The organism is Acerihabitans arboris, from assembly GCF_010131535.1.
GTDB classification, from domain to species: Bacteria; Pseudomonadota; Gammaproteobacteria; order Enterobacterales; family Enterobacteriaceae; genus Acerihabitans; species Acerihabitans arboris.
Genome location: NZ_WUBS01000004.1, coordinates 288,358 through 372,113, shown reverse-complemented (window position 1 = coordinate 372,113; position 83,756 = coordinate 288,358). Strand labels below are relative to the sequence as shown.

83 protein-coding genes, 3 tRNA genes and 4 pseudogenes (1 of these 90 running past the window's edge) are annotated in these 83,756 nt (G+C 56.1%); 53 read left to right on the top strand and 37 right to left on the bottom strand.

The features are described 5' to 3' along the window. A partial coding sequence (locus GRH90_RS26215) for a transposase domain-containing protein (protein ID WP_162364288.1) occupies positions 1–93 on the top strand: 93 nt, incomplete at its 5' end. 319 nt (positions 94–412) lie between these two features. Beyond that, positions 413–563 (top strand): annotated as a pseudogene (locus tag GRH90_RS26210) (hypothetical protein); the annotation flags it as partial. A gap of 46 nt (positions 564–609) precedes the next feature. Here GRH90_RS26210 and GRH90_RS07860 read toward each other — a convergent pair. Beyond that, positions 610–963 (bottom strand): annotated as a pseudogene (locus GRH90_RS07860) (SDR family oxidoreductase); the annotation flags it as partial. Between the two features lie 686 nt (positions 964–1,649). Here GRH90_RS07860 and GRH90_RS07855 point away from each other — a divergent pair. From GRH90_RS07855 to GRH90_RS07845, 3 genes are all read left to right on the top strand, one after another. After that, positions 1,650–2,003, top strand: a complete 354-nt coding sequence (locus GRH90_RS07855) for a cyclophilin-like fold protein (RefSeq protein ID WP_162365379.1) — start codon at positions 1,650–1,652, stop codon at positions 2,001–2,003. A gap of 133 nt (positions 2,004–2,136) precedes the next feature. After that, positions 2,137–2,634 (top strand): (R)-mandelonitrile lyase, encoded by a 498-nt coding sequence (locus tag GRH90_RS07850; RefSeq protein ID WP_162365400.1) that lies wholly within the window; start codon positions 2,137–2,139, stop codon positions 2,632–2,634. Then, the gene (locus tag GRH90_RS07845) at positions 2,631–3,422 is read left to right on the top strand and encodes a carboxymuconolactone decarboxylase family protein (protein ID WP_162365378.1); all 792 of its coding nucleotides are present in this window, start codon (positions 2,631–2,633) and stop codon (positions 3,420–3,422) included. Before GRH90_RS07850 ends, GRH90_RS07845 begins: the two co-directional genes overlap by 4 nt. A 61-nt stretch (positions 3,423–3,483) precedes the next feature. Here the strand turns inward: GRH90_RS07845 and GRH90_RS07840 are convergent, their stop codons facing one another. Then, positions 3,484–4,383, bottom strand: a complete 900-nt coding sequence (locus GRH90_RS07840; protein ID WP_162365377.1) for a LysR family transcriptional regulator — start codon at positions 4,381–4,383, stop codon at positions 3,484–3,486. A 280-nt stretch (positions 4,384–4,663) separates the two neighbouring features. Here GRH90_RS07840 and GRH90_RS07835 point away from each other — a divergent pair, with 280 nt between their 5' ends. From GRH90_RS07835 to GRH90_RS07825, 3 genes are all read left to right on the top strand, one after another. Beyond that, entirely contained in the window at positions 4,664–5,014 is a 351-nt protein-coding gene (locus GRH90_RS07835; protein WP_162365376.1) for a tautomerase family protein, read from the top strand. Positions 5,015–5,043: 29 nt separating this feature from the next. After that, positions 5,044–5,808 (top strand): SDR family NAD(P)-dependent oxidoreductase, encoded by a 765-nt coding sequence (locus GRH90_RS07830; protein ID WP_162365375.1) that lies wholly within the window; start codon positions 5,044–5,046, stop codon positions 5,806–5,808. A gap of 137 nt (positions 5,809–5,945) precedes the next feature. After that, a complete protein-coding gene (locus GRH90_RS07825; RefSeq protein WP_162365374.1) occupies positions 5,946–6,815 on the top strand; it encodes an aldo/keto reductase in 870 nt (289 codons plus the stop codon). Positions 6,816–6,960: 145 nt separating this feature from the next. Here the strand turns inward: GRH90_RS07825 and GRH90_RS26205 are convergent. The 4 genes and pseudogenes from GRH90_RS26205 to mtfA form a co-directional block, all read right to left on the bottom strand. Further along, positions 6,961–7,074 (bottom strand): annotated as a pseudogene (locus GRH90_RS26205) (recombinase family protein); the annotation flags it as partial. Between the two features lie 816 nt (positions 7,075–7,890). Then, the gene (locus GRH90_RS07820; RefSeq protein ID WP_162365373.1) at positions 7,891–9,156 is read right to left on the bottom strand and encodes a tyrosine-type recombinase/integrase; all 1,266 of its coding nucleotides are present in this window, start codon (positions 9,154–9,156) and stop codon (positions 7,891–7,893) included. Positions 9,157–9,317: 161 nt separating this feature from the next. Beyond that, a tRNA-Asn gene (locus GRH90_RS07815) sits at positions 9,318–9,393 on the bottom strand. 92 nt (positions 9,394–9,485) lie between these two features. Next, positions 9,486–10,262 (bottom strand): DgsA anti-repressor MtfA, encoded by a 777-nt coding sequence (gene mtfA, locus GRH90_RS07810; RefSeq protein WP_162365372.1) that lies wholly within the window; start codon positions 10,260–10,262, stop codon positions 9,486–9,488. 93 nt (positions 10,263–10,355) lie between these two features. Between mtfA and GRH90_RS07805 the strand changes: the two genes are divergently transcribed. From GRH90_RS07805 to GRH90_RS26505, 10 genes are all read left to right on the top strand, one after another. After that, a tRNA-Ser gene (locus GRH90_RS07805) sits at positions 10,356–10,445 on the top strand. Between the two features lie 407 nt (positions 10,446–10,852). Next, positions 10,853–11,761, top strand: coding sequence for a cation diffusion facilitator family transporter (locus GRH90_RS07800; protein WP_162365371.1), 909 nt, complete (start codon positions 10,853–10,855; stop codon positions 11,759–11,761). Positions 11,762–12,179: 418 nt separating this feature from the next. Beyond that, positions 12,180–12,614 carry a DUF6515 family protein gene (locus GRH90_RS07795; protein WP_162365370.1) on the top strand — a complete coding sequence of 145 codons (435 nt, stop codon included), beginning with the start codon at positions 12,180–12,182 and terminating at the stop codon, positions 12,612–12,614. Positions 12,615–12,964: 350 nt separating this feature from the next. Then, complete coding sequence (pepT, locus tag GRH90_RS07790; RefSeq protein ID WP_162365369.1) at positions 12,965–14,197, top strand: peptidase T; 1,233 nt, start codon at positions 12,965–12,967, stop codon at positions 14,195–14,197. Positions 14,198–14,216: 19 nt separating this feature from the next. Further along, positions 14,217–15,158: an aromatic amino acid DMT transporter YddG gene (yddG, locus tag GRH90_RS07785; protein ID WP_376766066.1), complete on the top strand. Its 942-nt coding sequence runs from the start codon at positions 14,217–14,219 to the stop codon at positions 15,156–15,158. Positions 15,159–15,453: 295 nt separating this feature from the next. Next, entirely contained in the window at positions 15,454–16,446 is a 993-nt protein-coding gene (gene kdgT / locus GRH90_RS07780) for a 2-keto-3-deoxygluconate transporter (protein ID WP_162365367.1), read from the top strand. 163 nt (positions 16,447–16,609) lie between these two features. Continuing rightward, entirely contained in the window at positions 16,610–16,909 is a 300-nt protein-coding gene (locus GRH90_RS07775) for a hypothetical protein (protein WP_162365366.1), read from the top strand. 178 nt (positions 16,910–17,087) lie between these two features. Further along, on the top strand, positions 17,088–18,167 hold the full coding sequence (gene apbE, locus GRH90_RS07770) for an FAD:protein FMN transferase ApbE (protein ID WP_162365365.1): 1,080 nt from the start codon (positions 17,088–17,090) through the stop codon (positions 18,165–18,167). Positions 18,168–18,193: 26 nt separating this feature from the next. Next, positions 18,194–18,565 carry a CopM family metallochaperone gene (gene copM / locus GRH90_RS07765; RefSeq protein ID WP_376766065.1) on the top strand — a complete coding sequence of 124 codons (372 nt, stop codon included), beginning with the start codon at positions 18,194–18,196 and terminating at the stop codon, positions 18,563–18,565. Positions 18,566–18,899: 334 nt separating this feature from the next. Continuing rightward, positions 18,900–19,031, top strand: coding sequence for a hypothetical protein (locus GRH90_RS26505; protein ID WP_281352734.1), 132 nt, complete (start codon positions 18,900–18,902; stop codon positions 19,029–19,031). Between the two features lie 658 nt (positions 19,032–19,689). Here the strand turns inward: GRH90_RS26505 and GRH90_RS07760 are convergent. From GRH90_RS07760 to yodD, 4 genes are all read right to left on the bottom strand, one after another. After that, positions 19,690–20,061: a helix-turn-helix domain-containing protein gene (locus GRH90_RS07760; protein ID WP_162365363.1), complete on the bottom strand. Its 372-nt coding sequence runs from the start codon at positions 20,059–20,061 to the stop codon at positions 19,690–19,692. 177 nt (positions 20,062–20,238) lie between these two features. Further along, complete coding sequence (locus GRH90_RS07755) at positions 20,239–21,459, bottom strand: glycosyltransferase family protein (RefSeq protein WP_162365362.1); 1,221 nt, start codon at positions 21,457–21,459, stop codon at positions 20,239–20,241. A 71-nt stretch (positions 21,460–21,530) separates the two neighbouring features. Next, complete coding sequence (locus tag GRH90_RS07750) at positions 21,531–22,325, bottom strand: mannosyl-3-phosphoglycerate phosphatase-related protein (RefSeq protein WP_162365361.1); 795 nt, start codon at positions 22,323–22,325, stop codon at positions 21,531–21,533. Positions 22,326–22,864: 539 nt separating this feature from the next. Continuing rightward, the gene (gene yodD / locus GRH90_RS07745) at positions 22,865–23,098 is read right to left on the bottom strand and encodes a YodD family peroxide/acid resistance protein (protein ID WP_162365360.1); all 234 of its coding nucleotides are present in this window, start codon (positions 23,096–23,098) and stop codon (positions 22,865–22,867) included. Between the two features lie 187 nt (positions 23,099–23,285). Between yodD and dsrB the strand changes: the two genes are divergently transcribed. Next, the gene (gene dsrB / locus GRH90_RS07740) at positions 23,286–23,483 is read left to right on the top strand and encodes a protein DsrB (protein ID WP_162365359.1); all 198 of its coding nucleotides are present in this window, start codon (positions 23,286–23,288) and stop codon (positions 23,481–23,483) included. A 90-nt stretch (positions 23,484–23,573) separates the two neighbouring features. Here the strand turns inward: dsrB and rcsA are convergent, their stop codons facing one another. Continuing rightward, positions 23,574–24,206 carry a transcriptional regulator RcsA gene (gene rcsA, locus GRH90_RS07735; protein ID WP_162365358.1) on the bottom strand — a complete coding sequence of 211 codons (633 nt, stop codon included), beginning with the start codon at positions 24,204–24,206 and terminating at the stop codon, positions 23,574–23,576. 999 nt (positions 24,207–25,205) lie between these two features. Here rcsA and otsB point away from each other — a divergent pair. From otsB to GRH90_RS26595, 17 genes are all read left to right on the top strand, one after another. Beyond that, positions 25,206–25,994, top strand: a complete 789-nt coding sequence (gene otsB / locus GRH90_RS07730) for a trehalose-phosphatase (protein ID WP_162365357.1) — start codon at positions 25,206–25,208, stop codon at positions 25,992–25,994. Beyond that, complete coding sequence (otsA, locus tag GRH90_RS07725) at positions 25,991–27,379, top strand: alpha,alpha-trehalose-phosphate synthase (protein ID WP_162365356.1); 1,389 nt, start codon at positions 25,991–25,993, stop codon at positions 27,377–27,379. The genes otsB and otsA overlap by 4 nt, the downstream gene beginning before the upstream one ends. 1,237 nt (positions 27,380–28,616) lie before the next feature. Then, the gene (flhD, locus tag GRH90_RS07720; RefSeq protein ID WP_162365355.1) at positions 28,617–28,967 is read left to right on the top strand and encodes a flagellar transcriptional regulator FlhD; all 351 of its coding nucleotides are present in this window, start codon (positions 28,617–28,619) and stop codon (positions 28,965–28,967) included. A gap of 2 nt (positions 28,968–28,969) precedes the next feature. Continuing rightward, entirely contained in the window at positions 28,970–29,551 is a 582-nt protein-coding gene (gene flhC, locus GRH90_RS07715) for a flagellar transcriptional regulator FlhC (RefSeq protein ID WP_162365354.1), read from the top strand. 125 nt (positions 29,552–29,676) lie between these two features. Continuing rightward, positions 29,677–30,564: a flagellar motor stator protein MotA gene (gene motA / locus GRH90_RS07710; protein WP_162365353.1), complete on the top strand. Its 888-nt coding sequence runs from the start codon at positions 29,677–29,679 to the stop codon at positions 30,562–30,564. After that, on the top strand, positions 30,561–31,691 hold the full coding sequence (gene motB / locus GRH90_RS07705; RefSeq protein ID WP_162365352.1) for a flagellar motor protein MotB: 1,131 nt from the start codon (positions 30,561–30,563) through the stop codon (positions 31,689–31,691). The genes motA and motB overlap by 4 nt, the downstream gene beginning before the upstream one ends. Positions 31,692–31,701: 10 nt before the next feature. Beyond that, complete coding sequence (gene cheA / locus GRH90_RS07700; RefSeq protein ID WP_162365399.1) at positions 31,702–33,750, top strand: chemotaxis protein CheA; 2,049 nt, start codon at positions 31,702–31,704, stop codon at positions 33,748–33,750. A gap of 38 nt (positions 33,751–33,788) precedes the next feature. After that, positions 33,789–34,286: a chemotaxis protein CheW gene (gene cheW, locus GRH90_RS07695; protein WP_162365351.1), complete on the top strand. Its 498-nt coding sequence runs from the start codon at positions 33,789–33,791 to the stop codon at positions 34,284–34,286. Positions 34,287–34,657: 371 nt separating this feature from the next. Further along, the gene (locus GRH90_RS07690) at positions 34,658–36,343 is read left to right on the top strand and encodes a methyl-accepting chemotaxis protein (protein ID WP_162365350.1); all 1,686 of its coding nucleotides are present in this window, start codon (positions 34,658–34,660) and stop codon (positions 36,341–36,343) included. Positions 36,344–36,385: 42 nt separating this feature from the next. Further along, positions 36,386–38,005: a methyl-accepting chemotaxis protein gene (locus GRH90_RS07685; protein WP_162365349.1), complete on the top strand. Its 1,620-nt coding sequence runs from the start codon at positions 36,386–36,388 to the stop codon at positions 38,003–38,005. A 34-nt stretch (positions 38,006–38,039) separates the two neighbouring features. Beyond that, complete coding sequence (gene cheR / locus GRH90_RS07680) at positions 38,040–38,900, top strand: protein-glutamate O-methyltransferase CheR (protein WP_376766064.1); 861 nt, start codon at positions 38,040–38,042, stop codon at positions 38,898–38,900. Beyond that, a complete protein-coding gene (locus tag GRH90_RS07675; RefSeq protein ID WP_162365347.1) occupies positions 38,897–39,943 on the top strand; it encodes a protein-glutamate methylesterase/protein-glutamine glutaminase in 1,047 nt (348 codons plus the stop codon). The genes cheR and GRH90_RS07675 overlap by 4 nt, the downstream gene beginning before the upstream one ends. A gap of 40 nt (positions 39,944–39,983) precedes the next feature. After that, positions 39,984–40,373, top strand: coding sequence for a chemotaxis response regulator CheY (cheY, locus tag GRH90_RS07670; RefSeq protein WP_162365346.1), 390 nt, complete (start codon positions 39,984–39,986; stop codon positions 40,371–40,373). Between the two features lie 12 nt (positions 40,374–40,385). Then, on the top strand, positions 40,386–41,027 hold the full coding sequence (gene cheZ / locus GRH90_RS07665) for a protein phosphatase CheZ (protein ID WP_162365345.1): 642 nt from the start codon (positions 40,386–40,388) through the stop codon (positions 41,025–41,027). 149 nt (positions 41,028–41,176) lie between these two features. Continuing rightward, positions 41,177–42,319, top strand: a complete 1,143-nt coding sequence (gene flhB, locus GRH90_RS07660; RefSeq protein WP_162365344.1) for a flagellar biosynthesis protein FlhB — start codon at positions 41,177–41,179, stop codon at positions 42,317–42,319. Between the two features lies 1 nt (position 42,320). Beyond that, on the top strand, positions 42,321–44,405 hold the full coding sequence (gene flhA, locus GRH90_RS07655; RefSeq protein WP_162365343.1) for a flagellar biosynthesis protein FlhA: 2,085 nt from the start codon (positions 42,321–42,323) through the stop codon (positions 44,403–44,405). Further along, complete coding sequence (locus GRH90_RS26595; protein WP_162365342.1) at positions 44,402–45,004, top strand: flagellar protein FlhE; 603 nt, start codon at positions 44,402–44,404, stop codon at positions 45,002–45,004. Before flhA ends, GRH90_RS26595 begins: the two co-directional genes overlap by 4 nt. Positions 45,005–45,085: 81 nt before the next feature. Here the strand turns inward: GRH90_RS26595 and GRH90_RS07645 are convergent, their stop codons facing one another. The 3 genes from GRH90_RS07645 to flgA form a co-directional block, all read right to left on the bottom strand. After that, the gene (locus GRH90_RS07645; RefSeq protein ID WP_162365341.1) at positions 45,086–45,529 is read right to left on the bottom strand and encodes a flagellar protein FlgN; all 444 of its coding nucleotides are present in this window, start codon (positions 45,527–45,529) and stop codon (positions 45,086–45,088) included. Positions 45,530–45,538: 9 nt separating this feature from the next. After that, positions 45,539–45,832 carry a flagellar biosynthesis anti-sigma factor FlgM gene (flgM, locus tag GRH90_RS07640; RefSeq protein WP_162365340.1) on the bottom strand — a complete coding sequence of 98 codons (294 nt, stop codon included), beginning with the start codon at positions 45,830–45,832 and terminating at the stop codon, positions 45,539–45,541. 101 nt (positions 45,833–45,933) lie between these two features. After that, positions 45,934–46,689: a flagellar basal body P-ring formation chaperone FlgA gene (flgA, locus tag GRH90_RS07635; protein ID WP_312857175.1), complete on the bottom strand. Its 756-nt coding sequence runs from the start codon at positions 46,687–46,689 to the stop codon at positions 45,934–45,936. Between the two features lie 209 nt (positions 46,690–46,898). Between flgA and flgB the strand changes: the two genes are divergently transcribed. From flgB to flgL, 11 genes are all read left to right on the top strand, one after another. Next, positions 46,899–47,309, top strand: a complete 411-nt coding sequence (flgB, locus tag GRH90_RS07630; RefSeq protein ID WP_162365339.1) for a flagellar basal body rod protein FlgB — start codon at positions 46,899–46,901, stop codon at positions 47,307–47,309. A 7-nt stretch (positions 47,310–47,316) separates the two neighbouring features. Beyond that, positions 47,317–47,721, top strand: a complete 405-nt coding sequence (flgC, locus tag GRH90_RS07625; protein WP_162365338.1) for a flagellar basal body rod protein FlgC — start codon at positions 47,317–47,319, stop codon at positions 47,719–47,721. 12 nt (positions 47,722–47,733) lie between these two features. Beyond that, complete coding sequence (flgD, locus tag GRH90_RS07620) at positions 47,734–48,417, top strand: flagellar hook assembly protein FlgD (protein ID WP_162365337.1); 684 nt, start codon at positions 47,734–47,736, stop codon at positions 48,415–48,417. A 57-nt stretch (positions 48,418–48,474) separates the two neighbouring features. Beyond that, positions 48,475–49,680 carry a flagellar hook protein FlgE gene (gene flgE / locus GRH90_RS07615; RefSeq protein ID WP_162365336.1) on the top strand — a complete coding sequence of 402 codons (1,206 nt, stop codon included), beginning with the start codon at positions 48,475–48,477 and terminating at the stop codon, positions 49,678–49,680. Positions 49,681–49,701: 21 nt separating this feature from the next. Next, complete coding sequence (flgF, locus tag GRH90_RS07610) at positions 49,702–50,460, top strand: flagellar basal-body rod protein FlgF (protein WP_162365335.1); 759 nt, start codon at positions 49,702–49,704, stop codon at positions 50,458–50,460. A 20-nt stretch (positions 50,461–50,480) separates the two neighbouring features. Continuing rightward, complete coding sequence (gene flgG / locus GRH90_RS07605; protein ID WP_162365334.1) at positions 50,481–51,263, top strand: flagellar basal-body rod protein FlgG; 783 nt, start codon at positions 50,481–50,483, stop codon at positions 51,261–51,263. Between the two features lie 210 nt (positions 51,264–51,473). Further along, positions 51,474–52,154, top strand: coding sequence for a flagellar basal body L-ring protein FlgH (locus GRH90_RS07600; protein ID WP_178113070.1), 681 nt, complete (start codon positions 51,474–51,476; stop codon positions 52,152–52,154). A gap of 11 nt (positions 52,155–52,165) precedes the next feature. Beyond that, entirely contained in the window at positions 52,166–53,290 is a 1,125-nt protein-coding gene (locus GRH90_RS07595) for a flagellar basal body P-ring protein FlgI (protein WP_162365332.1), read from the top strand. Next, positions 53,290–54,273: a flagellar assembly peptidoglycan hydrolase FlgJ gene (gene flgJ, locus GRH90_RS07590; protein ID WP_162365331.1), complete on the top strand. Its 984-nt coding sequence runs from the start codon at positions 53,290–53,292 to the stop codon at positions 54,271–54,273. The genes GRH90_RS07595 and flgJ overlap by 1 nt, the downstream gene beginning before the upstream one ends. A gap of 129 nt (positions 54,274–54,402) precedes the next feature. Next, complete coding sequence (flgK, locus tag GRH90_RS07585; protein ID WP_162365330.1) at positions 54,403–56,043, top strand: flagellar hook-associated protein FlgK; 1,641 nt, start codon at positions 54,403–54,405, stop codon at positions 56,041–56,043. Positions 56,044–56,089: 46 nt separating this feature from the next. After that, positions 56,090–57,061: a flagellar hook-associated protein FlgL gene (gene flgL / locus GRH90_RS07580; RefSeq protein WP_162365329.1), complete on the top strand. Its 972-nt coding sequence runs from the start codon at positions 56,090–56,092 to the stop codon at positions 57,059–57,061. Positions 57,062–57,176: 115 nt separating this feature from the next. Here the strand turns inward: flgL and fliR are convergent, their stop codons facing one another. From fliR to fliF, 13 genes are all read right to left on the bottom strand, one after another. Then, entirely contained in the window at positions 57,177–57,962 is a 786-nt protein-coding gene (gene fliR / locus GRH90_RS07575) for a flagellar biosynthetic protein FliR (RefSeq protein WP_162365328.1), read from the bottom strand. A gap of 2 nt (positions 57,963–57,964) precedes the next feature. Beyond that, positions 57,965–58,234, bottom strand: a complete 270-nt coding sequence (gene fliQ, locus GRH90_RS07570) for a flagellar biosynthesis protein FliQ (protein ID WP_162365327.1) — start codon at positions 58,232–58,234, stop codon at positions 57,965–57,967. A gap of 25 nt (positions 58,235–58,259) precedes the next feature. Beyond that, complete coding sequence (gene fliP / locus GRH90_RS07565) at positions 58,260–59,024, bottom strand: flagellar type III secretion system pore protein FliP (protein ID WP_246235926.1); 765 nt, start codon at positions 59,022–59,024, stop codon at positions 58,260–58,262. Then, positions 59,021–59,419, bottom strand: coding sequence for a flagellar biosynthetic protein FliO (fliO, locus tag GRH90_RS07560; protein ID WP_162365326.1), 399 nt, complete (start codon positions 59,417–59,419; stop codon positions 59,021–59,023). Before fliO ends, fliP begins: the two co-directional genes overlap by 4 nt. After that, positions 59,420–59,839, bottom strand: coding sequence for a flagellar motor switch protein FliN (gene fliN, locus GRH90_RS07555; RefSeq protein ID WP_162365325.1), 420 nt, complete (start codon positions 59,837–59,839; stop codon positions 59,420–59,422). Next, on the bottom strand, positions 59,832–60,833 hold the full coding sequence (gene fliM, locus GRH90_RS07550; RefSeq protein WP_162365324.1) for a flagellar motor switch protein FliM: 1,002 nt from the start codon (positions 60,831–60,833) through the stop codon (positions 59,832–59,834). Before fliM ends, fliN begins: the two co-directional genes overlap by 8 nt. Before the next feature lie 5 nt (positions 60,834–60,838). After that, the gene (fliL, locus tag GRH90_RS07545) at positions 60,839–61,318 is read right to left on the bottom strand and encodes a flagellar basal body-associated protein FliL (protein ID WP_162365323.1); all 480 of its coding nucleotides are present in this window, start codon (positions 61,316–61,318) and stop codon (positions 60,839–60,841) included. A 149-nt stretch (positions 61,319–61,467) separates the two neighbouring features. Further along, complete coding sequence (locus GRH90_RS07540) at positions 61,468–62,898, bottom strand: flagellar hook-length control protein FliK (protein ID WP_246235924.1); 1,431 nt, start codon at positions 62,896–62,898, stop codon at positions 61,468–61,470. Continuing rightward, a complete protein-coding gene (gene fliJ, locus GRH90_RS07535; protein WP_162365322.1) occupies positions 62,895–63,338 on the bottom strand; it encodes a flagellar export protein FliJ in 444 nt (147 codons plus the stop codon). Before fliJ ends, GRH90_RS07540 begins: the two co-directional genes overlap by 4 nt. Positions 63,339–63,356: 18 nt before the next feature. Then, entirely contained in the window at positions 63,357–64,715 is a 1,359-nt protein-coding gene (fliI, locus tag GRH90_RS07530; RefSeq protein WP_162365321.1) for a flagellar protein export ATPase FliI, read from the bottom strand. Beyond that, on the bottom strand, positions 64,715–65,404 hold the full coding sequence (gene fliH / locus GRH90_RS07525; RefSeq protein WP_162365320.1) for a flagellar assembly protein FliH: 690 nt from the start codon (positions 65,402–65,404) through the stop codon (positions 64,715–64,717). Before fliH ends, fliI begins: the two co-directional genes overlap by 1 nt. Beyond that, entirely contained in the window at positions 65,397–66,389 is a 993-nt protein-coding gene (fliG, locus tag GRH90_RS07520; RefSeq protein ID WP_162365319.1) for a flagellar motor switch protein FliG, read from the bottom strand. The genes fliH and fliG overlap by 8 nt, the downstream gene beginning before the upstream one ends. Beyond that, the gene (gene fliF, locus GRH90_RS07515) at positions 66,386–68,092 is read right to left on the bottom strand and encodes a flagellar basal-body MS-ring/collar protein FliF (RefSeq protein WP_162365318.1); all 1,707 of its coding nucleotides are present in this window, start codon (positions 68,090–68,092) and stop codon (positions 66,386–66,388) included. The genes fliG and fliF overlap by 4 nt, the downstream gene beginning before the upstream one ends. Before the next feature lie 234 nt (positions 68,093–68,326). Between fliF and fliE the strand changes: the two genes are divergently transcribed. Further along, positions 68,327–68,638, top strand: coding sequence for a flagellar hook-basal body complex protein FliE (gene fliE / locus GRH90_RS07510; RefSeq protein WP_162365317.1), 312 nt, complete (start codon positions 68,327–68,329; stop codon positions 68,636–68,638). A gap of 32 nt (positions 68,639–68,670) precedes the next feature. Here fliE and GRH90_RS26195 read toward each other — a convergent pair. Together GRH90_RS26195 and GRH90_RS26500 are read right to left on the bottom strand one after the other, a co-directional pair. Then, positions 68,671–68,952, bottom strand: a pseudogene (locus GRH90_RS26195) (site-specific integrase); the annotation flags it as partial. A 1,326-nt stretch (positions 68,953–70,278) separates the two neighbouring features. Beyond that, positions 70,279–70,413 carry a hypothetical protein gene (locus GRH90_RS26500; RefSeq protein ID WP_281352733.1) on the bottom strand — a complete coding sequence of 45 codons (135 nt, stop codon included), beginning with the start codon at positions 70,411–70,413 and terminating at the stop codon, positions 70,279–70,281. Positions 70,414–70,594: 181 nt separating this feature from the next. Here GRH90_RS26500 and GRH90_RS07505 point away from each other — a divergent pair, with 181 nt between their 5' ends. After that, positions 70,595–70,825, top strand: a complete 231-nt coding sequence (locus tag GRH90_RS07505; RefSeq protein ID WP_218586227.1) for a hypothetical protein — start codon at positions 70,595–70,597, stop codon at positions 70,823–70,825. Between the two features lie 30 nt (positions 70,826–70,855). On the opposite strand, the gene GRH90_RS25895 is transcribed toward GRH90_RS07505, so the two are convergent. The 5 genes from GRH90_RS25895 to fliD form a co-directional block, all read right to left on the bottom strand. Next, positions 70,856–71,017, bottom strand: coding sequence for a YnfU family zinc-binding protein (locus tag GRH90_RS25895; RefSeq protein ID WP_178113055.1), 162 nt, complete (start codon positions 71,015–71,017; stop codon positions 70,856–70,858). A 145-nt stretch (positions 71,018–71,162) separates the two neighbouring features. Continuing rightward, positions 71,163–71,417 carry a CsbD family protein gene (locus GRH90_RS07500; protein ID WP_178113054.1) on the bottom strand — a complete coding sequence of 85 codons (255 nt, stop codon included), beginning with the start codon at positions 71,415–71,417 and terminating at the stop codon, positions 71,163–71,165. A gap of 280 nt (positions 71,418–71,697) precedes the next feature. Beyond that, complete coding sequence (gene fliT / locus GRH90_RS07495) at positions 71,698–72,087, bottom strand: flagellar protein FliT (RefSeq protein WP_162365315.1); 390 nt, start codon at positions 72,085–72,087, stop codon at positions 71,698–71,700. Positions 72,088–72,222: 135 nt separating this feature from the next. Further along, positions 72,223–72,612 (bottom strand): flagellar export chaperone FliS, encoded by a 390-nt coding sequence (fliS, locus tag GRH90_RS07490; protein WP_162365314.1) that lies wholly within the window; start codon positions 72,610–72,612, stop codon positions 72,223–72,225. Positions 72,613–72,653: 41 nt separating this feature from the next. Continuing rightward, the gene (fliD, locus tag GRH90_RS07485; RefSeq protein WP_162365313.1) at positions 72,654–74,081 is read right to left on the bottom strand and encodes a flagellar filament capping protein FliD; all 1,428 of its coding nucleotides are present in this window, start codon (positions 74,079–74,081) and stop codon (positions 72,654–72,656) included. A 283-nt stretch (positions 74,082–74,364) separates the two neighbouring features. On the opposite strand from fliD, the gene GRH90_RS07480 reads away from it, so the two are divergent. The 3 genes from GRH90_RS07480 (at position 74,365) to fliZ (ending at position 77,085) form a co-directional block, all read left to right on the top strand. Further along, positions 74,365–75,453 (top strand): FliC/FljB family flagellin, encoded by a 1,089-nt coding sequence (locus GRH90_RS07480; protein ID WP_162365312.1) that lies wholly within the window; start codon positions 74,365–74,367, stop codon positions 75,451–75,453. 230 nt (positions 75,454–75,683) lie between these two features. Continuing rightward, positions 75,684–76,406: an RNA polymerase sigma factor FliA gene (locus tag GRH90_RS07475; RefSeq protein WP_162365311.1), complete on the top strand. Its 723-nt coding sequence runs from the start codon at positions 75,684–75,686 to the stop codon at positions 76,404–76,406. Between the two features lie 169 nt (positions 76,407–76,575). Further along, positions 76,576–77,085: a flagella biosynthesis regulatory protein FliZ gene (gene fliZ, locus GRH90_RS07470; protein WP_162365310.1), complete on the top strand. Its 510-nt coding sequence runs from the start codon at positions 76,576–76,578 to the stop codon at positions 77,083–77,085. Between the two features lie 66 nt (positions 77,086–77,151). Here fliZ and putA read toward each other — a convergent pair whose 3' ends face one another. Further along, the gene (putA, locus tag GRH90_RS07465) at positions 77,152–81,099 is read right to left on the bottom strand and encodes a trifunctional transcriptional regulator/proline dehydrogenase/L-glutamate gamma-semialdehyde dehydrogenase (RefSeq protein ID WP_162365309.1); all 3,948 of its coding nucleotides are present in this window, start codon (positions 81,097–81,099) and stop codon (positions 77,152–77,154) included. Between the two features lie 811 nt (positions 81,100–81,910). Here putA and phoH point away from each other — a divergent pair. Further along, positions 81,911–82,702: a phosphate starvation-inducible protein PhoH gene (phoH, locus tag GRH90_RS07460; protein WP_178113067.1), complete on the top strand. Its 792-nt coding sequence runs from the start codon at positions 81,911–81,913 to the stop codon at positions 82,700–82,702. Between the two features lie 163 nt (positions 82,703–82,865). On the opposite strand, the gene GRH90_RS07455 is transcribed toward phoH, so the two are convergent. Both GRH90_RS07455 and GRH90_RS07450 read right to left on the bottom strand, forming a co-directional pair. Next, positions 82,866–82,955 (bottom strand) — tRNA-Ser (locus GRH90_RS07455). A 374-nt stretch (positions 82,956–83,329) separates the two neighbouring features. Next, positions 83,330–83,756, bottom strand: the 3' portion of a protein-coding gene (locus tag GRH90_RS07450; RefSeq protein WP_281352737.1) for an ATP-grasp fold amidoligase family protein. The gene runs 377 nt beyond the window's last position; the window shows 427 of its 804 coding nt (coding positions 378–804); its start codon lies beyond the right edge, outside the window; its stop codon occupies positions 83,330–83,332.

The following is an 83,756-nucleotide window of genomic DNA, read 5'->3' as shown; positions in this document are numbered from 1 at the left end:
TATCTTCGTCATATCCTCAGCGTTCTGGCAGACTGGCCGATAAACCGGGTGGCGGAACTCCTGCCCTGGAATGTGGATCTGACTGCAGAATAACCGTCAATACGGCGGTGAAAGTACGCTTACAATAATGGCTATCAAGGTGCTTGAAGTGACTTAATTCGGCGCTTCAGAAATGGTGATAGCTATGAAAACAGAAGACCGGCCATGAGGCCGGTCTTCTGTTCAAAGCAGATCTTAAACAGTTTCACCAAGTGGCACACTCTGCTCTTAGCCTAAGGCTGCATCGCACTAATTTCCATTCCATCAGATTTAAGCCTCCAAGGCAAAACTCCCTATTTTTGTATATCCAGACGTGTTCCCTTGTAGAATTCTTATCGCATTTTTCGAAGAAAATAAATTGAAAAGTAAAGGCATTGTTAATTCTCCCAGCAGCTTCAACTGGCCTCTGTTGGCATTGGGTATCGGAGCTATCGGCATTGGAACTTCCGAGTTTGCCACTATGGGCTTGCTGCCTGTGATCGCCGACGGTATGAATGTATCGATCCCTATAGCGGGCTCACTCGTCACTACCTTCTTGTTGGCCAACAACCCAAGCCGCACAGCAACCTCAGTGTTGGTTACTCCGAGGGCAATGACGTTACAGCGAATCTTAGTACCTAACAAGCGGATGGCGATATTATTGGTCATCGCCTTCACTGCACCCTTAGTGGACGTATAGGTTAGACCACAGATAGGGAGGGTCGCATTGGCAGACGATACATTGATGATATGACTTTCGTTGTGTGGCAGAAAATACTGGACTGCCTCCCGACAGAAGCGAAATAGACCAGTCAAGTTCAGTTCTACGATCTTAGTGAAATGGTCATCAGTGGCCTCCTCGATAGCAACCATATCATCCGAACCTGCATTCTTGACCATAATGTCGACCTGCCCAAACTCCGAGATAGCGCGCTCGAAGACGATTTTCGCTGCGAGTGGTCGCTGGAATCGGCACCCACCCCAATGGATCTACCACGTGCTTTAGCATTAATCTTACCAACAACTTCATCTTGCAAAGAAATCAGCGTTCCCACGCGCTGCGGTGACTTTTGTTTGCACCTTGGCGCTCGGTGTTTTTTTTCAGGCGTTTGGTCCTGCGATGGTCAGCGAGCAGATTCATTCATCGAATGCATTGGCAATGGCCTTCGCATCGATAATGGCACCTGCAGGAAGTGCTAGATTTCTACGCGAAGCATGATGTCTATCCTAAGTGTGAAATGATTAATATCGATCAAATCAATGATGCCTTGGCCTCTCTTGAACAGGGGGGCATGCCGCACCGATTCGTTATTGACATGGCTTCACTGAGCGTTGAATAAGCGCATATCCTTAAGCCGTAGCGCATGTTCGCTACCCCTTTATATACACCAGATGTGGTAATAACTGTTGCGATTAATGAATTTTTTTCATTTTTCTATTCTGATAATAGCTATTAACAAGCTGCTTTCTTTTGTTAAGAATAGTTACAAATACCTGCGGTCGAGTGGTTTCTCATGTTCATTTATTCAAAAACGCAACGTGTTTTACCCGGCGTTTCAGGATGGGTCATAGTGGGCATGATATTCATATTTTCGGCTACGGCGAGCGCGCGGAATACACAGGAAAATTCAATGAAGTTAAACATCATACTAAAAGATAAAACCCTTACCGCGACCCTGAATGACTCTCCAGCGAGTCGCAAATTTGCCACCTTATTACCGCTTACTTTGCAACTGAAAGATTATGCCAGGGAGGAGAAAATCAGCGACTTACCCTCCCGCATCACAACTGCGGGTTCACCCGCAGGAACGGCCGCAAACAAAGGCGATATCACAATTTATGCGCCATGGGGAAATCTGGCCATTTTCTATAAGCCTCATGGCTATGTGACCGGCTTAATTAGGCTTGGACAATTAGATGAGCCGGACGCGTTGCCCATCCATCCTGAGACTTTTAGTGCCAGATTTGAACTGTTGACTGAGTAATCGCCACCCCCGAACATGCTTTTTATCGGCATCGCCGTCACTCTGTTCTGCCGGAGTTTTATCACCACGTTATGTTAATACCTTTTCTGTTCCGGTACCGGATTAGCCGTTTCATTCACAAAAGGAAAGTATGATGATACGTTTCACCTCTGTAGCAGCATCACTATTGTTATTCGCAGGTATGTCCGTACACGGCGAAACAGCCACTTCAGCTCAGATGAAATTGTCGCAAACCGGCAGTCGCGCAACGATTGCCGAACCCGCCGACCACTTTACTGGGCGCGCCTATATTGACCCTCTCTTTTCACCGGTAGCACCGCAAAGAACGGGAGCAGCATATGTTACCTTCGTGCCTGGCGCGCGCTCTGACTGGCATACCCATCCGCTTGGGCAGACTCTGGTTATCACCTCCGGTACTGGCTGGGTCCAGGAGTGGGGGGGGGAACGGAAAACCGTACACGCAGGAGATGTCGTGCAGTGCCCGCCTGGGGTTAAACACTGGCACGGCGCAACGGATAAAACCACGATGGTTCATATGGCCATCCAGGAATCGAATGATAAAGGTGAAAACGTAAACTGGCTTGAAAAAGTCAGCGATAAACAGTACCTGCAGGCGGGAGAACATGAATGATAAACAGGACATTCCTGGTCATTGTTTCTTTGTTATTGATGAGCGGATGTGTTTCCAAGACCACGCAAAACAGGAGTTCGAATATGTTACCAGAAGACACCCATGGCGCTGTTGCCGACGTCGCCCCCGCAATGGCTGCGTATGCTGAACGATTTATTGAAAAAGATCTCTGGAATCGTCCGGAATTATCGCGTCGTGACCGCAGCCTGGTGACGGTTGCAGCACTTATCAGCCGTAACGATTCGGTGGAGCTTCCCCGCTACCTTAACTTGGCGCTAGACAGTGGCGTGAAGCCAACGGAAATCTCTGAGACGATTACCCACCTGGCATTTTATGCCGGCTGGCCAAATGCCACCTCAGCGGCGCTGGCGTTGCGCAACGTATTTGCGCAACGCCATATTGATACGGCGTCACTGCCGGGTGAGAACGTGGATTTTCTTCCTCTCGATAAAGAGGCGGAAAACAAACGAGCCACGATGGTTGAATCAAACTTTGGCAAGGTATCGCCTGGCGTCGTGGAATACACGACGGATGCGCTGTTCCTGGATCTGTGGCTGCGGCCCGGCCTGGCACCACGGGACCGAAGCCTCGTAACTGTCAGTGCGCTGGTTACCGCCGGACAAGTGGCACAGGTGCCTTATCATCTTAATCGGGCAATGGATAATGGTCTGACCCGTACTCAAGCCTCAGAGGTGTTGACCCAACTGGCCTTTGTGGCTGGCTGGCCAAACATTTTCTCCGCATTACCCGTATTTAAAGAAGTGTTCGCAGGCAGAAATCCGGCCTGATGGATAACACCTCGCAGAGGTTGTGCTCCACTTCAGGGGCCAGCTTCTGCTACGACGTTCTTCAGGGATGTTGGTAGTGACGCAGCGCGTCAATAACGAGTTGGAAAGCTTTTGAATGATTTCGGTTTTCCGGGTAGTAAATGTAATAACCGTCCCAGAAAGGGCACCAGTCTTCAAGGACGCTTACCAGTTCGCCGCGGGCGATCTGTTTTTCGGCGATATCCCGGGGAACATGTGCCAGTCCGTATCCTTCTACCGCAGCCTGCAGATTCTGATAGATACGGCTAAAAACCAGTTGGCCGCTGACTTTGACGTTCAGACTTTTTCCCGCTTTTTCAAATTCCCATACGTACAGATTTCCATGGGTCGGAAACCTCAGATTGATGCAGTTATGGTCAACAAGATCGTTGGGGTGCATAGGGATGGAATGTCGGGAAAAATAGTCAGGTGAACCCACCACAGCAAAGCGTACATCCGGGCCGATACGCACTGAGATCATGCCGTTGGATATTTGCTCGCCGAGACGTGTTCCTGCATCAAAACGGCCAGAGACAATATCTGTCAGGGCGTAGTCATCAATCAGCTCCAGAGTAATATCCGGGTATTCCTTGAGCAGTGGTTCAAGTTTCGTCCAGATAACTGAGCCTATAGCATAATCCGATGTGGAAATGCGCACGGTACCGGCGGCTTTACCGTTGAGATCCTTCAGTGACTTTAGCCGCTCCTGGATCCCATCGATAGAAGGGCCGAGGTCATCGAGCATGGATTGCCCGATATCCGTCAACGAGATACTACGGGTGGTGCGGGTCAGAAGTTTCATCCCCAGACGGGATTCGAGGGTTCGCATGGTGTGGCTGAGGGCTGATTGTGAAACGCCTAAAAGCGCCGCCGCTTTGGTAAAACTTTTTTCCCGCGCGACTACAATAAATGCCATTAAATCATTAAGGTTTTCCCGTGCCAAGTTGTGCCCCTTACTGCCAGAGTAAAAATAAGACGTTAGCGTATCGTAACGCAGAGCAGAAGTGGAACATTTCAGGCAACGCATTTTACTGCGTTAATACATTTGCAAAAGTCGCTGCGATTTTATTGAGGCCAGCATGCAAATGCGATTGCTTGCACCGGTAATCCCGCCAGATTCAGCATCCGGATATCCTCACTATGAGCTTGAGGATGAGTAAGGATTCCACAGTCCTGGTTACACCTGACCCCTGTCAGACTGTAGGACGGTCAATGAGTAATTCATGATAATTCCTCATTACTTCATTCTGTTTTATGCGGTTTTAACGCTGATGGAATCAAGTCAGAATGGCTTAAGCAACCTCTGTTGCCCTGCTTTTAACGAAATATATTGGGAGGGAAATATGCCACACCTTGATCTTCACTTTAACCCGCGAGTGTTGTCCGATGAAGATATTACGGAGATGGCTAATGCGCTCAGCGACGTCCTACAACGCTATCTGTTTACCTCTGATGATGCTGTTTCGATTGCGATGACTCGAGTCTCTGCAGATGACTGGAAAGAGCTGGTTTACGATCCGATTATTGCCCCACAGATAGGGTCATTATTTAAAAAGCCTGGTTATACACTTTGAGTTTTATTGGGCAGTATTGAGGTAGCGATATGGTTAACTATGATTTTAGCGGTAAGGTTGCATTAGTCACCGGTGCGGCTTCCGGTATGGGATTAGCAACGGTCAGGGCATTTTGTGAGGCTGGCGCGACGGTCGTTATGGCAGATATTCGCCGAGATATATTATCCCGAGAAGCCAATGCGCTTAAGGATGAGGGATACCCCGTCAACGCGGTTCTTTGTGACGTGACAGATGAAGAGCAGGTCAGGCGCATGATTGAGGATACGGTTCAGGCGTTTGGCCAGCTTGATGCCGCCTATAACAATGCCGGTATTCAAAGCCCGATCGCTGAAACAGCAGATGCCAGCGGTGAGGAGTTTGATCGTGTCTATGCGATTAACCTGCGTGGTATCTGGAACTGCATGAAATATGAGCTTCAGCAAATGCGCCAGCAGGAAAGTGGCGCGATCGTTAATTGCTCCTCTCTTGGCGGGTTGGTAGGGATTGCCGGTCGCGGTGTTTATCATGCGACCAAGCATGGCGTGTTGGGTCTGACAAAAAGCGCCGCGCTTGAGTATGCCGCACGTGGAATACAGATTAATGCAGTTTGCCCTGGCATTATCCGCACGCCAATGGTTGAAGATATGCTTAACAGTGAGCCTGAAGCGATGGACGAACTGATGAAGCTGCAGCCGATAGGGCGTTTGGGGGAACCGGAAGAGGTTGCACGTGCTGTGCTGTGGTTGTGCAGCACGGATGCCAGCTTTGTTACCGGACAGGCGCTAGCCGTTGATGGTGGATATACTGTCCAGTGAAATGGTTTTTATATTTACTGACCTAGAGAAGCCACAATTTATGAATTATTTGCATAATTCATATTAAGAATCATGCCTTAATCGAGGTGTTTTTTTATTTTAGAATGATAATTCTGACGAAATAGAGGAATTCAGCCGTGGAATATGCATTGTTAAACAACAACCTGAAAATGCCAATGGCAGGTTTTGGCGTTTTTCAGGTAACAGACAAAGAAGAGTGTAAGCAGTCAGTGTTGGCTGCTATTCGTGCAGGCTATCGTCTCATCGATACGGCAGCAGTTTACGGTAATGAAGATGCCGTTGGTGAGGCTGTTCGTGAGGCCATTGACCAAGGTTTGTGTACCCGCAAAGAGCTGTTCATTACTTCAAAACTGTGGGTGCAGGACATGGCCAGTTACGAGACGGCTAAAGCCGGGATCGATGCTTCATTAGAGAAATCAGGGCTAGAATATTTTGACCTCTATTTACTGCATCAGGCCATGCGCGATTATTTCAGTGCCTGGCGTGCGCTGGAAGATGCCTATGACGCCGACAAACTAAAAGCGATTGGGGTTTCCAATTTCTACTCTCACGTCTTAGCAAATTTCTGCGAAACTGTCAGAATCAGGCCAATGGTGAACCAGGTTGAGCTACATCCCTACTTTGCGCAACCTGAAGCGCTTGAAACCATGAAGTTTTACAATGTTCAGCCTGAAGCCTGGGCACCGTTAGGCGGTGGAAGACATAAGCCGTATGAAAATGAAATGCTGCAGGGAATTGCGGACGCCCATAAAAAAACTACTGCCCAGGTCGTCCTGCGCTGGAACGTACAACGTGGTGTGACAGTCATTCCTAAATCCACTAATCAGGAGCGTATTGAAGAAAACTTTGCCATCTGGGATTTCTCATTAACTGAGAATGAAATGGCACAAATCAGCTCACTGGATTTAGGCTACGTTGGTGATGCGGTCAAACACTTCAACCCAGAGTTTGTTCGTGGTTGCCTCCGTGTCAAAATTCATGATTGATTCACTACTTACACATGTCTTTAGCATTTGCTGAAGAAAGCTCGCTCATATTTAAGTGCTCAGTATACAGTCTCAGGTGTGAATTGAAACTTGCGGAAATGTGATATAGTAAAAATATATTTTATAATAATCTGGATGCGAATGCCTAATTAGGTACCATCTCTTTATAAAGGGCCTGGGTGCGGCAAATCTGCGAAGCACTGTAGCCTGTCGCATCTGCGGTTTCCCTGATACTGATTTTTTTGATCTGCCGTAGGTGTTATGATTAATATCATCAGCTTGTTCGACAATTCACTAAGTGTTGTCTGCATGATGTTTGTTCATGCACGTAAATGACTGGGCCTCATCCGAGATAATATTGTCAGCATAAACGGCTCTTTCACAGAAGAAAGCAATAGACGCACATTCAATCCGTAGCTGCTACCAACTATTTTAGTATAACAAACTTCATTTCTAAAGATAGATATAAAGGATGCTGCCTTGAGCAATTTTCATTAGATTAAAAATCTGAGAATTAATGTGATAAGTGACAAGGTTGTGGCGGGACTATATATAGTCAAAATAAAATGTCGTGCACGATTAGTTGAAAGCTCATGAAGTGTGATATTTTTTAACAAATATCCCGAGAAGGATTGGAACCTACTGCACAAGGCAGAACAGAGCTTTTCTCACTCTGACTATCGTAGCCAAAGATATTTCTGGTAGTAAACTGTGAGAAGGAATTGATTAGGGTAGTACGGTTAAAAATATCAAATTATTTATCTCATGGAATCGGATGTCTGATTATTTTTTAAATCATTATATAGTATTGGGAGTAAATTTATTGAAAGGCCGTGATTGCATTGGATTATTAATTTGCCGAGTTTGAAAAGATATAAAATATTTAGTGATTATTTAACTAAAAACAATTAGTCTTTAGAAAAGTCCATCATGGATGATTACATGCTTTTAATATATCGTTCTTCGTCGGCTGAATTATTATTTCGCTATAAATAATGTTATACTTTCAATGAAAGTAGCAGGTCTTTGATGTCAGGAACTACTACTTATTATTTTCCTTTTTCTAAGGTGACAGTTAATATACTGAAGGGTTTTTACTAGACCAGATATAAGGAGGTAAATATGCTTTCTTACATGTTTCAAGATAGTTTGACCACCATTGCATCATTGCCGTCCGTGCATCCAAATATTCAGCTTTATGGATATAAGCTGCACGCACGCTATTACGTTCTTGATGGCTCATCTGACGTTCAACCACATCCTGCGACCATAGGCCCGACTCCATCAAGGCACTACAGGCCATCGCCCGGAATCCGTGGCCGCAGATTTCATTTTTCGTGTCATAACCCATGAGACGTAGCGCCTTATTGACCGTGTTTTCGCACATTGGTTTATACGGATTATGATCACCCGGGAATATCAGTTCCTGATGCCCGGATATATCCCGTATCTGTTTCAGAATAGTGATGGATTGACGGGAGAGGGGTACGATATGTGGAGTGCGCATTTTCGCGCCACGCCCTGAATAGCGGACATCGGGTATGGTTTCTCGGGTGGCTGGAATGGTCCAGATTTTGTTTCTGAAATCAATCTCAGACCAACGGGCAAAACGCAACTCGCTGGAACGGATGAAAAGGTGCAGAGTAAGTGATACTGCCAAACGGGTTAATTCTCGCCCTTGCTTGTAGTCCTCAATGCGAGTCAACAGTTCCGGTAGTTTCTCCAGCGGAAGGGCAGGGTAGTGGCGTTTAATGGGAGGGGCGATGATACCGTCCAGATTGGCCGCCGGATTATGCTCTATCAACTCCTGATGCACGGCATGGCGCATGATATTGCACATATGCTGCCGGGTGCGTGCCCCCACTTCCAGCAGACCTTTTTTCTCAATTCCTTTCAGCAGGTCGATGAAATGGCGGGTTTTCAGTTCTGTGACTGGCATGTGTCCAATTATCGGGAATATATGATTGTTCATGCTGGCTAGCAGACGGGCAGCATGGTTCTCTGACCATGTTCGGTTGCTTTTATGCCAGCTCAATGCAACGGTCTTGAAGGTTTTTTCTGGTGATGAAGTGGTTCGTTCAGCGGATCGCTGTTGTGCTGGGTTGATATTTTGTGCCAGCAATTTACGGATACCGTCACGTTGCAGACGAGCATCGGCCAGAGACACATCAGGATAGGCACCTAAGCCGAGGCGAGATTCTTTTCTATTGATGCGATATTTGAGATACCAGAGACGTGAACCGCCGGGATTGATCAAAAGGTACAGGCCATGAGAATCGGAAACTTTGAAGGGTTTAGCGGATGGTTTTAAGCTGCGGATTTTTGTGTCGTTAAGAGACATTTGGGGGTCACTCCGTCATCGAACCAATATGACCCCAAATCTGACCACCAAATTCTCCCGATGCGGAGGGAAAACTAAAAATACATCGGGAAGATTTTTCACGCTAACTTATTGATTCTGAATCGCATAGGGATTCGCAAAGCGGCATGAAAACAAGAATTTGGCTCCTCTGACTGGACTCGAACCAGTGACATACGGATTAACAGTCCGCCGTTCTACCGACTGAACTACAGAGGAATCGCGAGAACGGGGCGAATCATATCCGGCCCCTCCAGGCGTGTCAACGTAAAAACAAATGTTCCGGCGCGATTGCGCAACCCTTGCCCAAATCAGGTGCCGGCAAGCCGCTGCGCGCCCAGGCGGGCCAGGGGGTCCTGCCGGTAAAACTGTACAAAACAGCGGTACAGCTCGGGGAATCGCTCGGTTAACAGCTCCGTGGAGCTGAAAAAATACTCGGACAAGACCGCAAAGCACTCGGCCGGATCGCTGGCGGCATAGGCATCCATGCTGGCGGCATCCTCGCCGACCAAATCAACCTCATCTTGTAAATTCTCCATCGCCGCATGCAGCAGCGTTTCCCAATGCACCACGTCGCGCAGGGAGATCAGCGGTACGCCGTTAACCACCCCGGCGTTGCGCGCGTCCAGCTTATGGGCGGTCTCGTGGATGACCAGGTTAAAACCGCATAGATCAAAGGAGTCCTGGATCTCCTGCCAGTTAAGGACGATGGGACCCTGATCCCAACTCTGCCCGGAGTGCACCACTTCCCCGCGATGCACCAGGCCAAACTCATCCCGCCACTCGTCGTTCACCACGAACGGCGCGGGATAAATCACCACTTCGTGAAAACCGTCGAGCCACTCGATGCCCAGGCCTAATACCGGCAGGGCAAACATCAGCGCGATGCGCGCTTCCATCACCTCATCCAGGACCAGCCCCTGCAACGCCACCAATTTTTTCTGCTGGAGGAATTTACCGGCCAGTAATACCAGCGCGTGTTGCTCATCGGCGGAGAGGGGGGAGAATAACGGGATCGCCAAGGCCTCTTGCCATAAGGCAAGGGTTTCAGCGGAAGGCGTCGAACTTTTCCATGGCCATTTCATCATCTGGTTGCTCGATAAGTCGTCACTTGAGTCGTCAGGCGAGGTTTAGGACTATTAAAATGCCGTAAAACAGGGCATGATAGCAACCGCTAAAAAGGAGAGATGCCGGAGCGGCTGAACGGGACGGTCTCGAAAACCGTTGAAGGAGCGATCCTTCCCAGGGTTCAAATCCCTGTCTCTCCGCCACTATTCAAGCAGTTATCCTCTGCCCAGTCTGTGACTGACGGCACGCTGGGGAACCACGCTGCAAAAATCCCGATGAAATAAGCATGCCGGCTTGCGCGGCAATATCTTTCTCACCTGAATATCGCACGGCAACAGGCTATTGCGATGCCGGCGCGCGCGCCATGTATCCTTGCGCAATTCGCCGAGATGTTTGCCCCGAGCTCGCTATTATTACCTGACCTGCCGGTCCGGTAACCCTTCGCCTCCTTTATGTTACCCTGGCGACAACCCCGGCGGCATTCGGTAGGCAGGAACCGGGGTTGATGGTAACCTACCATCCCTAAATGATAAACAGAATCCCTTATTTGATAATTATTATCAATTGGTTAGCTACATGAAAAAAATAAATATCCGTGGGGGATGTTTTAATGTCGTTTAATCTTCCCGGTAAGACGCTGACACGCATTGCTTCCTTAACGTCGCTCAGCGTGGCCCTGGTGATGGTTGGAGTTAAAATCTGGGCGTGGTTGCTGACGGGTTCCATGGCACTGCTGACTTCGGCCGCGGACGGTTTGGTCGACGTTATGGCGTCGGTGGTGACGCTTATCGGCGTGTTTTATGCTCAACGTCCGGCGGATAAGGGCCACCGGTACGGCCACGGTAAGTCCGAGGCCGTCGCGGCCTTTGTGCAGGCGCTGCTGTTGGGCGGCGCCGGCCTGGCGCTCGGAATGGAATCCTCGCAACGCCTGATTCATCCGCAGCCGCTAATGCAGCACGGGCTCGGCATCTGGGTGATTGTGGGCAGTACGCTGTGTACGGGCGCGCTGGTGGCGATGCAAACGTTTGTGGTCAAAAAAACGGCCTCCACGGCCATTGCCGCCGATCGCGCGCATTACGTTACCGATATCGCCGTCAACATGGCGGTGCTGTGCGCGCTGGTGCTTGACAGCGTTTTCGGCTGGACACGCTCGGATGCCATCGGCGCGTTGGCCATTTCCTGTTATATGATCTGGAACGCGCGCGGCATGGCGATTTCGGCCCTCAGGCAACTGCTGGACCAGGAGCTTGGCGCGGAAGACCGCCAGCGCATCCGCGATGCCGCCCTGAGCTGCCAGGGCGTGCGCGGCGTACACGATATCCGCACCCGCAACGGCGGCGATCGGGTATTTGTCGAGCTGCACGTAGAGGTCGACGGCCAGCTGTCGGTGGATGTCGGCCATAATATCGGCGATGCGGCGGAAGCCGCTGTGAGGGAGTTGTTTCCAGCTGCCGAGGTGTTGGCGCATCTTGAACCGGCCGGCATTGTAGATGAGCGTCTCGACGATCTGGTAAAATAATCAGTCCGGACGGGCCGGCGCGGCGGATAAAAAAAACACCCACCGAAAGAAAATGTGGGTGCCCAACATCACATATGACCGCACACTGGAGTAAACGGTCAGTTAAAAAATACCATTCGTGCGCCATCGCTTCAAATGATAATGGCTAATCACTCAACGCGTAATATTCAGATAAATTATATGTTTACATCACCTTGCAACCTTTACCCAACATTTGCATTTTGTGGGTTGCAATAATCTCGTTTAAGCAGGGCGAAAACCCAATTACGATAAATTATTAACGGATGGTAAGGATTTCGTTATAGACGGCTAAAGATGAGTAAATGGACTTGCGAATTCATCGATTTAGGTCTGTTATGAGAGCATCGGCGAAATTTTTTAGACGTGTGTTATTAAGCGGGAAGGTTATAGGAATCTTATGAAAAAATTATTGAGCCTTGTGTTATCGCTTATCCTCGTGGTGCCGGTAGCAGGCTTTGCCGCTCCCGGCTGGTATGATGGCGGCCATGGCGGCCATGGCGGCCGTGGATGGGGCGGCCCTGGGCCCGGCTGGGGTGGGGGCGGTCCGCATCGCGGCGCACGATTCGATTTCCTGCCGGGTGTGGCGGCAACGGTACTGGTCGCCGGGCTGACCTATTATGTGCTTGACGGTATCTATTACCAGCGCCAGGAAAACCAGTATGTGGTCGTGGATGCGCCGCCACAGCCGCAGGTCTATGCGTCCGGCGGCGTGAGCGGCAATATGACGGTGTTGGATCTTAATGGTGAACGCTATTACGTCAACCAGGGACACTACTACCGTCGCAGCATCAACGGCCAGTATCTGGAAGTGCCGCGTCCGGCCGGGTTATAACTTCTGGCCCGTGCGGGTCCGCTGACCGGGTGGGCACGCACGTTAACCTGTCGTCACAATGCCCGCCCAAGGCGGGCATTGTGCTGTCTGGCCCCGGACGCTCTGCCCCGAGCTACCCCAGGCTGGCGTATTTACCCCGTCTTTATGAGCCTGCCCGTCATCCCCGCGGGCGCGGTTTTGCCTGTAAACCCGGTTAATCAGGTATATTCCGGCTGGAGACCTGCGCCGCGAGCGTTTATATTATAAATCCGTTTATAACCAACCGGGACGCCGGCGCCCCGGGAGCCCGGTGTTAAGCCGCGGCCGGGTTGCTTGTTTCGATTATTGCTTTCTTTTGCCAAGGGACCGTTATGCCAAACGATATCGCCGGACAGTTAATTCAACGTTTTTTCCGCTACCTGGCGGTAACCAGCCAAAGCAATGCCTCGGCGACCACCTTGCCCAGCACGTCGGGACAACAGCAATTGGCGGAAATGCTGGCGCAGGAGCTGCGCGCTTTTGGCCTGGACGATATTCAGGTCGATAACCATGCCACCGTGACCGCGGTGAAACGCGGTAACACGCCGGGAGCGCCGCGCATTGGTTTTATCGCCCATCTTGATACCGTGGATGTCGGCCTGTCGCCGGATATCCATCCTCAGTTGCTGCGTTTCACCGGCGAGGATCTGTGCCTGAACGCCGGGCGGGATATCTGGCTACGCGTTGACGAGCATCCGGAGATTCTGGCCTACCAAGGCCAGGATATTGTGTTCGGCGACGGCACCAGCGTCCTGGGGGCCGATAATAAAGCCGCCGTCACCGCCATCATGACCATGCTGGAAAACCTGGAGGCGGATACGCCCCATGGCGATATCGTCGTGGCCTTCGTGCCGGACGAGGAAATAGGCCTGCGCGGCGCCAAGGCCATGGATCCGGCCCGCTTTGACGTGGATTTTGCCTACACCATCGACTGCTGCGAGCTGGGCGAGGTGGTGTATGAAAATTTTAACGCCGCCAGCGCGGCGATAACCTTGACCGGGGTGACCGCCCACCCGATGTCGGCAAAAAATGTGCTGGTAAATCCGATTTTAATGGCCCACGAATTTATCAGTCATTTTGACCGGCAGGAAACGCCCGAGCATACCGAGGGCCGGGAAGGATATTTCTGGTTTAACGATCTGGCGGCGAATGCGCGCCAGGCGCGGCTGAACGTTTCGATACGCGATTTTGACCAACAGCGTTTTTTATGGCGCAAGCAGCGCATCGGCGAGGTAGCGGAGGAAATTGCCCGGCGTTATCCCAGAGCTAAGGTCGAATTCCTGATCAGTGATATCTACAGCAATATCAGCAACGCCATCGGCAACGATCGGCGGGCTATCGATCTGCTGTTAACCGGGCTTGACGAACTGGGCATCGCCCCGAAAATAACGCCGATGCGTGGCGGCACCGACGGCGCCGCCTTGTCGGCGAGAGGGCTCCTGACCCCTAATTATTTTACCGGCGCGCATAACTTCCACTCGCAGTTTGAATTCCTGCCGGTCGGCGCCTTTGTCAGCAGCTACCGGCTAACCCGCAAGCTTTGCCTGCTGGCAGCCCGGGCGTGACGTGGCGGGGTCTGCGGGCGTGAGGCCGGTGGAACAGAAAACCCGTGCCACCCTGTTGGGACTGCTGGCGATCGTGCTGTGGAGCACCCTGGCCGGATTAATCCGCAGCCTGAGCGAGCAGCTCGGTCCCACCGGCGGCGCGGCCATGATCTATACCCTTAGCTCGCTGTTCCTGCTGGCGCTGGTGGAACGGCCGCGTTTATCCGGCATCAGCCTGGGGTATATGCTGCCCGCGGGGCTGTTGTTTGCCAGCTATGAGATCTGTTCATCATTGTCGCTCGGTTATGCCGCCAGCCGGCAGCAGTCGATTGAACTGGGCATGATTAACTATCTCTGGCCGAGCCTGACGGTGTTGCTGGCGATTATGATCAACGGCCAGAAGGGCAGTCCGGGCGTCTACATTGGCCTGTTGCTGGCGGTGACCGGCATCGGCTGGCTGATGAACGGCGACGGCGGGTGGACGCCCCGGCATATGCTGGATAACGTATTGACCAATCCATTAAGCTACGGCCTGGCGTTTAGCGGCGCGCTGATCTGGGCGGTTTATTGCAATGTAACCCGAAAGTATGCCGGAGGCAGGAACGGCGTTACGCTGTTTTTTATCCTCACCGCGCTCCTGTTGTGGGTTAAGTACCTGTTCAGCAATGAGCCGGCGCTGGCCTTTAACGGTGAAAACTGCCTCGGCCTGCTGATTACCGGCGCGGTAATGGGTATCGCCTATGCTTCCTGGAATATCGGTATTATCAACGGCAACATGATCCTGCTGGCCACCTGTTCTTATTTTACCCCTGTCTTTTCCTCCCTGTTTGCCGCCGTGCTGCTGGATATCCACCTGACCGGCACGTTCTGGCAGGGCGTGGCCATGGTCTGCTGCGGTTCGCTTATCTGCTGGCTGGCGACCCGCGCGCGAGCGGCTCCGCGGGTCGCCACCGCTGTTAAAACAGGCGGCCGCCGTACCTGAGGGGGCGGCTGTGTTTTCCAAGCTCAACAAACCGTCGCGGTAAATCGCGACGGTTTGTCGATATCAACGCGGCCGACACTCCGCATTGCCGACCCGGTGCGCGCGGCGGCATGGGCTTTGATCGCTACAATGAGATATCTATTGCATGTTCAAATTATGCGGTTCTAGAAAATTAGTGATGTGCACCACAATTATTTTGTGACGCGGCTCATACTTATCCCGATGGTTTACGTCGTTTCATAAAAAATAAAATATTGGTTCATTTTTAAGATATGGTGTTTCTTAAGGGTGCGGTATGAAAATCAAACCAAGATTAGATAAGGTCCCAGGCGGATTAATGTTGGTTCCCCTGTTTATCGGCGCGGTAATCAATACCTGTTATCCCGGCGCAGGTGGTTATTTCGGTTCTTTTACCAACGGCATCCTGAAAGGAACGATACCTATCCTTGGGGTTTGGTTTTTTTGCATGGGTGCGACCATCCGGCTGCGCGCGTCCGGCGCGGTGTTAAAAAAATCCGGCACCCTGGTGGTGGTAAAAATCCTGACCGCCTGGGTGGTCGCCCTGATAGCCTCGCGCTTCCTGCCGCTCGACGGCGTGCAAAGCGGCTTTTTTACCGGTATTTCCACCCTGGTCCTGGCCACGTCGATGAATATGACCAACGGCGGTCGGTATGCCTCGCTTATGCAGCAATACGGCAGTAAGGAGGATTTCGCCGCGTTTGTGCTGATGTCCATCGAATCAGGCCCGTTGCTGACGATGATTATCCTCGGATCCGCCGGGGTGGCCTCGTTTGAGCCGCGGCTGTTCCTGGGGGCGGTGCTGCCGTTTATTCTCGGTTTTATCCTGGGAAATCTTGATGATGACCTGCGCGAATTTTTTGGTCGCGCGATGCCGACGCTGATACCGTTTTTCGCCTTTTCGTTGGGGAGCGCCATCGATTTACCGGTGATCCGCGATACCGGGATGCTGGGTATCCTGTTAGGGGTGGGGGTGATTATCGCCACCGGCATCCCGTTGATCCTGGCTGATAAATTTATCGTCGGCGGCGACGGGACCGCCGGGATCGCCGCCTCCAGTTCGGCCACGCCGTTTTTAATCGCCGAGATGAACCCGGTGTTCAAAAGCCAGGTGGCCGCGGCCACCGCCCTGGTGGCCACTGCGGTGATCGTCACCTCACTGTTGGTCCCCATCCTCACCGCCCTGTGGGCCAAATGGCCCGGCGGGGACAAAGCGAACCGCATACGCCCGCCAGCTCCATCGACTAACGTCTGTGGCCGCGGGCAATAAGCGCAATGTCCGGGTGGAATAAATGCCGTCCGCGGCATTGCGCGCTCCCGTCTTGACTATACTTTCAATTGGCAATAACAATAAAAAGGCTAACGGCATCACCTGTGGCCGATTTTGCCGCGGGTGTGGGGCGATTGCCCGCATGACATTTGGGAGAGAATATATGGCCAACGATCCGCTTTATGACGCGCTGCTCGAACGTATCGAGGCGCTGGAAGCCCGCGAAGAGCTTCTTACCGTCACGTCCCATGCCTATCAGGTGGTTATCACCACGATATTGGGTAATCTCGATACCGAAACCCGCGATCGTATTATTACCATGGTGGACGAGGCGCATGAGATTGCCTATTCCCAGGCGGTTAACCGCAGCGATAAACACCTCTCCGATATTATCAAGGGCGCCGACGAGATCGTGCAGCGTATGTTTAATTACGCCCAGGGCGGCGCGCATCCCGACCGGTGATGACCGCCCGCTTTTTCCGGCTCGCCTTAAATCCCCATCCCGCGTCCGGCGTCACGCCGGGACGGCGCGTTATCATCCGCGCCAGCCATTTTTCGGTCTGTTTTTTGCAAACCCAGTCAGACGTATTAACATAGCGCTGGCGGCGTAGGCCCGTTTTGAGGCTGGAGTAGGGAAATTCATGAAAAAATATATAGCAATACTGTTCGTCGCCGGGGCGGCAGGCGCCCTGGCGCTGGCCGGCTGTGACAAGCCGGCGCCGCGGGACGGCGGACAGGCGTGGGTGGCGGAGGGCAAGACCATGGGGACGTTTTACCGGGTGACGTTGGCATCACCTCCCGCCGGGGTCCTGGCCGGATTACAGGACAGCATCAGCCGACAGTTGGAACAGGACAATCATGAGTTGTCTACCTACCAACAGGATACGGTTTTGTCGCGTTTCAATCATTATCCCGGCACCGATCCACAGCCTGTTTCCGCCAATATGGCCGATATCGTCACCACCGCGCTGCGCATTGGGGCGAAAACCGGCGGCGCCATGGATGTCACCGTTGGACCGCTGGTCAATCTGTGGGGTTTTGGTCCCGATAAACAGCCGCGCACCATGCCGGATCAACGGCAAATCGACCAGGCGCGCGCGCGGGTCGGGCTGCGCCATCTCCGGCTGATTGAAGATGACAAAGGGCAATGGCTGCAAAAGGATCTGCCGGATCTGTATGTTGATCTCTCCACGCTGGGCGAGGGCGCGGCCACCGACCACCTGGCCGCCCTGCTGGAGCGGCGCGGCATCACCCGCTATCTGGTGTCGGTGGGGGGAGCCGTGGTGTCCCGCGGTCTTTCGCCGCAGGGCGTGCCGTGGCGCGTGGCTATCCAGCGGCCGACCGATAAGGAGATTGACGCCCAGGCGGTCGTCGACCTGCAGGGGCACGGTATCAGCACGTCCGGCAGTTATCGCAACTACTATGAATTGCAGGGCAAAAGGGTGTCGCATATTATCGACCCGGTTACCGGCCGGCCGATTGAGCACAAGCTGGTGTCGGCTACGGTTATCGCCACCACCGCCCTGGAAGCCGACGGTTGGGATACCGGCCTGATGGTGCTGGGCAGCGAAAAGGCCCAGGCGCTGGCCGAACAGCAGGGCCTGGCGGTCTACCTGATCTCTAAAACCGCCACCGGTTTTGCCACCTGGATGTCGCCGCAGTTTAAATCCTATATTATCAGCCAGGAGGACGCTTCGGCCGATACCGCGCATAGACAATAACAGGAGAGGATATGAACAAATTTTCGATGCTGCCGCTATGTTTTTTGAGCTTGCCGTGGGTCCCGGTCCCCGCTGGGGCTGATGACAGCATGCCCGGCATGACAATGGATCATTCGTCGCCGGCGGGGCTGAGCGAGTCCAGCCAGGCCTATATGGCCGCCATGCGGGATATGCACAAGGATATGGAACAGGGAGTTAAGGCCCATGACCCCGACGTAGCGTTTGCCCAGGGCATGATCCCTCATCACCAGGGCGCCATCGCCATGGCGGAGACCGAATTAAAATACGGTAAAGATCCGCACATGCGGCAGATGGCGGAAAACGTAATTAAAGCGCAAAAAGCCGAAATCGATACCATGGAAAACTGGCTTAAGGCGCATCCTGATAAGGGCCATTGATCGTTTTCTTGCATTTCCGGGCCAGGTTTGATAACTCTAGCTTGCCCGGGTGTTATCGGGAAGCCTTTTGGTAAAACCCCTAAATCTGACAAGTAAGCGAGGTGTTTATGAGTAGAGGTAAGGACAAGTCAGCCAAGAAGAGACCGGAAAAAACACTGAAGGAAAAGCGCGCGGACAAAAAGAGCAAAAAAGGGCTGGAAATCTAGACCTGGATTTTTTCCGCGACGTAACCCGGCACCGGCCGGGTTTTTTTGGTCCATAGCCCGCCGGGTTAACTTTTGCAGGCGGTTTCGGTTATAATGAACGCTGTGCTAACCAACGGGATGTTGACTCCATGAACGATGATATTTTTGAATTCGATATTGACGCTGAATTGGTCAAAGCGGAAAAAAATGCTGAACAAAAAGCCAAAGCGGTACCGGAAGCCTTTACGGCGGAAGATGATTGTGAAGGCTGCAAAATTTAATTTTCTCCCCGCCTGTCGCCTGACGCCCGTGTCAGGCGGCTAATGCCCCGGCATCCATCTTGATAAAGCAGGCCTCGGTTTTTTATACTTTTTATTTTTTTTGACCGGCTGCAAAGCGCGCCTTAATGAGAAAATTATTATTGGTCATCGGCCTGGGATTATTGTCGCTGTAAATCGCGGCGAAAGACATTATTTTAAGTTGATTAGCAGACATTATGTATAAATCAACTGTGGGATATGGTGAATTTTAAAAAATGCGGTCCCAAAAGCAAAAAAATGGTGTAAATGAATGCGTTACAACCAGAGGCATGGCCATGGAAAAAAAGCCCGCCGAAAACAGCGGGCAACAGTACTTCTTAAGTTACACCAGGGAAATTAATCTTACTTATACATAGTACGCTAAATCCAGAGAAATACTATACATTTAAGTGAGATTTTACTCAAAGGATGAATGACTATATTAAATAGTTATAATCTAATTAGGATAATAGCTAATTATCTGAAAACTAGCAGAGCAAAGGCATTGATTTAATTAAGCTCATGCCGCCAATATTTCCCAATAGCAGAAATTGGCGGTGTTTGAATTGATTTTTTTAAAATAACACTTTCACCGTTTTATAGCCTACCAACCGGTTTTCCTGAAATTTAGCCGGCGCGCTTAATAGCGCAGGGGAGGGGTTAACGGTAATATTATCGAGCGATCGTTTCGGCAAGCCTGCGGCGTGATGCCGAAATATTTTTTGAACAAGGTGGTGAATTGTGACTGGGAATTAAAGCCATAATCAAGCGCGATGTCTATGATTTTATTATCACTATTGCGCAGCCGATGCACCGCTTCCGTCAATTTTCGCTCACGAATGTAGCGACCCACCGCGATGCCGGTGGTCGCGCGGAACACGCCTTGCATGTGCCAGACCGAATAACCTGAACGGGCGGCAAGCTCAGGCAGCGCGATGTCACGGTCCAGGTGATCCTCAATCCATTGCGCAAGAGCGGCGACCAGGGGTTCATTAGGTTTGAGTTCGCGCATAACTATTAATTTCCGCCCGGAAGGTTACTTGTTGAGCACTGAGGAAAAACCGGGGTTATTTTAAGGATAGTCGCCTCATGAGCAAGATATAACGGCTGATTTCTCATGGCACAAGCATGAAGTGGGCAAAATACGCTCAATCTTGCCCGCTTTACGCCTATTTGTTACCAACCGGGACTATACATCCCCGTTATTATCTTCTTCCACCGCGTCGTAGATACGCTGCATAATATCGGGAAAAGCAGATTGTACCCGGCTCCAGCTCGGTATAAAGGGTTTATCGTTCGGGCGTTCGATAAAGGCCTGTCCGGCATCCAGAATACATTGCATAAAAAGTTCCACCGCCGCTTCCTCGCTGTGCTGGTCGAACTTCAGCCCGTTCATGATGGCATCGTGATGATAGAACTCAAGGATATCGAGCGCGTTACGATAATATGTCGCTTTTAATACCCTGAATGAGTCGCTGGTTAAACTGACCCCCATGGTGGCTAATTTTCTGTACAGGGACTGGATAATATCATTACTCATGCGCTTGAGACCGCCCGAACCGTCCTCCTCCGCCAGGGGCTGATGCTTATGGTCATAATTATCGGCGATTTCAACCTGGCAAATATGATTTGGCGAATAGTTACGGTAAATCTCCGACAGTAAGCCGATTTCCAGGCCCCAATCGCCCGGGATCTTCATGTCATGCATGACCCTGGTGCGCATGGCGAATTCACCGGACAGGGGATAGCGGAAGCTGTTGAGATAATCCAGGTACGGGGACTGCCCGTAAACATTTTCCAGCGAACGCAATAACGGCCCTACCAATAACCGCACCACGCGTCCGTTCATTTTGCCATTGGCCACCCGGGCATAAAAGCCTTTACAGAATTCGTAGCTGAATTTGGGATGGACGACGGGATATAACAGTCGTGCCAGCATGCCGCGCTCATAGGTCACTATATCGCAATCATGGAGCGCCACCGCCAGGGTCCGGTCGGACGCCAGGGTATAACCGGTGCAGAACCAGACGTTGCGTCCTTTCCCCGGCTCGGTTGGCGAGAGGCCCTCTTTTTCCAGTTCGGCGTCAATGGCTTTTAACCGCGGCCCGTCATTCCATAAAATACGGTGATGCTGCGGCAGCCGGGAAAAAAAATCACGGGCATAAAGAAACTGATCGCGGTCGGCGCGATCGAGTCCGATGACAATCTCCTCCAGGTAGGGCACTTTGGCAATTTCGTCGACTATATGGGCCAATGCCGGTCCTTCAAGTTCGGAAAACAACGACGGCAGGATTAAACCCATTTTGCGTTTTTTTGAAAATCCCACCAGTTCTGCTTCGAGCTCATCGACTTTACGATCGGACAGATTGTGAAAATTGGCGATAATTCCATTTTGATGAAAATCACTCATACGTAAACTCCCCAAGCAATGACATGTCGAACCTATCTCGATAGGCTCTTAAAATAGTTATCCGACGCTGATTAGGCCGAGGTAATAAAATGGTCCATCCCTTCGCTCCAGCCTTCTGGTCCATAGGCCTTGGTGCGATAGACATAACGCTGTTGTGGGCTGACGTTCACCGGTGTTTTGCTGTAGCCCCGAATGATGACCGCATAATCCACTGCTTCAAGCAGCGAAATATCGTTTGGCCCGTCTCCCAAGCCTATTGACTGCCATTGCCGCCCGTCCCGGCGGCGATAGTGCGCCAATAGCTGGCGTACTGCGGCGCCTTTACTGCTACCGGCGGACATTACATGGTAAAACCGGCCGCCCTGGGTCACGGCCAGGGCGGCCGCGGCCAGGCAGTCGGCAAATTCGCGCAGGCGCTCGTCGCTTTCACGCCAGATAAAGGCTTCAGAGGCCTCCCGGCGCTGCGCCAGCAGCGCATCCTGGGCGGCAAGGCCGGTCCATTCCCCGACCAGCTTCTCATCCACATCGCCGAAACCGAAGAATTTAAACCCTTTCTCTTCGCGCAGCCGCAGCATCGCGGCGCGGATGGCGGCATAATCCTTACCCATGATTTTACCGGGCGACTCGCCGTCGAGCTGCAACAACGCCCCGTTTTCGGCGATAAAGGATGCGCCCGGAAAACCGAGGCTATTTTGCAGCGGCACAATCTCGGCGGCGGTCTTGCTGGAGCAAAACACCACCGGAATATTATTGGCCTTGAGTTTTTCGAGCCAGGGCACGGCCGGCTGCCAGCTGTAAGTATGGTGGTCAAGCAACGAACCGTCCAAATCGGTAATTACCACTAATGGGTCTTCGAGGCTCGGCATTTTTTTCCCCGCCTTTTTATGACAGCCGCGACAGAGGGCTGATGTCGTCTCATAAAAATGAGTATATACGATGCCATGCCGGACAAGAGGCAAAAATCTCGGGCCGAGGCGTAAAATACCAATCCACCTTAGTTGATATGCAGTATTTTTTCTTATGTTTGTTAAGAAAATTCTTAAAATAATCTCCATGCTTAACAGCAATTATCAATTCATTTAACGGTGCCGTGATAACTGAAAGTATTTATAACAATATGATAAATAATATTTTATTTTAGATTTTACGCTTTTCATGTCAGCAGCGAAAGTATCGGTTTGACCATTTTCACCACAACTGTATATAGAAGAATTGGTAATGTTACTTGCCAAATTGAGCGGCGCCGCTAGTATGTGCAGGTAATTTGATTTCCTAGTGTAACGAACTTTAGAATTCCTTCCGCGTCCCCGCGGAGTGGATATGCTATTTATTCCCCGGCTCTCTAGGCCGGGGTTTTTTATTTAACGGCATGGCCTAAAGGTTAAGTTGTGCAAAAAATACCCGATCAACGATTCACTTCCCCTACGGTATAATCGCGGATATCTAATTGATACGCCGCCGCCAGCTCGCCATAGGTAGTAAATTCCCGCCCGCCGACCGTCACCATATGAGCATGTTCGTTGCTTTGATGTTCATGAACTTCCCGATCTGCCGCTCCCCTGACCGCGATTAACAACGCATCTACGTCGATACTGATTTCACGCTTGAGTTGCTGGTTATATTCTTTAGCAAAGGCCATAATTTTTCCCCTTTGTGAGGTTTTGCAAATGCGCCGCCGTTAAGTATAGCTTTTAGTGCGAATGTCGGCGCACTACGCCCCTGGTCCGGCCGGCCGGCGGATAAAATTTCCCGGGCTGCCGGGGAACGGCTGACTTGGAGGGCGGTTTTGTACTAAACTAGCCACCGGACACATTCAGAGGTAAGTCATGAAATTACACGATCGGGTGACGGTGAAGACCGATGGCGGGCCACGGCGTAAAGGTACCGTACAGGCTATAGAAGAATTCAGCGAAGGGGTCATGTACCTGGTGGCATTGGACGATTATCCCACCGCAATCTGGTTTTTCAATGAGACCAGTCACCCTGACGGGATTTTTGTGGAACCTTTGGTGGCTGCGCGTTAAGCCAGCGCTAAAAAACGGTATCAGGCGGCGCCCTGATACCGAAAAACGCCCGCCCGCCAAAAAGCGTTAAGGCGGTTTATTGCGGTGCCATCAGCGCGCGTTAACGTATATACCGCTGGTAACGGTATCCGTCAGCCGCACGACATGATAAATCACCTGTTTATTATGAGTCTTGATTTTTCGTTTGATATTGCCTTTATGCGACGAGACCGTTTTGGCCTTGATCCGCATGCTGTCTGAAATCTGGATCGTGTCATGGCCGGACATCCACATGCGCAGCATATTGGATTCGGTTTGACTTAAACGTACCGGGTTGAGATCGAGCGGCGACTTATGGGCGTCATCCAGGCATTTGTGCTTGTTGCAGCCTGTCAGCAGTGAATTCAGAGTCTCGGGCTTGATCGATTTTGAGGTGATAATCAGATTCTTGCGGACAAACAGATAGTCTTCAAAATGGATATTGGTCATAGCCATAAAAATAAAGAACAACGTATCGGGATGCTGGGTGATTACCCGTTTTATTCTTTCAGTAGCATCCGGTTCATGGATAAAACACTCTTCATTAACAAAAACCACATCAGGCTTGACCCGCGAACATTTACTCTGCAATTGACCGATGTCAGCGACAATGTTGATATTACGCTTTTTTACTCCGGTGTCCGTTAAAAAACCCGTTAGACCAAGTCGGGTATAGCTGCATGAATCCATGATGATCGTTGGCATAGCGCGCACCCTCATTTAAATTTGGTTATCTGTTTTTATCAACGATAAAATGCTTTTTATTGGCCTGGTGATTTCATAAAGCTTCACAGTTACCTAATCTTTTAACAACAATTCACAATCAAGTTCAACGACAATTTTTTGGGAGCGGCCTCCCAAAACTGAATCGATAAATTTGACTTAAGTCTAGCGATGTCACGTTTAAGGCAGGTGCTCAATTCGCTGGGCACCGCGCATAGGGTTGACGCACTAATTTGCCAAGCGGCAGGCGCTTTCGATTAAAGGCAAGAGGTTTGTTGACCAAATCATATTACAAACAGAACAGAATAAACATAAGAAAAATTCATGATTAATCATGTGTGATTTTTTCTGCAAACCGTTTAGGCCGTTGGCGTTGCGTTTGTTCACCTGATGTTTATTTTTAATATGATTATCAATATATTAGGATGCCATGTGCATAAAAGTTGACTGATTATCATTTACGTCTGTGTGCTTTTTGGTCGAAATGGGTGCTTTTTAACCTTATCTGTGTACGAAGATTTAACTTTATATACAATTTTATACTTTTACTGTCTGTTTTTACTCCGTTTGTTGCAGGGCATGCGGTACCATAGAATGGAACTTATCGATAATGTTGAAGTATTTGCCGGGTGCTTTCCAGCGTTAACGGCGTTTTTCGCCATTTATGACAGATGAAAAATTATTGTCTATACTAACTAAAGTGTTCACTGCCGCCCGAAGGACAGGTGGGACAGAAAGTGCGCCAGGCAGGCCGGCCCATTCCCGCTGGGTGCATTAATCTTGCGCCTTATGTTCCGCGATAAGTCAGCGCAGTTTCAAGGAGAATGACGATTACTAAAATCCACTTCATTATCTCTCACTCCTTTGTTACCCGCTTACCACATGTCATTTCAGGGCTGCGCTAATGCGCTGTAGCGCACCACTTATCCAGCGATGCGCCCGTAATACCGACGCCCGCGGTTATAAATGAGGATAACAGGTATGACTGACAGTGATTCGCTACCCCCGATACCCCTGGACACCTTTGCCTGTTTTTTCGATCTGGACGGTACCCTGGCCCCCATCGAAAAACGACCCGAAATGGTGTCCATTCCCGATAATATTAAACAGGCTTTAGGCACCCTATTTAACGCCACCGGGGGAGCACTGGCCTTGGTCTCCGGCCGCGCCTTAATGGAGCTCGACGCTCTCAGCGCTCCGCTCCTCGGCCCCGCCGCGGGCGTACATGGGGCCGAACGCCGGGATGCGCAGGGAAATATTCACCGCACCGAATTATCGCCGCCGCTCGCACAAAAGCTGGAGCGGGAACTTACGGCGGCCATCGCCGGATTTCCGGGTTGCCATATTGAGGCGAAAGGCATGGCCTACGCCCTGCATTATCGCCAGGCGCCGCAGTATCAACATGATATCCTGGCGGTGGCTGAAGCTTTCGTCGATCGCTATGCCGAGCTTACGCTGCAGCCGGGAAAATGCGTCGTGGATCTTAAACCGAAGGGCGTCGACAAGGGCGCCGCCATCAAGGCTTTTATGCGGGAAGTCCCTTTTGCCGGCAGGACGCCGCTGTTTATCGGCGACGATCTGACGGATGAGGCCGGGTTTATCCAGGTCAACGCCCTGAACGGCATATCCATTAAGGTCGGGCCGGGTGACACCGCGGCACGTTATCATCTGGACGATGTGGGGCACGTCCATCTTTGGCTATTGTCACTGGTTGAACAACTAGATAATTATTCTATTAAAACCAAAAGTTCGGTTGGGGAGGATTTATGAGTCGCTTAATAGTAGTGTCGAACCGTATTGCGGCTATGGAAGGTAAAAAGGAAAGCGCGGGCGGCCTGGCCGTCGGTATTATGGATTCACTGAAGGACGCGGGCGGCATGTGGTTCGGCTGGAACGGGAAAATCAGCGAAGACGAGCTCCCTTTGGAAAAGAACCAGCAGGACAACATTACGTTCGCCGCCTTTAGCTTAAAACAAAGTGAATATGACCAGTATTATCTCAATTTTTCCAATACCGTCATCTGGCCGGCGTTTCACTATCGCCTGGATCTGGTGCAATACCAGCGTGAGGATTACGACGGGTATTGCCAGGTAAATGAAAAGCTGGCCGGCCGGCTGCAGCCGCTAGTGCAAGACGATGATATCCTGTGGATCCACGATTATCATTTATTACCTTTTGCCGCTGCGTGCCGCAAACTGGGTATGACCAACCGCATTGGTTTTTTCCTGCACATACCTTTCCCGACGTCGGAAATATTTAATGCCCTGCCGCCGCGCAAAGAACTGCTGGAAATGTTGTGCGAGTACGATTTGATCGGCTTCCAGGCGGAAACCGACCGTTTGGCATTTATTGAAAACCTGTCGCTGGTCACCGATGTGGAACAGCTGGATGAAGATCGTTTTGCCGCCTATGGCAAATCGGTCACGGTTCGCGTCTATCCCATCGGCGTGGAGCCGGACAGTATTCGTGAGCTGGCCGAAGGCGCGTTGCCGCCCAAGCTTGCGCATCTGCGCGATAAGCTCAACGGCCAGTTGATTATCAGCGTTGACCGCCTGGATTATTCGAAAGGGCTGCCGGAGCGATTCCAGGCGTTTGAAACCTTGTTGGAAAATTATCCGCAACACCGCGGCAATATCCGCTTTTTCCAAATTGCGCCGACCTCCCGCGGCGACGTGCAGGCCTATCAGGATATCCGCCACGAACTGGAGACGGAAGCGGGCAGGATTAACGGTCATTTCTCAACGCTGGAGTGGACGCCGCTGTTCTACCTCAACCAGCATTATGAGCGCAGCCTGCTGATGAAAATTTTCCGCCATTGCGAAGTCGGCCTGGTGACGCCGTTGCGTGACGGTATGAACCTGGTGGCGAAAGAGTATGTCGCCTCCCAGGATCCCGCCAATCCGGGGGTACTGATCCTTTCGCGTTTTGCCGGCGCCGCCAACGAGCTGACCACCGCGCTGCTGGTGAATCCCTATGACCGGGACGGCGTAGCCGCGGCCCTGGACAAGGCCCTCAGCATGCCGCTGGAAGAGCGGATTTCGCGCCATGCGGAAATGATGAAGGTGATTACCAAAAATGACATAGTGCACTGGCGTCAATCGTTCCTTAATGATTTGAAGGCCGTGCCCGCCATCGCGGCGACAAACGACGCCTAGCGGTCAAAACAGGCTCCCCTGCCCACCCGACAGGATAAGCAGGGGAGAGGGCATGCGGCACGCTCTATATCGTCAGGCGCCGCCGCCCTGGTGGTTTCACGGCCTCATCCTTCCCACCATCACGTCATCGTTGTGCCGATTTGATGGCGACGGTGACGATGTTGCTTCGCCTTAAAGCCACGTGGTTCATCACGCCCGCCGGATCGCCAGGAGGTTCGGCGCGCCCACGGCGTATTACCCATGAGGTACATATAAATCCTTTCCCGCCGCGCATATATAGGTTCGCGCCCCGCGCTGGGGTACCCAGGGTGTGCCGACCTATTCCTTTTGATATTTCTGCGCGTTTCCGTCGCTATAATTTGGATGGTATAAAAAACGATCTAAAATAAAGACTTAATGCAATTTTTGCCAAAATTTTGATCAGTTTTAACTCAAGTTTTGAATAAGTATGCCGATGATAATCACACGCGCCTATTTTAGTTGTGGGAGTGCGCTTGTCATTTAAACAGCTACATAAACATTTACTTTTCATTTCTTCATACTGACCCTATCCTCCCATTGTTAACCGACAGCGTCTGAATTGTACATTTTATGTACAAAAAATGGCCGCAAATCACGTAAGCACCATTAGAGATGTTTCAATAATGTTATTGATGTATCCACGCCATGAATTCCGAAAAAACAGCATTTATGCTGATGAATTCTTTTTTGGGAGATATTTTAGGGCGCGAATTTGAGATATCGAATGGTATTCTGTTATTTTGAGGAAAGTTAGTGGATTCCCCTGATTCAATGGCCTGAAATGTAAAAAAAAAGTAGCTATTATTTTTTTAGCTCATTTTTTGAACACTGAACATGTCAGACCAGTAGCAATTCTGATCAAGTAAGCTAAATTTCTGTGATCTAGATCACACTTTATCTAAAATTTGGCAGGGGGTAGATTGTATGAACGACGGAATCAGCGTTAGAGTTGCGGCGCAATTAGGAATAATCTCACTAATTTGTAAAAATGTTTCATGGAAGAAACCCTAATGAGTTAGGTCAGTTTTGGGCAAATTTTACACCTAAAATATTTAACGGTACGGCTTGTATAAATAGCCGCTTCGGTTACCGGACAATATAAGTATGTACGGTATCGTCGATTTTCATTAGCCACCCAGGGGAAAGATCCCCGGATACCGGGCGATATTTTATCACCCAAGTTATGTTTTTAAACATAGTCTAGAGGGATGGGAAAATGAATACGAATGAAATACGCAAACATGTTTACGATATAAATTTATCCTATTTATTATTGGCGCAGCGTCTGATAAATCAAGAAAAGGCGTCGGCAATGTTTCGGCTGGGAATTAACGCCACCATGGCCGATGTATTAATGACGTTGACATTGCCGCAAATGGTAAAATTAGCTGAAACGAATCAGCTGCTGTGTCTGTTTCGCTTTGACGATTACCAGACCATTACGCAATTAACGCAGGACTCCCGTGTGGATGAATTACAACAAATACATACCGGCATATTGTTATCCAGCCAACTGCAAGAACGGCTAGCGGCAAAAGACAGCCATTTGCCAAAGAAAAGGGCATAACGATGGTCGGTAAAAGTATTGTCCAGGAAGCCAAGGATATCCAGCTCGCCATGGAACTGATTACGCTGGGCGCCCGGCTGCAAATGCTGGAAAGCGAAACGCAGCTCAGCCGCGGCAGGCTGATCAAATTATACAAAGAGCTGCGGGGAAGTCCGCCGCCCAAGGGCATGCTGCCGTTTTCGACTGATTGGTTCATGACCTGGGAACAGAATATCCACTCGTCGATGTTTTATAATATTTTCCAGGTATTGCTGCAGAACGGGCAGTGCACGGGTGTGGAAGCGGTGATCAGGGCGTACCGTTTGTATCTGGAACAGTGTCCGCAGCAAGAGGGCGAACAACCGATACTGGCGTTAACCCGCGCCTGGACCCTGGTGCGCTTTGTCGAAAGCGGCATGCTGCAATTGACCCCGTGCAGCCATTGCCACGGTCACTTTATCACCTACGCCCATCAGCCTGCCTACGGATTTGTCTGCAGTTTGTGCCAGCCCCCGTCCCGGGCGGTAAAAAGACGTAAACTTTTGCCGGTAGCGGCCGATATTAATCCCAAGCTGCTGGATGAGCAGGCGCAGCACGCGGTATGAAGGGTAATCCTGATGGATGACGATCACCATGGCGATATCCAGGCATAACCTTGCCACGGCGATCGTCGTTCGGTTTCCCGGATGTACCGCGCGCCGGCCGACATCTTTTTACCGGGAGAACGGATGTGTTAGTGATAGTGGGATACCTTGTGGTCATAGGCGCCGTATTTGGCGGTTATATCTTAGTCGGCGGCCATTTGGGCGCGTTGTACCAACCTTCCGAATTTCTTATCATTGCGGGCGCGGGCGTCGGCGCTTTTATTGTCGGTAATAACGCCAAAGCGATTAAATCGACAATGAAGTCCTTCCCGCTGTTATTCCGCGGCTCCAAATATAACAAATCCCTATATATGGACCTGATGGCATTGCTATTTCGTTTGATGGCCAAGGCGCGCCAGCACGGAATGCTGGTACTGGAGTTTGATATCGATACGCCCAATGAGAGCGAAATATTTAAACTCTACCCGCGTATTCTGGCTGATAAACAACTTGTGGATTTCATCACTGATTATTTGCGCCTGATGATTGGCGGCAATATGAACGCGTTTGAAATTGAATCGCTGATGGATGAGGAAATCGAAACTTATGAGCACGAATGCGAAATACCGGCCGCCAGTCTCGGGCAGGTAGGGGATTCGCTGCCGGCGTTTGGTATTGTCGCCGCGGTCATGGGGGTGGTGCACGCGCTCGCTTCGGCGGATCGGTCGGCGGTGGAGCTTGGCGCGCTGATAGCCCAGGCGATGGTGGGCACTTTTTTAGGCATCCTGCTGGCCTATGGTTTTATCTCGCCGTTGGCCTCGCTGCTGCGACAAAAGAAAGACGAAACCACCAAGATGATGCAATGCATCAAGATCACCCTGCTCTCCAGTATTCACGGCTATGCGCCGCAGATAGCGGTGGAGTTCGGGCGTAAGACGCTGTTTTCCGCCGAGCGGCCATCGTTCAGCGAGCTGGAGGCCCATGTCAGGCTCGCCAGGGAACCGGTTAAGCAGCCGGTGGAAGAGGATGCATGAAAAACCAGCCAATAGTGGTGGTGCGCAAGCGGCGCTCGCCCAAACGCCATGCCGAGCACGGCGGCGCCTGGAAGATAGCCTATGCGGATTTCATGACCGCGATGATGGCGTTCTTTTTGGTGATGTGGCTGCTATCCATCGCCAGTCCTCAGGAATTGACCACCATTGCTGAATATTTCCGTACCCCGCTGAACGTAGCGTTGACCGGGGGCGATCGCAGCAGCTCGGCCACCAGCCCGATACCGGGCGGCGGCGAGGATCCGACGCGCCAGCAGGGCGATGTGCATAAGAGCATTAACGACCTGATGGATAAGCTGGAAAAGAAACGGCTCAATAAACTGCGCGAGCGCCTGGACCAACTGATTGAATCCGATCCGCGCCTGCGGGTGCTGCGGCCGCAGTTGTTGATCAACCTGGTGGAGGAGGGACTGCGCATCCAGATCCTCGATAGCCAGAACCGGCCGATGTTCGAAACCGGCAGCGCGCGGGTAGAGCCCTATATGCGGGATGTGCTGCGCGGGATTGCGCCGATCCTTAATGACATTCCTAATAAAATCAGTATTTCCGGCCATACCGACGCCATTCCTTATGCGAGCGGCGAACGCGGCTATAGCAACTGGGAGCTATCGGCGGATCGCGCTAACGCCTCCCGGCGCGAGCTGATAACCGGCGGACTGGCTGAAGGCAAAATCCTGCGGGTGGTGGGCATGGCCGCCACCATGAGCCTGGCGCCGCAGCAGCCCGACGCGGCGATTAACCGGCGCATCAGCCTGCTGGTGTTGAATAAACAAACGGAACTCAGTATCGAGCATGAAAACGTGCAGAGCCAGGGAGTGGAGATCAACAACCCGAAAGGATTAACGCAACAGCCGTCGTTCAAGGCCGCCACCGACGCGGCGGCGGAAAGCGCGGCACCGGCGTCAGCGGCCGTTGCTGCAGCGGCGCCCGTTTCGACCGCATCGCCGGCGGGAAGCAACAAAACAGTTCCGGATACGGCGCCGGCAAACTCCACGGCGCCGGCAGCGGCGCCATCAGGAACTGCGGTACCGGCGCCGGCAACGTCGCCATCCGGGGCTTCGGCTCCGGCCGCCTCGCCGTTTAACGAACGTGATTCACAGCAGAGGTGATTTCGTGAGCATGGAATTGAGCGCTTTTTACCAAACATTTTTTGATGAGGCCGCCGAACTGCTAGCGGATATGGAACAGCATCTGCTGGTCCTGGATCCGCAAAGTCCGGATAGCGAACAGCTTAACGCGATTTTTCGCGCCGCCCATTCCATCAAGGGCGGGGCAGGTACCTTCGGATTTACGGTATTGCAGGAAACCACCCACTTGCTGGAAAACCTGCTGGACGAGGCGCGGCGGGGTGAGATGTCCCTCAGCACGGCGATTGTTAACCTGTTTTTGGAAACCAAAGATATCATGCAGGATCAATTAGACGCCTATAAAACGGCTCAGGAACCGGATGCGGCAAGCTTTGCTTATATCTGCGAGGCGTTGCGTCAGCTGGCGCTGGAAGCCAAAGGCGGCGTTGCGCCCGACGCCGCCGGCCATCCGGCGCCGCAGGCCGGCGACAGCCTTTCCCCGGCAAAGTCCGCTAAACTGGCCGCGACGGACGCGGCGCTCAGCATACGGCTAAGCGGCCTTAAGCCCGGTGAAATACCCTTGATGCTTGAGGAACTGGGCAATCTCGGCACGGTGCTTGAACATCATGAATCGTCTGACGGCCTGAGCGCCAGCCTGCAGACCACGGTGAGCGAGGATGATATCTGCGCGGTGCTGTGCTTTGTGCTGGATGCCGACCAGATTCATTTTGATGCCGCGCCGGTTGCTGATACGGTGGCCGCCGCCCCTGCGCCGGGCGGGGATGCCGCCGCCAGCGTCGCTGCGACCGCGGCCGCAAACCTGGCGCCCGCCAACGATACCCTAGCCGATAATGTTACGCCGATCAACGCCGCGCCGGCCAGGCAGGCCGAGGTCGGCACGGCGCGTGTAAAACCCGCCGATACCAGCATCCGGGTGGCGGTGGAAAAAGTGGACCAACTGATCAACCTGGTCGGCGAACTGGTGATTACGCAATCCATGATCGCCCAGCGGTCCGGCGCCCTGGACCCGGTCGAGCACAGCGATTTGCTGATCAGCATGGGACAATTGGAGCGCAACGCCCGCGACCTGCAGGAATCGGTGATGTCGATTCGCATGATGCCGATGGAGTATGTGTTTAACCGCTTCCCCCGGCTGGTGCGCGATCTGGCCGCCAGGCTGGACAAGCAGGTGCAGTTGACCCTGGAGGGCAGCTCCACCGAACTGGACAAGAGCCTGATTGAACGCATCATCGACCCGTTGACCCATTTGGTGCGCAACAGTCTTGATCACGGCATCGAGTCGCCGGACATCCGTATCGCGCTGGGCAAGCCCGCCGTCGGCAACCTGCAGCTGCGCGCCGAGCATCAGGGCGGCAACATTTGTATCGAGGTGAGCGATGACGGCGCCGGGCTGAACCGCGAAAGGATCCTGGCGAAAGCGTTGTCCCAGGGCCTGCCGGTTAACGACAGCATGACCGACGAAGAGGTGGGCATGCTGATCTTCGCGCCGGGATTCTCTACCGCCGAACAGGTGACCGATGTCTCGGGACGCGGGGTGGGTATGGATGTGGTGAAACGCAACATCCAGGCGATGGGCGGCCATGTGGATATTCTATCCCAGGCCGGCAAGGGCACCACCATCCGGATCCTGCTGCCCCTGACGTTGGCGATCCTTGACGGTATGTCGGTGCGGGTAAACCAGGATGTCTTTATCCTGCCGTTGAACACCGTTATGGAGTCGCTGCAGCCGCAGGCGGACGATTTGCATCCGCTTGCCGGCGGCGAGCAGGTATTGCAGGTGCGCGGCGAGTACCTGCCGCTGGTGGAACTGCACCATTTGTTTGATGTGAGCGGCGCCAAGACCGACCCTACCCAGGGCATCGTGGTGATATTGCAGAGCGCCGGGCGGCGTTATGCCCTGTTGGTGGATCAGCTTATCGGCCAGCATCAGGTGGTGGTCAAAAACCTGGAAAGCAACTACCGCAAAGTGCCGGGGATTTCGGCCGCCACTATTCTTGGCGATGGCAGCGTGGCGCTGATCATCGATGTGTCCGCACTACAGGCCCTGAACCGTGTTAAACGGTTGGCCGGTGCTGCTTAATTTATAATATTTAGCCGATTGAATAAAAGGTGAAAACCATGGCAGGACTTGCAAGTGTCACCGCGCTGAACGGAGAAACCGTCGGTCAGGAGTTTCTGATCTTTACGCTGGGCGATGAAGAATATGGCATAGATATCCTGAAGGTTCAGGAGATCCGCGGGTATGATCAGGTCACACGCATCGCCAATACGCCGGCCTTTATCAAAGGTGTCACCAATCTGCGCGGCGTGATTGTGCCGATACTGGATTTGCGGATTAAATTTGCGCAGTCGGACGTTATGTACAATGACAATACCGTGGTGATCGTGCTTAACCTGAACCTGCGGGTGGTGGGTATCGTCGTCGACGGCGTATCGGACGTGCTGTCATTGACCGCGGAGCAAATCCGTCCGGCACCGGAGTTCGCCGTGACCCTGGCGACGGAATACCTGACCGGGCTGGGGTCGTTGGGGGAACGGATGCTGATCCTGGTGGATATCGAGCGGTTATTGAATAGCGAAGAGATGGCGCTGGTAGACAGCGCCGCCATGGCCTGACAAGGCCTCATGACCCCATTGGCGCGCGCTCCCTTTGACACGCCTGGTGTAAGTTCGGTGATTGCGGGCCTGCCGCGCCATTGGGCACTCTGGCGGCCAGAAACACCATGGCCGCTTCGACCCAATCGGCGCGCGCTCCCTTTGACGCGTCTGGTGTAAGTTCGGTGATTGCGGGCCTGCCGCGTCGTTGGGTACTCTGGCGGCCAGAAACACCATGGCCGTTTCGACCCCATTGGCGCGCTACCTTACACAGGACTGCTTTGGGTTCAGTGCTATCGGCCGCCGGACGTGGGTTAATTTCTGTATTTACCGATAAAGTTTGCCTGTTTCCTGCCGATAAAACTAGCACCAGTTGTAGTGGGAAAACAGGCATGTTTAACCGAATAAGAGTTGTCACCGGCTTAGTTCTTGTATTGATTATTTTTTGTTTATTACAGCTATCCTCAGGGGGGGTGTTTTATCACTCGCTGAAGCAAGATCAGCACTATTTTGGCGTCTACCAAAATCTTCGCAAACAGCAAACTTCCCTCAGCGCCAGTTGGGTAGCCCTGGTCCAGACCCGCAATACCCTTAACCGGGCGGCGGTGCGTTACCTGATGGACGAAAATAAGATGGGCAGCGGCGCGACGGTGACCGAATTATTATCCGAAGCGTACGGCACCCTGACACGCTCGGAGCAGACCTTCGGCAATTTTATGGCGATGCCGCGCGTGGCGGGACAGGACGAGGCCAACATCCAGGCATTGAAACAGCGCTATGACGCCCTACATGCCGCGTTGGTGGATTTGAATAGCCTGCTGGGCAACGGCAATATCAGTGACTTTTACGCGCAGCCAACCCAGACGCTGCAAAATAATTTCGAGGATTCCTACAGCCGTTACCTGGCCGGCAATATCCGCCTGTATAACGACGCGGTGGATATGAACGAACAGTCCTATACCCAATCCGTGATCGTGCTTGGCGCCGTACTGGCGCTGTTTGTCGTGATCTCCCTGCTGGTGTGGATCGGCATCCGCCGCATCCTGTTGCACCCGTTGCGCTATCTGATCGGCCATATTCGCGGCATCGCCGCGGGCGATCTTACCCAGGCGCTGACCCTGAACAGCCGTAACGAAATGGGGATGCTGGCTGAGAGCCTGCGCGATATGCAGGCATCGCTCACCGGCACCGTCCATACCGTGCGCCAAAGCGCCGACTCGATATACAGCGGCGCCAGCGACATCGCCGCCGGCAATACCGATCTGTCCTCGCGCACCGAGCAGCAGGCGTCGGCGCTGGAACAGACCGCCGCCAGTATGGAGCAGTTGACGGCGACGGTGAAACAGAACGCCGAAAATGCCCGGCAGGCCAGGCAACTGGCGTTAAGCGCCTCGGAAACCGCCCAAAAGGGCGGCAAGGTAGTGGCCAATGTGGTCACCACCATGCACGAGATTGCCGGCAGTTCACAGAAGATAGCCGATATTACCGGCGTGATTGACGGCATTGCCTTCCAGACCAATATCCTGGCGCTTAACGCGGCGGTAGAGGCGGCGCGGGCCGGCGAACAGGGCCGGGGATTTGCGGTGGTGGCTGGTGAAGTGCGCAGCCTGGCCCAGCGCAGCGCGCAGGCGGCCAAGGAGATCAAGGGGCTGATCGACGACTCGGTTAATCGTGTCGAGGTGGGTTCCACGCTGGTGGAAAGCGCCGGTGAAACCATGTCGGAGATCGTCGACGCGGTGACCCGCGTGACCGATATCATGGGCGAAATTTCATCGGCTTCCGATGAGCAAAGCCACGGCATCGATCAGGTGGGCGAGGCCGTGGCGGAGATGGACCGCACCACGCAGCAAAATGCGGTGCTGGTGCAGCAGTCCGCCCGGGCCGCCGCCGAGCTGGAAACGCAGGCCGGGCTGTTGACCCAGGCCGTGTCGGTGTTCCGGCTGGAGGATCAGGCCGCGCCGGCCATGGCGGCGGAGAGTCAGCCTGCCCCGGCGGCGCGGCGCCCGCAAACGCCGTCGCCCGCGCCGGTAAAAAAAGTCATGGAAAGCACGTCGCAGGAAAATTGGGAAACCTTCTAACTACGCATTATATAAGCCATACATACCGGCATGAGGTTAATGATGTTAACGCGTATACGGATTTCCACCAGCCTGATCATGATTGTCTTGATCTTTGGCCTGATGCAGCTGGTCAGCAGCGGACTCTCGTTTGAAAATTTCAGGCGCAGCAGTGAGAATTTTCACCAGGTGGAGGCTGACAACCTTAAACGGAATTCGCTGAGCATGAGCTGGTCGGAGTTACTGCAAACCCGTAATTCCCTCAACCGGGCGGCGACGCGCTTTGCGTCCTATACCCCGCTCGAGCAGATCCTGCCCATCATGGAAGACGCCAAAAAGAGGCTGGTCCATGGGGAGGCGGTGTTTAAGCAATTCAACGCCTATCCGGTGGATAACGACGCGGAGCAGGCGTTGCGGGCCAAGACCGTCAAAAGCTTTAACGAATTTGACCAGGCGATGCGCGAGGCGATAGCAATGCTGGATAACGGCAACGTCCAGGCCTTTATGAGCCAGCCGACGCAGTCGTTTCAGGATGCGTTCGAGCGGCAATACAACGCCAATATGACCCAGCTTTCCGGGGTGATAGGCGATGCCAGCGAGGCGAATCGCACCTCCTATAGCCGTTCTGGCTGGATGCTGGGGCTAATGAGCGGCATGACCATCCTGCTGACGCTGGTGGCTTTGCTGTGGCTTAAGCGCATGCTGTTGCGCCCGCTGGCGGTGATGAGCGGCCATTTTAACGCCATTGCCGGCGGCGATTTGGGCAATCGCATCGAGGTCAGCGGACGTAACGAAATCAGCCAATTGTTCCATCAGCTTGAGGCCATGCGCGACGAACTGGCGCAAACGGTGCTGACCGTACGCCAGGGAACCGATGCCATGCTCAGCGGCATCCAGGAAATCGCCAGCGGCAATAACGACCTGTCGTCACGTACCGAGCAGCAGGCCGCTTCGCTTGAGGAAACGGCCAGCAGCATGGAGCAGCTCACCTCCACGGTAAAACAGAATGCCGAAAATGCCCGCCAGGCCAGCCAACTGGCCAGCGATGCGTCCAGCACCGCGCAAAAAGGCGGCACCCTGACCGGCAACGTGGTCAAACGCATGGCCGATATCGCCGTGAGCTCGCGCAAAATCAGCGATATCACCAGCGTCATCGACGGCATTGCTTTCCAGACCAATATCCTGGCGCTGAACGCGGCGGTGGAAGCCGCCCGCGCCGGCGAGCAGGGCCGCGGTTTCGCGGTGGTGGCGGGCGAGGTGCGCAGCCTGGCGCAGCGCAGCGCCCAGGCGGCCAAGGAGATCAAGGGACTGATTGACGAGTCGGCGACGCGGGTCCAGCAGGGGTCCGAACTGGTGGCCTCCGCCGGTGAAACCATGGATGAGATCGTACGCTCGGTGGCCCGGGTGACCGATATCATGGGCGAGATTGCCTCGGCGTCGGATGAGCAAAGCCGCGGCATCGAGCAGGTGGCCACGGCCGTTAACCAAATGGACGCGGCGACCCAGCAGAACGCGTCCCTGGTGGAGCAGTCGGCCGCCGCCGCCCATGCGCTGGAATCGCAGGCGGAATCACTAATGCAGGCGGTGCGCGTCTTCCGGTTACAGCAGCATGAGCTGCAGGAAAACCGCGCCGAACCAGCGGCTTCAGACTTTAATACCCGGCAACTCGGGCAAATAACCTAACGCCAAACGCAAGCGCGGCGCAATGAGAAACCCTATGCCGAACCAGGCTGAAATTGCCGCACGATGGTCCAATTGGGCGCAGCAGGTGCCCTTATCAGATGCGCATTTCCAGCGCATCTGCCAATTGATTTACCAACGGGCCGGCCTTGTGCTGGCCAGTCATAAACGGGAGATGGTCTATAACCGCCTGGTCAGACGATTGCGCACGCTGAATATCGCCGACTTCGGGACCTATCTCTCGCGGCTGGAGGCGGATGTCAACGGCCCGGAGTGGGAGGTGTTCATTAATGCGCTGACCACCAACCTGACGGCTTTTTTCCGTGAGCTGCACCATTTTCCCATCCTGGCGCGGCATGCCAAGGAGCGTCCGGGACCGTACAACGTTTGGAGCACCGCGGCCTCCACCGGCGAGGAGCCTTACTCCATCGCCATGACCCTGATGGAGGCCCTGACGGGTTCGCTGACGCAGGTGTCGGTTATCGGCAGCGATATCAATACCCAGGTATTGGATAAAGCCCGCGCCGGGGTGTATCGCCATGAGGAGCTGCGTGGGCTGAGCACCGTGCAGCGCCAGCGGTTTTTCCTGCGCGGCACCGGTCCCCATGAGGGGCTGGCGCGGGTCAGGCCCGAACTTAACGCGATGGTGCGGTTTCAGTACCTGAACCTGCTGTCGTCGGAGTGGGCGGTGCCGGGACCGTTTGACGCGATATTTTGTCGTAACGTCATGATTTATTTTGATAAGGCGACGCAGGAGCGTATTTTGCGCCGCTTTGCGCCGCTGCTGAAGCCCGGCGGGCTGCTGTTTGCCGGCCATTCAGAAAACTTTAGTCAGATTAGCCAGGATTTCAAGCTGCGAGGACAAACGGTCTACCAGCTTACTAAGGAAAGAATATGAGAAAAATCAGAGTGCTTTGCGTAGATGACTCCGCGCTGATGCGCCAGTTAATGACCGAAATCATTAATGGTTTTCCCGATATGGAAGTGGTGGCCACCGCGCCCGATCCGCTGGTGGCGCGCGATCTGATTAAAAAACTCAATCCGGAGGTGTTGACGCTGGATGTGGAAATGCCGCGCATGGACGGGCTGGATTTTCTGGAAAAACTGATGCGCCTGCGGCCGATGCCGGTGGTGATGGTGTCGTCCCTGACCGGCCGGGGGTCGGAAATTACCCTGCGGGCGCTGGAGCTGGGCGCGATTGATTTTGTCACCAAACCCCAGAGCGGCCTGCGCGACGGCATGCTGGCCTACAGCGAATCGATTGCCGAAAAGATCCGCACCGCCTCCCGCGCCAGGCTGCCGCAGCGTGGCCCGGCCGATGCCGCGCCAAAGATTCACGTGCCGTTGCTGAGCAGCGAAAAGCTGATTGCCATCGGCGCGTCCACAGGCGGGACGGAGGCGATTCGTCACGTGCTGGAGCCGCTGCCGGCCAATAGTCCGGCGCTGCTGATCACCCAGCATATGCCGCCGGGCTTCACCCGTTCGTTTGCCGAACGGTTGAACAAGCTCTGCCAGATAACGGTGAAGGAAGCCGAGGACGGCGAGCGGATATTGCCGGGACATGCTTATATCGCCCCCGGCGCCCGGCATATGGAGCTGGCCCGCAGCGGCGCCAACTATCAGATTCGGCTGCATGACGGCGAACCGGTCAATCGGCACCGCCCGTCGGTGGACGTGCTGTTTCATTCGGTGGCGCAGTTTGCCGGGCGCAACGCCGTCGGGGTGATCCTGACCGGTATGGGCAATGACGGCGCCGCCGGCATGCTGGCGATGCGCAACGCCGGCGCCTATACCCTGGCGCAGGATGAGGCCAGCTGCGTGGTGTTCGGCATGCCGCGCGAGGCGATTGCCATGGGCGCCAGTAACGAAACCGTGCCCCTGCACCAGATGAGCCAGCGCATGATGGCGCAAATCAGTACCGGTCAGGCACTACGTATTTAGCGGCCCGCGAGCGGGCTACATGTTAATAACAGGAGTAGGTATGGCGGATAAAGAACTCAGGTTTCTGGTGGTGGACGACTTCGCGACAATGCGTCGCATCGTTCGTAACCTGCTAAAGGAACTTGGCTTTAACAACGTGGACGAAGCCGAGGATGGCGTCGATGCCCTCACCAAGCTGCGCGCCGGCAAGATCGATTTTGTCATTTCCGATTGGAACATGCCGAATATGGACGGCCTGGCCCTGCTGCAGAACATTCGCGCCGATGGGGCCATGGCTTCGCTGCCGGTGCTGATGGTCACCGCGGAAGCCAAGAAAGAAAATATTATCGCCGCCGCCCAGGCGGGCGCCAGCGGTTATGTGGTCAAGCCGTTTACCGCTGCGACGCTGGAAGAAAAGCTCAGTAAGATCTTCGAAAAGCTGGGGATGTAATCAGGAGGGGATATGAATAACACACCGACCATGCCGAATGTTAACGCCACCGCCACGGAGATCATTTCCCGCATCGGACAATTGACGCGGATGTTGCGCGATAGCCTGAAGGAACTGGGTCTCGACCAGGCCATCGCCCAGGCCGCCGAAGCGATCCCCGACGCCCGCGATCGGTTGGATTATGTGGTCCAGATGACCGCCCAGGCGGCTGAGCGCGCGCTTAACTGCGTCGAGGCGGCCCAGCCGCGGCAGACCGCCCTGGAGCGTGGGGCCAAAGGACTCACCACCCGCTGGGACGAGTGGTTCGACAACCCGATTGAGCTTGCCGACGCGCGCGAGCTGGTGACCGATACCCGCAAATACCTGGGCGAGGTGCCGGACCATACCGCTTTTACCCATGCGCAGCTGCTGGAGATCATGATGGCGCAGGACTTCCAGGATCTGACCGGTCAGGTGATCAAGCGCATGATGGACGTGGTGCAGGAAATTGAAAAGCAGCTGCTGATGGTGCTGTTGGAAAACATGCCGGAGCCGGTGCAGGCCAAGCGCGCCAGCGACGGCTTGCTTAACGGTCCGCAGCTTGACCATACCGTCGACGGGGTCGTGGCCAACCAGGACCAGGTGGACGACCTGCTCGACAGCCTCGGTTTTTAATCCTTCCTTTCCCGGCCCGGACTTGCGTCCGGGCAACGGCTATGCGTCAAATAACCGCCGCTTTCGCGCGCTGTTCCCGCCATCGGTCCGGGCGCAATTTGTCATGCTAGGCAAAATAATGTCCATGGCAAACGGATTCGGGAAGATTGATGGCGCAAGACAGCGATCTGGAAAAAAGCGAGGCGCCCACCGCCCACCGGTTGGATAAAGCCCGTGAAGAGGGACAGATCCCCCGATCGCGTGAATTAACCTCGGTATTGATGCTGCTGACCGGGCTGGCCGTGCTGTGGATGGGCGGCGATCCGCTCGCGCGCCAGCTGGCGGCGATGCTGGCCCAGGGATTGCGCTTCGATCACGGTATTATCAGCGACGACCGGCAAATCCTGTTCCAGGTCGAGTCGCTTATCCAGCAAACGGTATGGGCGCTGCTGCCGGTCTTTGCCGGGCTGGTGCTGATGGCGTTGGCGGCGCCGGCGCTGCTGGGCGGCGTGATGTTTAATCCCGGCTCGATTAAATTTGATTTGAAAAAACTCAATCCGCTGCCGGGCCTGAAGCGGGTTGTCTCGTCCCAATCCCTGTCGGAACTGTTCAAGGCCATCCTTAAAGCCCTGCTGGTGGGGTGGGTCACCGGCTGGTTCCTCTGGCATAACTGGCCACGCATGCTGCACCTGGTGATGGAGTCGCCGATTGCGGCGCTGGGGGATGCCCTGGGCTTAATTGCCACCTGCGCGCTGATGATCATCCTGTCCCTTATTCCCATCGTGGCGTTCGATGTCTTCTGGCAGTTGTGGAGCCATGTCAAGAAGCTGCGCATGACCCGCCAGGAAATACGCGACGAGTTCAAGGATCAGGAAGGGGACCCGCACGTCAAAAACCGTATCCGCCAACAGCAGCGCGCCATGTCGCGCCGGCGCATGATGCGCGACGTGCCGTCGGCGGACGTTATCATCACCAACCCGACCCACTACGCCGTCGCGCTGCGCTATGAAGACAGCAAAATGAGCGCGCCTAAGGTGGTGGCCAAAGGCGCCGGCGAGATTGCCATGCGTATCCGCGCCCTGGGGGAGACGCATCGCGTCCCCCTGCTGGAAGCGCCGCCGCTGGCCCGGGCGCTGTACCGGCACAGTGAAATCGGCCAGGCCATCCCGGCCGCGCTATACGCGGCGGTGGCCGAGGTGTTGGCCTGGGTCTACCAACTGAAGCGTTGGCGCCTGCAGGGCGGTCCCTCCCCGAAGAAACCCGAACATTTACCGGTGCCGGCGGCACTGGATTTTGCCCAAGAGAAAGAGTGATATGGCCAATCTGGTAGCATTATTACGTTTACCCGCCAATTTCAAGACCGTCCAATGGCAAATCCTCGCCGGGCCGGTATTGATCCTGATGATCCTGTCGATGATGGTGCTGCCGTTGCCGCCCCTGGTGCTGGATCTGCTGTTTACCTTTAATATCGCCCTGTCGATTATGGTGCTGCTGGTGGCGATGTTCACCCGCAAGACCTTGGAATTCGCGGCCTTTCCCACCATCCTGCTGTTTTCCACGCTGCTGCGCCTGTCCCTGAATATTGCCTCCACGCGTATCATCCTGCTGCACGGGCATACCGGCACGGCGGCGGCGGGACGGGTGATCGAGGCGTTCGGCCACTTTCTGGTGGGCGGCAATTTTGCCATCGGCATCGTGGTGTTTATTATCCTGGTGGTGATCAACTTTATGGTGATCACCAAGGGGGCGGGACGGATTGCGGAAGTGGGCGCGCGTTTTGTGCTCGACGGCATGCCCGGCAAACAAATGGCCATCGACGCCGATCTTAACGCCGGCCTTATTGGCGAGGAAGAGGCCAAGGCCAGGCGCAGCGAGGTGACCCAGGAAGCGGATTTCTACGGCTCGATGGACGGGGCCAGTAAATTTGTGCGCGGCGACGCCATCGCCGGCCTGATGATCATGGTCATCAACGTCATCGGCGGCCTGCTGGTGGGGATGATCCAGCACGGCATGACCCTGGGCAACGCGGCGGAAAGCTACACCCTGCTGACCATCGGCGACGGCCTGGTGGCGCAGATCCCGGCGCTGGTGATCTCCACCGCCGCCGGCGTTATCGTTACCCGCGTGGGCAGCAGCGAGGACGTCGGCCAGCAGATGGTCGGCCAGCTGTTCAACAATCCGCGGGTGATGCTGCTCAGCGCCGGCGTGCTGGGGCTGCTCGGGCTGGTGCCCGGCATGCCCAATATGGTGTTTTTGCTGTTTACCGCCATGCTGTTGGGGCTGGCCTGGTGGCTGCGCGGCAAAGCCGTTGCCGGTCCGGTAGCCGTCGCGGCGCCGGTAAAACAGCAGGACACCGCTTTCGCCAGGGAAGCCAGCTGGAGCGATGTGCAGCTGGAGGATCCGCTGGGCATGGAGGTGGGCTACCGCCTGATCCCCATGGTCGACATCCAGCAGAACGGCGAGCTGTTGGGCCGTATCCGCAGCATTCGCAAAAAATTCGCCCAGGAGACCGGCTACCTGCCGCCGGTGGTGCATATCCGCGATAGCCTGGACATGCAGCCCGCCAGCTACCGCATCCTGCTGAAAGGCGTCGAGATGGGCCGGGGCGAAGCCTATCCCGGCCGCTGGATGGCCATCAACCCCGGCGGCGCGACGGGTGAACTGCCCGGCGACGTGACCCGGGATCCGGCGTTCGGCCTGCCGGCGATCTGGATCGACAGCGCCCTGAAAGAGCAGGCGCAGATCCTGGGCTACACCGTGGTCGAAGCCAGTACCGTGGTCGCCACCCACCTGAACCATCTGATCGGCATCCATGCCAGCGAGCTGCTGGGCCGCCAGGAGACCCAGCAACTGTTGGAGCGCGTGACCCAGGAAATGCCGAAACTGACCGAAGACTTTATTCCCGGCACCCTTTCTTTGACCATCTTCCACAAAGTTTTGCAAAACCTGCTGGCGGAAAGCGTGCCGATCCGCGATATGCGCACCATTATCGAAACCCTGGTCGAGCACGCGCCGGTGCAAAAAGATCCGGCGGAGCTGACCGTGGTGGTGCGGGTGGCGCTGGGACGGGCCATTACCCAGCGCTGGTTCCCGGGCGACAGCGAAATCCAGGTTATCGGCCTGGATCTGGGGCTGGAACGGGTGTTGCTGCAGGCGCTGCAAAGCGGCGGCGGGCTGGAACCCGGCATGGCGGATCGCGTGCTGTCCCAGGCCAGGGACGTATTGGCGCAGCAGGAAAAACTGAATGCGCCGCCGGTGCTGCTGGTCAACCACAGCCTGCGGCCGCTGCTGGCCCGCTTCCTGCGCCGCACCCTGCCGCAGATGGCGGTGCTCTCCAACCTGGAGGTCAGCGATCAGCGCCAAATCCGCATGACCGCCATGCTGGGCGGCACGCAGTGAGGGCGCCCGGCGCGACCGCCATGCTGGCGGCCATGGCGGCGTGCTGCGCGCCGGCATTCGCCGTCGGGATCGCCGCGCCGGGCGTCCGCGCCAACCTTGGCGTCAGCATACGGGTGACCCCGCCGCCGGAAATCCAGGCGGCGTGGACGCAGCCCAAGCCGCCGACGCAGGACGCGCATCGGCCGCGACCCGGGGCGGCTGCCGCCGGCGGCCCGCCTATCCCGACCGGCAACCGGGCGGACGGCGGCTGGCAGGGGACGGGGCGGATGCTGGTGCTGCACCAGCTTGGTTACGCCAAAAGCAGCCCGCCGATGCGTCCCTCCGCCCGGTTGCCGGACGGAGCGCAGGTGACCTCGATATATTGGCGCATCGAGACCGACCGGCCGTTGCCGCCCCGTTCCGCCCTGGCTATCTGCATGCCGGGCAAGTGCGTCTATCCCGACGGGCTGGCCGGGCGCAGCGATGCCCTGGCCGGCATGACGGCGGACAATCAGGTAACGTTGTTGATAAAGGTCGCGGGACGCGGCGTGATAACGCCGCCGGTGACGTTAAAACACTATCAGGTGCAGGTGAATTACCGGGGCGGGGCCGTTCGTTAAAAGCGCGGGTGAATTACCGGAGGAAGACCGTTCGCTAACGCGGCGGGGCGCGCTAGCCCCGCCCTTTGGCATGACGTGAGGTTAAACGCTGAACCTGCGGCCGAGCGCGCCGCCGCCCAGGGATTGTCCGTCGGGGCCATACATGCGGCGCTGGGTTTGGTACTCTTCCAGCACCGTCAACACCTGCTGGTTATGGGTAAAATGTTGCGATAACAGCAGGCCGTTACGGTAGTTATTGCGGCTCAGGTTTTCCGTGAGCTGCGTGATGGCGAGCCAGATTTGGTGCAGGCCGGGAAAGGCGCCGTATGGCGGGATGCCGGCGTAGAGGGTTGCCGCCAGCCGCTGGCGCTGCTGGTCGACGTACTGCAGGGTGGTCAACTGCTCGTTTTTATTTTCCGTAACCCTGTGCAATAAGGCGGGGTTCACCTGGCCGGCGCTGAGTAAACGCTGTTCCTCGACCAGGGTCAACTCCAGTTGCTGCAAAATACCCAACATCCGGCCGCAGATTTGTTCCAGTTCGTTCATGTCCGTCGGTTACTCATCCAGCATCGATTGCGTCTGGGCAATCAGCTCATCGGCGATTTTGCCGGTATCCACTTTCAACTCGCCGTTGCGGATAGCCTGCTTCAGGCTTTCCACCTTGGCGCTGTTGAAATCCTGGCTGTTTGGCTGGCGCAGCCGTGCCTGGGCATCACTGAGATTGACCTGGGTTTCCTGGCTGTCGCCGCTGGCGCCGGCCGCGCTGCTTTTTTGCGGCTGGGCGTTGCTGAGTTCAGAATTCTGAATCGGCGACAACCCGGGAATAGGGCGGGTAGTATCGATACTCATACAGCCTCACTTATCGTGTCATTCAAGGCATGGAAGGGTAGACTTAAATTATCGGTCGGATCCTTCAAAGCTTTAATTTTTTTTATAATATTGTTACTAATTTATAGCATAACCTGAACAGTGCCGTCGGCCAGCAGCCGGCCGTTGACCATCTGGCCGGAATCCATGCGCACCCGCAGCCGGTCGTTTACCGCCGCGTTGTTCATCGCCTTGCCGGTGCTTTGGATGGCAAATCCTTCCCCCTGCGCGGAAATCTGTACCTGCTGGCCGGTTTTCACCTGCCAGGGGCGCCGCAGCATGGCGGCGGTTAACGGCTGGCCGCTGCCGATGGCGCGTTCGCTTACGCTGCCTTCGGCTAAGGCCATATCGGTTAACGGCATGGAAGACAGCAGATCCAGACGCCCGGTGCGCCAGGCTACATCCCCGTCCGCCAGCGTCTGTTTCGCCGCGATGGGCCGGGCAGCGATCAGGTATTTATCCGTTACCCGCACCTCGGCCTGCACATAGCGCTTTTGTGCGCCACAGACGATGGCGATGCTGATATTGCCCCAGATCCGATTGCGCGACGGCAGCGTGAACTGCGGCGACTCGCAGTTTTGCCGCTGGGCGGCGGGCGTTTTCACCAGCACGTCCAATGACACCGGCGGCGTGGCGTATTGCCCCGCCATAAACGCGGTCAATTGTTCGGTCAGGCGATCGGCGGCCCCGGCGCCGGAGGACGGCATCAGGACGCCGGCCAGGCCGCACAGGCAAAAATAAGCCGCCCGCAGCGTGGCGCCTTCCCGGCGCGGTAAGCGCTGTTCCGGCCCCGCGCCGGCATGCCCGGCCGCCGACTGGTGGATATGATGTCCGCTCACGCCAAATCCTTAATTCATGGGTTTTCAATAAAGGTCGCGCCGTCATCGGGTGGGTTGTCAGGCCGTCCCGGGAAACAAGTGTACCGGTCGGGGTTTCCGGCCAATGGGTAAAATAGCGCTGCAATTTACGCTTATTCCAACGATAGGGAAGGTAATGATGCGATTAAGCTGGCATCCATAAATCCATATGGCCTTCTTTTAGGAAAATGATGATTGATAAACTTGATGCTGCCCTGCAATTCCAGCAGGAGGCCCTCAACCTGCGCGCGCAGCGTCAGGAAATTCTTGCCGCCAATATCGCCAATGCCGATACCCCGGGTTACCAGGCGCGAGATATCGATTTCTCCAGCGAATTAAACAAGGCGCTCACCCAAGGGCGGGCCAGCGGCAATTCGCTGTCGCTGACCACCACCTCCGCGCGGCATATCGAGGCGACCACCTCCACGGCGCCGACCAGCGAATTATTATACCGTGTGCCGGACCAGCCTGCCCTGGACGGCAATACCGTCGATATGGATCGCGAAAGAACGGAGTTCGCCGAAAACAGCCTGCAATACCAAACCGACCTGACGGTGCTGGGCGGGCAGATCAAAAACATGATGTCGGTGCTACAGGAATAAATAGCCCATGAGTATGACCTCGATTTTCGATATTTCCGGCTCGGCGCTGACCGCCCAGTCCCAGCGGATGAACGTCGCCGCCAGCAACCTGGCCAATGCGGACAGCGTCACCGGGCCGGACGGCCAGCCCTATCATGCCAAGGAAGTGATATTCCAGGTCGCGGCGCCCGCCGGCCAGGAGATTGGCGGCGTGCGGGTCAGCGGCGTGGTGGAATCGCCCGCGGCGGAAAAACTGGTCTACCAGCCGGGCAACCCGCTGGCGGACGACAAGGGTTATGTGCGGATGCCGAACGTCAACGTGGTCGATGAGATGGTGAACAGCATGTCGGCCTCGCGCAGCTACCAGGCCAACATCGAAGTACTGAATACCGCAAAGACGTTGATGCAGAAAACCCTGACACTTGGCCAATAACCGGAGGATAAGATGGGAGTTTCAGTAAGCCTGAATGACCCGGTAGACAATACCACCGCCACCACCAGCACCACGAGCACGACCGGCACCGAAAGCAGCAGCGACCTGCAAAGCCAATTCCTTACCCTGCTGGTGGCGCAGTTGCAAAACCAGGATCCGACCAATCCCATGGATAACGCTGAACTGACCACCCAACTGGCGCAGATCAGCACGCTGAGCGGTATCGAAAACCTGAATACCACGCTGGGATCCATTTCCACCCAGCTGAATACCAGCCAGTCCCTGCAGGCATCTACCCTGGTCGGCCACGGCGTGATGATCGACGGCACCGACATCCTGGTGGGCAGCGATAGCTCGACCACGCCGTTCGGTTTGCAACTGGACAACGCGGCAAGCGATGTCACCGTCACCATCAAGGACGCCTCGGGCAACGTGGTGCGCACGGTGGATCTCGGCGCGCAGACCGCCGGCGTCCATACCTACAGCTGGGACGGTACCGATGATACCGGCACCGCCGTGGCGGAGGGGTCCTATACCTTCTCGCTGGCCGCCACCTCGTCATCCGGCGCCAGCACAGACGCCACGGCGTTGAAATACGCCCTGGTCTATGGGGTGAGCACCACCGACGGCGTGTCGTCGTTAAATCTCGGACTGGCGGGCAACGTCACCCTGGATAAGGTTCAGCAAATCATTTAACCGGCTTGGTTGTTTTCGCGACATGCCCGGGGTCAACCACTACAGGAGAAGAGTAAAATGTCGTTTTCACAAGCGGTTAGCGGCTTAAACGCGGCCTCGACCAATCTGAACGTGATTGGCAACAATATCGCCAACTCAGAAACCACCGGTTTTAAATCCGCGTCGGTTTCGTTTGCCGACGTGTTCGCCAGTTCAAAGGTCGGCCTGGGGGTCACGGTTGCCGCGGTCAGCCAGAACTTTAATGACGGCACGGTCAATACCACGGATAACGGCCTGAACGTGGCGATTTCCAATAACGGTTTTTTCCGGCTGACGGACGACAGCGGTGCGGTATATTACTCCCGCAACGGCGATTTCAAGCTCGATGACAACCGCAACCTGGTCACCAGCACCGGCCTTAACGTCACCGGTTACACCGCCAGCGGCACGCCGCCCACCATCCAGCAGGGGACGGATCCGGTTAACCTGAGCATTCCCACCACCGGCCTGGCGGCAAAAGCCACCACCACCAGCACCATGGTGCTGAAACTGAATTCCGATTCGGATACGCTTGACGATGCCGCCTTTGACCCCGACGATTCCGCCACCTACAGCTTTTCCCAGCCGCTGACCACCTATGACAGCCTGGGCAATCCGCATAACATCAGCCTGTATTTCGTCAAATCCGCCGACAATACCTGGCAGGTACACAGCGTGGACGGCAGCGACAGCACCGGCACGGTAACCGACCTCGGCACCTTGTCGTTCAACAGCAACGGCGTGCTGACCGGAACCGATAACTTCGATGTGGACATGGCCGGCGTGAACGGCTCGGCGGCCAACACCTTTAACCTCAGCTTTACCGGCAGCCAGCAGCAGTATACCACCGCCAGCAGCGTCAGCAGCCAAATCCAGGACGGCTATTCCGCCGGCGATTTGAGCAGCTACGAAATCGCCGACGACGGCACCATTACCGGCACCTATTCCAATGGCAAAACCCAGTTGCTGGGGCAAATCATCCTGGCCAATTTTGCCAACCCGCAGGGGCTGCAATCGGCCGGCGATAACGTCTGGACCGCCACGTCCGCCTCCGGGCAGGCCATCGTCGGCACCGCGGGCACCGGCACCTTCGGCACCCTGACCAGCGGCGCGCTGGAAAGCTCCAACGTCGATTTGAGCAAGGAGCTGGTGAACCTGATCGTCGCCCAGCGCGACTACCAGTCGAATGCGCAAACCATCAAGGCGCAGGACACCATCATGCAGACGCTGGTCAACCTGAGCTGATCACCCTGACGGAATAAGCCAATGGATCACGCAATTTATACCGCCATGGGCGCGGCCGGCCAGACCCTTGACCAGCAGGCGATCATTACCAATAACCTGGCCAATTCGTCAACGCCGGGTTTCCGCGCGCAGCTGTCGGCCATGCGGGCGGTGCCGGTGGAAGGCCAAACCCTGCCGACCCGCACGCTGGTGGTCGCCTCGACGCCCGGCGCGCTGATGACCCAGGGGCCGCTGGATAATACCGCGCGGCCGCTGGATGTCGCGGTGCAGGATCAGGGCTGGCTGGCGGTGCAACTGCCCGACGGCGCCGAAGCCTATACCCGCAACGGCAATATGCAGGTGGACGCCACCGGCCAGCTGCAGATCCAGGGTTATCCCGTCATGGGGCAAAACGGCCCGCTGGTGGTGCCGACCCAGTCGTCGATCACGCTTGCCGCCGACGGCACGGTGTCGGCGCTGGGCGACGGCGACGCGCCCAATACCATCGGCCCGGTCGGCCAGCTCAAACGGGTGAAACCGACCGACCAGGGCCAACTGGTGCGCGGCGACGACGGCCTGTTCCATCTGTCCGCCGCCGCCGCGGCGACGGTGGGCGACGCCTTGCCCAACGACAATACCGTCAAGGTCATGCCCGGCGTGCTCGAAGGCAGTAACGTCAACACCGCCGAAACCCTGGTGGACATGATAGGCAGCGCGCGGCGTTTCGAAATGCAGATGAAGGTGATTACCGACGTCGACCAGAACGCAGAGCATGCCAATCAACTGCTTTCTATCAGCTAATTTTTCTGGAGTTTAAACGGATGATCCGTTCATTGTGGATTGCCAAGACCGGCCTGGACGCGCAGCAGACCAACATGGATGTTATTTCCAATAACCTGGCGAACGTCAGCACCAACGGCTTTAAACGCCAGCGGGCGGTATTCGAGGATTTGCTGTACCAGACCGTACGCCAGCCCGGCGCGCAGTCGTCGGAACAGACCACGCTGCCTTCGGGCCTGCAGCTTGGCACCGGCGTGCGGCCGGTATCCACGGAGCGCCTGCACAGCCAGGGCAATCTGGAACAAACCGAAAACACCAAGGATATTGCCATCAACGGCAAAGGCTTTTTCCAGGTGCAGCTGCCTGACGGCACCACTGCCTATACCCGCGACGGCTCATTCCAGGTGGATCAAAACGGCCAGTTGGTGACCTCCAGCGGCTACCAGATCCAGCCGGCCATTACCATACCGGATAACGCCCTGACGATTACCGTCGCGCGCGATGGGGTGGTAAGCGTAACCACCCAAGGGCAGGCCGCCGCAACCCAGGTGGGGCAGCTAACCATCAGTAACTTCATCAACGAGGCCGGACTGGAAAGCCTCGGCGAAAACCTCTACCAGGAAACCGACAGCTCGGGCGCGCCCGCCGAGTCGACGCCCGGGCAGAACGGCGTCGGCCTGCTTTACCAAGGTTACGTCGAAACCTCCAACGTCAATGTCGCCGAAGAGCTGGTGGATATGATTCAGGTCCAGCGCGCTTACGAGATCAACAGCAAAGCGGTGTCGGCCTCGGATGCCATGCTGCAAAAACTGACGCAGCTGTAGGTCTTGCCCTTGTCGGGTGACGTTGTAACGTAAATGTCAGATTAACGTTACGCTGTAACAAAAATATTGACCAAAATGAATATTATGAGTGACGCCGTCACAAACTCGCCCCAGGACGTTTTTTGTCGGCCAGGACACGACAGGCATATGAAACTGAGAGAGATTATTACCATATCGCCGGCGGCACCCGGGGCGCGCCTTCGCCTGCCGATGGCGGTCGCCCTGACGGCCCTGGGCCTGTTGACGCTTCCGGGCTGCGCCTATATGCCGCACAAAAACCTGGTGCAGGGCGCCACCACCGCCCAGCCGGCGCCGGCGTCGATACCGGTTGCCAACGGCTCGATTTTCCAGACGGTGCAGCCGATGAATTACGGCTACCAGCCGTTGTTTGAGGACCGGCGGCCGCGCAACGTCGGCGATATCCTGACCATCACCCTGCAGGAAAATGTGAGCGCCAGCAAGAGCTCCACCGCCAATGCGACGCGGGAAGGCACCAATACCCTGGCCATGACCACCACGCCGAAACCGCTGACCGGCCTGCTCGGCAACGGCAAGGTGGACCTGGACGCCGCCGGCACCAATGATTTCGACGGCAAGGGCGGCGCCACCGCCAAGAATACCTTTACCGGCACCATTACCGTTACCGTCGATCAGGTACTGGCCAACGGCAACCTGAAGGTGGTGGGCGAAAAACAGATTGCCATTAACCAGGGCGCCGAATATATCCGCTTCTCCGGCGTGGTGAATCCGCGCACCATCAACGGCAGCAACGCGGTGATCTCCACCCAGGTGGCGGACGCGCGCATCGAGTACGTGGGTAAAGGTTATATCAACGAAGCGCAGGAGATGGGTTGGTTGCAACGCTTTTTCCTCAATGTCTCACCTTTTTAAGGACGCCAAGCATGCGCAATTCCTCGTTATGGTCACGCTGGCGGCAGGTTGCCTGCGTGCTAGCCCTTATATTGCCGGCGCTGCCGGCCGGGGCGGAGCGGCTGCGCGACCTGGTGGATATTCAGGGCGTGCGGGATAACCCGCTGATAGGCTACGGGCTGGTGGTGGGGCTGGACGGTACCGGCGACCAGACCACCCAGACGCCGTTTACCACCCAAAGCCTGACCAATATGTTATCGCAGCTGGGCATTACGGTGCCGAGCGGCACTAATATGCAGCTAAAGAATGTCGCCGCGGTGATGGTGACCGCCAATTATCCCGCGTTCGGCCGCGCCGGGCAGAATATTGATATCGTGGTGTCCTCCATGGGATCGGCAAAAAGCCTGCGCGGCGGCACCTTGCTCATGACCCCGCTGAAAGGGGCCGATAACCAGGTCTATGCCCTGGCGCAGGGAAACCTGCTGGTGGGGGGCGCGGGCGCCTCGTCCGGCGGCAGCCGGGTGCAGGTGAATCAACTGGCCGGCGGGCGCATCAATAACGGCGCGGTAATAGAGCGCGAATTGCCCAGTACCTTCGGCACCAGCCGGATTATCACGCTGCAGCTAAAACAGGAAAACTTCAGCCTGGCGCAACGCGTCAGCGATGCCATTAACGCGCAAAACGGCCTGGGCATTTCCCGGGCGCTGGACTCGCGCACCATAGAACTGCAAATGCCGGCCAACAGCAGCAGCCAGGTGCGTTTCCTGGCGCAGATCCAGGATATCAATATTAATATTGGTGAAATGGACGCCAAGGTAATCATCAATTCCCGCACCGGCTCGGTGGTGATGAACCGCAACGTGATGCTGGACAACTGCGCGGTCGCCCAGGGCAGCCTGTCCGTGGTGGTGAATAACCAGCAAAACGTCAGCCAGCCGGATACGCCCTTTGCCGGCGGACAGACCGTGGTGACCAATCAAACGCAAATTTCGGTCAACCAGGGCGGCGGGTCGCTGCAACGGGTCTCGTCAAGCGCCAACCTGAACAGCGTGATCCGCGCCCTGAATGCCCTGGGGGCCACGCCCAATGATTTGATGTCCATCCTGCAGGCGATGCACAGCGCCGGCTGTTTGCAGGCCACGCTGGAGATTATCTGATGCAGCTTAACGACGCTTCCGACCTGACGTCCGCCGCGTTTGACGTTAAGTCCCTGCAGAAGCTGCATAACCAGGCGGCGCAATCCTCGCCGCAGGCGCTGAAAGCGGTGGCGCAGCAGGTGGAAGGATTATTTGTGCAGATGATGATGAAAAGCATGCGCGCCGCCCTGCCTAAGGACGGGTTATTCAACAGCGAGCAAACCGAGCTCTATACCAGCCTCTACGATCAGCAGATGTCCCAGCAGCTGACGTCCAAGGGACTGGGGCTGGCGGATATGATGGTCAAGCAGCTTGGCGGCCATGGCGCGGAAGCGGCCACGGGTGCCGCCGCGGGCGCCAAGGCCGCGACGCCGTCGTCGCTGTACGCCGGCGATGCCCCGCTCAGCGCCAACGCGATCAATGCACAGTTTATGTCGCCGGCCCTGATGGGAGAATTCTGGCGGCGTGAACGCCAGACATCCTCGCCCCAGCCGATGACGTCCTCGGGGCAAAGCTTTACCGAACGCCTGTCGATCCCGGCGATGATCGCCAGCCGGCAAAGCGGCATTCCCCATCACCTGATTATGGCGCAGGCGGCGCTGGAGTCGGACTGGGGCAAACGGGAAATTCCCACCGCCGAAGGCAAGCCCAGTTTTAACCTGTTCGGCATCAAGGCGTCGGATGACTGGCAGGGCAAGACCACCACCATTACCACCACCGAATACCAGAACGGGCAGCCGGTCAAGATGCAGCAGCGCTTCCGGGTGTATGACTCGTACCTGGACGCGCTGGGCGATTATATCCATCTGCTGACCGACAACCCGCGTTATCGCGAGGTGGTGAACGCGGTACAGCCGGAGGCCGCCGCCTATGCCCTGCAACGCGCCGGTTATGCCACCGACCCGGCCTACGGCGCCAAGCTGGTGCAAATCATCAATCAACTGAAAAACGCCGCGCAGCGCACGGTGAAAACCGCCACCCGGGATATAGGCGATTTATTTTAACCGGCGGGCGTTTTTTACCAGGATGCGCTCAAGTTTCATCACGGCGGGACGATAACCCAAGGTAATTGCGCAATTGATTGTCGCCGCGCTGCGCCCCGGCGCAATCCTGTCCCGGAACAAGGAAATGCAATGTCCAGTTCATTAATCAATATTGCCTCGACCGGATTAAATGCGGCGCAGAGCGCGCTGAACACCGTGTCGAATAATATCAGCAATGTGTATGTCGCCGGTTATAACCGCCAGACCATGCAACTGGCCGAATTGGTTGGCAGCAGTATCTCCGGCAGCGGCGTATCGGTGACCGGCGTCAGCCGCGCGTACGATTCGCTGGTGGTTAACCAGCTGCGCTCCGCGTCGACCACCTACGCCGCGACCAATGCCTATTACGGCCAGGTGTCGCAGATTGATAGCTTATTAGCCGACAGCGATACCGATCTGTCCACGCAGCTGAGCACCTTTTTTACCAGTATCCAGTCGCTGAGCAGCGCCGCCGGAGACAGCGCGGCGCGCCAAACGGTGATCGACAGCGCCAGCAGCCTGGTCAGCCAGTTCCAGAGCGCCGATAACTATCTGAACGATATGGACGACAGCATTAACCAGCAGCTCTCCTCCAGCGCGGATCAGATTAACGGCTATACCAAGCAGATCGCCAATCTTAACGATCAGATCGTGCGCCTGGGCAGCGGGGACGCGTCCAACGCGCTGCTGGACCAACGCGATCAGCTGGTCAGCGAACTGAATGATATCGTCGGCGTCACCGTCAGCGTCCAGGATAATAATTCGGTAAACCTGACGTTCGCCAACGGTCTGACCCTGGTGCAGGGCAGCAGCTCCTATCAGGTGACCGCGGTGTCCTCAAGCGCCGATCCGTCCCGCACGGTCCTGGCGTATGACCGGGGTACGGGCACGCCGAATGAAATCGCCGACAGTACGCTGACCACGGGCAGCGTGGGCGGCCTGCTGACCTTCCGATCCGGCACGCTGGACGATGCCCGTAACCAGCTTGGCCAGATTGCGCTGGCGTTCGCCGGCAGCTTCAATACCCAGCACGCGCAGGGGGTTGACCTGGACGGCGACGCCGGCACGGATTTCTTCTCGTACAGCAATCCGACGGTGAGCACCAATACCAAAAACAGCGGGGACGCGACGCTCAGCGTGACCTATGCGGACACCAGCGCGGTCAAGGCCAGCGATTATAATGTCAAATACGCCAACGGCAGCTGGCAGGTCACCCGCGCGAGCGACGGCGCCAGCATCGACTACGACAGCGCGACCGACGGCGCGGGCACCACCACCCTGACCTTTGACGGTTTAAGCGTTGATATCAGCGGCACGCCCGCGGCCAATGATAAATACACCATTAATACCGTCGGCAATGTGATCAGCAGCCTGGCCGTGGCTATTACGGATCCGGCCAAAATTGCCGCGGGACAAGACGGGGACGATAGCGGCGAAAGCGACAACCGCAACGCCGAAGCGCTGCTGGCCTTGCAAACCACCAAAGTGGTGGGCGGCAGCGCCACCCTGAGCACGGCGTATTCTTCCCTGGTCAGCAATATCGGCACCAAAACCGCCAATGCCGAGGTCAGCACTACCGCGCAATCCAATATCGTCGATCAGATTACCACCAAACAGCAGTCTTTATCCGGGGTGAACCTGGATGAGGAATATATCGACCTTACCCGATACCAGCAGTATTACCAGGCTAACGCCAAGGTACTGACCGCGGCCGGCGATGTGTTCGACTCTTTGCTGTCGGCCATCAATTAATCTGACCTGAGACATTTATCGTTGTTCAAGCCGAAAGGATAACCCCATGCGTCTTAGTACCAGCATGATTTATCAGCAAAATTTAAAAAGCATCACCAATAGCTATGCGACGTGGCAGTCTACCGGGCTCCAACTGGCGGCAGGACGCCTGGTCAACGCGCCCTCCGACGATCCTATCGCCGCCTCGCAGGCGGTGCGCCTGAACCAATCGCAGGCCGTTGGCGAGCAGTATGCCACGGCGCGTTCATCCGCTAACAGCAGCCTGTCGACCGAAACCACCACCCTTGACCAGGTCACCGATACCATACAAAGCATCCAGACGCTGCTGGTGCAGGCGGGGGACGGGACATTGAGCGACACCGATCGCCAGTCCCTGGCCACCAGCCTGCAGTCCTATAAGGACACGCTACTGGACCTGGCCAACAGCAAAGACGGCAACGGCAACTATATGTTCGCGGGGTATAAAACCGATACCGCGCCGTTTGCCGAGGATGCCGATGGCAATGTCACCTATGTTGGCGGCAGCACCGCCATCAGCCAAAAGGTGGATTCCAGCCGCACGATGCAGATCGGCGATACCGGCAGCAAGGTGTTCATGTCCCTTACCGCCGGGTCTACCGCCGAGCCGGACGGTTCCGACAGCGTGGCTAACGTATTCGACAGCATCGACCTGGCGCTGGATGCGCTGAATACGCCGCAGGATGACGCGGACGACACCACCGCCGCCGCCTATACCGCCTCGCTGGATAAAGCCACCCGCGGCATGAGCAACTCCCTGGATAATGTCCTGGCGGTGCAATCCTCGGTGGGCAGCAAGCTGAACGAGCTGGATACCCTGGACAGCATCGGCACCGACAGGACGACCATCAATACGGCGCGTATCAGCGATGTGCTGGGAGCGGACACGGACGACACCATCAAGATAATTTCCGACTACAGCCAGCAGCAGGTGGCGCTGCAGGCGGCTTATAGCAGCTTTACCGCCATGCAGGGCATGTCGCTGTTTGCGATGAGTTAGATAACCGAGCACCAAACCCGTCCGGTGGCTCTGGCGGGTCCTTTTGGGCGGGTAAACATGTGTGCGCGCCCCGTTGGTATGTCATCCGGGTAACGACGGATGACATACCTTTTTTTTACCCGCGGGGCATCTCGCCCAGGATATCGGACAGCAGGTCAAAGGTTTCGCCCATCAGTTTTTCACTATAGGGCGCCAGTAACGGCAGCAGCAGGCCGAAGGTCAGGATGCCGATGGTCAGGGTCAGCGGAAAGCCCACCACAAACACGGTCAGCTGCGGCGAGACGCGGTTGAGCAGGCCGAGCGCGATATTCAGCGTCAGCAGCAGCGTAATCATCGGCAGGGCCAGCATCAAGCCGTTGATAAATATCATGCCGGCGGCGCGGCACAGCGCCATAAAGGCATTGGCGTTCAGCGGCAGTCCCGAGACGGGCAGGGTATGGAAGCTGTCCGCCAGCAGTGAAATCATCCACAGATGGCCGTTCAGGCTGGTGAACACCAGCAGGGTAAGCAGGTTGAGCAGTTGGGCCAGCACCGGCATGTTCAGTCCGCTGGCCGGGTTGAAAAAAGTGGCGAAAGAGAGTCCCATCTGCAGGCCGATCACCTCGCCGGCCATGCGTATGGCGGCAAAGGCAAACTGCATGGTCAATCCCAGCGCGGTGCCAATCAGCATCTGTTCAATCGCCAGCCACAGGCCGGACACGGAAAACAGCGGCGTAACGATGGGCGGCAGGCCCGGCGCCAGCACCAGGGTAACCATGATGCCCAGGCCCAGCTTGATGCGTACCGGAATGATCTTTTCGCTGAACAGCGGCGCGGTGCCGATCAGTGCCAGGATGCGGACCAGCGGCCAGAAGAACTGGCTAAGCCAGAACGTGAGCTGGGTGGTGTCCAGTTGCAGCATCGTCAGCCGGCGAGCGAAGGCAGGCTGGTGAACAGCGTGCGCATATAGTCCAGGATCAGGTTCAGCATCCAGGGACCGGCCACCACGGTGGTGGCGACCACCGCCAGGATTTTGGGGATAAACGATAACGTCATTTCATTGATTTGGGTGGCGGCCTGCAGCAGGCTGATGATAAGTCCGCTGAACAGGGCGGCCAGCAGCAGCGGCGCCGCCAGCGCCAGCGCCACCAAAATTGCCTCGTGGCCAAGGGCCATCACTGATTCCGGTGTCATAATCCAGCCTGTCCGTCGTTAAGGGTTAAGTATAGAAACTCTGCGCCAGCGAACTCAGCAGCAGTTGCCAGCCGTCAACCAGCACGAATAACATGAGTTTGAACGGCAGCGAGATGGTCGCCGGCGGCACCATCATCATGCCGAGCGCCATCAGCACGCTGGCCACCACCAGGTCGATAATCAGGAAAGGGATAAAAATGGTAAACCCGATCTGGAAGGCGGTTTTCAGCTCGCTGGTGACATAGGCCGGCAGCAGGATGCGCATGGGCACCGCCTCCGGGCCGTCGAGCGGCGGCGCCTTCGCCAGCCGGGCAAACAGCGCCAGGTCCGCTTCGCGCGTTTGGCGCAGCATAAAGGCCCGCAGGGGCTGTGCCCCTTTATCCAGCGCGGCCTGCATGCTGATTTTATTCTCGCTTAGCGGCACATAGGCGTCGTCATAGATGGTATTGAACACCGGGGCCATAATAAAAAACGTCAGGAACAGCGCCAGTCCCAGCAATACCTGGTTGGGCGGCGCGGAAGGGGTGCCGATGGCGCTGCGCAGCAGGCCCAGCACGATAATGATGCGGGTAAAGCTGGTCATCATCAACAACGCGGCCGGGATAAAGGTCAGCGAGGTCAGGAAAACCAGCGTCTGCACCGGCAGCGACCAGTTTTGCCCGCCGCCCGCCAGCGGCTGGCTGATGATGCCGGGCAGCTGCGCCCAACTCGCCGGGGCAATGGCCAGCAACGCCAGCCCAAGGGCGATAAGCCGGCCGTTTCCGGGGCGGCAAATACCAAGCCTGATCATCGACCGTTTCCTGTCCTGTTCATGACCTGCCGCAGCCGCTGGCGAAAATCCGGCGCGCCGGCGACCGAGTCCGGGGCCTCGGGCGGGGCCGGCAGGCTATGCAGGGGGGTGATGTGCTGTGCGGTAACGCCCAGCACCAGCCAGGTGCCCTCGACCTCGACCACCACCACGCGTTCCCGCTGGCCTACCGAACAGCTGGCCAGCATTTTAAGCCGTTGCGACCGTCCGGCCCCGGGCGCCAGGCCCAGCTTACGCACCAACCAGGCGCCGACGACAATCACCAGCAGGATGGCGGCCAATGCGCCCGCCATCTGGGTCAGGGCGCCCGAGGCGTTAAAACCCGGACCGGCGGCGGGGGCGGCATGCGTAGCGGTAAGGGGTTGCGCTGCGGTCATTTAGCGGCTCAACCGGCGCATGCGTTCGGACGGCGTAATGATATCGGTAATACGCACGCCGTATTTATCCGCCACCACCACGACTTCTCCCTGGGCTATCAGGTAGCCGTTGATCAAAATATCCAGCGGCTCGCCGGCCAGGCCGTCCAGCGCCACCACCGAGCCTTGCGACAGCCGCAGCAGCTCCTTGATGGTCATTTTGGTTCGCCCCAGCTCGACGGTCAGCTTGACCGGGATATCCATGATCATATCGATATCCTGCAACGGGCCGGCGCTATCCTCGGCGGTCAACTGGTGGAAAATACCGTCGGTGGACGCCGGTGATTCCTTGCCGGCGGACTGCTGCTCGTCGAATGCCTCCGCCCACAGATCGTCGGCGGACGGCTTATCTTCACCGGACGGTTTCTTAGGGTCACTCATCGGGCTGTTCCTCATTAAGGGAGTTCAATACAGGATTTATAAGTTGTTTTACGCTCAGCGCGTACTGACCGTTCAGGGTGCCGTAAGTACTGGTCAGTACCGGCACGCCGTCCACGTGGGCTATCAGGTAATCGGGTTTTTCGATCGGCAGCACATCGCCGGGCGCCAGCTTCAGGATTTCCGATAACCGCAGCGACACTTCGGCAAAGTTGGCCACCAGTTCCAGTTCCGTATGCTGGACCTGGTTGACCAGGTTTTCCCGCCAGCCCTGATCCTCCACCCGGGAATATTCCAGCGGCGGATTGGTGAGCAGTTCCCGCAACGGTTCAATCATGGAAAACGGGATGCAGATGTAGAATTCACCCACCATCGAGCCGATTTCCACGTGGAACGGCGTGGTGACCACGATATCGTTGGGCGAGGTGGTGATATTGGTGAACTTTACCTGCATCTCGGCGCGCACGTATTCCACGTTAAGCTTGTAGATGGCGTTCCAGGCGTCTTCGTAGCCGTCCAGCGCCAGCTTGAGCATGCGGCGTATCACCCGTTGTTCGGTATGGGTAAATTCGCGGCCCTCCACCTTGATGGGGAACCGGCCGTCGCCGCCGAACAGATTGTCGACCGCGATAAATACCAGGCTGGGCGAAAACACCAGCAGCGCGGTGCCGCGCAGCGGCTTGAGATGGATCAGGTTCAGGTTGGTCGGCACCGGCAGGTTACGGGCAAAATCATGATAGGGCTGGATCTTGATGGCGCCGACGGTAATATCCGGACTGCGGCGCAGCAGATTAAACAACCCCATGCGAAACGATCGCGCAAAACGCTCGTTGATGATTTCCAGCGCCTGCAGCCGTTCACGCACCACCCGCCGCTGGGTATTGGGATCGTAGGGCTTGACCTCGTTTTCGATACCTTTGCTGACCGGCAGCTGCTCGCCGTCGTCGCCATTAAGCAGCGCATCGATTTCCGCCTGGGATAATATGCTGTCGCCCATGATGATCAGCGCAGGATAAAGGCGGTGAAAAGGACGTCATTGACAACGGGTCGCGGCTGGCCCGTCACCAAGGGTTCGTTCAATATCAATTTTATCTGTTCCACCAATTGCAGCTTACCCTGGTCGTTGGCCAACGCGCCCGCGTCCTGCCGGGTCAGCAGCAAGAGCAAACGGCTGCGCACCGTCGGCAAAAAATCCATCATTTCTTTGCGAGTGGCCTCGTCGGGCAGGCGCAGGGTCAGGCCGATGTACAATACCCGGTCCGGGTCGTTGGCCGGATTGGCCAGGTTGACGGTGAAGGTGTCCAACGGCATAAAAATCGGGATCGGCGCCTCTGCCGGTGCGGTTTGCTTAGCCATCTGCCCGGGCAGCTTATGCTGCCACCAGAGATAGCCCGCCGCGCCGCCGGCAGCCAGGGCGATGATCACCAGCGCCACGAGCCATTTTGATTGTTTCCGAGCCGTGGGAAGCACATTCTGAGACATAACTGTTTGGTATTCCTGTATGCGTGACGGCACTTGTCCATTGCGACAGCCGCAAAATGCCGGTTATGGATGGCAATTATCCCGTTTCCCTTCCGATTCAATAGGACGAATAGGCGGGATAATTTGCCTTAACTTGCCCGTTTGCGATTTCAGGCAAAGGTATCTATGCCGGCGGCCGTGGATGCCGGCGCCACCGCGTCGTCGGCGATTACGGTCTGGGCGTCAATGGCGAATCCCGACGCCGTACGGGCGTTATTGGCCGAATCCTGGCCGGTCCCGCCCCAGTTGGGCGTGGTTTCGCTGCCGACGCTGCTTTGTCCAAGGCTGATGCCGCTTTCAGCCAGGGCTGCGCGCAGCTGCGGCAGGGCATCCTCCAGGGCGGAACGCACCTGGCTATGTCCCGAGGCCAGATGGATCTGCGCCTGGTTATTGCCGTCCATCCGCAGGCTTATCTGCAAGGCGCCTAGGTTATCCGGATGTAAACGCAGCTCGGCGTTCTGCTGGCCGTTGCGTACCTGCATCAGTACCTGCTGGCCGATGGCCTGCCGCCATTCGTCACTGCCCAACTGCGCGCTGATAAGCGCGGTGGCCGGGGTGGCGGTCGTGGTAACGCCCGTGTCGGCGGCGCTCAGCGTGGGCGTGGCGGCGGGCGTCACGCCCACCGTGGATGCCGGGGCGTCAAGCATCAGGCCGGTGGTTTTCTTTAAGATTAATGTGGTATCAACCGACGGGTCTGAAAAATCATCCGTAGCGTTGGTTGTCTGCGATACGAGAATTGGATTGGCCGCCGCCGGCGACTGCGTTGCGTCGGCGTGCGGCAATAAACCCTTATCCGGCGTTGCCGGCGCACTCTTTATCGTGGCGGCAGCAGCCGGCGCGGCCGTTTTCAGGCCTAGCGTCAACAGGTCGCCGGCCTGGCTGAAAGCATCGTCCTGGACCAGGGGATCGGACAACGGCAGGGCCGTATCGGCGCTGTCCGTGGCGACGACGGCAACCAGGGTTTCCGCGGCTATCGCATTGGCGCCGACGTTACCGGCGCCGGCCGCCAGACTGGCGATATTTCCGGCATCGGTACCCGCCACCGGCGTGGCGTCGACGGCACCGGCAATCCCGGCGGCGGAGGCGTTGGCTGCCGCCGGGCGGGTTTGCGCCAGCAAGGCCATCAGCGCCGCGGCGGCGGCGCCGTCAAGCGCCGGATCCGCGTCCTGGGCCGCCGTGGTTGCCGGTGCGGCCGCCGGGGTGGCGTCGGCATCGGCATCGGCATCGGCAACGGCGGCGGACGGCGGCAATACGCCCGTGGCGCCGGCCTGGTCGCCATCGGCAAGCCTGGCCTCCAGTTTTTCCGCCAGCAGATCGGCGCGGGCCGGCTCCGCTAGCGGGTCCGGGAGGGTGTCCGCCGCCGTACCGGACTGGTCGCCGCCGGCGGAGTCGGCCCGACCGGCGACCGGCGTCGGCTGCTGCCGATCGTTAACCTTGCCGCTCAATATGGCGCTGAAATCAACGGCGGCGTCATCGGCGTTTTTCGTGGTGGTGCCGGCACCGCCCGGCGCCAGGTTTGTTACACTGACCGCTGCTATCATTGGTGTTTCCTCGCGCAAGCCCGCTGGGCGAACTCATCCATTCGTTTTTGATCCTGGCGGTTATCGTGCAACAGCTGAACCTTCTGGTGACGCGTGTGCAACGTGACCAATGCGTTAAGGCGCTGATGCATGTTCTGCCAAACCTGAACCGCCTGCTGCAGCCGCTGGGTCCATTGCGCCAGCAGGGCGCGGTGCTGTTCGATCGCGGTTTCCAGCGTAATGATAAACTGCTGGTAATTATACCAACTGGCCGAGGCCATGCCCTCGGTCATGCCGCGCTGCAGTTTCTGCCGGTATTCCCGCTCGTATTCCTGTAGCTGCTCCAGCTGTTTGCGGGCCAACTGATGGGATTGGCGGATTTGCCCCAGGCGAATGGCCGCCTGGTCCAGCTCTTCTTTGGCCCGTTCGCGCAAAACGTCCAGCGGTGCGTTACTTTTCATGGTTCCCCGTTAACCGGCTTAACTGAATAATCCCTGCAATTGCTCGCAGGCTGGCAAATATTCGCAGCGTTGATGCATGTCCTGCTGTAAAAATGCCTCGATGGCCGGATATAGCGCGATGGCGCGATCGAGCTGCGCATCGCTGCCGGCGGCGTAGGCGCCGACGCTGATTAAATCCCGGTTGCGCTGGTAGCGCGACAGCAACTGCTTGAACTGCCTGACCAGCGTTTCCTGCGCCGCCGGCACGATGGCGGTCATGGCGCGGCTGATCGACGCTTCAATGTCGATGGCCGGATAGTGGCCGGCCTCGGCCAGTTGGCGCGACAGCACGATATGACCGTCGAGAATGGCGCGCGCGGCGTCGGCGATGGGGTCTTGCTGATCGTCCCCCTCGGTCAGCACGGTATAAAACGCGGTGATGGAACCGCCGCCGCTAATGCCGTTGCCGGCGCGTTCCACCAGCGCGGGCAGCCGGGCGAAAACCGATGGGGGATAGCCTTTGGTGGCCGGCGGCTCGCCGACCGCCAGGGCAATTTCACGCTGCGCCATGGCGTAGCGGGTCAAAGAATCCATGATCAGCAGGACATGGCTGCCGCGATCGCGGAAATCCTCGGCGATGCGGGTGGCATAAGCGGCGCCCTGCATGCGCAGCAGCGGCGAAACGTCCGCCGGCGCGGCAATCACCACCGAACGCGCCAGTCCCTCCTGGCCGAGGATATTATCGATAAAATCCTTCACTTCGCGACCGCGCTCGCCGATAAGACCCACCACGATCACATCGGCCCTGGTATAGCGCGCCATCATGCCCAGCAGCACGCTTTTGCCCACGCCGGAACCGGCGAACAGCCCCATGCGCTGGCCGCGGCCGACGGTGAGCAGGGCATTGATGGTGCGCACGCCGACGTCGAGCACATCGTAAATCGGCGTACGCTGCAGCGGATTGACCGGCGCGGTGTTCAGCGACGCGCGATAACCGGTGTCCGGTGGCGGCAATCCGTCCAGCGGCCTGCCGCTGCCGCCCAGCACGCGGCCAAGCAAAGCGGTGCCCAGCGGCAGCTGCTTGCCGTTCTGGCCGCCGGCGCGCTTGCGGGCGTAGACCCGCGCGCCCGGCACTATGCCTTCCACTTCCTCGAGCGGCATCAGGAACAGCTTATCGCCGTTAAACCCCACCACTTCACAATCGATTTCCTCGATGCCGCCGTCGCCCTGTCGCTCGATCAGGCAAGGCGCGCCCAGGGGCAACTGCAGGCCGGTCGCTTCCATAATCAGGCCGGTGGCGCGGGTCAGCCTGCCGTAATGCCGCACCGACGGCGTGGCGGACAAGCGCTGTTCCAGCGAGTCCAGCGAGTCCAGCCAACGGCCCAGGCGGGTGGTCATTACAATTCTCCCGGCGCGGCCAGGCGGCACAGCTCATGCCAACGGGTGGCGAGGCTGGCGTCGAGATCGCCTTCCGGCGAGGTGACCTTACAGCCGCCGGGATGCAGTTCGTCGTCGGGGATGACGCGCCAGCCGTGCAATTTTAGCGTCGCGCCCAAATGTTGTTCCACCAGGGGCACCAGCGTCGGATGCACCCGTAGCTGGGGTTTCCCGCCCAGTAACGGCTCTTGCTGCATTAAACGCTGGATCTGGCGCAGCATGGCCTCGCCGCCGCCGGCCGGTTCCTGGCCCAACACCTGCCTGGCGGCGGTCAGCGCCAGCTGCGCCAGCCGCTCGGCCATCACGCTGTCAAGCGTGTCGAGGGTATGCTGGAATTCGTTGACCAGCATTTGCAATTGGGCGACGGCCGGCTGCTGGTCGCGTTGTATCTGCAGCCGTCCTTCCTCCTGCCCGGCGCGCAGCCCGTCCTGGTAGCCTTCCTGCTGTCCCTGTTTAACGCCTTCGGCATAACCGCTGCGATGCGCTTCCTGTTTGGCCTGATTGCGCAGCGCGTTAAGGGCCGACTGTTGTATCTGCGCGTCGTCCGTCCTGGCATCCACTGCGTCCGGCAGCGGCGCCGGCGGCACGGGGCAGGCCAGATCGGTTAATGCCCAAGGGCGCCAGGGTAAATGGTTAAATGCATCAGACATAGGTATCCTCGCCGCCACCGATGGCCATTTCGCCGCTTTCCGCCAGGCGGCGGACAATCAGCAAGATCGCCTTCTGTTCGTTCTCCACCTGCGACATCCGAACCGGCCCGCGGGTGGCCAAATCGTCGCGCAGGATCTCGGCCGACCGCTGCGGCATATTGCGCAGGAACTTTTCGCGCAACGGCGGCTGGGCATTTTTCAAGGCAATCAGCAGGGATTCCGATTCCACTTCCTGCAGCAGACGCTGGATACTGCGGTCGTCCACTTCCACCAGGTTTTCGAACAAAAACATTTCATCGATGATTTTTTGCGCCAGTTCATGGTCGTAGCCGCGCACCGCCTCGATAACTGATTCTTCCTGCTGGGTTTTCATCAGGTTGATAATCTCGGCAGCGGTGCGCACGCCGCCCATTTTACTGCGTTTAAGGTTCTGGCCGTCGAGCAGGCCGTTCAGCACTTCGGTCAGCTCCGCCAGCGCGGCCGGCTGCACGCCGCCAAAGGTGGCGATGCGCAGCATGACGTCGTTGCGCAGTTTTTCCTCGAACAAGGCAAGGATATCGGCGGCCTGCGAGCGCCGCAGGTGGACCAGGATGGTGGCGATAATCTGCGGATGTTCTTCGTGGATCAAATCCGCCGCGTTCTGCGGCTCCATAAAGTTGAGGGTTTCCATCCCGGTGGTGGTTTCGCGGGTTTCGAGGATGTCTTCCAGCAGGCTGGAGGCGCGTTCCTCGCCCAGGGCCTTGATCAGCACCGAGCGTAAAAAATCACCGGCGTTGAGGCTGAGCGCGGCATATTGTTCGGAATCAGCCTCGAACTCTTTCAGCACCTCCAGCAGCTCCTGCTGCGACGTCTGGTGCATATTGGCCATGGCGCTGCTTAACTGCTGCACTTCCCGGGCCGACAGGTGCTTGAACACCTCCGCCGCCCGGTCCTCGCCAAGGGTCATCAGCAACACGGCGCTTTTTTCGGTTCCGGTCATGCTCATTGTTCGGTACTCATCCACTGGCGGATAACTAACGCCACGATACGGGGATCCTGATCGGTGATATCGCGGATCCGTTGGCTGCGGGCCTCGGTGTTTTCCCGTTGCTGCGCTCGTTTTTGTTCATCTTGCTGATCGCGGCTAAGCCTGACGACCACATCCTCGACGACCGGGGCGGCCGGGGCCGCCGCCGGCGTCTCGGGTTTCACCCGCAGCAGCGGTTTCACCAGTTTGCGCCACAGCAACCATCCCGCCAGCAGCACCAGCAGCCAGCGCCCGGCGGTTAACAGGCCGTCGAAGAACGCCGCCTGTTGCCAGAACGGCAGCACGCCGCCGTTGTCGTCGGTGGTGACGAACGGCGCGTTCACCACGTTGAGGCTGTCGCCGCGATCGGTGGAGAACCCCATCGCCTCGCGGGTTAAATCCTCAATCTGCTTAATCTGGTCCGGCGTAAGCGGCGTGCCGGGTTTGCCGGCTTCACCGGGCAGGTAGTTCACTACTACCGCCACCGATAAACGCTGCAGGTTGCCCTCGCTGCGTTTGACATGGACCACCTTGTGATCCAGCTCGTAATTGATGGTTTCATCATGACGGGTGTTGGACGGCGTGGCGGCGGTGCGGGCCTGCGCGGTATTGGCATTTTGCCCGGTGGCGCCGGCGCGGGCGCCGGGCGCCGCGGTCTGGCCGTTGGTGTTGGTGACCGGCGGCTTGTCAATTGGCGCGGTAGCAGCCGGCGCCGGCTGGTTGGATAACGCGCCGGGCACGCCGCCCAGCGGCGAACCGCCCAACTGCTCGCTTTGGGCGACCTGTTTGGACCGAATCGCCGAGTTATCATCCCGCCCGTTGGGCTGGTACTGTTCTTCCGTCTGCTCGTGGCTGTCGAAATCGATTTGCGCCGTCACCTGCGCATGCACGTTGGCGCCGCCGACCATCGGCGCCAGGATGGTTTCGATGCGCCGCTGGTAGCGATTTTCCAGTTCACTGTTAAATTTAAGCTGCGTTGCGTTCAGCGCGCGGCCGTTGGCGTCGGCCTGGGTCAATAAATGCCCCTGCTGATCCAGTACCGTGACGCTGGCGGGAGGCAAACCGGCCACGCTGCTGGAGATCATATAGACAATGGCGTTAACCTGGCCGTCATCCAGCGCCCGGCCCGGCTGCAGGTTCAGGGTTACCGAGGCGGACGGGTTTTTCTGTTCGCGCACAAACAGCGACGGCTTCGGCAGCGCCAAATGGACCCGGGCCGACTGTACCGGCCCCAGGGTTTCAATGGTGCGCGCCAGCTCGCCTTCCAGCGCCCGCTGGTAATTGATCTGTTCGCTGAACTGGCTGATGCCGAATTTTTCCTGATCCAGCAGCTCAAATCCCACCGAACTGCCTTTCGGCAGGCCGAGGCTGGCCAGCTTCAGGCGGGTTTCGTGCACCGATTCGCTGGGCACCAGCACCGCCGTGCCCTGTTCGGCGAAACGATAGGGAATATTCATCTGGGTCAGCTGCGCGACGATATCGCCGCCGTCGCGATCGCCGATATTGCTGTACAGCACACGATAATCAGGGCTTTTCGCCCATAACGCCAGGACCACCACCACGGCTATCGCGGCGGCGGCGGCCACGGCCGCGGCTATTTTTGGATGGCTGCGCAGGCGCTCCAGCATCGGCATGAACGGGTTCTTGCCCGGTCCGGTAGAACCGTTTTTAACCGTACTCATCGCAATATTCCGCCAAGAGTCAAAGGGTGGGGCTTAATAGCTGATAACAAAACACTCTCCCTGCTGTGCTTAACGGGCGTAGCCGGCGGTCATCTTATAAATGTGGGTGCCATTATTTGCCTTTAGCAACACAATCGATGGCTGAAATAACCGGGTGTTTTAGCGTTATTTAGCGCCTTAGGATGGTTGAAGTTCTGATAGGGTAGCGTTCACCATAAAAATCGAGGAAATGTCATGGCCATTCAGGGTATCGAATCAGCGGTCCAACAATTGCAGCTTGCCGCCAGAGCCGCGGGCGGCGTGAGTGAAACGCAGGACTCCGGCGGCGATTTTGCCGGCATGCTCAGCGCGTCGCTGGCTAAAATCAGCGATACGCAAAACCAGGCCCGCGTCCAGTCCGAAGCGTTCGCCACCGGCAACTCGGCGTTGGGATTGAACGATGTGATGGTTGATCTGCAAAAATCATCCATATCCTTGCAAACCGGCGTGCAGGTCAGGAATAAATTAGTGTCGGCCTATCAGGAAATGATGAATATGTCAGTGTAGTGTTAAGATGCTGATATTAAACAGTATTAGTCTTATGCTGTTCCTCTGTGGGGCATGGGTGGGGCAACAGACGACAATTTCTGATTTAGCAGCGTGACCTGCTCCTCGTTGTTTTCTGGCATCCAGTCGCCGTAAACAGTGAAAACCCTCTGTGCCGATGCGTGGTCCATTTGCGCAGCGATGAATGAGGGGTTGGCGCCGGCCGCGATTGACCAACATGCATAAGTATGTCGCGATTGGTAGGCATTTCTGCGGCGTACTCGGCTCTTCCGCAATGCGGCGTCCCATGTTTGGCCTAACGACGACACGGCGTAACTCGTGTTGTCCTGCGCGTGGATATCCGCCGCATCTGGGGCAGGGGATGGAAGACTATCGACTCGGGCCAGCGCAGATGGACGCGTTACATGCTGAGCATCTTGGTACGTGTCGGGCGACATCGTTTCTAACCGGGAACAGTTCTATTGACTCCAACCAAATCCGCACGTTAAGGAATTTGCCGTTCCCGCCGCGGTGACTGGCCTCACCATTGTTATATCAGGGTCTCGGGCAATGAGTATTGCTCAAATTGGCCTATTTGAAATAGCTGGAGTATAAGATGCGATCCAAATCAGGTATAACGTTAAACAACCCAAATCTGCCAGATGAAGAGTATAGTTAATTTATCAAGCCTGGTTGGAAGTATTAGTACCGCCGCCGTACCTCATGCCGGGTTTGGATAATTCGTAAACTGCGCTTCCTCAGGATTCCTTTCGGTGGCAAACACTGCCGGAAGTTAAATTAATCTGTCAATTTCGTTTACTGGCTCATGGATTGTTCAAACGATACAAATAAGCACTTCGGCAATAAACCGGATCACGAGCGCTGGCGCTGTTACAACCTTGGCCATTGTTGGCAAAACAAAATCAACGATACCCATTTACATTAACGGCATGCCGAGTACCAGTATGTCAACCATAAAAAAATGGCATGACTGGCACTATTGGATTGATGGCTTTATATAATACTGTTTATGACACGGTAACTTGCGCTAGTTTAATGGACAAGGTATCTGGTGTTATGTCGTCACGCGGCGCTATTATTTCGTGGCTTTACTGCGCTACCGATCCCAGTCGGCATGCAGCCAAATCGCGATCGTGCCCATACTGGAAAAAAACATCACATCACCCCATTTAGTAAAGCTGGTGGTGACAGAAACGACCGATACAGCCCCGGAAAATTGAATCAAATAACGCCGGATCACTATTGTGGTCCATGAGGGTATTGTATGTATGTTATTCTTTTTATTGAGGTTGTGAAGAAAAGCATGGATAAATTATTCTTAAGTATCCCCACACGTCCGCTTTGTCAGCAAAACTAAATTCGCCCGCCGCTCCAGTATCAATGCCATTAAACCAATCAACGCGTAATACTATAATGAGCTAAATAAAGAAGCGGGCCAGGGTAGGCCCGAAATTGATAAACAACCGAGTGCGAGAGCAGGCTAGCGGAGCGGTAATGCTTGCAAAACCCTGGCCTCGATAGATGTGGAATAAGCCATAGTATTGATGATGCTCTACTTATTTTCATTCTTTTCTATTATAGCTATCAACCAGCTCATTTGTCGCATTATTGTCATGTCTGTATTAATCTTTTCCCCTACCTCAAAATTTAGCCATTGCAATAGCCACCGCAAAGTTATCTATACGCTCAAACGCCTCTTCAATATCATGTTCTTTTTCTTTTAGAAATTCATCAAACACGCGCATCATAGGTGTTACCGCTGGATCATTACGCATCCCTTCCAATGTAATCCAATATTATTAGTGCCTGTGGAGGAATTATGCGCAGATATTTTAAAAATCCAGTTTTATCACTCATATCATGAATATGTCGGTATAGCGGCACTGCTTGCCGTCATGCCCCGTTGCCGCGGCTTTTCTTCCCACGTTCATTTCTCTGCAATATTACGCCGGCAAAATGGATAAGAAAGAATGGGAGGTGGTGATGACAATACCGGCAGAGGCGTTGCGGCAGACCCATGATACGGTAAGTCTGTTGATAGGCCAGGCCAGCCTGGCGCTGCATCGGCGGGGCGCAAGAATCCATCCGGGCGCTATCGTGACCTACCTGGCCGCCGAGCAGGAGCGGGAGCATGATGAAATCCGGCGTTTTTTTATCGGTGTGGCGATAGGCCTGCTCAGGGTATAGCGCGGTGATTATTTATCGGGAGGCTTAGGTCTATTTGTCTTTCGGCAGGAAATAGTGGCCGCATTTCGGGCAGACTAAGGTGATGTTTTTGCGCACTTTCAGAGCGGGTTGCTGGGTAACGTAACCGCATTCCGGGCACGTGACTTTAACTGAGGTACTGCCGAACGCCTTAAGCGCATCAAAGATAGACATAATTATCGCCGCGGCTATGGTGAAAAGGTAATGATACCACTTCGCCATCGGTATAGCTCTTGCTGCTTTTGTTATCACGGGCTTAACGCAACACCGGGCAATCGTCTGTTACAGCCTGCCATCGCCCGGCGTCGACCGGTCAGGGCTAGCGACGGCGATGACCTATAATTTTAGCTAATAGAAACCCCACGCCGCTGGCAATAAGCAATGCCGGAATAGGGTCGCTTGCGGTTTTTTCTTTAATCTGGTCAATACAATCGTTCACGCTGTAGGACGCCTGCGCGGCGCGTTTGCGCAGTTTTCCTTCCAGGTGCAACGCGTTGTCACCGGTGGCGCGGCCAAATTCTTCCTGGCCTTTACCCGCAATTTCTTCTGCTTTATCTTTGGCTTTATCAAACATTGTTATCGTCCTTATTGAGTGTCTACCTACTTAATATAGGCGAAAATGTCGATATTTCCTGTTATCGGGGATTGGGTCATTTTTTTAAGAACATTCCAAACCAACACCCGCTCACCCACATTGTCCCGCTGGCGGACCGCGCATGGCGCCTTACGCAAGAGAACGGTGAAAAAACGGTTAACTGGCGCTTTGCGGGTTAGGCTGGCCTGCATGGTTGCAGCCAGCCCAGCAGTTTGTCAGTGGAACGTGGGGCATGCCGGAAGACTGGCGTTGTTCTCCGTCACTCGGAAGTTTGTTTTTTTATTTCACCGGGCAGCATTGAACCGTGATCGGAAAACTTATGATAAGTCGAATTAATTGATTGCTGACGATTGGATTGGCTGATTAAATCCCTCAACTGGTTAAGCCGGGCCTGCAGCAACTGATTAACTTCATTTTCGTTTTGCAGTAAATGTTGTAATATCGTGGTGATTTTATCCTGGATTACGATCGGCAGGGTGGTTACCTGCCCGGCATTGAGTTCGGCAATTTTAGCCACGGCATGAACATATTTTTCTTCAATATATATCAAGGTGTCCCATTCTGATTGACGAGCCATTAACAGCATATTCTCGCTAAGCGTAAGTATCTGCTGATAATGGGCTAAAAGGGAAGGGCAAGCATCCATCATGGCTATCCTAATCGGTATTTGACGTATACAGTGGGTTAATCCTGCTCATTTTCTAGCTGCTTTATCACACACCTTGAAGTGTCGGGATAACCATTCTGAGAAATATAACCTGTGAAGGTAATAAAACCATTATCGCTAGGGCTGGGCATTGTCCGGTGATATATGCCGCCAGGCATCGGCTATTTCAGCCAATAATTGGCGAATGTTAGTTAATAGATCACGATCGTTGTGTAAGTTAACCTGAATCAGCTGACGGCAGAAGTAGTCATAAAGATCGGACAGGTTTTGGCTTAGCTCGCCGCCTTTTTCCATGTCCAACCCCATCTTGAGCCCATTACCGATGATTTCAATCGCTTTTGATATCGCATTCCCCTTGCCGGGGATATTTCCCTGTTCCAGGCAGATATCCGCCTTGGCCAGGGCGCTAAGCGCCCCGTCGAATAACAAGGTAATCAATTTATGCGGGCTCGCGCTCATAACGCTGCTCTGCAAACCGACCATGGCATAAGCCTGTGAACCGTACATTGTCAATTTCCTTTACTGTCATTGATCACGCTTGTTATTGATTAACTGCTGCTGCTGGCGCTGATGGCGTCAAACTGCTGGGTCAGGTAGTCGCTGGTGCTGTTTAACGACGCCACCAGCACATCCAGGGCGGTAAACTGTTTTTTATAACGAGCGACAACGGTATCGATACTGTTTTGCACCTGGGTGTACTGGTCGCCCAGCTTGTCGAGAATCGAGTCTATATTATCGCTGGCGTCGCTTATCGTGCCATCGTCGTCCGTGAAGGCATGGACTACCGACGAGAGCTGGGTGGCAAGGCCGGTAGTTTTGCCGTCACCGACAAAAAAGTCCGACACCGCGGTTGGGTTATCCGCCAGGTTTTTCACCAGGGTCGCTTCGTCGGTGGTCAGGGTACCGTCTTTATTCAGCGTAACGCCCAACTGGTTAAGCACCTGGAACGTATCGCTGCTCTGGGCGGAGCTGACCAGGTTCTTGATCTGGGATTTTACCGATCTGAGCACGCTATCGCCTAACAGCGCGCCGTTGCTGGTGTCCTGATCTTCACCGCTGGTCACGGCGGTATAGCTGCTCAGCGTATCAAAAGTGGTCAGCAGGGTGTTGTAGGCCGACACCCAATCTTCCACGGCCTTGGTCGAACTGGTGGCGCTTTGGCGGATAATCAGGTTTTGCGTGGAGCTGGTGGTGGACGTCAGTGTCAGGGTAACGCCCTGCGGCACGTCGCTGATGGTATTGCTGCTGCGTTCCACCGCCGTGCCGTTTACCGTGAGCTTGGCATTTTGCGCCGCAACGGACTCCGACATGCCGCTGGTGTAGGTACTGTCCGCGTCGGCCTCGGTGCTGCTGTAGCCGATGATGCCGTTAAGCGTATCGTCGCCGGTGACGCTGATATTCATTTCCGACGTTTCACCGGTGCTGTCCGATTGGATTACCAACTGATAGCTGCTGTCGCCGGACTGGATGATACTGGCGGTGACGCCGGCCTTGGCGCCGTTGATGGCGTCGCGCACGCCGGCCAGGGTGGTTTGGGCGTCGGTCAGGCTGACGCTTACCGCGGTGGCGGTGCCGACCTGGATGCTGATACTCCGGTCGGTGCTGCCGCTGGTGCCGATAAGCGAGGTGGTATCGCTGAACGTTTGGCTGGAGGTCAATGACTGGGCGGCGGCCAACTGGGTAACGCTGATGCTGTAACTGCCGCTGACCGCGTCGGCGTCGACCTCGGTGGTGAACGCGTCATGGGTGCTGGCCACTTTTTCCGTGAAGACCGAACTGTCGGTCAGGGCTTCGGTGGCGGTGGTAAAGGTTTCCAGCGCGCTGGTCAGAGTACCGTAGGCGGTGAGCTTGGCGTTATAGCTGGTCTGCTTGTCGGTAATCGGCGTGAGCCGCTTTTCTTCATTGGTCGTCAGCGTATCCAGTAAAGTGCTTAAATCCAGATTCGAGCCGACGCCTAAGGAACTGATTGTTGCCATGATAACTCCTCTAATAGTGCACGGTAGGCGAAGCGGTTATCGGCACGAAAGGCCAAAAGCTTATCTTATTTTTTTATAAGCCATGGCGCGAAAGGACAGATGAATAGGCGGCTATTCAGCTCATAGGCGCTTTTGCCGACGCCGGAAAGCGAGATATAAAAATTTTTAGCTAAAGGTTGTCAGGCCCACGCCGATACAAGGGGGGACGGTCATTCATGCCCAAGGGCGAAAATGCCCGATTTAATTTAACCAGTCCTGACGCACGCTTAAAAGGAATATACTCATGGCTCAAGTCATTAATACCAATAGCATTTCGCTGATCGCCCAGAACAACCTGAACAAATCTCAGTCTTCCCTGAGCACCGCTATTGAGCGTCTGTCATCCGGCCTGCGCATCAACAGCGCCAAGGATGATGCCGCCGGCCAGGCGATCTCCAACCGTTTCACGTCCAACATCAACGGCCTGACCCAGGCGTCAAGCAACGCCAACGACGGCATTTCTCTGGCGCAGACCACTGAAGGCGCGCTGGATGAAGTGAATGATAACCTGCAGGCCATCCGTACCCTGACCGTACAGTCGCAAAACGGCACCAACAGCGCCAGCGACCTGCAGTCCATCCAGGACGAAATCAGCCAGCGCCTGGATGAAGTCAACCGTATCTCCGAACAGACCCAGTTCAACGGCGTGAGCGTGCTGGACGGCAGCAAGAGCTCCGTGTCCATCCAGGTTGGCGCCAACGACGGCCAGACCATCACCATCGATCTGCAGGCCATCAATACCTCTACCCTGGGCCTGGATAAATTTAACGTCGACGGCCCTTCGGGCACCACTACCGCCGTCGCCACAGATGGCACCGCCAAGTATAACAGTACGGCGATTACCGCTGTTTCCCTGAAGGATTCCGCCGGCGCCGCTGTTACGGGCACATTGCAAACCGACGCCAACGGTAACTATTTTGTTGATACCGGCGCAACTGATGCTTCGGGCGCGGAGACTTATTACAAACTAACCGCCAACGATATGTCAATCGACTCCACCACCGGCGCATTGACAGTAACCGTGGACAACAGCGCCGACAACACCACTACCGCTGCCACCACCGATCCGCTGACCACACTGGACAAAGCGCTGTCCACGGTCGACGACATGCGTAGCAACCTGGGTGCCGTGCAAAACCGTTTTGACTCCACCATCAACAACCTGTCCAGCACCACCAGCAACCTGAGCGAAGCGCAATCCCGTATCCAGGATGCCGACTATGCGACCGAAGTGTCGAATATGAGCAAGGCGCAGATCCTGCAACAGGCTGGCACCTCGGTTTTGGCCCAGGCCAACCAGGTTCCCCAGACCGTGCTGTCGCTGCTGCAATAATCCAGGCAACAACATTGGTTTAATCGAAACCCCGCGCGTCGGGGTTTTTTTCGCTAATAAACCCTCTTGGCGAACGGGACGGGAATAAGTGTAAGGTTAGCGTAAAGCCTGGTTAAGGAATGGTGACAAGGTATAAATAGAGGGGTATTTAAGTGACTATTCAGTCGATTGACCCGAACCGTTAACCGGATAATAACGGCGATAACAGGATCAATGTAGGGATGGTCATGGTGAGCGATCTGTATACTGCCACGGGCGTAATAGATAAACAGTCCCTATGGCAGCGCTATATTCCTTTGGTCCGCCACGAGGCCTTGCGATTACAGGTGCGGCTGCCGGCAAGCGTGGAGCTCGACGATCTGCTGCAGGCGGGGGGAATCGGCCTGCTTAGCGCGGTGGAACGGTACGATTGCCTGCAGGGCACGGCCTTCACCACCTATGCGGTACAGCGTATCCGCGGCGCCATGCTGGATGAACTACGCAGCCGCGACTGGGTGCCCAGGAGCGTGCGTCGCCACGCGCGTGAAGTGGCGCAGGCCATTCACCAGGCCGAACAACAGCTGGGCAGGATGGCCTCCGAACAGGAAGTGGCCCAGACGCTGGATATTACGCTGGCGGAATACCGGCAGATTTTGCTGGACACCAATAATAGTCAATTGTTTTCTTACGACGAATGGTGTGAAGATCACGGCGACAGTGCCGATAACCTAATGCCGGGACATGAAGACGCTAATCCGCTCCATTTATTAATGGAAGACAATCTGCGTGAAAGAGTTATCGAGGCGATTGACGGGTTACCTGAAAGGGAAAAAATGGTCCTGGTGCTCTATTATCAGGAAGAACTGAACCTGAAGGAAATTGGCGCGGTGCTGGAAGTAGGCGAATCGCGGGTGAGTCAATTGCACAGTCAGGCAATTAAACGTTTGCGGGCGCGCCTGAATAACGATCATTAAATCGGCTGCCCGGCGGTATTAATACGCACGCTTTCCAGCGCGCGTTAGCCGGGGACTACACACATTATAAGCTTGTTATATCGCGTTTTAATCGCGTTATTCACGGCACTATCAAAGCGCTATCCAACGCGCTACCAATAGCGCTATTCATAACACTAGGGAAAACGACATGTTAGCCAAAGTGGGAAAAAAACGGCCCCTCAGCCGTTACTTAAAAGATTTTAAGCACTGTCAAACCCATTGCTGCCAATGCGGCAAGCCGTTGGATCGTATGACGCTGGTGTTTCGCGGTCAGATTATCAATAAAGAAGCTATTGCCGGTATGGATCAGCTTATCGACGACACCGTCTGGCAAAGCCTGACTAAAGAACTGACGGCGCTATGCCGGTTCTGCAGCGTTATTTCCTGCAATAGCGAACCTAACTATTTTGATATCAAGGCGTTTAAGCAATATTTATTTGAACAGACGGCGATGAGTCACAGCACTATTCGGGAATATGTGGTGCGCCTGCGCCGGCTGGATGAAATATTGGCCGCCAGGAATTATCCCCATGATAAATTCGAGCATCCCACCGGTCCGCAAGCGCTGATTGAGGAGATTCCCGACGCTGGCCAAAGCAATTACCGCATCGCATTGCGTAAATACGATCAATATCTCCACTGGCAGCGTAATTTTTGAACACCCGGCCGGTTGCCCACACGTCGAATGATGACAGCGACGGTGGGCCGCAGCCTTGATATTATCTTACCCAATGGTCATCAGGCTGGCGTTGCCCCCCGCCGCGGCGGTATTAATGCTCACCGCCCGTTCCAGCAATAATCGCTCCAGCAAGATCGCGGTTTCGCCGCGCGCGTAGCCGTGCACCTGGATAATCCGCCCGGGGCGCCGCGCTATTTTGCCGCAGACCTCCAGCAGCCGATCCGAGTCGCCGTGGAACAGCACCGCGTCGAACGGATCCGCCGCCTCCAGCCAATCGGCATTAAGCAGGATACGCGCCCGCGCCTCCTCCGGCAGGCTGGCGAGCAGCGGGCGGGTCGGCGCAACATCCTGCCAGAGCGCCGTGGACCCGATGCTTAATACCGCCGCCAGCTGCGTCAGCAGGTCGTCCTCGTCCCCTGCCAGGCACAACACGCGTTCCCGCGGCAGCAGGCGATAGCTGTTCTGCTCGCCGGTCGGGCCGGCAAGCAACCTTACCGTCCCGGCCTGCGACAGGTCGCCAAAGCGCCGCAGCCGCTGCGTTTGTTCAGGGGGACGCTGCGTTTCGGCCCAGGCCATCAGCGCGTCATAGGCCGGCTGGGGCGCGCTCGGACTGTTCCCCGCGTCGTCGACATCGGCCAAACGTAGCGAATCGAGCGGTTCATCGGCGCGGCGTTGGGATAGCAGGCGATAAAGGTACAGCGGGCCGCCGGCTTTCGGACCGGTGCCGGACAATCCTTCGCCGCCAAACGGCTGCACGCCGACCACGGCGCCGACAATATTACGGTTGATATAACAGTTGCCCACCCGGGCCTGTTCAATCACCCGGTTAATGGTTTCGTTTATCCGGGTATGCAGGCCCAGGGTCAGGCCATAGCCGCCGGCGTTAATCTGCTCCAGCAGGGCGTTAAGGTCCCGCCTGCGGTAGCGGATCACGTGCAGCACCGGACCGAATATTTCCTTATCCAGCTGCGCTACGTTGTCCAGCTCAATCAGCGTGGGTGGGACAAAACTACCCAAGTCCCGCTGTTGACGCGCGCCGTCGAGGTTATAGGCGCCTTGCCACACCGGATGACCGGCCTCGCGCATGGCGGCGATATGATCCTCGATACCCTGTTTGGCCTGGGCGTCGATCACCGGACCGATATCGGTGGATAACAGTTGCGGGTCGTCCAGGCTGCACTGCGCCATGGCGCCGCGCAGCATCCGCAGCGTGCGGTCGGCCACCTCTTCCTGGATGCATAGCAACCGCAGCGCCGAACACCGCTGCCCGGCGCTGTCAAACGCCGAGGCGATGACATCGTTAACCACCTGTTCGGTCAGGGCGGATGAGTCGACGATCATGGCGTTAAGCCCACCGGTTTCGGCAATCAGCGGCACCGGCCGTCCCTGCGGGTCCAGCCTTTGCGCCAGCGTATTTTGTATCACGCGGGCGACGGAGGTGGAGCCGGTAAACATCACCCCGCGCACCCGCTCGTCGCCTACCAGCCATGCGCCGACGGTGTCGCCAAGGCCCGGCAGGAGGTGCAGCGCGCCAGGGGGAATGCCCGCCTCCAGCAGGATATTTATCGCCTGCGCGGCCACCAGCGGCGTTTGCTCCGCGGGTTTTGCCAGCACGCAGTTACCGGCGGCGAGCGCCGCCGCCACCTGGCCGGTAAAAATGGCCAGCGGGAAGTTCCAGGGGCTGATGCAGGCCACCGGCCCCAGCGGACGGCAGTCGTCGCGATCAAATACCGCGATTTGGCCTGCGTAATAGCGCAGGAAATCGGCCGCCTCGCGCACTTCGGCGATGGCGTTGGCAAAACTCTTGCCGGCCTCGCGAACCAACAGGCCGATAAGCGTCGGCATCCGTTGTTCCAGCAGTTCCGCCGCATGGCAGAGCATCGACGCCCGCTCGGTGGCGGGCGTGGCCGACCACATCGCGCCGTGGTGCTCCGCGCTGGTTATGGCCCGCGCTACGTCGTCGGCGGTGGCGTCACGGCACTCCCCGACGCTGTCCCTGCCGTCGGCCGGATTAAGCACCGGATGCCATGCGCCGCCGTCCTGCGGGGGCGTGCCGCTCGCCTGCGCGCGCCAGCGCTGGTGGGCGCTGTTGAGCAAGGCGCTGGAGAGCGAGGCGAGGCGATGTTCGTTAGCCAGATCGATACCGGCCGAATTAAGCCGGGGCGGCCCGTAAAGCTGTCGGGGCAGGGGAATGCCGGGATGGGGCAGGCCGACGCCGCCTTCCCGCTCGCCGATGGCCAGGGCGTCTTCCACCGGGTCGGCGACCAGAACGTCAAGGGATAGGGACGTATCGGCGATACGGTTGACAAATGAGGTATTGGCGCCGTTTTCCAGCAATCGTCGCACCAGATAGGCCAGCAGGGTTTCATGGGTGCCCACCGGGGCGTAGATGCGGCACGGGCGGTTAAGCTTGCCCTCGGCGGTTTTACCCACTACCTGGTCATACAACGGCTCGCCCATGCCGTGCAGGCATTGGAACTCATATTGCCCCGGATAATAATTCTGTCCGGCAAAATAATAGATGGCCGCCAGGGTCTGGGCGTTATGGGTGGCGAACTGCGGGTAAATATAATGGGGCACCGCCAGGAGCTTGCGCGCGCAGGCAAGATAGGCGACGTCGGTATACACCTTGCGGGTATAGACCGGATAGCCTTCCAGCCCGTCCACCTGCGCGCGTTTGATCTCACTGTCCCAATAAGCTCCTTTGACCAGGCGGATCATCAGGCGGCGCTGGCTGCGTTGCGCCAGATCGATCAGTTCGTCAATCACGTAGGGACAGCGTTTCTGATAGGCCTGGATCACGAAGCCGATGCCGTTCCATCCGGCGAGCGCCGGTTCAAAACACAGCCTGGACAAGAGGTCGAGGGAGAGCTCCAGCCGGTCGGCCTCTTCGGCATCGATATTAATGCCGATATCGTACTGGCGCGCCAATTGGGTCAATTCCAGCAGGCGGGGATACAGCTCGTTCATCACCCGCGCGTATTGCGACCTGGCGTAACGCGGATGCAGGGCGGAAAGCTTGATGGAAATGCCCGGTCCTTCATAGATGCCGCGTCCGTTGCATGCCTTGCCGATGGCATGGATGGCCTGCCGGTAGGACAGCAGGTAGGCCTGGGCGTCGTCTTCCGTCAGGGCGGCTTCGCCCAACATGTCGTAGGAGTAGCGAAAGCCGCGTTGCTCCAGCCGGTGGGCGTTGGCCAGCGCCTGGCCGATATTTTCGCCGGTGACAAACTGCTCGCCCATCAGCCGCATGGCCATGTCCACGCCTTTGCGGATCAGCGGCTCGCCGCTTTTAGCGATAACACGGTTAAGCGAGCGCGACAGGCTGGCCTCGTTATGGGTGGCCACCAGCCGTCCGGTAAACAGCAGTCCCCAGGTGGCGGCATTGACAAACACCGACCGGCTACGGCCTATATGGGTCTGCCAGTTGCCCTGGCTGATTTTATCGCGGATCAGCGCATCGCGGGTGGATTTATCGGGCACGCGCAGCAACGCCTCCGCCAGGCACATTAACGCTACGCCTTCTTGTGACGACAGGGAAAACTCCTGTAAAAAGCCCTGGACCATGCCGGCGCGGCCGCCCGCGTTTTTTTGATTACGCAGCGTTTCGGCCAACCGGCGCGCCAGCTGGTTGATTTGCACCGTTGTCGCGGGATGGCGAGCCTGTTCAATCAGCAACGGCACGGCTTCGGTTTCCGGCCGCCGCCATGCGGCGGTGACGGCGGCGCGCAATACCGACTGCGGCAGGACCTGCCCGGCAAACGCCAGAAACGGCTGGCGTCCGTCAGCCGCCGGCGGCGCCATCGAGTCATGGCCGCCGGCGGCGGGCGCAATGGGCGGCGGCGTGGCGGTACCCTGTTCCAGTTCATCAAGGTAATGGAAAATAGCGTGTTTAATCAACCAATGCGGGGTGCGATCGATCCGCCGCGCCGCGTTTTTAATCCGTTCCCGGGCGGCATCGTCAAGCTTTACCCCCAGCGTAGTGGTACCCATCGCGAATTCCCCGGCGACCCTGTGAGATATCACTATCGCCAATGTTGCAACTAAGTGCAACCGGGTTAATAAACAATTAACTTATGGTTAAATCGGGGGCGTGTTATTGCCCTGCGCTTGGGGTGAAACGGCGCGCTGCCGCGTCGCGGGATGTCCGGTTTTAGCTTAGCCAAGGGTAATAGGGAGTTAATTTGTAATAAATGATGTTTTTTATCCCGTGCGTTCTTTTTCAAGCGCAGCGGGAAAAATCCCGCCGCCCGGGTTAATATCGGCATTGAATAAGGTCGGAGAATTTATATTGTATTGTTTTTAACCAGGCAAGCGTAACGGCCTCTGCTTATTATTTGTCCGATCGCTAAAAAAAATATTGCATTCGGACAGCAAATTGTAGCAATGTCATTATACTGAAGACATCAAGCGCTAGTTCAGAAAGTTGTTCAGATGCGAAATTCTAAACCTCACTGCGGGGATCGCTAATGACAGTGTCCTTTTATGGGCTGATGGCAATACCAGGTTCTATAGCAATCGCCACCGGAACGTTCGGCGGTTGTAATTTCAACACTCTGTTTCCAACTTCGTTTTTGCCGACCGGCAATGTTAGTGTTCTCTGCTGTTCCACACTTTTTCGCTATTTTCCACCCGATGCGCATCCCGCCGCGTCCGTATTGTCCACGCGGACTCACCGGGCTATGTCATCTTATCTCATGGCTATTATTGGCTTTAAAGGAAGCCACAACCTCATCTGAATGTGAAGCGTAATCACCAGGCCCGCGCCTGAGTGAATGGTGAAACAAACTGTAAGGTGCCACTTATGGGAAGACAAAAAGTAGTGATCAAAGCTCGTCGCGAAGCTAAACGCGTTATCCGGCGTGAATCACGCAATCACAAAATGCGTGAAGAGGACTCGGTCACTTCTCTTGTTCATATGAGCGGGATTGAATCGATAGGCATGGCGCGCGACAGTCGCGACACCAGGTTAATTGAGGCACGTAATGAAGTCCAGGAAGCTTACTTAACAGCCATTGAGACTAAACAGTTAATTTTTGCAACCGGCGAGGCGGGGTGTGGCAAAACCTTCCTTAGCGCCGCCAAGGCGGCAGATGCGTTAATCCACAAAGAGGTTGAACGTATTATCGTCACCCGGCCGGTATTACAGGCCGACGAGGATCTGGGTTTCCTGCCCGGAGATATCGCTGAAAAATTCGCCCCTTATTTCCGACCGGTTTATGATATTTTGCTGCGCCGGCTGGGATCGTCTTTTATGCAATATTGCCTGCGACCGGAAATCGGCAAAGTGGAGATCGCGCCTTTCGCGTATATGCGCGGACGGACATTTGAAAATGCGGTGGTTATTCTGGATGAGGCGCAGAATGTTACCGTTAACCAAATGAAAATGTTCTTAACCCGGCTGGGGGAAAATGTCACGGTGATCGTGAACGGTGATATTACCCAATGTGATTTGCCCAGAGGGGTAAAATCCGGACTGGCGGATGCACTGGAGAGATTTACCGAAGAGGACGAGATGATAGGCGTAGTGCGTTTTGGCAAACAGGACTGCGTGCGCTCGGCGCTATGCCAGCGAACGCTGAATGCCTACCGTTAACCCCTGCGGCTCGCGCGTACCGTCTAACTCGGCCGCCTGAGACGAAAAAAGCCCGGATAGCCATCCGGGCTTTTCTTTTCAGAGCAACGTATAACTCTATCTTATAATGATGCCTTACGACAACGTTCCGGCTCTGCGGCCAGGACGCTGACCTTATTAATTATGGCGGTGAGAGAGGGGTTCGAACCCTCGATACGATTTCTCGTATACACACTTTCCAGGCGTGCTCCTTCAGCCACTCGGACACCTCACCACGCTGTTAACCAAGGGTCAACGGGGCGGTACTATAGGGATTCGGCCCATTCCGGTCAAGTATAATTTATCACGGCTGCGCCGTTTGCTCAGGGTTTGAGCGTATCTGTGGTCCGGCGAAGATATTATTGGAATCCGGCCTGCCTGAGAGATTATACGGCGGCGGGGCAGGGAAGGGCTGGGCCGGTTATTTTCCGCGAGATTAAGCGAAATCCAAACGCTGTGGCAAATTAATCGTCGAAAAAGCGGGGAATAGCCGACCCGTTAGTTTAGTGCGGGTGTGCTATTCCCGTTCCGCGTGTAAACAGCATGGCAGCAGTAAAAAACGTGTTAATCACATTTTATTGTTATGGTCATTCGTTCAACGCCACAGCATCATTCGGTGAAAAAACTGCCCCATTGATGCTGCACATTTTCCGGATACATTTTGCACAGTCCCCCACCGGGAGTGAATGTTAACTCGCCAAAATACACATTGCCTTCGGCTTCATAAAAATCCACCCTGACATAATTGAAATCAGACGCCAGCCGTTTTGCCAGGGCCACCATTTCAGGCAGGTTCTTGGGCGCGGGCATCGGCGTGGGGTTATTAGGCAATCCCATCCGGATATCGGTCTTGTTCCAGTCGGTATCGAATACGTCGCGGCGATGCAGCCCAAAACGATCGTAGTCGACCTGGATAAAGATATGCATATCCCCCTGGCGGTTAAAACAGTGGAATTTAATATCGTTCGGGATGTGACCCTCATCCTGCAACAGGTGCTCTACCAGGATACAGGGCTGGATTTTTTTATAGTGCCTT

Excerpts from the sequence above, each read along its gene's own strand:
- GRH90_RS07855 (WP_162365379.1), top strand. The coding sequence starts at position 1,650 with ATGAAGTTAAACATCATACTAAAAGATAAAACCCTTACCGCGACCCTG.
- GRH90_RS07850 (WP_162365400.1), top strand. The coding sequence starts at position 2,137 with ATGATACGTTTCACCTCTGTAGCAGCATCACTATTGTTATTCGCAGGT.
- GRH90_RS07845 (WP_162365378.1), top strand. The coding sequence starts at position 2,631 with ATGATAAACAGGACATTCCTGGTCATTGTTTCTTTGTTATTGATGAGC.
- GRH90_RS07835 (WP_162365376.1), top strand. The coding sequence starts at position 4,664 with ATGATAATTCCTCATTACTTCATTCTGTTTTATGCGGTTTTAACGCTG.
- GRH90_RS07830 (WP_162365375.1), top strand. The coding sequence starts at position 5,044 with ATGGTTAACTATGATTTTAGCGGTAAGGTTGCATTAGTCACCGGTGCG.
- GRH90_RS07820 (WP_162365373.1), bottom strand. The coding sequence starts at position 9,156 with ATGTCTCTTAACGACACAAAAATCCGCAGCTTAAAACCATCCGCTAAA.
- mtfA (WP_162365372.1), bottom strand. The coding sequence starts at position 10,262 with ATGATGAAATGGCCATGGAAAAGTTCGACGCCTTCCGCTGAAACCCTT.
- GRH90_RS07800 (WP_162365371.1), top strand. The coding sequence starts at position 10,853 with ATGTCGTTTAATCTTCCCGGTAAGACGCTGACACGCATTGCTTCCTTA.
- GRH90_RS07795 (WP_162365370.1), top strand. The coding sequence starts at position 12,180 with ATGAAAAAATTATTGAGCCTTGTGTTATCGCTTATCCTCGTGGTGCCG.
- pepT (WP_162365369.1), top strand. The coding sequence starts at position 12,965 with ATGCCAAACGATATCGCCGGACAGTTAATTCAACGTTTTTTCCGCTAC.
- kdgT (WP_162365367.1), top strand. The coding sequence starts at position 15,454 with ATGAAAATCAAACCAAGATTAGATAAGGTCCCAGGCGGATTAATGTTG.
- GRH90_RS07775 (WP_162365366.1), top strand. The coding sequence starts at position 16,610 with ATGGCCAACGATCCGCTTTATGACGCGCTGCTCGAACGTATCGAGGCG.
- apbE (WP_162365365.1), top strand. The coding sequence starts at position 17,088 with ATGAAAAAATATATAGCAATACTGTTCGTCGCCGGGGCGGCAGGCGCC.
- copM (WP_376766065.1), top strand. The coding sequence starts at position 18,194 with ATGCTGCCGCTATGTTTTTTGAGCTTGCCGTGGGTCCCGGTCCCCGCT.
- GRH90_RS26505 (WP_281352734.1), top strand. The coding sequence starts at position 18,900 with ATGAACGATGATATTTTTGAATTCGATATTGACGCTGAATTGGTCAAA.
- GRH90_RS07760 (WP_162365363.1), bottom strand. The coding sequence starts at position 20,061 with ATGCGCGAACTCAAACCTAATGAACCCCTGGTCGCCGCTCTTGCGCAA.
- GRH90_RS07755 (WP_162365362.1), bottom strand. The coding sequence starts at position 21,459 with ATGAGTGATTTTCATCAAAATGGAATTATCGCCAATTTTCACAATCTG.
- GRH90_RS07750 (WP_162365361.1), bottom strand. The coding sequence starts at position 22,325 with ATGCCGAGCCTCGAAGACCCATTAGTGGTAATTACCGATTTGGACGGT.
- yodD (WP_162365360.1), bottom strand. The coding sequence starts at position 23,098 with ATGGCCTTTGCTAAAGAATATAACCAGCAACTCAAGCGTGAAATCAGT.
- dsrB (WP_162365359.1), top strand. The coding sequence starts at position 23,286 with ATGAAATTACACGATCGGGTGACGGTGAAGACCGATGGCGGGCCACGG.
- rcsA (WP_162365358.1), bottom strand. The coding sequence starts at position 24,206 with ATGCCAACGATCATCATGGATTCATGCAGCTATACCCGACTTGGTCTA.
- otsB (WP_162365357.1), top strand. The coding sequence starts at position 25,206 with ATGACTGACAGTGATTCGCTACCCCCGATACCCCTGGACACCTTTGCC.
- otsA (WP_162365356.1), top strand. The coding sequence starts at position 25,991 with ATGAGTCGCTTAATAGTAGTGTCGAACCGTATTGCGGCTATGGAAGGT.
- flhD (WP_162365355.1), top strand. The coding sequence starts at position 28,617 with ATGAATACGAATGAAATACGCAAACATGTTTACGATATAAATTTATCC.
- flhC (WP_162365354.1), top strand. The coding sequence starts at position 28,970 with ATGGTCGGTAAAAGTATTGTCCAGGAAGCCAAGGATATCCAGCTCGCC.
- motB (WP_162365352.1), top strand. The coding sequence starts at position 30,561 with ATGAAAAACCAGCCAATAGTGGTGGTGCGCAAGCGGCGCTCGCCCAAA.
- cheA (WP_162365399.1), top strand. The coding sequence starts at position 31,702 with ATGGAATTGAGCGCTTTTTACCAAACATTTTTTGATGAGGCCGCCGAA.
- cheW (WP_162365351.1), top strand. The coding sequence starts at position 33,789 with ATGGCAGGACTTGCAAGTGTCACCGCGCTGAACGGAGAAACCGTCGGT.
- GRH90_RS07690 (WP_162365350.1), top strand. The coding sequence starts at position 34,658 with ATGTTTAACCGAATAAGAGTTGTCACCGGCTTAGTTCTTGTATTGATT.
- GRH90_RS07685 (WP_162365349.1), top strand. The coding sequence starts at position 36,386 with ATGTTAACGCGTATACGGATTTCCACCAGCCTGATCATGATTGTCTTG.
- cheR (WP_376766064.1), top strand. The coding sequence starts at position 38,040 with ATGCCGAACCAGGCTGAAATTGCCGCACGATGGTCCAATTGGGCGCAG.
- GRH90_RS07675 (WP_162365347.1), top strand. The coding sequence starts at position 38,897 with ATGAGAAAAATCAGAGTGCTTTGCGTAGATGACTCCGCGCTGATGCGC.
- cheY (WP_162365346.1), top strand. The coding sequence starts at position 39,984 with ATGGCGGATAAAGAACTCAGGTTTCTGGTGGTGGACGACTTCGCGACA.
- cheZ (WP_162365345.1), top strand. The coding sequence starts at position 40,386 with ATGAATAACACACCGACCATGCCGAATGTTAACGCCACCGCCACGGAG.
- flhB (WP_162365344.1), top strand. The coding sequence starts at position 41,177 with ATGGCGCAAGACAGCGATCTGGAAAAAAGCGAGGCGCCCACCGCCCAC.
- flhA (WP_162365343.1), top strand. The coding sequence starts at position 42,321 with ATGGCCAATCTGGTAGCATTATTACGTTTACCCGCCAATTTCAAGACC.
- GRH90_RS07645 (WP_162365341.1), bottom strand. The coding sequence starts at position 45,529 with ATGAACGAACTGGAACAAATCTGCGGCCGGATGTTGGGTATTTTGCAG.
- flgM (WP_162365340.1), bottom strand. The coding sequence starts at position 45,832 with ATGAGTATCGATACTACCCGCCCTATTCCCGGGTTGTCGCCGATTCAG.
- flgB (WP_162365339.1), top strand. The coding sequence starts at position 46,899 with ATGATTGATAAACTTGATGCTGCCCTGCAATTCCAGCAGGAGGCCCTC.
- flgC (WP_162365338.1), top strand. The coding sequence starts at position 47,317 with ATGAGTATGACCTCGATTTTCGATATTTCCGGCTCGGCGCTGACCGCC.
- flgD (WP_162365337.1), top strand. The coding sequence starts at position 47,734 with ATGGGAGTTTCAGTAAGCCTGAATGACCCGGTAGACAATACCACCGCC.
- flgE (WP_162365336.1), top strand. The coding sequence starts at position 48,475 with ATGTCGTTTTCACAAGCGGTTAGCGGCTTAAACGCGGCCTCGACCAAT.
- flgF (WP_162365335.1), top strand. The coding sequence starts at position 49,702 with ATGGATCACGCAATTTATACCGCCATGGGCGCGGCCGGCCAGACCCTT.
- flgG (WP_162365334.1), top strand. The coding sequence starts at position 50,481 with ATGATCCGTTCATTGTGGATTGCCAAGACCGGCCTGGACGCGCAGCAG.
- GRH90_RS07600 (WP_178113070.1), top strand. The coding sequence starts at position 51,474 with ATGGCGGTCGCCCTGACGGCCCTGGGCCTGTTGACGCTTCCGGGCTGC.
- GRH90_RS07595 (WP_162365332.1), top strand. The coding sequence starts at position 52,166 with ATGCGCAATTCCTCGTTATGGTCACGCTGGCGGCAGGTTGCCTGCGTG.
- flgJ (WP_162365331.1), top strand. The coding sequence starts at position 53,290 with ATGCAGCTTAACGACGCTTCCGACCTGACGTCCGCCGCGTTTGACGTT.
- flgK (WP_162365330.1), top strand. The coding sequence starts at position 54,403 with ATGTCCAGTTCATTAATCAATATTGCCTCGACCGGATTAAATGCGGCG.
- flgL (WP_162365329.1), top strand. The coding sequence starts at position 56,090 with ATGCGTCTTAGTACCAGCATGATTTATCAGCAAAATTTAAAAAGCATC.
- fliR (WP_162365328.1), bottom strand. The coding sequence starts at position 57,962 with ATGCTGCAACTGGACACCACCCAGCTCACGTTCTGGCTTAGCCAGTTC.
- fliQ (WP_162365327.1), bottom strand. The coding sequence starts at position 58,234 with ATGACACCGGAATCAGTGATGGCCCTTGGCCACGAGGCAATTTTGGTG.
- fliP (WP_246235926.1), bottom strand. The coding sequence starts at position 59,024 with ATGATCAGGCTTGGTATTTGCCGCCCCGGAAACGGCCGGCTTATCGCC.
- fliO (WP_162365326.1), bottom strand. The coding sequence starts at position 59,419 with ATGACCGCAGCGCAACCCCTTACCGCTACGCATGCCGCCCCCGCCGCC.
- fliN (WP_162365325.1), bottom strand. The coding sequence starts at position 59,839 with ATGAGTGACCCTAAGAAACCGTCCGGTGAAGATAAGCCGTCCGCCGAC.
- fliM (WP_162365324.1), bottom strand. The coding sequence starts at position 60,833 with ATGGGCGACAGCATATTATCCCAGGCGGAAATCGATGCGCTGCTTAAT.
- fliL (WP_162365323.1), bottom strand. The coding sequence starts at position 61,318 with ATGTCTCAGAATGTGCTTCCCACGGCTCGGAAACAATCAAAATGGCTC.
- GRH90_RS07540 (WP_246235924.1), bottom strand. The coding sequence starts at position 62,898 with ATGATAGCAGCGGTCAGTGTAACAAACCTGGCGCCGGGCGGTGCCGGC.
- fliJ (WP_162365322.1), bottom strand. The coding sequence starts at position 63,338 with ATGAAAAGTAACGCACCGCTGGACGTTTTGCGCGAACGGGCCAAAGAA.
- fliI (WP_162365321.1), bottom strand. The coding sequence starts at position 64,715 with ATGACCACCCGCCTGGGCCGTTGGCTGGACTCGCTGGACTCGCTGGAA.
- fliH (WP_162365320.1), bottom strand. The coding sequence starts at position 65,404 with ATGTCTGATGCATTTAACCATTTACCCTGGCGCCCTTGGGCATTAACC.
- fliG (WP_162365319.1), bottom strand. The coding sequence starts at position 66,389 with ATGAGCATGACCGGAACCGAAAAAAGCGCCGTGTTGCTGATGACCCTT.
- fliF (WP_162365318.1), bottom strand. The coding sequence starts at position 68,092 with ATGAGTACGGTTAAAAACGGTTCTACCGGACCGGGCAAGAACCCGTTC.
- fliE (WP_162365317.1), top strand. The coding sequence starts at position 68,327 with ATGGCCATTCAGGGTATCGAATCAGCGGTCCAACAATTGCAGCTTGCC.
- GRH90_RS26500 (WP_281352733.1), bottom strand. The coding sequence starts at position 70,413 with ATGCGTAATGATCCAGCGGTAACACCTATGATGCGCGTGTTTGATGAA.
- GRH90_RS07505 (WP_218586227.1), top strand. The coding sequence starts at position 70,595 with ATGGATAAGAAAGAATGGGAGGTGGTGATGACAATACCGGCAGAGGCG.
- GRH90_RS25895 (WP_178113055.1), bottom strand. The coding sequence starts at position 71,017 with ATGTCTATCTTTGATGCGCTTAAGGCGTTCGGCAGTACCTCAGTTAAA.
- GRH90_RS07500 (WP_178113054.1), bottom strand. The coding sequence starts at position 71,417 with ATGTTTGATAAAGCCAAAGATAAAGCAGAAGAAATTGCGGGTAAAGGC.
- fliT (WP_162365315.1), bottom strand. The coding sequence starts at position 72,087 with ATGATGGATGCTTGCCCTTCCCTTTTAGCCCATTATCAGCAGATACTT.
- fliS (WP_162365314.1), bottom strand. The coding sequence starts at position 72,612 with ATGTACGGTTCACAGGCTTATGCCATGGTCGGTTTGCAGAGCAGCGTT.
- fliD (WP_162365313.1), bottom strand. The coding sequence starts at position 74,081 with ATGGCAACAATCAGTTCCTTAGGCGTCGGCTCGAATCTGGATTTAAGC.
- GRH90_RS07480 (WP_162365312.1), top strand. The coding sequence starts at position 74,365 with ATGGCTCAAGTCATTAATACCAATAGCATTTCGCTGATCGCCCAGAAC.
- fliZ (WP_162365310.1), top strand. The coding sequence starts at position 76,576 with ATGTTAGCCAAAGTGGGAAAAAAACGGCCCCTCAGCCGTTACTTAAAA.
- putA (WP_162365309.1), bottom strand. The coding sequence starts at position 81,099 with ATGGGTACCACTACGCTGGGGGTAAAGCTTGACGATGCCGCCCGGGAA.
- phoH (WP_178113067.1), top strand. The coding sequence starts at position 81,911 with ATGGGAAGACAAAAAGTAGTGATCAAAGCTCGTCGCGAAGCTAAACGC.